The following is a 115,343-nucleotide window of genomic DNA, read 5'->3' as shown; positions in this document are numbered from 1 at the left end:
TATCACTTACTTTCAAATATATCACCCTTTTTAAACATATCACTCTTTTTCACAGCATATAATTACAGGCGCTCATTTAACTTATGTCAAAATCTCTACCGGTAATATTTATCGGTAATATAAGAATATAATTAATAGAAAAAAATAAATTCAAGAAACTTCCTTACTTGTACGTTTTACAAATTTAGAACAGGTCTTTTTCTTTCTTCCGTTATACTTTCTGACTGTAAACAACTGACATATGCCCATACACCTGTCTTCAATATTTTTGTTGGTATCTAACATAATAAAATGTTCACAGTCTTTGCAGGTGTTAATTTTTCTTTTTAAAGACTTAAGAGAAGGCAGATATCTGTGTTTTGAACAAACGTAATCAGGGGAAACAACTCCTTTTTCAATGCATAGAATATCACCGTTTATGTTGATAAAAGTTCCTTTTAAGCAGTTACTGCAGCATCTTTTTGAGTCCAAAGCATTCTCCTCCTAACTATAGTACCCCCTAGGTGTTGTCTTTAGATGCAAAAGACATAATATCTACCATTATTTCACCATAGGCTTTATTTGATGACAAGTATATTATAACACCATAAGCATTAGTGTGGAAGGATGTGGGAAATAATATTTTATATTTTTATTTAAAAAAGCCTGTATTTCATGTATAATAGTAAGGATATCATTTATATTATATTTATGAAAATATTATGAAAAAATAAAAATGAAGCATAAAAATTAAGGGAGAAAAGCATTATGGATAAATTTATTGATTTACATACCCACTCTACTGTTTCTGACGGAACTATGACGCCTTCAGAGCTTGTCAGGCATGCGAAAAAGTCAGGTCTTTCGGCAATTGCCTTAACAGATCATGATACAATAGATGGTGTTGATGAGGCTATGAAGGAAGGTAAGAGTGCAGGGATTGAAGTTATAGCAGGTGTGGAAATAAGTGCTGATTTTGCTCCTCACAGTGAAATGCATTTGCTGGGGTATTTTTTTGATGGAAATCATAAAAACATAACTTCCCTGTTAGAGAGGCTTAAAGCCAGCAGGGACGAGAGAAACCCCAAAATTATTAAAAAACTCAATGAATTAGGTATTGATATAACTTTAGAAGAGGTAAAAGCGGAAGCTAAGGACAAGCTTGTGGGAAGACCTCATATAGCAAGTGTTTTAGTTAAGAAAGGATATGTCAAAAATATAAGTGAGGCATTTGAAAAGTATATTTCTGTTGGGAGACCTGCATATGTGAAAAGGGAAAAGCTACTGCCAAAAGAAGCTATAGAAGAAATTAAAAAATGTGGCGGGATACCTGTTTTAGCCCATCCTATTTATTTAGGTGTCCGTACAATTGAGGAGCTTAATGCATTGCTGAAAGAGTTAAAAGGATACGGCTTAGAAGGTATTGAAGTGTTTTATTCCGATAACATGCCCCATGAAACAATACTTTTTTTGAAATTAGCTGTAGAATATGATTTAGTACCAACTGGTGGGAGTGATTTTCATGGGTATTTAAAACCTCATATAAGTATAGGGACGGGCAGAGGTGATTTATATGTCCCGTATAAAGTGCTGGAAGAAATGAAAAAGTTGGCAGAAAAAAAAGGAAGGGTTAAGTCATATGAGTAAAAAGTTTGAAATGGTTGGCAATATATTATTATATTTACTGGTATTTATAATAAGTCAGTTTTTTGCTTCGTATATTGCAATGTTTGTGTTTTTTATTTTAAATGCAAAGGAAATAGGCTTTGCAGACATTATTTATATTCAAACACAAGTGGAAAAATTTATTTCCCAGTATACACCTGCTATTTATATTGTTTCTTTCATTCTTTCTACTATAGGGTATTTTACAATATTTAGACTAAAAAAGAAAAACATATATAAAGAAGGTGGTTTTTTAAAAATACCTTTTTATAAGATTTTTGTTTTGGTTTTTACCGGAGTGGCTGCAAATATAGTTGTGGATTTTTTATTAAATTATATTAGGCATAATGTTGATTTAGAACATACTTTTATAAAATACAACACCCTAATTGAAAGTATACTTTCTTCTAATAATGTAATTTTATTGTTATTAAGTACAGGAATACTGTATCCTTTTTTAGAGGAGGTTATTTTTAGAGGGTTTATTTTCAATGAACTAAGAAAGAATGTCAGTATAACGAAAGCCATAGGCATACAAGCCTTTTTGTTTGGATTTTTACATCTTGACCCTGTTCAAGGAACTTATGCTTTTTTATTAGGCTTGTTTTTGGCATATATATACCTTTGGACAGGTTCAATTTGGGCACCTGTTGCCCTGCATGTCGGGGTGAATTCTTATGCAGTAATGGCTTCTAAATTCCCTCAATTTTCACTAAACGGTACGCTGTATCTGGTATTATCCGTATTTGTACTTATAATTGGCACAGCAATTATTTATAAAACCAGACCGGAGCAAAATTAATAATAAGATTGATAAACTTAAATTATATGATGAACCTGTACTGTACTTGATTCCTGCCGTTTTTGTTTGAATTGGGTATTGTTTAAGAAAATATTATAAAAAATGCTATAAAAAAGTTTTAAAAAAATTCCCCCTTATAAAAATATTTTTATAAGGGGGATTAAAATTTTAAAGTTAATTTTTAGGGGAGAACCTCTATAAAATTTCCTGCCATATAGAGGTTTGAAATTAACAAACAGCTTAAGGTACTGAATTATACATTCTGTTAGTAGGTGTAATAGGTACTCCTTTTAACCTGAACAAATCAGTTAATGTTACAAATTCGTAGCCCTGACGTTTTAACTCAGGAATAATTATGTCAAGAGCTTCAGGTGTAGGATGTGGTAAAGGCTGAACGTCATGTAGAAGAATTATTGAACCGTCCCTTACGCTGTTTAGTATCATGCTTGCTCTTTGTTGGGCAGTTGTTGATTGATCCCAGTCATTTGCCGTAATACCGCCTGCAAATACTAAATCAATAGCTTGGAACATTGTAGGGCTTGTTGCAAGGTTTGGTGGACGGAAGAAGTTAGGTTTTACCCCTGCATACTGCATGATTACTGCATTTGTATCCTCTACAGACTTCCTTATTTCATTTACTGATTTATTATTTAAGCTTTCATAACCCCATGAGTGGTTTCCTATTTCGTGTCCTGAATCAACTACTCTTTTAACAATTGCAGCAGTTGAACCGTTGATTTTCTGACCTATCATAAAGAAAGTTGCCGGCACATTATAATAGTCAAGTTTGTCTAATACACGTGCTGTTAGTTGATTGTCCGGTCCGTCATCAAATGTTAATGCTACAAGTTTACTGTTAGGATTTACAGTTGGTTTTGGTAAAGGTGATGGTGATGGTGATGGCATTATATCCTCTGCAGGAAATCTATCAATAACTTCTAATATATATCTACCTAGCAGTGTAACGTCCATAGAGTTAATTATTCCGTCCCCGTTTAAGTCAGCAGCATTAATATTTGGTATAGAAGTTGAAACTTCCAGTATGTATCTGTTAAGAATTGATGCGTCCATAGAGTTAATTATTCCGTCTCCGTTTAAATCACCAAATTTAATTCCAGGCTGCTGGGTAGGTACCGGATCACTTCCGCCTCCTTTTGTAAATGTAAACCAGTCAATATTTACAGGACCTGAAAATACCAATACAACATCATTTACCCCTGTAACAGAAGTTATGTTTGTAGAAAGCTCTGTATAGTCATTCCAACCACCTGTAGAACCCACTTGTAAAGAACCTATGCGTGTTCCTGTTGAACTTCCTATTCTTATATCAATTGTTGTAGGATTTTCCACATCAGATGCAACATATGCAGTAAATTTGCTTGCACCGCTGCCAAAGTTTATGTTTTTAAATGTAAGTGTGTTTCCGCTTTCTATATAGCCTATACCTTCCCCATTGCCAGTTCCTATAATTTCCATGCTTGAAGAACTGTAAGCGTTGTATTCTTCTGCTTCAATTATTGAGAAAGCGTCTCTTGAGTTAGGACCGTTATTCTCCGGCATTGTAGAACCACCTGGTCCTCCTGGTTCCACTGGGTCTATTGGGTCGTTAGGTATACTTCCACCAATGGTAATTACGTTTTTATAAACGTCTGCAGAACCGCTGCTCTGGTATCCCTCTACTGTAGTAGCAACTTCATACATTTTACCCATTTTCATGCCCATGCTTTCCCAAGCTCTGAAGTGCTGGCTTACAGATACAGTACCGCTTGTTTTTTTAGATGTTCTAACACTCCAATACTGTTGGAAAGTTGCAGTACCTATAATGGAAGGCTGGTTAACCCTTGTAGTCTCATAAATGTCGTATGTACCGCCGTCCACTGTAATCATACCCTTTGACTGTGCTCCCGGAGGACGCCAGTTGCCCCAGCTTTCAATGATATAGTACTCTACCAGGGGATCAACTGTCCAACCGTAGATACATAGGTATGAGTTTCCATTTGGACGGTAGTCAGCTGCGTATTCCACCACAATATTACCAAGTTGTTGATGTGTCTTGGTTTGGTCAAATTTGCGGCCTTTACGGAATAATATATTGTTTATATTACTCCACTGACAGCTAAAAGCCCCGCCGTCTTTTAAAGTCATAGACCCTGAACCGGAATCTACCCAAAATTCAAAGTCATATCCCCCGTGTGTGCCTATTTCATTTGATGTTACAGTACGTGCTTGTACATTTGGCATAACTAAAATTGTCATACACATTATGATTGCCAAAAGTACTGTTGCCTTTTGTTTCATCTTATATCCCTCCTGTTTTTATACAATTTATTCACAATACTGCGCATTTATATATTTCGCAGTAATTGACTTATAATAATCATAATTTTAAAAAAAACATTTTATTTATAATTTTCATATGACGGAGAGTTAATTTTTTACTTCTGAAAGGTGGGATGCAGTACAAGTGCAAAAATAATACACTCCCTTATATTAAGTATGCTACGAAAAATTATTTTTGTGGATACTTTTTTATAAACATAATAAGAAATTGGCTATATATAATAAAATAATGATAATATCAATATGATAATAAGACATAATATCAAAAAATTGTAATTAAATAAAACCAATAATAAGCTATAAAGTGACTAAATGATATTCACACAGAAACAATTTATTGCAACAATTTATTTACATAGACCAGGGTGTGTGTTAAAATATACATGTAGTATAAGTTTTTATTTTAATTTTTTATTTAAACTAAAACTAATTTTTCTTGTCTGCGTAGGTTTGTCTGCATAGGTCTAATTCTCAAAAATACAATATTAAAAAGTTAGAGAAAAAAAGATAACCAATAAAGATAACAAATAAAAAGATATAATAAATATAGAGATATAATATAATTTCAAGGGGTGTAGTGTATATGTTTTTCAATATAAGTTTAGAAGGGAGGGTAAATAGTTCACAAAGAAAAAAGAGAAAAAGAAAAAAGAAAGCATTCTATAAGCTAAACTTATTAATTCTTTCAAACTCATTAAAATTATAGTTAAAATTGGGAGGTCTATTTAAATGAAAAGAAAGAGTAGCTTTTTAGTAATGATGGTACTTTTAATTAGTTGGTTACTGCCGGCAAACGTTCTAACTGTATACGGGGAAGAGTTTTTACCTTTAGGGGAAAAGATTTTATTCCAAGACTTTGAAGATGGAGACACAGGAAACTGGACAGCGAAGCCGTGGGGAGACGGCGGGGAAATTGGTATTTATGACTGGGGTGACAATAAATCTTTAGTACTTTCAGACAGAAGCTCAAGTGAGAGCCAGCCATTCTTAAACATAACAAATCTTATGAAATCAGGCAAGAAATACAACATGTCGATGAAATTGAGACTGGAAGAAGGAACAGGTGAATACCACATTACTGCTAAAGTGGCTTCAGAAGAGGAAGAGAATTATATCTGGATAGTAGGAAACAGGGAAGTTACTTCTGAAGACTGGACGGTTTTTGAGTTTAAAAACTATGAAGTACCAATGAATACTACAGAGTTTTTAATCTGGATAGAGCCAGGGGAAGGAACAGACGTGGGGGATGTTATCCCGGACATTTATATTGATGATGTGGAAATTGTAGAAGTTCAAGAAGTTACAGAAGTATTATTCCAGGACTTTGAAGACGGAAACCCTGGCAACTGGGTAGCAAAGTCATGGGGAGACGGTGGGGAAGTTGACATATATGACTGGGGAGACAACAAGTCATTAGTGTTTAAGAACAGAAATTCAAAGGATAGCCAGCCGTTCTTAAATTTAACAACCCTGATGGAGTCAGGCAAAAAGTACAATATATCATTAAAATTAAGAATATCAGAAGGAACGGGTGAATACCACATAGCCAGCAAGGTGGCTTCAGGAGGAGAAGAAAATTATCCGTGGCTTATAGGAAACAGGGAAGTTACTTCTGAAGACTGGACGGTATTTGAGTTAAAAGACTACGAAGTACCAATGGCTACTACAGAATTTTTAATCTGGATAGAACCAGGGGAAGGAACAGATGAAGGAGATGTTATTCCTGATATCTACATAGACGATGTGTCAATTATATGCCTCTCAACATCTGAATCCGGAGAAGAAGAGGAAGAATTCTTTTATGATTTTGAAACCGGAACAACTCAGGGCTGGAGGCAAAGAGGCGGTGTAAGCTTAGAGGTAGTTGATGAAGAAGTATATGCCGGACAATACAGCTTAAAAACCACCGGAAGAACTCAAAATTGGGAAGGACCAAGCATCAACCTGGTTAACTCACTTAAAAAAGACACAGAATACAATATCTGTGCCTATGTGAAGGTTATAGAAATTCCTGAAGATTTTGAAGAGGCATTAATTCTTTCCATTACTATGGAAGAATTGGCTTCAGGTGCTGAATCAAAGAATTGGAAAAACATAGCTGCTGTTGAAATAACAGATACACAGTGGGTTCAGGTAAGCGGTACTTATACTTTTACAGAAGATATGGATGAACTCACACTATATATTGAGTCAAATCATCCGGAAATTGGTTTTTACTTAGATAATGTGAGCATAGGTAAAGACCAGACCGGTATTAAAGCTGACTTTGAAGACGGTATCGGCAATTGGGTAATAAGAGATGCTTCTTACGGGAGCATAGAACTTACAACTGAAGATAACTACACTAAAGATGGTTCCCAAAGCTTAAGTGCAACTGTATCAAGTAGATATAACGGGCCGATTTTAGACGTTATGGGCAAAATGCATAAGGGACATAAATACCACTTATCTGCATGGGTTAAAATGGCAGAAGGTGAAGTGCCAACTGTACTGCGTATTAGCGTACAAAGCGGAAGTGATACATTTACCAATGTCTCTAAGGATGTAACCGTAACAGATGAAGAGTGGGTACAGTTGTCAGGTGATTTCACACTGTCAGTTAATCCGGCTGTTTTATATGCATATGTGGAAACAGTTGATGAGCCTGACGGCGAAGTAAAATTCTATATGGATGATTTTGAAATTTCTTATATTGGTCCTGTTGGTGCAAGAAAGCCGATTCAGACTGATTTGACACCAATAAAGGAGGCTTATAAAGATTACTTTTTAGTTGGTAATATAGTATCAGCAGTGGATTTAGAAGGTCAAAGACTTGAGCTTCTAAAACATCATTTTAATGTTCTTACAGCGGAAAATGCTATGAAACCGGATTGTGTATATAATTCCCGGAGAGAATTTGATTTCAGTGCACAAAACCAACTTGTGGATAAAGTTAAAGAAGAAGGATTTGAAATGTTTGGCCACGTATTGGTATGGCATCAGCAAATGCCTCTGTGGCTAAGTACAGATGAAGACGGCAATCCGCTAAGCCGTGAAGAAGCCCTTGAAAACTTGAGAACTCACATCACAACAGTTATAGAAAACTTCGGGGACAAGGTAATTGGCTGGGATGTTGTAAACGAAGCAATTAAAGACGGTTTAACTGATACAGCAACCCCTGACAATTGGCAGTGGGCACTTCGTGAATCTTCCTGGTACAAAGCAATTGGACCGGATTATGTAGAGATAGCCTTTAGAATTGCAAGGGAAGTACTGGACGAAAACGGTTGGACAGATGTGAAATTATACTATAATGACTACAATGATGATAACCAGCAGAAAGCATCTGTAATGTACAGCATGGTAAAAGACATTAACGACAGGTACGCAGCGGAAAATGACGGCAGACTGTTAATTGACGGTATTGGAATGCAGTCTCACTATAATGTAAATACAAATGTAGAAAATGTACGCTTATCTTTAGAGAAATTTTCAGAGTTAGGTGTTGAGATAAGCATTACTGAGCTTGATATTACTGCTGGTTCCGACTTTGTACTTACAGAAAAGGAAGCTATTGACCAGGCTTACTTATATGCAGAATTATTTAAACTTTATAAAGAATACTCTGACCATATTGCAAGAGTGACTATTTGGGGATTGGATGATGCTTCCAGCTGGAGAACTGAGGGAAGTCCGGTGTTGTTTGATGCTGAGTTGCAGGCTAAACCAGCTTATTATGCAATTATGGATCCTGAAAAATTTATTGAAGAAAACCCACGTGAGGAAAGAGAACCTAAAGAAGCGAAAGCAGTATATGGAACACCTGTTATTGACGGTGAGATAGATGACATATGGAAAAAAGCACCTAAGATAAATATAGACCAGTATCAGACAGCATGGCAAGGTGCTACCGGTTTTGGAAGAGCACTTTGGGATGAAGAAAACCTCTATGTTTTAATTGAAGTACAAGATGATGCACTTGACAAGCGCAATAGAGATCCATGGGAGCAGGACTCCATTGAGGTTTTCGTTGACCAGACAAATTCCAAGACTACATCCTATCAGGGAAGAAACCATGGACAGTACAGGGTTAACTTTGATAATGAAACTTCCTTCAACCCTCAAAGCATAGAGGAAGGATTTGAATCAGCAACAAGTGTTTCAGGTACAAATTATATAGTTGAAGTTAAAATACCGTTTACAGAAATAACTCCTTCCAAAGATACAGTTATAGGCTTTGACCTCCAGATTAATGATGCAAAGAATGGTTCCCGTCAGAGTGTTGTGGCATGGAACGATATAACAGGTACAGGATATATGGATCCATCAGTTTTCGGTAACCTGATTCTTGTTGATAAAATTGATTCATCAGAAGGCGGCAAGACCCCTGGAGGCAGTACAGGAGGAAGTAAATCTTCAGGAAGTTCTGACAAAGCTGACGAAGACAAAACTGAAGATGAAACTGACGCAGTAGTTGAGTTGGTTATTGATGATGAAGGAAAGGCTTCTGCTGCTGTAACTGATGAAATATTTGAAAAGATAATAAGCAATGCAAAAGACGGAAAAGGAAAAGTTGATGTTAAAAACACAGAAGATGTTGGAAGTTTAGTTGTAGAATTCAATGCTAAACAGATGAAAGAAGCATTAGAAGCTAATGTTAAAATAATTGAAGTGAATACAGATGCAACTTCTGTTGAATTACCGGTATCTTTCTTTGAAAATTCAGAAGACGATGCTGTTATTTTACTAGGTGTAACTAAAGCAGACAACAATGTGTATGAATTTTATTTATCAGTTGGAGATAAAAAGATTAAGCAATTTGATAAAAATCAAAAAGTAAATATATCCTTTAATTACACATTAGACGCAAACATAAATCCAGGTCAGGTTGTAGTAAGTTACATTGATGACAGTGGTAATTCTAAAGTTATTAGAAACGGATATTACAGCAACGGAAAAGTTCAATTTAAAGCAGAATCCTTTGGTAAATTTACAGCAGATCCTGTTGATGTAACACTAAATGATTTAGACCAGACTTCATGGGCTAAAGACGCTATCATAGCTCTTGCAGCACGCGGCATCATAAAGGGTGTGTCTGAGGATTCATTTGCACCACTTAAAAATGTAACCAGGGCAGAATTTGCACAAATGTTAGTTAATACATTTAATTTAGAATCTGATGGACAGGATAATCCATTTAGTGATGTTGAAGCAGGTGCCTGGTACGAAAATGCTATAATAACTGCATATGAGCTGGGCGTTGTAAAAGGAAGACCGGACGGAACCTTTGGAGTAAATGACCAGATTAGCAGGCAAGACATGGCAGTAATGACTTTTAACACTTTAAAAACTGTGGGAATTACATTAGAGCTTAAAGAAGCAGCAGTAGATTTTAAAGATGATTCAGAAATTGCCGGCTATGCAAAAGAAGCTGTAAAAACAATGCAGCAAGCAGGAATTATAAGAGGTATGGAAACCGGTGAATTTGCTCCACTGGCAAATGCAAACAGGGCACAGGCTGCAGTGATTTTATACAAACTACTAAATGAACTATAAAGGGTAGATAAAAATAAAAAAAAACCCGCTGTTTAAAAAAACAGCGGGTTTTTTTAAATAAAACGGCTTAAAAGCTAGAGTGCTTGAGAATATTTAATATAAGGCTTTATAATGCTAAAATACAGCCTGAAAAATGCAGGAAAACAATAAGACACTGCAAAGAAGAGGTAATAAGGCACTAAAAACTAAAATAAAAAGCTTAAAAAATTGGGGGGACATGTATGCAAAAAAAATATTGTGCATTAATTTTGTTTTTAGTGACGGTTATAGGTGCCTATAGCCTGGTTTATGCCGGTACAGCCTTATATGGGGATTTAAACGGTGACGGAGAGATCAATTCTTTTGATGTGACATTAATGAACAGGTACATTATGGAAGAAAGACAACTTGAGAATCTAACTTTAGCTGACTTAAACGGGGATGGTATGGTAGACACATTAGATTATGCGTTACTTAAAAGATATCTTCTTGAGATTATAGACGGATTTCCTGTGGGATCTGTTTTTAATCCGGGAACATCTCCAGGTCTTGGTAAAGGAGAGATTAATTTAGGATCTAATATAACATATTCAGGAGAAGGAATATCAGTAAATGGGTCAATTGTTAGAATTTCAGCAGGCGGAGAGTATACAATTGCCGGGACGTTGACAAATGGGATGCTCCATGTGAATACTTCCGGAGAAGTTACCCTTCGTTTAAAAGGAGTAAGTATATCTAATTCAAACGGTCCTGCTATTTATGTTGAAAAAGCAAATAAAGCAAATATTATATTGGAAAATGGCACTATAAATACATTGAATGATGGAAGCAGCAGTATATATGATACCGGTGATGCAAAGGTTAAGGGTGTTATTTCCAGTAATCCGGTATTAGTGATTGACGGTAAAGGGACTTTAAATGTGAGAGCTAATTATGAGCATGGTATTATAAGTTATTCTGAGTTATATATAAAAGATGGGAATATAAATGTGCAGTCTGCTGTGACAGACGGAATACATGCGAAGGACTACATGGAAATTGCAGGGGGTAAATTAGATGTTACCGCAGATTCTGATGGTATAGACTGTAAAGGTAATATTAATATCAAAGGTGGAACATTTAATATTTCTGCAGTTAAACACGGAGTAGCAGCAGAGGGAGATATAACATTAACTGATGGTTATATAACAATAAATGCCCAAAAGGATGGATTTAATTCTGAAGCAAATATGATAATGAAGGGCGGGACTATAAACATTAAAGCGGGAGAGCAGGGAATTGATACCACCGGAAGTTTAAGAGTAGACAATGGTGCTATTACTCTGGAATGTCCTGAAGACGGTATTAACATCACAGGCAGCATAACAATAAACGGAGGTACAATTAACGCCCTTTCATATAACGAAGATGCAATAGATTCAAATGAATCAATAGTGATAACAGGCGGGGTTTTCGATTTGAGATCCGGTAAAGACGGTATAGCAGCTGATTACGATATTACAATTGAAAATGGGTTGTTTAGCATCCGTGTTGAGAGTGACGGTATAGAAGCTGACAGAAATTTAGAAATATTTGGCGGGGAATTTAACATTTTTGCAAAAGATGACGGTCTGCACTCTAGTTCAGATTTAGTTATTCACGATGGTATTTTTAATATAAAAGATGGTTATGAAGGAATTGAAAGTGGTGAAGGAGCAGTTATTGTAAATGGTGGGGAGATTACAATAGAGGCCGGCAATGACGGAATAAATGCTCAAAGAGATGTAACCATTAATGGCGGAAATATTTATATAAATATACAAAGAGGGGACGGAATTGATTCAAACGGAACAGTACATATAAATAGCGGATATATGTTTATAGTTGCATCCGGTAGTCCGGAAGGAAGTATAGACACTGATGGTGCCACATTTTCTATTACAGGCGGTACCGTTATCGGTATGGGAGGAAATGTAGGCCAGATAACCAGGGAAGCAACTACACAACCGGTATTAGTGCTTGGCGGGGCTTCGGCAAATTCCACCATTGTCATTAGAAGTAATAACAATGTTGAAGTAGCTAATTTTACAGTTCCAAGAACATTTAGTACATTAATATTTACATCTCCGGAGCTTAGATTAAATACTACATATACCATGTACGTAAATGGAAACCCTCAAAGAACATTTACCACAAGTTCAATTGTGACAGTTGATGGTGGTATTGAGTTTAATCCATTTGGCGGCTTCCCAGGAGGCGGCTGGGGTGGCGGCTTTCCAGGCGGTGACTGGGGCGGCGGTTTCCCAGGCGGTGATTGGGGCGGTGGCGGTTTCCCAGGCGGTGACTGGGGCGGCGGTTTCCCAGGCGGTGACTGGGGTGGAGGTGGCTTCCCAGGTGGCGACTGGGGCGGTGGCTTCCCAGGCGGTGGCTGGGGTGGCGGCTGGTAATTCAGGCATTTCTTTTCTCCTTAAATTATAATATATAAAAAACAGTCTCTTAGCTAAGAGGCTGTTTTTTAAAAAATATTTTTAAAAATTATGTAAACTTTATATACAATTCAGTATGAGGCAAAAAAATGATAAAACTATACTTAAAAAGAAATTATGTTGTAAAATAATAATATAGAGGTATTTATTTTAATAAGAAGGTAAAAAATTCAAAATATTTATGTAATCTATGATATAATAATAGATAGTGACACAGTCATTATTATAAAATATTATGTAAGGTGGTGTAAATTTTTAGTATTTTTTAGTTGTTTTGTTATTTTTAATAACATGTGAGTAAATAAACAGGAGGGGAGATGTATGTACAAAAAGATTTTTCTGATTTTATTAACGGTTGTTTTTCTTTTTAGCATTTCCGGTGTTGTTTACGGCCAGGGAGACATTTTGTACGGGGACTTAAATAAAGACGGTGACATAAACTCAATAGATGCATCAATACTTAGTCGTCATGTTTTAAATGTAAAACCTTATGAAGATACAAATATTGCAGATTTAGACGGGGATGGTTTTGTAGATTCAATAGATTATGTTTTCTTATCAAGATACATACTTCATATCATAGATAAATTTCCAGTTGAAGCAATTCCGCCAATGGACGGGGAAATTATTTTAGGAGATACAATAGAATATTCCGGGAAAGGCATAAGTGTAGAGGATTCAATTGTTACCATTACAGCAGGGGGAAGGTACAAAGTAAAGGGAACATTAGAAGACGGAATGATAAAGGTAGATACTACAGGAGATGTGGAATTGGAATTAATTAATGCAAATATAACCAATTCAAATGGACCTGCAATATACATTGCCAATGCAAATAAAGCAGATATTGTAACAAAGACCGCATTCAATAGTTTAACTGATGGAAGTGTTAGCATTTACGATACTGAAGAAGAAAAAGTTGAAGGTGCATTAGTAAGTAATGCCCCATTGTCAATATGTGGGCCTGGTATTTTAAGTGTAACCGGTAATTATGATCAGGGTATTATAAGCTATTCTAAGTTATGTATTGAAGGAACCAGAGTAAACATTGTATCAAATGCAGCAGACGGAATTCATTCAAAAGAAAGCATAGAAATAATAAGTTCAGATATAAAAATTCATGCAGCTTCGGACGGAATCCATTCAAAAGAAGGTATAGAAATAATAGATTCAGACATAGAAATTGACGTTGCTTCAGACGGAATTGACAGTAAAGCAGGAATTTACATACAAAAAGGACGTTTAAACATAAAAGCTGCAAAACATGGCATAACATCAAAAGGTGAGATAGAATTAGATGATGTTATAGAATTAGTTTTAAATACCGGACGGGATGGATTTAATACAGGAGGAAGTGTACTTATAAAAGATAGCAGAATATTTATTGAGGCAAATGAAGAAGGCTTTGATGTTGATGGAGATGTAACACTTCTTGACAGTGAAGACAGAATAAGTTTATTGGAGATAACATCTATAGGAGATGCTTTTGACGTTTCTGGAAAAATGATACTTAACAAAGGAGCGTTTTATATAACATCCACTGAAAATGATATTTTTGATGCCGATGGAGGAATAGAAATAAAAGAAAGTATTTTAAGGTTTGACGCAGGAAAACATGGTTTAACAACTGAATCAGATATATCAATATTAGACGGGGATATAGAGATTGTATCAAAGCGTGACGGACTTAATGCAGACGGGGATGTAATAATAGTAAAAAATGAGGCAAGCATCGGAGTAGGAAGAAGTGGAAAGATAAAGATTGAAGCAGGGGAAGAAGGATTTGATATAGGAGGTTCATTAACATTGGAAGCCGGAGAAATAGATATAACTTCATTTGGGGATGTATTCAGTGTTTCAGGTGATATTATTATTGAAAAAGGCAGCTTTAATTTAAAATCCACCTCAGGTGAAGATGACGGTATAGACTCTGACGGTTCAATAACCATAAATGGTGGTACATTTGTAATTGATGCAGGCAAAGACGCTATAACAGCAGATCTGGATATAACAATAGAAGGCGGGCACTTTAGTATTAATTCCGGTTCAGATGCATTTGATGCAGGAGAATGTGTTTTAATTGAAAATGGTAATTTTGAAATATCCTCCGGTAATGACGGTATAAAGGGCAGCTATGTTGTAATAAATGGCGGTGAGATAGATGCTATATCCGTTGCAGAAACTATAGACGGAAAAAACAGCATCAAAATAAATGGTGGAAACATCAAACTGTTATCTGAAGAATCCAGTGCTATATACGCAAAAGAACTTGCAGAGGTTACTATAAGTGGCGGCAACATAACAGCAATAGGTGCGGATAATTCAGATGATGAGAAATTGGCAGCAGGAATATTGTGCGACCCAAATACCTTTACAATTACAGGTGGAACACTTATTGCAACAGGTGAAATGAACAGTTCTCCAAATCCGGAGTTGTCCACCCAGTGCACAGTGCTGTTAGGAGGAGCTGAGGAAGGCTCAGTCATTAGCATTACATCAAATGGAGAAGAAATTTTAAGCTTTACTGCTCCAAAAAAATATCAGAGCATGTTATTAATCACATCACCGGAGCTTGTTTTAGATGGGGAATATGAATTAAATATAGATGGAGAAAACGTTCTTTCATTCAAAATTACATCAATGGTCACTAATACCGTTGAAACAACAGATGTAAAAATAGCATTTTACAGATAAAAACTTATAAACCAGGCATCTTGGTTTTTATAGCTAAGATGCCTGGTTTATTACTAGTTAATTATTCTTAAGTTTTTTGTGTTGTCAACTGTTTGGGGAAAATAAATAAGGAGGGACGTGTATGTACAAGAAATTATTATTAGTATTATTTACTCTGGTTCTTGTTTTTAATGTTCCTGGTATTACTTTTAGCCTTGCCCCACCGGGTCCTCCCTACTATGGGGATTTAAACGAGGACGGTATGATAAACACAATGAATGCAGCACTGCTTAGGCGTTGTATTTTACACTTTGGAAATAATAATTACATTGACTTTAATGCAGCAGATTTAGATGGGGATGGAGTTGTAGATTCAGTTGATTATACTATATTAACAAGATACATACTTAATATCATAGACAGATTTCCCGTTGAAGGGGACTCCAACAACTGACGGGGAAATACAAAAGCAGGTATTTTCTAAAGCAAGTATTCTGTAAAGAAAGCATACTGTTATAAAGGTAAGCATCTTGGTAATTGAAACCAAGGTGCTTATTTTTAATAGACCTTGACATAGGAGTTTAAAGTGATATAATTAATAATTGAAAGCAAGATTAATACCCTTTCAGGAAGGAAGGGTTATTTTTGTCAGTATTCATTTACAAGTATTCTTAATATTTAAGGGAATTACTTTAAATATCAATGTTATAGGCGGTTAGTATAAAATGGCAAAAGAAGCGAAGAAAGTTGTTGCACAAAACAAAAGTGCCAGAAGGGATTATTTCGTAGAAGATGTTTTAGAAGCAGGCATTGTTTTAGCAGGCACTGAGGTAAAGTCTATACGGGCTGGGAAAGTTAATCTCAAGGATAGTTATGCTATCATAAAAAACGGTGAAGTATTTATACAGGGGATGCATATTAGTCCCTACGAACAGGGAAATATATATAATAAAGATCCTCTTAGAACCAGGAAGCTTCTTTTGCATAAACATGAAATAAGGAGACTTATAGGCTATATCCAGCAAAAGGGAATGTCATTAGTACCCCTTGAAGTATACTTTAAAAGAGGTAAAGTAAAAATTGCATTAGGCATCGGCAAAGGTAAAAAGCTTCATGACAAGAGGGAAGACATCGCAAGAAGGGATGCCCAAAGACAAATTGAAAGAAGGTTAAAAGAAAATTTTTAAAATTAAATATGGGGGCGTAATGGTTTCGACGGGATTGTTGAAGCTAGAGTAGCGGGTAGAGGATTCTCGTTGGCCTCTTTAAAAAACGAGAGATAAAAATAAACGCTAAAAACGATAATTTCGTACCAGCTGCTGCCTAAGAACAGGCAGCCCGTCAGCCCGGGGTTCCTGAGCCTTGGGGAACTGGCGTCATTAAGTCAGGCCTTTTGCATGGGAGGTTAAATGCTAGAACTACCGCAGATGTATCCTTGGTCTGCGGCGGACTTTAAAAGGATACCAAACTGCATAGCCAGCTCTTAGGCGATGCAGTGAGGGAATGTCAAAGTAAGAGCTGCACCCGGAGAAGCTCTTGTGGAAACAGTTTCGGACAGGGGTTCGACTCCCCTCGCCTCCACCAGTAAAGGTCACAATTACTGTGACCTTTTTATTAACCCTAAATTTCAGTTTTTGGCATATAAGATTAAAAAACCAAATGTATTACTTTCCTAAATGAATCACTTCTAGGAAACATAAAACATATGATTAAAGAGAGGGAAAATAATTATAAAATTCTTTGCTAAAAATCAAGCTAAAGACCTTGGAGGAAAAGGTTATGTTTGAAATTAAATTTGTAGGAAATACCAACACCAATAAATCAAGCAGAAATAATCACATACCAGAAATAATTGTAAATCACATTTCAGAAGGTTCCATATCCAGCCTGATAAGCTGGTTTACCTCTCCGGACAATAAAATTAGCAGTGCACATTTTGGTGTGAGCAAAAAAGGTGAGATATATCAATTTGTGAATATTGAAGACAGTGCCTGGGCTAACGGGCTGACAAACGGGATAGAAAACGCAACGGCTGAGGTGGTGCTTAAAAAAGGCAAAAATATAAATCCAAACTGGTATTCTGTAAGCATTGAGCATGAAGGGGTGTGGGCAGAAACCAAAGGTAAGCTGACAGATGAGCAGTTAAAAGCAACTAAATGGCTGCATAAATATATAATTGAGTATGTGTATGAAAAATATGGACATAGAATTGAACCATCCAGTAAAACAATTATCGGACACTATGAAATTGATAAAAAGCAAAGACCTTATTGTCCGGGAGAGTTGTTTCCATTCCGGGAGATAATTGATTATTTAAAATTATATTATGATTTGCCCTTTAAAGATATAAAAGGGCACTGGGCTGAAGAATTAATTAAAAAGGCTTATGAAAAGGGCTTTGTAAAGGGCTATCCTGACGGTACATTCCGACCGGATCAACCTGTAACCAGAGCTGAGGTCATTGCTTTGCTTAGTGAGTTTATAAAGTCATAACTGCATTTTATAATTATAAAAAAATTCTTTATTTTTTAAATTCTTTATATTTTTATATTATAAACAAAAAATGAGTTGTATTTACCTAGATAATAGTATACAATAATTGTAGAAAATTATAAATACACAAATTACCATAAGACTAGGTATTGTGGAACAGGGGGTTAATAATGAATAAAAAAATTGTTAAAATTACAGGTATTATTTTTTTTGTCTGTATATCATTAATTACTGCATGGGGATGTAAATCAGAGTCAGCTAATGAAAAGATAGATGAACTCTCTGGATATTACTGGGAAGCAAATGACGGTTCTCTTTTATGTCTAGAAGAAGACGGAAGTTTTAAGTGGTACCGCTATTCAAATGACAGGACAGATTCATACTACTCAGGTACTTATACGGTATATAATGGAATGGAAGCAGTTAATTACATTTCAACGGAATTAGCGAAATATGAGCTTACATATGATGAGCAGTTGGAAGTAATTGAAAATTATTATGACAAAACCATAGATGACTATTATTGTTTAATTTTGGACAATAAGGAAATGATAGTTGACGGGAAAAACATAATAGATGAAGTAACACAAGGTGGAAGTACTATTACACCATTTTATGGTTTTTACCACTCAGAATCAGAAGCTTTAAAATTAGCTAACATGAATACAGCAAACTATGCAAATTTTAAGAGATATTATGAAGAAGAGGAAAAAGAATAGAATATTATGATTTCAACATATAAAAAAGAAATAGCAGTTACTTTTATAAAAGTAACTGCTATTTCTTTTTATTTAATATATTAATTACTTTATATATTAATTTACTTTACTGAAGCAGACGGTCTTGAATATGAACCACTGTATGAAATGTTAAATCCAAATGTTACTGAGGCACCTGGCTGTATTGTACTGTTCCAGTCAACATTGCTTACGCTTACAGAAGAACCACTCTGATTTAAATTTGCATTCCAGGAGCTTGTTACTTTTACATCCCCGGAAAAGTTTAAATTAGCTGTCCAGCCATTAACTGCTGTCGAACCGTTATTGGTTATTGTAACGTTTAGTGTAGCTCCACCGCCCCAAGTGTTTTCAGAAACAGATATTGAAAGGTTTCCGGTATCGCCTGGCTGCTGCGGTTGTGGTTGAGGCTGTGGCTGCCAAGGTTGTTGAGGTTCTGGTTGCTGTGGTGCTCCGCTGCTTGAACTAAATAGAAATGAATCAACATTAACAGGACCTGAAAATCTTAGCACCAAATCGTGTACTCCTGTAATATTTCTAACATTTGTGGATAATTCCCTGTAATTATTCCACCCTCCCGTTGATGATACTGATAAAGAGCCTAATGTTGTCCCATTAACAATAATTTCAATCTCTGTTGGGAAATTCATATCTGATGCAACTCTTGCACTAAAGCTTGATACTCCGTTTTCAAAGTCAACATTTCTGTAGGTTACTGTATTTCCATTTTCAATATAACCAATTCCTCTTCCGTTGTCAGTGTTGATTATTTGAATATTTGATGCATTTGTATCATCAAAATCATTTGCCTGGATGGTATTAAAAGCACTTTTAACGGATGCCGGAGGCTGCCAGGGCTGTTGTGGTTGTGGCTGTGGCTGCCAGGGCTGCTGCGGCTGAGGCTGTGGCTGCCAGGGCTGTTGTGGCTGTGGAGACTGTTGGTTTCCAGGGAAACCATTTGGATAATATTTTACATATTCGTATTCCGCTGTCAAAGGAGTTCTTCCGTTAAAAGGTTCAAGCCAATCATCAACACCTATACCAGGCCATAAATTCATCATTATCTTGCCAGGTGTTTGAGGTATATTTCTGGTTCCGGTGTATACTTTTACTCCATTTACATAAAAGTCAATTGAATTTGGCTTCCAATCAAAGCCATATGTATTAAAGCTTTGTGATGCGTCAAAGCCTAAGTCATAGTAATATTCATTGTTTCCCTGTCCATTTTTCCACCAGTTGAATTGAACTTTAGTTGTATCTTTTCCAAGGAACTCAATATCTATTTCGTCCCATGGATTACCGTCCGATGGCCCTGTATACGTAAAAAATGATGATACTATGCCAGGGTTTTTTGCAGGTTTCATTCTTACTTCATAGTATCCAAATCCAAAAAATGATTTTGTTCTGTATTCGCCGCTTTTATATGGATAATGGTGGCTTGGATCATAATCCCTGTCTAATGTAAGAACCATTTTGCCGTTATTTATTGTAACCTGGCTAGGTCTCCACATGCAATTAAACATATCTCCATTATCCCAGTCAGCTTTTTCCCATAAGCTTGAGTCATAATTTGAAAAATTAGCTTCAAAATATGTAGTTACCACATTGCCTGCCCCTAAAATCTCCGAAGGAACAGTGAGTATAAGGGTACATAAAAGTAAACCTGTTAAAATAACTGCAAAACAAGATTTTTTAAGCATATTATACCTCCCTGATAAAATTTTAAAATAATTAGATTTTTTAAAATAATTAGAAAATATTAATAATTAAAAGAATAAACACACACCCCCATTTTAAATTTTTATTAATATTTTTTTAGTGAATAGTTTTTTTAGATTGCTTTTAGTAGAATGAGTGTTTTTAGTAGAAGTAGTTTTTTTAGAATTTTAGTAAATTGCATTTATTTAAACTATTAAAAAAATAATTTACTAACACGCGTTAATTGAAGTATATAGCATTTTTTAGTTGTTGTCAAGTAGCGGTAAACAGTAAAAAAAGTTTTAAAAAAGGTAATTCAAAATAGCAATTCAAAATATTTATATGAAAAAACAAAAAAGGCTACCGGAGGATATCCAATAGCCTTAAATTAATTCTAGACTAATACTTTCCAAAGTCATTACCATTTATTTCAATTTCTTTTGAATTACTTAATACCGGTTCATGACTATTTTCATCAGTCATATCATTGTTGATTTTTTCTCTGTCATGCATGTCCTCAAGCATCTTCAGAAGATTTGGATCAATATTATTTATTCCTTTATACGAAAAGTATGAAGGCATTTGACCCTTTTTAAGGTTAAATCTTGAAACCTGTTTTTTTAATACTTCTGCCTGGCTTGCGAGTTCTTCACTTGCAGCTGCAATTTCTTCAGATGTAGCAGAATTGGTTTGAACTACTTTAGATACCTGTATAATACCTTGGTTTATCTGTGAAATTTTAGAAGCCTGTTCATTTGAAGCTATGCTTATATCATTTACCAAGTAGTTACTTTTCCGATAGCTTCAACTATCTCGTTCAGGGCTTCTGTAGTTTCAGTTGCAATCTTAGTACCATCTTCCACTTTGCTAATAGAACCTTCAATCATTGTTGTAGTTTCTTTTGCCGCATCTGCTGATCTTTGTGCAAGATTTCTTACTTCATCTGCCACTACTGCAAAGCCTTTTCCGTGCTGTCCTGCTCTTGCAGCCTCAACTGCTGCATTTAAAGACAGTATATTAGTTTGAAATGCAATTTCATCAATAACTTTTATAATTTTAGATATATTTGCAGAGGAACTGTTTATTTCAACCATAGCCTTTAACATCTGTTTCATGCGTTCATTACCTTTAGCTGCATTTTCTTTAGCTTTTTCAGCAAGTAAATTAGCCTGGTTTGCGTTTTCTGCGTTGTTTTTAGTTTGGGATGAAATTTCATCTATAGATGAAGTTAGTTCTTCTATGGAAGAAGCCTGTTCAGCAGAACCTTGGGAGAGAGCTGTGCTGGAGTCAGAAAGCTGTCTAGAACCTGATGTCACCTGTTCAGTAGAAGAATTAATATTAGTCATCACTTCATTTAAATTATCGCTCATTATTTTAAAGGCTTCTGATAAATCCCCAATTTCATCTTTGTAATGCTTCTTTACTACAACATCTAAATTTCCTTTTGCAATTTGCTGGGCTACCATTTTTATTTCATTAACAGGACGGGTAATCATCCTTGTGATAAAAAATGCAATTGCCAGTGCAATTAACACTGAAAAAATTGACCCTATAATAATAACAAAGTCTGTTGTTTGTTTTAGACGTTCTGCTTCTTCTACACGTGCTTCCAGCAATTCAGTTTCAATATTTTGGCTTTCTTGAATTATTTGCCTGAACTTATCAAAAAACTCTTTACCATGTGCTGCCTGCTCTTCAATTATAATATCATCCATGGTACCTATTCCGTTTACAACATTTCTTCTAAGCTCAATACTGTTTTCAGCTATTCTCAGCCATTCCTGCTGTACGCTTTTAAGTTCAGCCAAAAGTTCTTGCTGTTTTGGGTTGTCAGAAGTTAATTCTTTTACCTTGTTGTAATGCTGTTCAAAATCAGCTTTACCATTAATGAATGGTTCAAGGGATGCTTCATTTCCAGTTAGGGCAAAACCACGCTGGCCGGTTTCCATATTTAACATTTCTTCTAATAGAGCGTCAAGCTCCATTAAAACTTCGTATGTATGCTTGTTCCAAATTGTAGCTTGATGCTGTTTTGAAAAATTCATAAATGTGATTGTTGAAAGCATGATAAGTATTAAAATTACTGCTGTAAATCCTGAGTACAGTTTTTTTCCTAAGCTTAAATTGCCAAAAAACTTCATCATAAGGCGGCTCCTCCTATACTGGATAGTTTTTTTAGATTTTTACTGAATTTTTTATGGCAGTTTGCTATGTTGTAGTTTAAAAGTGTTTTACATGGCTGTTGTTGTCAATAATAATTGGGTCTTTCCATAGTTAGTTGAACAACCTCATTTTTTCAAGCTGGAGAATTTTGGTTTTTAATGTTTCAAAACTACAACGGCCATACATAATTTGTTTTATTACCTTTAGTTTATTAATACACCCTTCTACAAACCCATTACTATATTCATATTTTATCGCATTTCTTACAGCCTCCATATCTCGTTCAACTCCATTCATAAAACTGTTTATTTCCGGTATGTTTAGATTTTTAGCCCGCTCTATCCATTTATCGAAGGCTTCAATATTTTTATTAGTTAGCATATCCTTAAATTCCCATGTTATTTTATATATTTTTTCAAAAAACGGATATTCTTTGCATATCATTTCAAATTGTTTCTCACTGATTATTTTTACTTTTTCTATTGGGTGGTACAATAGCTTAAATATATTTTCTCTTTTTATTATTTCTGTTTTTGTCCCATCTTCTCTACTTCTATCGTAATATTTTTTTCTCCGTTTCTTCCAGTCTGTCATATAATGCCGCACAGTTGATGACGAACCATCATATCCCATTTCACGTATCTTTTCCACAATATATGAACCCATCATTCCTCTCTCAAGGTATTCGTCAATCGTTTTTATATATGGTGTCAGTTTCCCATTTCTCTTTTTGCCATAGGAAGCATGAACCGGATTAAAGTTTTCATCAAGATATCTTCTAACTGTTTTTCTATCAAGTCCGGTACGTCTGGATATCTCTATATTACTCAAACCTACTCTCTTTAACTCCCGCACCTCATTTATACGTTCCATTTTTTGCTTTACTTTTTCTTCATGTATGATCATATTTTTTGTCTGGAACAACTTTTCCCTTTCTTCAGGGGTCATTGCTATTAATTTATCATAAGCTCGTATATCCATATTTAAGCTTCGGCAAATTTCTGTCTTACATCTTCCTTCTAATGAAAGTTGTTTTATCTTTTCATATTTTTCTTTCAATGTGAGTTTTCTGTTCTCATTCGCCTGTTTTATTGTTTCTACCTCTTTAATTTCCTGACTGACAGATTGTATTGAAACTTGCGGTTTTAATCTCTTTTTTAGATACTCTGTTACATAGGAAGTCAAATTCTTTAGCAAATGAAAACGGTCACTTATTTGTAAAGCTTCCGGGTGTGCACCTGTAATTGCATTATTATAGGTGACAGACCCATCTCTTGATATTATACGAAGATTTGGATATGATTTTAACCACTCACAAACAGTCTCATAATCCCTTGAGTCAATCATATCAAGTATTTGATGCGTAAAAATGTCTACCATAATTGTTCCATAGCTTCTACGCTTTTTAATAGCAAAATCATCAATACAAACAGCTGTTATAGTCTTTTTATCAATTACCGGTGTTTCTTTTTTTTTTAAAAGATTACAAACTGTACTTTTACCAATATCCACAACATTTTCCTTTAGTATTTTTGATGCTGTAATGGAACTGCAATTTATTGATAGTCGCACAATTTCATCCTCAAGACGGCGGGTTTTCTTCGCTTTATAGGAGATAAAATCAAACCTTTCTGCAAAGGTAGTATGATTACAATCAGAATTATCACAAAAAAATTTTCTGTTACGTATAATAATAAATACCTTATTACCTTGTACTGGAAGGTCCTGAAAGGTTCTGTTATATGTGGAATGTATTCTGGATGATGGCCAGCCACAAAATGGGCATGTTACTTCTTTTCGATTGGAAGTTACTGTTATATAGCATTTGCCATCTTTTATTTCATGACTAATATAGTCTAAGTTTGGGTCTAATTGTTTAATAAATTCATCCATGGAATATAATCCTCTTTTCTTTTGTTTAATTTTCATTTATTTTATCATATATTGTCATTTAATTCAATTAACCCTGGAAAGAACCAATTAAATTTTACCACTGACATACATGGCTGTATATTTTTTTAAAATTTCATTAAAATACTTAGATTAATATTTAGTTTTACTGACAACCCCTAGATAAAAATTAAAGACCCTTTTAAAATATATATCTGAATGAAAGATTTTAGATTATAATAGAATTGATTGACCATTGTTTAGACATAATTTTTCACCATGGTTATAATTATAATTAGAAAATTTAATTATGTCAATGAACAAAAAATTCATTAACGCAACATTATTTGAAAATTTGCCTGAGCTTTACATTTAAACATTTCATCAATACAAGGGTACTTTACAATAAGGTGTTAACATGTTATATTATTTGTAAACCAAAATTTAACACAAAAAGTGGGAACAAATAATCCGAAATACTTTGTTTTGTGAGTTTAAAAAGCATTTTCCCTAATTTTAAAAAAGTTAATAAGAAATATTTTGATATATAGCGGTACAGAAGCTAAAAAGGGGGAAAAACCATGGAAGTAAAAAGTGAAGAAAAACAAATGAAATATGTTATTGGAGATATTAATAAATTTGCAATTCAATATATCCTTATGCCAAACCCTTATGATGAAAGAGGAGTTATTGGTCAATCCTGGGGGAGGTTAGACCTATGGGTAAGCGGTAAAAATTTATGTCAATATAAAGTAGGAGATACCGTTAATGTGTACATATGGAATTTATTTTATGTCATTGAGTGGTTTTGTGAAAATTTGCATCATATATTAGGTTATGATCCATTTCCTCTGCCGGTAAAAGGGGAAAATACTTTAGAATTAATTCAAAAAGCCGATACTTTTGATATTGATGAAGAAGATGAGAATTATTTATGGCATCATGCAAAAAGAACTTGGATATTCAGGCATACATGGTTTCCTAATAGGGGTGGTTCACGGCTCCCTAGTGTTTACTTCAGAAGAGTTGGTGAAAACATAGAAATAGCGTGGAACAATAATTTTTACGAGAATAAAAGTATAGAATTTGTTCATTCCAAAGGAGTAGGGGTTATACCTAAAAAAGAATTTAAAGGAGTTGTTTTTGCATTTCTAAATAATATATTAGATGAATTAGATTTAAAAATTAGCGAAAGATTTCAGGAGGATAAGAAACAACTAATTGAGTTAAGGGAAAAGCTTAAATTACTTGAATGATTGCTACAATTATAAAATAATAAACCTTATGATAAATAAAATAAGCATTAATGTTAAACTGAATAAATATAAAAAATTTTAATCATATTGAAAGTTTATCTTGAAAGTTGTTATAACCTAAAATATAATAAAATTGTATTTGTATATTAAAGATTTTAATTTATCTTAAAAAAAAATTTACTAAAACAACTTAAAACATCATAAAAATAAATTTTACTAATTTAGTCAGGAAGAGAGGGAGAAAATGGCTTTAAGTGTTCAAAATTTAACAAAGAAATACGGTGAAAAAGTAGTAGTAGATAATCTCAGTTTTGAAATGAATAAGCCGGGGGTTTTTGCCTTACTTGGTACAAACGGGGCAGGAAAAACAACCACAATCCGTATTATACTTGGTATGCTTAGCTACAACAGCGGTAAAGTTTTATGGGATGGCAAACCTTTTGATGCCATTAATATGAGTGTTGGTTATCTGGCGGAGGAAAGGGGGCTATATCCGAAGTACTCACTTTTAGACCAGTTATTGTACTTTGCAAAGCTAAGAAATGTTCCAAAAAAAGAAGCAATAAAAAGAATTAAATATTGGTCAGAACGCCTTTTGGTGGAAGAATACGTTTTCCCGCCAAAAACAAGGAGGGGAAGAAATACTAAATCCAACCGCACAGAGCAGTTGTCAAAGGGAAATCAGCAGAAAATACAGTTAATGGCTGCACTCCTTGCGGATCCTCAATTTTTAATACTGGATGAACCATTGAGCGGTTTAGACCCTGTTAACACAGATCTTTTCAAACAAATAATAAGGGAAGAAATAGCCAAAGAAAAATATCTTATAATGTCTAGCCATCAAATGCCCACCATTGAAGAATTTTGTTCAGATATTGTTATATTGGACAGAGGCAAAACGGTGCTTCAGGGAAATTTAAACGAAATAAAGAAGGGCTATGGAAGGGTAAATTTATTTATAAAGGCGGATAAAGATATTAATGAGCATATATCTCAGCTTGGAATTAAAATACAAAACAAAACGCCAAGTGAATATCACTTAAAAGTTCAAAATGAGGAACAGGCTATGGCCTTGTTGTCTAAATTAATCGAAGAAAAAATTCCGGTAGTGAAATTTGAACTTCGTGAACCTTCACTACATGAAATTTTTGTTGAAAAGGTGGGGAATGTTCATGAAGATGAGTAATATATCAGGATGGAAAGACGTTTTTAATTTTACATTAGTGCAAACGTTAAAAAGCAAGGCTTTTATTATTGGTTATATTATTTTTGTTATATTTTCACTTTTAATTTTTCCGGTTATGAATTATGTATTAGACAAGGATACAGAAGACGGGGGTTTAATAAAAATAAAATCGGTACACGTATTTAATGAGACTGAAATAAAAAACATAGATTTTGATAAAATATCCAACCTTGAAAATGTAGTCAATGATTTAAAATTTATTCCTGAAGACAGGAACTATGAGGATGTATTAGAGGAAATTGAAACAGAAAAAGAACCTTCTGTGGCACTTAAAATCAGTAAAGACGAAGGGACATATATTCTGCATTTTACAAAGTCAACGGGTGGAATTGTTAAAAATGCTGAATTAGAGCTTTTGGGTAATGCCGTAAAAGAATCCTTTGAAAGGGCAATTATTGATTATGCAGATATTTCAGACGCTCAGCTTAAAGTTGTAAAATCACAGGTAACAAGCAGAATTTCTACAGTGGGTAAGGAAATAGATTCAGAAGGAAATGAAATTGTTGTGGAAGATACATCCATATCTTATAATGATTATTGGTTTTTGTACGGGGTAATATTTGCTTTACTAATGATAACTATTATGGCAAGTTCAAAAATTGCCACTTCAATTGTAATGGAAAAGTCTTCTAAGGTAATTGAGCAGCTTTTAATATCTGTAAAACCTTTAGCCATCGTTGTAGGAAAAACCCTTGCTACACTTGTTGCTGTACTGATACAGTTTATATCAATTATTGTACTGGCATTTGTATCCAATAAAATTACAAGCAATGCCATGAGTCAGCAAAACGGCAATGTCATTGAAAACTATATTAACCCTGAAATTGTTAACAATTTAGGAGTTGACAACATTTTGATATGTTTAATAATAATGGCTTTAGGAATTATTTTTTATTCTACCCTGGCAGCATTGGCAGGTTCTACGGCAAGCAGGGTAGAGGAGATGGGAGAGAGTTTATCACTTTTTACCATTGCAAGTTTAATTGGAGCCTATATTGGTATGGGGGCAGCCGGATCCCTTATGGGAATGGGGGATAATCCCTTTGTATATTTTGCCCTGATATTTCCCTTATCCTCCCCGTTTATTTTGCCGGGAGCGGTACTTCTTGGAAAAAGCTCCATTTTGATTACCATAATTTCAGTGATACTATTGATTATTTCTATAATACTGTTATTTAATTTTACCGCTAAAGTATATGAAACATTGATACTTCACACAGGAAACAGAATAAAAATCAAAGAATTATTTAAGATGGCAAAAAATTCAAAGGAGGGACAGATATAATGAAGAATAAGTTTAGAAAGTGGACAGATGTTTACAAATTTACCCTCCAGCAGGTTTTTAAGAAAAAAGGTTTTAAGGTGGTAACTGTTTTAGTTGCTTTTGGGATATTTGCAGTAGCTGTATTACTAAATATTTTATCCGCAAAACCCGAAAAAGATGTTGAACCTTCTTCCATTGAAAAGGTGTATGTTCTTGATGAAAGCGGATTTACAGAGACTGACTATTCAGCATATCTACAGGCTGTAGATGATATAAGGTTTAAACATATTAATTTTGAAAATGTTTCAAACCTTTCAAAGCAGCAGGCTATAGAAAAATATGAGGAAAATCCTGAAAATAATTTACTTGTTGTTGTGACAGCTAAAGATGAGGCTTTTGAAATGGAAGGGATTTTACTTGAAGAATCGAGTATATCTAAAAAAGAAGCCCAGTCCCTTTTAGAGGTGATGATTGGTGCATTTAACACAAACAAAATAATGCAGGTGGGCTTAACACAGGAGGAGCTTGCTATGGTCATGACTCCAATTGTGACTTTATACAGTGAAGTTGGGGAAGATACAAGTATTGTGGTTGTATTGCTTAAAACACTTGCACCTATGCTTTTTAGTCTTCTTTTATACTTTATGCTGTTATTGCACGGCTTGACAATAAGCAGGGAAGTTTCTACAGAGAAAACATCAAAATTAGTTGAAACATTAATAACAAAAGTACATCCATACGCTTTAATTACCGGAAAAGTATTGGCTGTTTCTTCTGCGGCTGTAATACAGGTTTTAGTGTGGTTTTTTGCACTGCTGACAGGAGTATTTGGAGGAAATGCAATAGCCCGCTCTGTTTATCCTGAGTACCAAAACTCTGTAATAGCTATTATTAAAATGCTCCGGGAAAGTATGGGTGAAATGGCATTTTCAATTCCAGCCCTTATATTAGCATTTATTATATTTTGTGTGGGATTTTTGTTTTTTTGTTTCCTGGCAGGCTTGGCAGGCTCTATGGTTTCAAAGTCAGAAGATGCGGCATCCATACAAAACTTATTTCAACTTCCTGTTGTAGTTAGCTGGTTAACTTGTTACATTGCCACCATTCAAGAGAAAGATAATATATTAGAAGTGGCAAGGTATATTCCCTTTACAGCACCCTTTAGTGCACCTATTGATTTGATTCTGGGTAAAATGGGACTTATAAATGGTTTGATTTCAGCCGGAGTATTGATTTTATTTTCCATTGGTGTAATTATACTGTCAGCAAAGATTTACAAAGGTCTCATTTTATACAGCGGACAAAAGATAAATTTAAGAACCATAATTGATACACTTAAAAACTAAAATACAATAAACTAAAAAGCTAATATACAATAAAGCTTAAAAAATAATAAACTAAAACTAAGGGGGCGGGCAAGTGGAGGTTTCAGATGTAAAAGAATTATGCGAAAGAATAAAGGCAAACATTTCTAAAGTAATAGTTGGGAAGGAAGATGTTATCCACCTTGTTTTGACAGCACTTTTATCTTCAGGGCATGTTTTACTTGAAGATGTCCCGGGGGTAGGAAAGACAATGCTGGCAAAATGCCTTGCAAAGTCCATAGACTGTAGCTTTAGCAGGATTCAGTTTACCCCTGACCTTCTGCCCTCTGACATTACCGGAATAAATTACTACAACCAAAAGGAATGTGAATTTGAATTCAGACCTGGTCCTGTTTTTACAAACATTTTGCTGGCAGATGAAATTAACAGGGCCACCCCAAGGACACAGTCAAGTTTATTAGAGTGTATGGAAGAGAAACAAGTTACAATTGACGGGGAAACAAAAAGTCTTTCTAAACCTTTCTTGGTTATTGCAACTCAAAACCCTGTTGAGATACAGGGGACTTTTCCACTACCGGAGGCACAGCTTGACCGCTTTCTTGTTAAACTGAAAATAGGTTATCCCTTAATCGAAGAGAGCAGAAAAATGCTGGACAGGTTTCAGGAGGGAAGTCCTTTTGAAACTATAGACTGTGTAGCAAATAAGGAGGAAATATTGGAGGCTCAAAACACAATTGACAAAATAAAAATAAGTGCAACAGTAAAGGATTATATAGTGGATATTGTTGAAGAGACAAGGAATTTTGAAAATATAACTTTAGGTGTAAGCCCTAGGGGCTGTATTGCACTTATGAAAGCTTCCCAGGCTTATGCAGCCTTAAAGGGCCGTGACTTTGTAACCCCTGATGATGTAAAATACATGGCGGTACCTGTACTGGCACATAGAATAATACTCAGAGGGTATGCAATGCAAGAAGAGACAAAAGCTTCAGAAACCGCCATATTACAAATTTTAGACAAGGTAAAGGTGCCTTTGGAAGATTTTTAAAAGGAGAATTCTATGGAAATTCTTGCTTTGATTATAATATTCTTAGCTGCAGTATATATTCAAGGTTTTTTATTAAATTTCTTTCTATTTCACAATCTTGAGTATTCCTGTAGTTTTAGTGTAGACAAAGCCACTGAAGGGGACAGTATTTTTCTTGAAGAAATAATATATAACAAAAAACCCATACCAATTTCATGGATAAAAGCTGAAATATATACTTCAAAATGGCTTGATTTTGCGGGAAAGGATGCTGTTATAGCACAGGAAAGCCGGTTTGTAACAAGCAACTTTTTTTTAAAAAGCTATCAAAAAACTACAAGGCGCTGGAATGTAAAATGCCTCAAAAGAGGGTATTATAAAATTGACAAAATAACCCTTGTGGGAGGGGATTTTTTAGGCTCCTTTTCTGAATCTTCTGATGTTATAGATGTTGAAGCTCAACTGTTGGTTTATCCGGCACCGGTGGTACTTGAACGGTGTTTTAGGCCGGCAAGCCGCATTATAGGGGATACCATAGTAAGAAGATGGATAAATGATGACCCCTTTATGTTTTCAGGGATTAGGGAATATATGCCAGGCGATGCTTTAAACCGTATTCATTGGAAGGCAACGGCAAGCAGGAATAGGCTTATGGTAAAAAAGAATGATTTTACGGCTAATTTAAAAACTGCTGTTGTTTTAAACATTCAGTCCCGTGACAGTGAACCGGATGAAGTTATAGATAAAGAATATATAGAATTTGGTATAAAAGTGGCTGCCACTGTATTTGACAAAGCGTTAAAAGAGAGTTTGCCATTAAGTTTTTCTACAAATGGAAGTATATTTAATGAAAAAAATCCTATAAACACCAAAGAGGCTGTAGGGTGGGAACATGTAAATGAGCTTTTAGGCATTCTTGCAAGACTTAAATTAAAAAAAGTTCAGGATTTTGAATATTTTATAAATGATATTTATAAAAATTATCAAAATACAGAAGTTATAATACTGACATCTTATCTTACTGAAAAAATATGTAATACCATTAGAAAAATAAAGGCAAGGAAAAATAACGTTTCTATAATACTTTTAAATGCTGTTGAAAGAGAAAATTTACCTGGTGATTTAGATGTTTACATTCCTTATTAGAAAGGAAAATGCATTATGGATATAAAAATAAGGGAAACCATACTTAAAATTATTTCAATAACAGCCATGTTTCTATGTGTTTATCCTATAACCAGCATTATGAGGTTTTTTTTATTTAAAAAAACCGGAGGGCTTTTGGATGCATTTTTTTATTTAGCTGTTATTTATGGCACATTTGCAGCGGTAAATTTTATAATGAGAAAAAACAACACTAAAAAAAATGCAATACTTGCACATTTGTTTTTGGTAATTCCCATATTAGTATCCCTAATGTATTATTTTCACTATGGGGCTTTCCATATGATATTTGGTACATTTACAGCGCTTATACTTTGCTTTTTTACGGTAAGGGCATATTTTAAAAAATATCATTATTTAGTAAGCGGAGTAAAAATATATATCGGTATAGTAATGGTTCTTTTGGCCTTGACTTTTTCCACATACCTTAATGATGTTAAACACCTTAAAACCCAATTTTATATTATAACATTTATATATACCTTATTTCTTCTTATTATAAAAAATCAAAGCAATTTAGACGGCATTTTTTCCAAAAGATTTGACAAAGCTTCCGGAATACCTGCTAAAATGAGAAGTTATAATGTGAGAAAAACAGTGGTGTTTTTCCTGATGGTATTGGTATTTTACTGTTTTAGGGATGTATTAGTAATGGGTTTAAGGGGTTTGGGAAATATATTGGCGTTAATAATTAAAACACTGTGGGGGTTTTTAAGCAAAATAATGGTAAAAATTCACAACTTATTTGATACAGGGGAAATGCATTTTCCCGGCCCTTCTGAAGAAGACTATGGTATTATTGAGGGCAGCGGCAAAAACATATTTGTAGATACAATATTTAATATAGCACTGTTTTTAATACTTACTTTTATCATTTACAAAATAATTACTGTATTTATTATTGGTGAACTTATTCCGTTTTTAAAGAATTTTTTAAAAAGCATTTATCAAAAACTTATAAATTTGTTTGATAAAACTGAATACAGAGAAGAGAAAACTTCCTACTACACAGACAGTATTGAGAGGGTTTTGCCCTCTGATGTTTCAAAAAAGAGCAAAGAAAAGAAAAAAATCCTAAGCATAAATAAGATGTTAAAAGATTTGGAAAAAATTCAAGACCCTAAAGAAAAAATTAAATATTTATATGGTTTTATTTTAAGATACATGAGCTTTAAGGGAATGGATATAAAAAAGTCATATACCACAGGGGAAATTTATAAAAGGGCTGAAAAAATTCCCCGGCTAAATAGACCTTTTGGGGAAATAACGTCAGTTTATGAAAGTGTAAAATATGGAGGTAAGATGCCAGAAGAAACCCAGGTGGATGAAGTCAGATACAGTACAATTGAAAGTGTTAAAATAATTAATAAGTCAAATTAAAAAAATCTGTAATTGCAGCTTTTAATATGTTGTGATATACTGTTTTTGCACTCTTTATATTAAAGTTTATTTTGAAATTAAATTGTTTAGGGTGGTAAAAAAATTGAAAGGATGAATTTGATGAAAAGCAAAAAAAGACTATTATTGATTACAGTTTTAGCTTTATTTTTTAGTTTAGTACTAGGAGGCTGCGGGGGAAAGCAAGAAATTAAGCAGGGTGATAATGTAGTAATAGCACAGGTTAACGGGGAAGATATTCTTTATAATGAGTTTTATGACATATATAACTATACATTAATATCTAAAGAAATTGACCCTGAAACAGAAGATGAAGAAGAATTGGCTTATATGAAAGAAATTAAAGAACAAATACTTGAAGATTTGATAACAAGAAAAGTTATGCAGCAAAAAATGGAAGCAGATGGCTATGAAATAACAGATGAAATTATGAAGGAAGCTGAAGACAGTTTTAACAGTATGATCGAAATGATTGGTTTGCAGATGCAGCTTCAGGCACAGTTTGGAGGGGACGAAGGCGCAGAAGAAAAGGATTACAAAAAAGAAGCTGAAGAATATGTTGCAGGAGAACTTGAACTTATGAATATGACAAAAGAAGATTATATAAAGAATATGGCAGAAGAAATTATGGCGAACAATTATTTTGAAGATTTAACAAAGGTTGTAGAGGCTTCGGAAGAAGAGATAAAAAGTTTTTATGATAAAGAACTGGAAATAAGCAAAACAGATGGAAACGGGGCAATTGATTTAATTAAGCCTGCTCAAACCAGAGTTAAACACATATTAATAAAAATAGCAGACGAAGATACAGGAGAGTATTTTAATTTATATACCGGTGGAAAATTTGATGAGGCTGAAAGTTTTCTTGAAGAAAAACTTGCTGAAATTAAACCGAAGGCAGAGGAAGTATTGGAAAAGGCCAAAAACGGTGAAGATTTTGAAGCTTTAATAGATGAGTATGGTGAAGACCCCGGTATGGAATCAGAAGAGTATAAAGACGGTTATCTTGTTGATGAAATGTCTAATTTTGAGCTTCCGTTTAAAGAAGCTTCACTGAAACTTGAAGAGGGTGAAATTTCAGACCTTGTGCCCACTGTGTATGGTTACCATATAATAAAGGCATATGAAAAAAGTGAAGAGAAAGTATATACTTTAGAAGAAAAAAGAGATGAAATAAAAGAACGTTTAGATAGGGAAAAGAAAAATGAGTTTGTTGAAAAAGAAATAGACAGATGGATGGAAGAAGCAGAAATAGTGAAATACATGGACAGAATTTAAATAAAAAACAAGCCTTTCAACTTTAAATAGGAGAAAGGCTTATTTTTTTGGTTCTTTTCTCTTAATTTTGTTTTTTTGAGGTCTTAATGTAATGTCATTTACAACTAAGTTTTTTGAAGCTGTAAGGGCGTACTCTAAAGTGTCTGCTATTTGTTCTTCTAACAGTACAGAGTCGTCATCATCTTCATCGTATATGAAATTTGAATTATCATAAAAATTGCTTTTAGTCATGTCTGGGTGTATTGTTGTAATTTTTACACCGGTTTTCCGTACTTCTTCAAAAAGGCTTGTATAAAAATGCGTAAGTCCGGCTTTAGAGGCACTGTAAGCACAGCCGTGGGTGCTTACCTTTTTTGCCGTTACAGAGGAAATGGAAATAATCATCCCTTTGTTTTTCTTTAGGGTTCTTAAAAGAAGATGGGTGAGGATTATTGGAACTTCTAAATTTGTACGTAGCATTGTTTGAATGTTTTTAACGTTTATTTCTTCATGGGGTCCGAAAAATCCTACTCCCGCATTGTTGACCAAAAGATGTATATTGGGTTCTTTTTTTTCTATGGATTTAATTGTTTCTATAAGTTTATCGGTATCTAATAAATCACATTCCACAGGAATAAAGTTTTCCATAGGGCTCTGAGGTGTCCTTGAAAGCCCGTATACTTTATAATCAAGGGAAAGAAGCCTTTTTAATAAAGCTTTACCTATTCCTTTTGAAGAACCTGTCAAAATTGCAGTTTTCATAGGTCAAAAATCCTTTCTTCATTTATATATTTTTTTAGTATTTCAAAATGCATTAATTTCTTTTCAGCCTGAAGTTTTTCAGGGTAAGTTATTACACTTCCCGTCTTGGAAAAATCCTCTAAAAACACGTTGGGGTATATCGGCTGTTTTATAATTCTTTTGTAAAATTCTTTGGATATTCTGAAAAAACCAAAGCCAATGTCAATTATTTTATCTGCATCAATATTGGAAAAAACATATTGGTAAAAGTTTTTATATGCACTGTCAAGTTCATTGTTTTCAGTGCTGATAAAAATGGGGTCTAAACATATCCTCGCCTTAAATCCCTTTTTTAGGGCTGCATTAATTGCTTTAATTCTGGCCTCTAAAGGAGGGGTGTTTTTTTCGTACTTTTCTATTATTTCTTTTGGTGAAAGGGTAAAGGCAATTATTAAATTGTCTAAAGGCTTATACTTTTCATAAAAGCTTTGGTTTCCGCTTTTAGTGCGTATTTCAACTATAAGATTTTTTTCCTCTTTAAAAAAATCGTAAAAATAATCCATATAAGGGATTATATTATGAAATCCAATTAAATCGGTGTCGTAAGACGCAGCCAGAAAAAGAGGTTCTTGCATGGCTTTAGAGGCTATTTCATTTTTAAAATCTTCTGTGTTGACAAAAGCCACTATATTTGCAGATGGGTACATTCCCTGCAGGTAGCAGTAGTCGCAGCTGAAAATACAGTTTAGCAAAAAGGAAGTATAATAAAAATTAGGGTGTCCAAAATCCTGGCATACCTCCGGCCCTTTGTACAAAAACGGTTTGTCCTTAACTGCAAGTATTAAAGATTGATTGTGTTTTTGAATGGAAAACAGCTGGTTGGTTCTGTTGAATACATCTTTGTAGTGCCTTATAGGTATTATTGTATGATGGGAGTATTTTTGAAGGACATATTGGGAAACAGGATATTTAAGTGCAGCTTCCTCCACATATATTGCATTAAATATATTCTTTTTTTTATCAGGTGCAGCCGGATTGGGTGCAGCAAAGTTTGGTGTATTTGAATTTTCGGTACCTGCATGTTTTTGTATACCGGTATTATTTAAGTTGTTGCTGTATTTTTTCAAAAATTCTCTTCCCTTCTAATTTAGAATTAACTTTTGTTTCTAAAAAAGGGTAAATTGTTTTACACACATCGATACCCTTGACTTTAGCCTGTACAGCATTTTTAAAAAGCATTTTTTCCATTGTTTTAGAAAATCTTAAATTTTGAGAAACTGTATCTATTAAGCTTATTTCATTTTCATCTAACCACATTCCTTTAAAGGAGTTATTTAAATATACTGCATTTTGAATAATTTTTTCAATTAACGGCATACTTTTTTTTATAAAGTTTTTTAGCTGAAATTTATCAAGCTTTTCAGGATTTAAATAGTCGGATATAATTTTTAAAAGTATTACCTGATGGGCATAATAAAATTTTTTGGAAGCTTCCATAATACCCGCCGACTCCATATCACAAAAAACTTCCTTTTCTTCCTGTACCATGTCCTGTGCCACAGGTCTTGAATAGCAGCAAAGACCGGCAAAAGGAATGTTTTCCTTAATAAAAACATCAGGGTAATAATCTATATTAGTATCCATGTCCGTTACTTTATTTACTGCTACCATGGTTCCAACACTGTATTTTCTGCTATTTGTACCGCAAAAGCCAATGTTTAACAATACATCTTGTAAAGTGGTTTGATGGGTTGATAAAAGGTATGTTACCGCCATGGCACTTTTAACTTTTCCCACACCGCTTATTATAAGTGTGATATCAGGATTTCTGTACACCGGGAAAAGGTGTATGTCCATATCTTTTTTTAAATTAAAATGTTCAATTAAAGGCTCTGCTTCTATTTTAAGTGCCGTCACAATAAAGACCATATCATCACCCTGTTATTTTGACATACACCTGTCTCTGGCGCGGTCCGTCAAATTCACAGAAATATATGCCCTGCCATGTTCCAAGGACAAGTCTTCCGTTTTCAATAATTATCTGCTCTGAAAAGCCAAACAGACTTGATTTTATATGGGAGGCAGAGTTTCCTTCCATGTGAAGGTACCCGTCATTGAAAGGGACTATTTTGTTTATTTCCATTAAAATATCATGTACAACATCAGGGTCTGCATTTTCATTTATTGTAACAGCTGCAGTGGTATGGGGTACAAACACCGTACATATGCCAGACTTTATACCGCTTTTTTCAACGACCTGCTGTATTTTGGCGGTAATATCAATCATTTCTGTTTGTTTATGTGTTGATACAATTAATTTCTCCATGTTTTTTACCTCCTTTGTACAATTAAAAGTCATTTTTCAATATATATATAATATCACAAATATAAATATAAATTATAGGTGGTTTAAACTTATAACGAATGCACAATAAAAATATTGACTGCTTATGATGATGGTTAAGAAAGACAGAAAGAAGTATATTTTAAGTATGATGTCCTATTCTAATTGACGCTTACCTTGATGTTTACTATAACATTCTTACTACCGGGCTCACACCCGTTAGATTGCGCACATGCTGGGCATACATAAGCTAAAGTCGCATCCAATTGGATGCGACTTTTATGATAGAAAATCTAGCTATTTTTTGTATATCTAGTTCTTTTTCAACTCATTAAGTATTACTGAATGAAGGTTCTAATATATAATTTAGCTCACCAGGAGGGAAAGTTGATTCTACTTCATTTCCTCCTGGGTTATAGTTTTCTTGCAGCAGTTGAAGAAAACGATTGAATTTCGCAAGTTTTGTTGGAGGATTCTCACCAGTAGTTATAAAATGTCTAAATGTCGCTTTGAAAGGCTCTATACCTATTCTATCCTTGATTCTTATAAAACAGTATGTTAAAGCATCATGATGGAAGCCTGTTCTTGGGAGTATAGTTTTTGTATAACTGTCCTGGCAATCATTACGATAATATTCGGCTAATCCTGCTCCTATATAATTAGATTTGACTTTTGCATTTAAAGCTTCTACAATAAAATACATTTTTGTATTTGCCCAAAATTCATCATTAAAATTCCAACCTTCAATATCAAAGTTATGACTTATTTCATGCAATATACCAAAAGACCAATCATCATTATTATTAATGTTTGCAAGTTCAGGACTTACATATATCTGATGCCATTTTATCGGATTGCCTGCTACAGCCCATCCACCTGGATAATAGTGAGTTGAAAGTATACCCATTTTTTCTCCGTTATAAGGAGTGAAACCAACTAAGTCTTCATAAGCTTCATAAGCATTGTCAAGCCGATTTATCCACTTATTAAGATTTGTATTTGATATAGATGTTAAATCAGTACTTTCAAGGTCTAAATATATGTTATTTCCTTCTATTCTGGTTAGGCTGTTGTCTGGAACTATTGTGAGATTATCAAACATAACCTTACCTGACACTAGGTTCCACCAGTTTCCTAATCTGCATGCCACTGTTACTTCTCCTGAGGCAGGAGCTTGAAAATGAACAGAAAATTCTTTCCAATCAAAAGTACCTAAAGTTTGTTCACCGCTTCCTGAATAGCAAAAGTCCCCAACAACAGAAAGGTTTGCACCTATAGTTACGTTACTGTTCTCAGGTATAAGATTCTCACCTTTTATATATCCTTTAAATATGTAGTTTTTTTAGGTTCTAATCTTACAGTTTGCATCCAATAAGCATCGGTTGGAGCAGTTGCAATAATGCTAATACATTTTGAACTATTAATTCCAGATCCCGATTCCCATTGAAAAGTTGACCTTTTAGAATGATCATTTCCTATTGACCAAGAGTAAGGATTAATTCCGTTTGATTCCTCAAGACCAGGATTGTTCAGTAAATACCCCTCTCCCACAATGCACAATCTGTCAAAGTGAGGCATATATGCAAAATCATTGTAAAATCTTATTGAATTATTTCCTTCTTGTAAAAACACAGTAGTATATTTGACACCTTGCTCATCCCAGTTACCTATACCTCTAAAATTTATTTCAGTTCCTGTTTCACCATTAACACTAATATATCCGTTGCTATCGTTCAGGGAATAATAATAAATTGCTATGTTATAAATACCTGTTGAAGGAGCATAAATATTATTAAACTGAAGTATGTTACCTAAACCGTTTAAAGCAACATATTTGCCTCCTGAGCAATCGCTTTGGTTTATAACGATTCCATCAATGATATTTCCAGTGGCTTCTGCCTCGTAACCAGTTACAGCTTGTGCAATTGCCCCTTCCACTGTTATTCTGTCAAAATCAGGCATGTACGCAAAATCATTGTAGAACTTCAAAGTGTTGTTACCAGCTTTCAAGTTGACTTGAAGAGTTTTAGACCCTAAATCATTCCAATTTCCAAGCCCTGGGAAAATTATACCTGCTTCTGTGTTACCGTTAACTTCCAAATATCCATACCTCATATTTTCAGAAAAGTAATGTACAGTTACATTATACAGTCCATCAGCCTCAACATAAATGTTGTTAAACTGAAGTATATTACCATTACCTACTAATCCTACATATTGCCCTCCTGAACAACCGCTGTGATTAACTATCATTCCCTGATTGATGTTATAGCTTGATTCTGCTTCAAAAGTTACAGTTGTTTCATTAGCCCTGACACCTGTTAAATTAGTTAGTACAGCAGATAGTGCAAATCCAATTAACATAATAGTACTTAAAGATACTTTTTTAAAGCGTTTGTTCATAAAATTTCCTCCTTTTGATATTTTCGTAGTGTCAAAAATTATAATTGAATACTGACCTAAAATACTTATTTACTGTTTTTCTCCAGTTGTTATCTTACCAGTCTAAAAGTTTGATCAACGAAGATCCTGTTTTAGAAGAGCGCAGATTGCTTAAGCAGGTAATTGAACTACTCAATTGCACTTTAAACCGTTACTACAAGTCAACTATTGGATTTGGAGCCTTTGGTAACTGCCAGAACAATCTAATACTGTTTACTACATGGTATAACTTCTTAATACCCATAAATTTCTGGGTTACAGAGTTCCGGTAAATATCCCGGACGTTACTGAACTACTAATAGACCTGCCAGATGGTTGGAATTACTTGACATGGCATAGGATTATATTTTAGAGTATCAGGTAGCCTAAAAACCTTGAGAGCATATACAAAAAACATAAAGCTTTTTTCTTATGCGTTAAGCTGCCCTGTACCGCCCATTTCAGTAACTCCGTGTCTCTAAACCCAAAGTTCTCTACCTCCTTTCTCCACCCTATTCAACCGTCAAAATTCAATTTTACTTTTGTTAACATTCTTGCAGTCTCAAATCACTGTTTTCATAACTTTTTTTGACACTACCATTTTATATTTAAAAGAAGTGGAAATTTTACAATCAAAGGTTTCCACTTCTTTTATTAATTAGTATTATATAATAAAAAAAAACAGATAAATAAATATGTATTTAAAAAATCACAATATTTTTATTTTATCCATACATTTTGTAAACAAAGAGTTTATTTTGAAAATATTTTTTAATTCTGTATAATATAAAAAGTAAGTTTTAACATTAGAGCTGGGAAAATTATCGTAGGTATTGCATCCCCACCTACTAAAATATAGGGATAATTAGATTTATGATAAAAAATAAGTTACAACTCAATTTATTTAAATAGAAAAAATATGACTGTCAAAACATATTTTTCAATAATTATTATTGGTATACCCATAATAATATTCAAGCGAAATTTTTCTTGTTGTTATACCTGTTTTGTGATACTATTATATCAAAAAAGATACAGATACTCTTTTTTTAGGAGGTATTAAAATCAAATTAAAAAGAGACTTTTATGAAAGAGACACATTGGAAGTAGCTAAAGAGCTTCTTGGAAAATACATTATACGTGTTTCAGAAGAAGGTACCACTGTAGGCAAAATAGTTGAAGTGGAAGCCTATATAGGACCTTTAGATGCTGCTGCACACACCTATAGAGGAAAGAGGAGCAGCCGCACTGAGGTTGCTTTTGGTCCCGGAGGGCATGGATATGTATACCTTATTTATGGAATGTACCACTGTTTTAATATTGTAACCAATGTACAAGGGAAGCCGGAAATGGTTCTTATCCGGGCTGTTGAACCGGTGGAAGGAATTGAACTTATGAAAAAACGCAGAAACACTGAAGTTTTAAAGAATTTGTGTAGCGGACCGGGTAAGCTGTGTCAGGCAATGGATATAACAAAAAAACTCCACGGTATAGACTTATGCGGGGACAATTTATATCTTCTGGACAATGAGAAGGTACGGGAAGAAGATATTATTTTCACCCCGAGAATTAATATTGACTATGCCGGCGAGGCCAAAGAATATCCATGGAGGTTTTTGATAAAAGACAATAAATTCATTTCAACTCTAAAACATGTAAAAAAGCCAAATCAAACAAAAAAGTAAAATTAAAAACGCCAGTCCAAGATATGGGGGTCAAAATATGAATAAAGACAAATTAAAGGTAATTTCTCTGATATTAGTATCAGCAGTTATTAGCGGAAGCATAATATTTTTTTTAAATAGCAGTGAAAGCAGCAATGTTAGCCCGACAGAAAAAGAAGCCTTTAATTATGAGAATTTTGACAATATTGAAGAAGAAAACACCCTCGTTCTTTCCCACAAAAGTGGATTCTATGATGAGGAATTTTTACTTAAAGTCCATTTAGAAAATTTAAAAGCCAATTTAGAAAATGAAAATATCAAAATATATTACACATTAGACGGCAGTGAACCAAATACCGGTTCTAACTTGTATGAAGACGGGATTGAAATTAAAAACAGGAAAAAGGATGAGAGTATTTATTCTAAAATATGGGATATAGCTGATGATTACAGACCCCCGTCCAATGTATATAAGGCAACGGTAGTACGGTGCAGGGCTTTTAAAGGCGATACTCCTGTAAGCAATATAATTACAGCAACTTATTTTGTAGATAAAGACGCCAAAAACAGATACTCCCTGCCTATCATATCCCTTGTATCAGATCCTTACAATTTGTTTGATTACAACCATGGAATATATGTAAAAGGCGTGTTTTATGATGAATTGTATGACTCATCGCTGGAGCCATGGGAACGGGAAGGAAACTTCACCCAAAGAGGAAGGGAATGGGAAAGGGAAGCTTATATAGAGTATTTTGATGGTGGCGAGGCTAAATTCAGTCAAAATCTAGGCATCCGGATACATGGCGGGGCAACACGCACCTATCCTCAAAAAAGCATTAGATTGTATGCCAGAGGTGAATATGGGCAGGAATTTATAGAGTACCCCATTTTTGGAAACAAAAAAATAATGGAAGAGGGTAATGTGGCAGACAAGTTTAAAACCCTGTTATTAAGAAATGGCGGCAATGATGGTCAAAGTACAATATTCAGGGATGCATTAATGCAAAGTCTTGTAGAGCATACCTCTTTAGATATACAAGCGTATAAACCCGTAATAGTATTTTTAAACGGTGAATACTGGGGTATTCACAATATAAGGGAGAGGTTTGACAGACATTATTTTGAGCAGTATTATGGCGTAAGCAGAGATGACCTGGTGCTTATGGAAGGAGATGGCGAGTTGGTTGAAGGAACGGAGGAAGATGTAGTATATTACAGAAATATGATAAACTATATTAAAAATAATTCAATGAAAGACCCAAAACACTACCGGCATATATCCACACTGATAGATATTGAAAACTTTATTTTGTACAATGTAGCCCAGATATTTTTTGACAATACAGACTGGCCGGGCAATAACTATAGTTTTTGGAGGGTACGGAAAGAAAATTATGACGAAGATGCCCCATACGGCCACGATGGAAGATGGCGCTGGGTTTTATATGATACTGATTTTGGTTTTGGGCTGTATCCATATTATGGAGGCTATAACAACAATACCCTTGTCCATGCAACTGAGGCAGGCAATAATGAGTGGCCAAACCCTGATTGGTCTACCTTTATACTTAGAAACCTTTTGGAAAATGAAGAATTTAAAAATCAGTTTATAAATACATTTGCGGATCATTTAAATACATCTTTTAAACCTGAATTCGTTAAAAAAAGAATTGTGGAATTTAAAAACCTACTGGAACCTGAGATAGATGAACACACATCCAGATGGCGTCCATGGCCAAATTGGAAGAGAAATGTTGATGCGCTCTTTGAATTTGCAGAAAAAAGACCGGATGCCCAGAGGGAGCACATAATATCGTTTTTTAACCTTGAAGGGATTTCAAATATCAGCCTTGATGTTTCAAATAAACAGCATGGTTATATACGCATAAACTCCATAGATATTAATGACAAAACACCGGGAGTGGAAGAGACCGTATACCCTTGGACAGGGCGCTATTTTACCGGTATTTCCCTTTGTATAACTGCCGTGCCTTTAGATGGATATAAATTTGTCAGGTGGGAAGGAGATGTAAATGAAAACAGCCAGACTATAGAAGTTGTACCAAAGGAAGATATGGTAATAAAAGCAGTATTTACAAAACAGTAGATTTTATGAAAATGGTAGCATAGGGTCAAGCTGTTATTGAATATCTTTATTGTATAACTGGTAAAAGGGGGAAGTGATGTTATGATTCTTATACTTAAGAAGGATAAAATACTTTTGATGGTACTAATCCTTCTCCTTTCAATAACAGTATACAATTTAAAATACAGCCTTGATTCAAAAGCTACTGAACCAACAAATGCAAAATCCCTTAAAAGAACAGTAATTATAGATCCAGGGCATGGGGGGGAAGACCCGGGGGCTGTTGGTGATAATATCCAATTAAAAGAGAAAGATATAAACTTAATCATAGGAAAAAGGCTGAAAGAACTTCTTATGGAAGATGGCTTTAATGTTATTATGACCAGGGAAGAAGACGGACTTTTGTATAAGGAGGGAACCAAAGGCTATACAAATAAAAGAAGGCAGGACTTGTTAAACCGCAAAAAAATAATGGATGAATCAGAAGCGGATATAGTGGTCAGCATTCATATGAACAAATTTCCTCAGTCACAATACCACGGGGCACAGACATTTTTCCCTAAAAACTCTGAAGAAAGCAAAAGACTTGCCCAGTGTATTCAAAGGTCCCTAAGGGATATGGTGGATCCTGAAAACAAAAGAGAGGCTTTGGTAAAAGATACTGAGACACTTATCCTCAAAAATATAAAAAAGCCCACTGTTATAGTTGAATGTGGTTTTTTATCCAATGCTGAAGAGGAACAAAAACTTTCCACACAGGAGTACCAGGAAAAACTGGCTGCAGCTATAAAAGAAGGTATAAAGAAATATTACGGTGAAGAGTAATTGCTGGCTTCTAAGCTGGCCTCTTCCCATGTTTTATAGAGTTCTTCCAGTTCTTTATTAAGCTCATCATGTTCTTTATTAAGTTCCATAAGCTTTACATGGTCACTTGCCACTTCTTCTGACTGCATTTTTTTATTTATTTCATCCAGGCGGCTTTCAACTTGAAATATCCTTTTTTCAGTATTAAGTATAAGCTTTTCTAAACGCCTTTTTCTCGCTTTTTCTTCTTTGCTGGCTAAATGCTGTAGTTTGCCGGAAGAAATTTTTTTATTGGTATTTTCGCTATTTTCATTTGAAGCATTTATTCTATTTCTGTAAGATAAAAAGTCCTCATAATTTCCGTTAAAATCTAAAATTGAAGATTCATTTTCAATATAAATAATCCTGGTGGCTAGTTTATTAATAAAGTACCTGTCATGGGATACTACAATTAATGTGCCGTCAAAATCGCTAAGGGATTCCTCCAGTACTTCCCTTGAATTAATGTCCAAATGATTTGTAGGCTCGTCTAAAAGAAGAAGATTTGAGCCTGAGAGCATTATTTTAATCAGTGCTACCCTGCTCTTTTCCCCTCCGCTTAAATCCGATATTCTTTTAAAGACATCTTCCCCTTTAAAAAGAAATATTGCAAGGGCATTTCTGATTTCAGTTTGTAAAATATCAGGACTTGCATCCCATACTTCATCTAACACTGTATTATCAGGGTCTAAAGACTCTTGTTCCTGGTCGTAATAGCTCATTTCAACATTATAGCCGTACCGGAAATTCCCGGAGGTTTGTTTAAGATTGCCTGTAAGTATTTTTAAAAGGGTGGTTTTTCCGGTGCCATTTGCACCTAATATAAATATCTTCTCACCTTTCCTTACATTAAAAGACAAATCCTTAAACAATGGCTTTCCAGGAAACTCCATTGAAAGATTTTCAACAAATAAAACATCTTTTCCACTGGATATATTACTTTTAAATTTTACCTTGATTTTATCAGGAAGTTTTTCCGGCTTTTCTATTTTTTCCATCCTATCTATGGCTTTTTGTCTGCTTTCAGCAGCAATGATATTTCTTTCCCTGTTCCATCTTTTTTGCTGCTCAATAAAAACTTCCATTTTTGCAATTTCCTTTTGCTGCTGTTCATAGTGTTTTTGCTGTATTTCCCTGTCTAAAGCCTTTTGTTTTATATAGTCTGAATAGTTTCCGTTATAAAGCTTTACATGGCGGTTTTCTATTTCTAAAATTTTGTCTGCAACTTTATCTATAAAAAACCTGTCATGGGAAATAACCATTACAGATTTCTTGTATTCTTTTAAAAAGTTTTCCAGCCATTCAACTGCACTGATATCTAAATGGTTTGTAGGCTCGTCTAAAAGAAGTAGGTCAGGCTCTTTTAAAAGGAGTTTTGAAAGTGAAAGTCTTGTTTTTTGACCGCCGCTTAATTTGCCAACCTTTAAATCAAAGTCCTCCTCAGAAAACCCCAGACCTTTTAAAACACCTTTTGCACGGCTGTTGTACTCAAACCCGCCAAGCATTGAAAAATCTTCTGACAGGCGTGAGTATTCTTTCATATATGCATTTAAAACTTCTTCATTTTTCTCAGTACTTATACATTTTTCCAGCTCTTTTATACGGGCTTCCATATCAATAAAGTGGGAATACACCGTCAGCACTTCTTCAAGTAAGGTGTTGTTTTCATCAAGTCCGGAATTTTGCTCCAAATACCCAATATTTAAGTCTTTGGCAATGTATATCTCCCCGCTTTCAGGGGTGTACTCTGAAGTTAATATTTTAAAGAGGGTGGTTTTGCCGGCACCATTAACCCCTACAATACCCGTTTTATCAGTATTCTTTATGCTGAAGGATACATTATCCAGTATTTTGTTTATCCCAAATGAAAAATTTATCTTGTTGCAGCTTAAAATAATAATGGCAATCACATCTTTCTTTTAGGCTTACAACACCAATTGTAGCAAAAATCATATATACAAGCAATATTGACAATAAAATAACAAAGGTGTATAATCACAATAGTTTAATTTTAAAATTAAACTATATTTTTTACAGCAAAATTTCAAAGGATTTTTTTATAATCTATTTGTGGCATAATTATAGTTTTGCGCTATGATACGGTTCCACCAGTATTTGCAAGAGGTGAAGTAAATGAGTGGAAATAAAAAAATATCCATGGCTGTAATAAGGCGTTTGCCAAGATATTACCGCTACTTGTCAGACCTGCTAAAAATGGACATATCAAAAATATCTTCAAAGGAGTTAAGTCAGCGTATGGGGATAACTGCATCTCAAATACGCCAGGATTTAAATTGTTTTGGCGGGTTTGGGCAGCAGGGCTATGGATATAATGTGGAATCTTTGTTCAACGAAATCGGAAACATTCTGGGAGTTAATGATAAGTTCAATGTGGTTATTCTTGGAGCAGGCAATATGGGACAGGCTCTTGCCAATTATTCAAATTTTGAAAAGAGGGGCTTTAACATAATAGGAATATTTGATGTAAATCCTGACTTAGTGGGCAAAGAGATAAATGGGAAAAAGGTACTGCACTTTGACGAATTTGAAGAGTTTATTAAAAATAAAAGAATTGATATTGCTATGCTCTGTGTACCTTATGAAAAAACTCCTTCTGTAGCAGAAAAAGTAGCCAGCCTGGGAGTAAAGGGACTTTGGAATTTTTCACCTATGGATTTAAAGATTAGTCACGATGTCATTATTGAAAATGTTCATTTAAGCGACAGTTTAATGGTACTAGGCTACAGGCTTAAAGAAAAATTAAGAAAAGATGCCTTGGCAGAAGCAAAAAAATAATAATAAAAGGGGCAGTAAAGCCCCTTTTAAGCTGTATTTAAATTTCTAATCTGATTTCTCATTTTATTAAGTTATTTTGTTATAGTGATATTTTATTATGGTTATAGTAATGTTTTATTATAATTTATTTAATACAGTAATAAATTCAGGATAAGCTATATCTAAAATTTGTGTTTTCCTTATCATAGTTTCATTTTCTGCTATAAGACCTGCAACACAAAGGGACATTGTAATTGCCGCATCATTATAACCTTCTACAATGGCACCCTTAAGCTCCTTGCCGCCTTCTACTATCATTCCGTCCTCAGTTTCCCTGATGGATGCCCCAAGTTTTGAAAGTTCCTGTACTATATATTTTAAACGGTTGGATTCTTTTATTTTAAAACCATTTAGATCCTTAAATACCGTGGTACCCTTTGCCATTGTAGCTGCAACAGCAATAATAGGTATTTCATCAAGAAGCCTTGGTATCAGGGCACCCTTTATTTCCGTTGCTTTTAGGGAAGAGGATGTAGCCCTTATATCTGCTACCTTTTCGTTATTTACCGTTCTTTCGTTTAAGATTTCTATTTTTGCACCCATTGATTTATATACATCAAGTATTCCTGTTCTTGTAGGATTTATCCCTACGTTTTTAATTGTAACATCGGAATTAGGTACTAATAGGGCTGCCGTTATGAAATAAGCAGCAGTTGAGATGTCTCCCGGTACTTTAATATCGTTGGCATAGAGGTTTTCAATTCTTTTAGAGGTTACTTCCAAACCGTCAATTTTTAAATCTGCTCCCAAATGGTTCAGCATTAATTCAGAATGATCCCTTGACTTGATTTTTTCAATAACTTTTGTTTCCCCCTCTGCATAGAGCCCGGCAATCAGCATAGGGGATTTGATATAAGTGTCAAAAATAGACAGATTACAAGTTACTCCTTTTAGCTTGGCAGGCGTTATTCTGAGAGGACACAAGTTTCCGGAGTCCCTTCCGTCAATATTTGCCCCCATTTGTCTTAAATGTGTTACAACTTTACCTACAGGTTTTCTTAGAGCATAATCGTCCCTGGTGAGTACTGAGTTAAAAGGCTGACCTGCTAAAACTCCTAAAAGTAAGCGCAGGGCTGTTCCGGATGTACCGGAATTTAAAACTGTAGTGGGAGGTTTTAAACTATAAAGTCCGTTCCCGTGAATCCTTACCTTATTATCCGGCAATATTTCAATTTTTACTTGCATTTTTCTGAATGCATTAATTGTGTAAAGGCAATCTTCATTCATTAAAAGACCGTCAATTTCAGTGGTCCCCTTTGCTAAAGAAGCAAAGAGAATGGCCCTGTGTGAAATAGACTTGTCGCCCGGTACCGTTATTTCGCCTTTTAATGAATCTCTTTTCTCAACTAACACTTTTAAATTCCCCCATTCCTTGAGTATATAAAAACCAGAATATAGTTAAAAGTTGGTTATATAAACAACTTATAAAGCTCCTCGTGAATTTTATCGGGTATTTAAAATATAAGTTTAATTTCCAAAAAAACTCATATTTTAAATACTTTATAACCTTTGTCAGTGAGCAGGTTATAAGATATGTCCACGCTATCGGAATCAGGTAATGTAATTCTTAGACACCCTTGTTCAAATTCCCTGCTGTTTGATACATTTATGTTTTTAATGTTAATGCCGTTTTGCCCTAGTAAGGTTGCTATATCACCAATTATACCAGGTTTGTCTACTACGTCTACCACCAATTCATGTAAAGGCTGGATTAAACCTTTTTGATTATCTGAAAAGGAGTCCCTGTAAGCCTTTGCAGATTCAAAAAAATTGTAAATACTTTTGGAATCATTAGTATCAATATATTCCATAAAACTCTTTAATGTTTCTATAAAATCAGATATTGTTTTTTTAATCTTTTCTGAATTACTCAAAACTATATTTTCCCACATTTGAGGACTGGAAGATGCTATCCGTGTTATATCTTTAAATCCACCTGCTGCAAGAGTCTGCATTTTTTTATCCTCTGAATCAGAATTTTTTACTAAATTTACAAGAGCAGAAGCTATTACATGGGGTACATGGCTTATTGTAGCAGTTATTTCATCATGTAATTGGGCGTCCAGTATTAACGGTATTGCCCCTATTCCTTTAATAATTTTGCATAAAGTATCCATATGGCTGTCTGCAGAGCTTTTAGTGTGCGAAAGTATATAGTAAGCATTTTCAAAAAGGTGGGCATAACTTGATTTAAAGCCCGTTTTTTCTGTCCCTGTCATTGGATGACCGCCAATGAAGCAGGGGGGATTATCCAGTGAGTTGACATAATCTATAATTCTGCCTTTTGTACTTGAAGTATCGGTTATTATACAGTTATCTTTAACATTATCTTTAAGTTCTTTTATATATGAAATTGTAATGCTAACAGGTGTACATATGAAAATAATGTCTGAGTCAAATATATATTCATCAAGTTTTGAAAAACCTTTTACTATATATCCTTCCTCAAGAGCCTGGTTTAGTGACTCTGTATTGTTGTCCACTGCTGCTATATTGGTTATATTCATCTGCTCCTTCAAGGCCTTTACAATTGAACCCCCGATAAGTCCAAGACCTATAACAGAGATTTTTTTATCCACCATATTTAAATTCTCTTCCTATTATTTTGGCTATATCTTCTATATCTTTGCACAGGCGGCTAAACTCATCCGGAGGCAACTGCTGTGCAGCATCTGAAAGTGCCATTTTAGGCTGGGGGTGAACTTCAACTATCAGGCCATCTGCTCCGGCAGCTATAGCAGCTTTTGAAAGAGCAGATATGTAAATTGATTTTCCGGCAGCATGGCTTGGATCCACTATTATTGGCAGATGGCTTAAACTCTTGACAACAGGTATGGCACTTATATCCAATGTATTTCTTGTAGCAGTTTCAAAGGTGCGGATACCCCTTTCACACAGTACTACATTGTAGTTACCTTCACTCATTATGTATTCTGCAGCATTTAACCACTCATTTATAGTTGTAGCAACCCCTCTTTTAAATAGAACAGGCTTTTTTGAGCGGCCGACTTCACGCAAAAGCTGAAAATTCTGGACATTCCTTGCTCCTATTTGAAACATATCCACATATTTAGAGGCAATTTCAACAGCCCTTTCGCTTGTAACCTCTGAAACTATAAGAAGTCCGGTAGCTTCCTTTGCCTCTTTAAGAAGTTTAAGGCCTTCCTCTTCCAAACCTTGAAATGAGTAGGGGGATGTTCTGGGTTTAAAAGCCCCGCCCCTTAAAAACTGGGCTCCTGCCTTTTTAACTGCTTTGGCAGCTTCCAGTATTTGTTCCCGGCTTTCCACAGCGCAGGGACCTGCCATTATAGCCAGCTCTTTTCCTCCAATTTTAACACCATTTACATCAATTACACTTGGATTTGGTTTGAATGTTTTACTTGAAAGTTTATATGATTCTGCTATGTGAACAAGCTTTTCTACCCCTGACATTAATTCTAAAGGAACATCGCCAAGTTTCCTTTTGTCACCAATAATGCCTATGATGGTACGTTCAGTACCTTGGGAAATATGCACTCCCAGTCCTAATGAACTTACTACTTTCGCTACTTCTTGTATTTCGCTTTCTTTTGAATCAGGTCTCATTACAATAACCATAAATGCTACCTTCCTTTTATTATTAAAATATTAAAATATTCTTAACATACTAAAACTTATTCTTAATGTACAATGATAAATCTAAAATGTCAACAGAAATATGTAACAATGGGGCGGGGAGAGGAAGAAAAAACTATTTACGATTTTTAACATATGTGTTACAATTCAAAGAACGGGATAATTTTATTTTTTTGATGAATTTTCATTAATAATTGATGAATTTACATTAATAAAAGAGGGAATTTTAATTATTAGTTGAATATAAAATAAGTATGTGGCACAACTCCTTAAAAATGCAAACCAACAAAGAGCTTTTGAAAAGTTCAACTGGCTTTTGAAAAGTTCAATAAAATATATAAGGGGGAATTATTATGAAAGACCTAAACACTGGAAAAATACGCAATGTTTGTCTCTTATCCCACAGCGGACATGGGAAGACAACTCTTGCAGAAGCCATGCTCTTTAATACGGGAGTCCTAGAGCGTTTTGGAAAGGTCGATGATGGCACAACCACCTCTGACTATGATCCAGAAGAAATTAAAAGAAAAACCTCATTATTCCTGTCTATATGCCCGTGCGAGTGGAAAAATCATAAAATTAATATCATTGATGTTCCTGGTTATTTTGATTTTGTCGGAGAAGTAAAACAGGGGACCAGAGTTTCTGATGGTGCGTTAATAATTGTTTCAGCAAAGAGCGGTGTTGAAGTTGGTACTGAAAAAGCTTGGGAATATGCGGAAGAAAGAAAGATTCCAAGAATGTTTTTTATAAATAAAATGGATGAGGAAAATGCAGACTTTGATAAAGTTTTTAATCAGCTTAGAGATACTTTCGGAAATAGCGTTATTGCAGCGGAACTTCCAATAATAGAAGGCGGCAAATTCACAGGTTCTGTTAATGTTGTTAGCATGAAAGCTTATAAATTTGGAAAAGACAAGTCAGAAGAAATTGAAATCCCTTCTGATTTAAAAGATAAAGTTGAGGAAGCCAGAAATACATTAAACGAAGCTGTTGCAGAGACAGATGAAGAACTTATGGAGAAGTTCTTTGACGGTCAGGAGTTTACTGCGGATGAAATAAGTAAAGGTCTTAAGGCGGGAATAGAAAACGGATTTATAACTCCAGTGTTTGTAGGAAGTGCAGTTAACAATATGGGAGTTAAAAGTTTAATGGACTCAATTATCGATTTACTGCCAGATCCATCAGTCTCAAAAGTTGTAAAAGCTAAAAAGAAAGATTCTGACGAAGAGTGCGAACTGGAAATATCAAAGGATGCTCCTCTTTCAGCTTTAGTATTTAAAACAATTGCAGACCCGTTTGTTGGAAAAATATCAATGATCAGAGTATATTCAGGAACTTTAAAATCAGATTCTTCAGTATATAATAGCACAACCGGCAAAAACGAAAAAATATCCCAGCTGTTTGTACTAAGAGGTAAAAAGCATATACAGGTAGATCAGCTGGTGGCAGGGGATATAGGTGCAGTTGCAAAGCTTCAAAATGTAAATACAAACGATACTCTCTGCACTCAGTCCAATGCAGTGGAATTGGAAAAAATAGTTTTCCCTGAGCCTGTTCTGTCCATGGCAATACAGCCTAAGGCGAAAGGTGACGAGGAGAAAATAGGAAGCGGTCTTAGCAGGCTTCAGGATGAAGACCCGACATTTAAGGTGGAAACAAACACTGAGACAAATCAGATGCTTGTTTCAGGAACAGGGGAAGTTCACTTGGATGTTGTGGTAAGCAAGTTAAAAACAAAATTTGGTGTAGAAGTTGAACTTACTGAGCCAAAAGTTCCATACAGGGAAACCATCAGAAAGAAAGTAAAAGTAGAAGGAAAGCACAAGAAGCAAACCGGTGGTCATGGTCAGTATGGACATGTTTGGATTGAATTTGAGCCTGGAGAAACAGAAGAATTGACTTTTGAAGAAAAGATTTTCGGCGGTGCAGTTCCAAAACAATACTTCCCTGCAGTTGAAAAGGGACTTCAGGAATGTATTAAAAAAGGTGTATTGGCAGGCTATCCTGTAGTTAACTTAAAAGCAACACTGGTTGACGGATCTTATCACTCAGTTGACTCTTCTGAAATGGCTTTTAAGATGGCAGCAAGCCTTGCATACAAAAAAGGTCTTCCTGAGGCTTCACCGGTTTTATTAGAGCCTATAATGCATGTTGAAGTTTACATTCCGGAGAGCTACATGGGTGAAATAATAGGTGATTTAAATAAGAGAAGGGGAAGAGTACTTGGAATGACCCCTATGGAAAATGGTATACAGAAGGTTGAAGCAGAAGTTCCACAAGCAGAAATGTTTAAATATGCTACAGACTTAACATCAATGACCCAGGGAAGAGGAAAATTTAAACTCTGGTTTGAAAGATATGAAGAAGCACCTCCAAATGTAAGTGAAAAGATAATTGAAAAAGCTAAGCAGGAAAGCGGAGAAGGTAACTAGTACTTTTTGATTTGTTTATGTTTAAAGGGGGCCCAGGTTATTTTGCTAACTTGGGCTTCACTTAATTTATTTATTAATTTTATTATGGAGAGGGCTATGAGAAAGACAAGTAATAACCGTATTTGGGAAATAGATATGGCAAGGGGCATACTTATAATACTGATGATTATATTTCATATATTTTTTAATTTAGATTACTTTTATAATATACCTATAAACTATTCCCATGGCGTTATAAATGTACTGAGAAATATAGTTGCATCTCTTTTTATTTTAATTTCCGGAATATGCACATTTTTTAGCCGGAGTAGTTTCAGGCGGGGTCTTATAATTTTTTTCGCTGCAATTGCCATTACTTTGGCTACATATTTATTTAACAGTGAAGAATACATTGTATTTGGTATTTTGCATATGCTGTCAATTTGCATGCTGATTTCACCTGTATTAAAAAAACTTAATAAAGGCTGGCTTTTTGTCCTTATGGCTTTAATTCTTTTAATAAGTGTTTTAATTTCTGATATAAAAGTTAATAATAATTATCTTTGTATGTTTGGTCTTAGAAACAAAAATTTCACTTCACTGGATTATTACCCCCTTCTTCCCTGGTCTTTATTCTTTGTAGCAGGGATTTTGCTAGGCAAAACAGTATACAGGGAAAAGAAAAGTATTTTTTCCTTTCAAGTGAAAGATAATTTTATAAATCTTATAGGAAGGCACTCCCTTTTAGTATATCTTGTACACCAACCAGTTATTTTGGCAATAATGTCTTTGATTTTCCAATTGAAAAAATGGCAGAATACTATTTTGTCTTTTTTGAAAAAATAAAATTGAAGTTTAAAAAAAAGAAGCTTATATTAAAAAAGGAGAATTTTTCACCATGGCAAATAAAAACAATAAAAATAATATTAAGGACGAAAGAATAGAAGATACAACCCGGTATGGGGAATTTATATCATCTTTTCACCAATGGATTGCTCCTGAAAAGCAGAGGGAAAAAGCTCGTTATTTAGCAGAAGTAACTAAGAATAAGAGTGAAACAAATAAAAAGCAAAACTAATTTATGAATAAAATTTATCTTATTAATTAATTTGTTTTATAAGAAAACTAATTAAGTTATTTTTTAAAGGGGGTTTTAACCTTTTTTCCCTTGAAATATTTTAAAAAATAAAATATAATAATATTAAGGTCAAAGATAGTCAAAGTAAATAAACGCAATAAACTAAAGAGGGTGGTGGGTATGGCAAAACTTAGCGATATAATAGAAGCTTTTATCAAAGATTTGATTGACGATACTGATGGCTACATTGAAATACAAAGAAATGAACTTGCAAGCCAATTTAACTGCGTTCCTTCCCAGATTAACTATGTTATAGATACAAGGTTTACAACAGATAAGGGCTACTATGTGGAGAGCAGGAGAGGTGGGGGAGGACATATAAGAATAAGAAGGGTGAGAATAAAGCATAAAGACAAGAATTACCTTATGCATGCTGTTGCATCCATGGGGGATAGTATTTCCCAGCAGACTGCCTATGCTTTTATTAATAATTTTGTTGATTATGACATAATATCAGAAAAGGAAGCGTTGATGTTCAAGGCGGCAACCAGTGATAAAGTTTTATCCAGCGTTCCTGTAAGTCAAAGGGGGAATTTAAGGGCAAATATTTTAAAAAATATGCTGGTATGTATTTTAACATAGAGATTTTAAAGGTCATTTGAAAGGAGTAGAATTTATGCTATGCCAGAAATGTCAAAAAAGAGTTGCAAATATCCAGTTTACTCAGATAATAAACAACAATAAACATGTTTTATACCTTTGTGAGAATTGTGCCAAAGAGGAAGGAAAGTTTAAAATTAGTCCTCCATTTAATATAAATGATTTTCTTTCAAGTATTATGGGAGTCCAGTACATGACTTCTGTTTCACCCCATACCCACGAAGCCACATGTGATACATGTAAAATGACCTATGAAGATTTTAAGAAAGCCGGAAAGGTTGGCTGTGCAGATTGTTACAAAGCTTATGGGGAAAAAATTATGCCATTATTGAAAAGGCTTCATGGGAATGTCCAGTATAATGGCAAAATACCCGGGAAAATTTACAGCAGGGTAAAAGTATCAAGGGAAATTAAAAAATTAAAAGAACAGCTTAATGTTTGTATAAAGAATGAAGAGTATGAGAAAGCAGCTGAAATAAGGGACAAAATAAAAGAAATGGAAGCAAGGGAAAAAGATTTGGAAATATAGTTTGTTTGGAAAATATTTATAGTTGGTATTTTAGAAGTAATAAAATTTTTTTTAAAAGTTAGGAGGGAATACCGGTGAGAGGGTGGTATATAGAAAGTGGACCAGAATCAGATGTAGTAGTAAGCAGTAGGGTTCGGCTTGCCCGGAATTTTAAAGATTTCCCTTTTCCTTTCAGAATGAAAGAAGAAGATGAGGAAGCGGTACAAAAAAGGGCAAAAGAAATTATGGTTGAAAAAGAAAATAACATAGACAAGTTTGAATTTATAGATATGCAAAAACTAAGCCCTGTAGAGAGGCAGATGCTTGTTGAGAAGCATCTTATAAGCTCGGAGTTGGCAGGCAGCCAGATGAAAAGCGGCGTAATACTTAGCAGCGATGAAAAAGTGAGTATAATGGTAAATGAAGAAGATCACTTAAGAATTCAGTGCCTTTTTCCAGGAATGCAGCTGGATAGTGCATGGAATTTGTGCAATGACATAGATAATATTTTTGAAGAAAGTACAGATTTTGCATTTGATGAAAACCTTGGATACCTAACCAGCTGTCCTACAAATATCGGGACTGGAATAAGGGCATCTGCAATGCTGCACCTCCCGGCTCTTACTATGACAGGATATATAAGGGGTGTCCTTGAGGTATGCGGTAAACTTGGGATAACTGTAAGGGGAATGTACGGTGAAAACTCTGAAGCCATGGGAAATATGTTTCAAATATCCAACCAGGTTACTTTAGGACAGACGGAAGAAGAAATAATTACAAATATAAAAAACATTGCAAACCAGATTATTTCCCAGGAGAGAATGCTGAGAAAAGAGCTCCATAGCCAAAACCCCTTCAGGTTTGAAGATAAAATATTCAGATCCCTTGGGATACTATCAAATGCCAGAATACTTTCATCTGAAGAGAGTTTTAAACTCCTTTCTGATGTAAGGCTGGGAGTAGATATGGGTATAATTACTAACATAGATAAAAGAACCATTAATGAAATACTTATAAGCATACAACCTGCAAATTTACAATACTTAGTTGGAAAGCAGCTTCATGCAGCAGAAAGGGATATTAAAAGGGCAGAACTAATTAGAGAAAAGCTAAACAGATTCTAAAACATAGATGGGAGGATTGACATATGTATGGACGTTTTACAGAAAAAGCTGAAAAGGCAATGAAATATTCACAGGAAATAGCAGCAGAATTAGGACATAGTTATGTAGGAACTGAGCATTTACTATACGGACTTATTAAAGAAGGAAGCGGTATAGCAGCCCGGGTGCTGCAAAACCAGGGCATGACAGAAGATAAGGTATTAAAGCAAATTGAAGAGCTTATAGGCAGAGGGGAGAAGATGAATGAACAGCCTTTAGGTCTTACTCCCAGGACAAAAAGAGTTCTTGAATTAAGTTTCAGGGAAGCAAGAAAAATAGGTCATAATTTTATAGGAACAGAACACTTACTTCTTGGAATTTTAAAAGAAGGGGAAAGTGTTGCAGTAAGGATAATGATGGATTTAGGCATAGACCCTCAAAAACTTTTTCATGAAATGCTCAAAATGTTAAACGAAGAAGCTCCAAGTGCAGGGGGAGGTCCAAAGAGCGGCAAAATGCATTCTAATACGCCTGTATTAGACCAGTTTGGAAGAGACTTGACGGAAATGGCAAGGGAAGCTAAATTTGATCCTGTAGTTGGAAGGGAAAAAGAAATTGAAAGAGTTATCCAGATACTCAGCAGGAGAACAAAAAATAACCCTTGCTTAATTGGGGAACCAGGTGTTGGTAAGACTGCAATAGCAGAAGGATTAGCTCAAAAAATCGTAGATGGCAACATTCCTGAGACCCTAAAGGACAAAAGGGTTGTAACACTGGATTTATCTTCTATGGTTGCAGGTGCAAAGTACAGGGGTGAGTTTGAAGAGAGGCTGAAAAAAGCCATTGAAGAAATAAAAAAGTCAGGAAATGTAATTCTCTTTATTGATGAAATGCACACCATCATAGGGGCAGGAGCAGCTGAAGGGGCAATTGATGCATCTAATATTTTAAAGCCTTCTTTGGCAAGAGGTGAAATACAAGTTATAGGTGCAACCACCTTTGATGAGTATAGAAAGCATGTAGAGCAGGATGCAGCTTTAGAAAGGAGATTTCAACCTATTGTTGTAGAAGAACCTACAAAGGAAGAAGCCATTGTTATACTGAAAGGTTTAAGGGATCAGTATGAAGCCCATCACAGGGTAAAAATCACAGATGAAGCCCTTGTAGCAGCCGTTAATTTGTCTGACAGGTATATAACAGACAGGTTTTTGCCGGACAAAGCAATCGACCTTATTGATGAAGCAGGCTCAAGGGTTAGGCTAAGGTCATTTACAGCACCTCCGGATTTAAAAGAATTGGAGGAAAAGGCTGAAAGACTTAAAAAAGAAAAAGAAGACGCTATAGTTTCCCAGGAATTTGAGAAAGCTGCAAAAATACGTGATGAAGAGCAAAAAATAAAGGATGAGCTGGAAAGGGTAAAAAACAGCTGGAAGCAAAAAAACCAGACTACAACAGATATTGTGGATGCAGATGAAATTGCAGGAGTGGTAGCGGATTGGACCGGTATTCCGGTTAAAAGGCTTGCAGAAGAAGAAACTGAAAGACTTATGAATATGGAGGAAGAGCTTCATAAGAGAGTGGTAGGTCAGGATGAAGCGGTAAAAGCTCTTTCAAAGGCCATCAGAAGAGGACGTGTAGGGCTTAAAGACCCTAAAAGACCGGTTGGTTCTTTCATATTCTTAGGACCTACAGGGGTAGGAAAAACCGAGCTTAGCAAGGCTCTGGCGGAAGTTCTTTTTGCAGATGAAAAAGCAATGATAAGAATAGATATGTCTGAATATATGGAAAAACACAGTGTTTCAAGACTTATTGGTTCACCACCGGGATATGTGGGCTATGAAGAAGGTGGACAACTTACTGAAAAGGTTAGAAGAACTCCATATTCAGTTGTACTCTTTGATGAAATCGAAAAAGCCCATCCTGACGTATTTAATATATTGCTGCAAATACTTGAAGATGGAAGGCTCACCGACTCCCAGGGAAGAGTTGTAGACTTTAGAAACACAGTTATAATAATGACTTCAAATGTGGGAGCAAGACTTATTACCGAACCTAAACGCCTTGGTTTTGGTGTAGGTGAGGACAAGGCAAGGGACTATAAAGACATGAAAGACAACGTTATGGGAGAACTTAAAAAGACTTTCAGACCTGAGTTTTTAAACAGGGTTGATGAAATTATAGTGTTCCATCCATTAGAGGAAGAACATTTAATAAAGATAGTTGATATTATGGTTGGGTTTCTTTCAAAAAGGCTTAAAGATAATGGTATAGAAATAGAAATAACAGAAGAGGCAAAAGCGCTTTTGGCAAAAGAAGGATTTGATCAGGTATTTGGTGCAAGGCCTTTAAGAAGGGCTATACAGAGCATGGTTGAAGACAAACTTGCTGAAGAAATGTTGGAAGGCAGGGTAAAAGCAGGTGATAGGGTAGTGGTAGAAAGAGATGGAGATGAGCTGGTTGTAAAAAAGAGTTTAAGTTTAAATAAGTAAAAAATACAAAAAGAGGGGCACTTTTAGTAAAGTAAAGCCCCTCTTTAAATGTCCTTACCAAATGTCCTTACCGGATCTTAAGACTTATTCAACCCAGTTATTTGGCTGGAAATAGTCGGTATAAACGCCAAATACACCATTATCCCTGAGTTTTACATATACATTGTAATCGTTTATTGTATGGACATATGATTTAATTCCTATTTCCGAAAGTCTTTTTGGTAAATCCGTAAAACCTTTTGATTCATACATTTTGATTCATACATTGTAACTGCAAGCAAATCAGTATCTTTGCAAAACTTTAGTATTTCTTCATCCGTTGCTTCCAATTTATAAAGAGTCAATATTATATTGGAATAGCCAAGATTTTTTACTTTATCATATTCATCAAAAGAATGTATTTGCGGTATAATCTGATTTTTTATATCAGGATAATTATCTTTTAAAAGCTGCAAAAGTTTTATATTTTCACTCTTTACATCGGTGATTATGTAGGCGTCTTTATGTTTTTTTAGCCAGTCAGAGAGATCATTTAGATCCATTATCTTTAATCCCAATATAGGCTTTAGACTTTTAAACTTTTCATAAGTGTGTGCTTCAGTTGAATATTTTATGTTAAAAAACCAGTTTGCATTTCCCCAATCATGGAGTATTACAGGAATACCGTCTGAAGTCCATTCAAAATCCAATTCAAAAAACCTGAAACCCTTTTCATATGAATTATCAAGAGCCTGCATTGAATTGGTAATCCTTATACCGTAAATTTCCCCTCCCGCATGGGCAATGAGCCTGTCTAAAGGTATTTTTTCATTTCCGATTTCTTTTTTATTTGAGTACACACCAATTGAAAGTGCTACAACACCTAAAAACAAAGCCAATATAATAAATTTATTTAAACTTTTAAAAAACATTCCAATACCCTTTCTTAACTAAATCTCTTCTAAAGATTTATTTAAATATTGCATTATTCAACTATTTATTTAAATATTAATTAAATTATAGAGAAATATCAACCAAAAGGCAATAGACCTTTCTTAAGAGACATGATTTTAATTTTACAAAAAAGCCGGATTGAATAAAATCTTGACAATAAATGCACATTTTTTCTTGTTAACTACAAAAAAATATGGTAAAATCAAATTATGAAAAAAATTTAGGAGAGTTGTCATGAATAATCATAATAATTCTAACAATTATAATAATGGAAATTATAACAGTGGAAATTACAACGGTGGAAATTACAACAGTGGAAATTACAACAGTGGAAATTACAACAGTGATAATTACAATAGTGGAAATTATCAGTACAATAATGAAGAAGTCCAGTTGATGAATGAGTTAAGTAGTAATCAAGCAGCCAATCCTTATGCCACGGCAAATCCTTATGCAGACGAAAATTCCAACTTTTTCTTAGCAATTGTTGGCGGGTCGGTAGTGGCATTTATATGTTCTTTATTGTGGGCTGCTATAACATATCTGACAGATTACCAATTTGGTATAATGGCAATAGGAGTAGGTTTCTTAGTCGGGTCAAGTATTAAGGTTTTAGGGAAGGGCAAAAGCAGCAAATTTGGAATTTTAGGTGCACTTCTATCTACGTTCAGCTGTTTTTTAGGAAATTTAATTTATGTATACGCCTATTTTGCCAAAATTTTTGCAATGAGTTTTTTCGATGCTATTGGAGATTTGCCCTTTTCGGAAGCAATAAGTATTGTATTTAAAGCATCTGGTTTAATAGACATATTATTTTATATTTTAGCTATTTATATAGGTTATAAGTCTTCTATCAAAAATTAATTTTAAAATCAATTGTGTATTTATAGTGTACAAATTATATACGCAGGAAAGTTGGCTAAACATCTAAGAGGGTATTAAATGAAGCGGTTAGGGATTGTTTTCTTTATCATATTTGTGTTTTCTCTTTACGGAGGGGCAAATTATTATGTAGGGAAAAAGATATACCAAGGGCTTAGTTATTTTTCCAGAAATATAAATGTAAAAATCTACACAATAGTGTTTGCATTAATAGCCCTATCTGTCTTTATTGCCACTTTACCAATGCCTTTAGAAACCAAAAGAATAATAAGCTGGGTAAGCTACCATTGGATGGGTGTATTTGTTTACCTCTTATTATTTTTTCTTTTGTCTGATTTAGTTTTATTTTTAGGAAAGTTATTAAAAATAATTACGGCTCCCACACCGGAGAATATTGCCTTTTACAGAAGTATAGCAGTAATTTTATTGACAGCCGGGGTGGTGGGTTATGGTATATATAATGCAGGTCAGATTAAGCACACTTCCTATAATATCCAAATAGAAAAAACTTCATTTGAAGGAGAATTTAAAATAGTCCTGATAAGCGACTTGCATTTAGGAAGTATAAAATCTGAAAAGCTCCTTCATGATATAGTCCATGGTATCAATAGTTTAAAACCTGATATTGTATGTATAGCAGGGGATATTTTTAATGATAATTATAATCTTATACGCAATCCGGAAAGAGCAGAGGAGTTTTTAAGAAGTATAGAAGCTACATATGGTGTTTATGCAGTTTTAGGCAATCATGATGCAGGTAAAACCCTTGACAAAATGATGGAATTTCTTGAAAAGAGCAATGTAAAGCTTCTTAATGATGAATATGTGGTTATTGATGACCGGATGGTTTTGGTGGGAAGGCTGGATCCGTCACCAATTGGAGGCTATGGTGGCTTAAAGAGAAAAAGCAATATTTCTGATATACTAGCTTCAGTGGATACAAATATGCCCGTTATAGTTATAGATCACACTCCTTCAAACATACAGCAGTATGGCAGGGAGATTGATTTGGTGCTGTCCGGGCACACTCACAAAGGTCAGTTGTTTCCCTTTAACTTTATAACAAATGCCATATTTACCGTGGACTACGGCCATTACCAGGAGGATGCCAGCAGCCCGCATTTTATAGTAACTTCAGGTGTGTCCACCTGGGGACCGCCAATGCGTGTGGGTACCAATAATGAAATTGTAAGCATATTATTGCACTAAATTCCGGGGGGTTAAACCTTTTGCTGAATAATTTTAAAGTAAACAGTCAGGAGGACAAGATAGTAATTGAATATCCTTCAATTGGCGGGGTAAGAATTATTTTACTGGTAATATTACTGGCGATAGCATATACTTCTTTTAGGCAGATTAAAGATGATTTAATAAGCATAAATTCCTTATTCCTATTAATTTTTCTTTGTGGGTTTTTGTTTTTTCTCTTACATAAAGAAAATAAAAAATGTATTTTTGATAAATCAAACCAGACAATCAGCATACAAAAAACCAATTTGTTAAAGTCCTTTTATGAAACATATTCCTTTTATGAAATGACAAAGCTTAAAATTGAGAAAACTTTATGTGATGAAGACAGTGATGATGAAATAGAGTATATATTATCTATTGAGCTGAATCAAAAAAGTATATCTATTGCAATGTCCGGATCTGGAGCGGAAATTAATAAACTGGCTGATGATATAATAATGCTAGTGGAAAAATCGGATTTAGCAGTGGAAAAACAAGATGTTCTATTAAAGGATTGCTTAAAAAACCATTGTAAAGAAGAATTAACGGACGGTTATTGTGAAGAAACCCGGTCATTTGAAAACTATTTTCGAAAGCACAATAAAATTTCAAGAATGTCATTTAACAGAAAAATAAGGTTAATAAGGGAAGGGGACACTGTTGTTTTAAAAATGAACAGAGGTATAACAGATAAAATTGTATTTATTATAATAATAGTTTTTACCATACTCTTTGCAAAACACATTTTTGTATTGGAAACCATTCATATGGAGAGAAACATAGATGGCAGTATTGACGGAGAAGTAATAAGTAATTTTTTGGGGAAGGAAGAATATGAAACAGAGAGAATTTTTTTAAAAGGCATAAAAGATGTAAAATTTGTTTCAGATTCAGATAGTTCATATTTTGTGATTGTATGCGATAATTATGAATATATTACAAGCAAGTTCGGTGAAGAAAGTTTAAATTCAGCAAAATCGTTTTTGGCGGATGACTCATTAGACAGTTTTACTATTAAAGAAAATTTTGAAGCATATAATATTGCGTGGATTTTTCTGTTATTAGTAATAGCCTTTCAGCTTGTTTCCTATAAATATATATCAAAAATTATAATTGATGCCGAAAATAAAGAGGTAATATTGGAAATGAGCAATAAAGCTGTAAAAGGGAAATATCCATTACATATATTGAGAAATATTGATTATATACCTAAAGGGAATAAGTACAGGTTGTTTTTATATTTGCTGAACAAAAGGGAAGGTTTAGGCACCATGAGAAAGGAAGATGTAACGGAGTTAAGAGAATTTTTAATGTTAAAGCTTTAAGTGTTATACTGAATTTTCCACGTCTAAATGTTTTTTGATGTAAAAACAAAAAGGATTGTAAGAAGAAATGTACTTACAATCCATGTTTTTAAGCCTTTTCTAAGTCGCTGATGCTGATTTCCCTTGTATGGAGAGTGTGGCACCAGTCTTTATTGTTTTTAGTCAAAAAGCCCTGTATGGTAATTGGAATCCAAGTAAGGCAGTAAAATGGGTAAATCAAAAATCCTAACAGCACTTTCGGGTTAAATTTCTTTTCAGCTAAAATTACAATAGGTCCGTATAAAAACTGTAGTATGACAAATATCGACCAGACTTCTGCTGGAAACAGATACTTTAAAGTATAAAAAGGAGATTCGGGAAAAACTATTTGTATCCACATCATTATTGTAATAAGGCCTATAAATATTAACCTTATAGGCTGGAACATATATATGGCACAGTCAAAGGATATAAGATCGCCGTTTCTAAAAGCTTTTTTAAAAAGGGGTCCTAAAAACCTGCTTGTGCAGTCAGCATGACCCTGCATCCATCTTTTTCTCTGATTCCAGGATTGTTTTAATGTAAGTGGTTTTTCATCATATACCACTGCATTATGAGCCCATGCAACTTTCATATCCTTTAGCACAAGCTTCATTGTAAATTCCAAATCTTCTGTAAGGCATGTAGCTCCCCAGCCTATTTTCTTCAGGACATCAATATCTATACAAAATCCTGTACCGCAAAGACCGCAGCTTAATCCTAAATAATATCTGGGAAGCTGGAATATTCTGTTGGACAGCCAGAAAGCAATGGAGTATGAGCAAGTTATCCATGAATCATAAGGGTTTTTGCTGTCTATATACCCTTGTATAACTTTATGTCCCCTGCAAAGCTGTTTGTTCATTTCCAGCAAAAAATTAGATGAAACAAGGTTGTCTGCATCAAAGACACAGATGGCATCATATTTTTTGTCCATTTCAAATATTCTTTCAAACATCCACTCTAATGCATGCCCTTTTCCCCTAAGGGTACTATTAAATCTCCTGTACACAATGGCACCGTGTTTTTCCGCTATTTCCGCTGTTTTATCGGTACAGTTGTCAGCAATGACAAAAACATCAAATAAATTTTTAGGATAATTCTGCTTAAAAAGGCTGTCTATTATGTGCGTTATTACTTTTTCTTCATTGTGGGCAGCTACAATCAATGCAAATTTTTTATTCGGAAAAAAATCTTTATTCTTGTATGTTTTACGGTACAGCCAGCCAAAAATGGATATTCCAAAAAAATAACATCCTGCGGTAAATATTATCACCTGTATTAGCTGTGTGGTATGGAAAATCAGGCTATTTATTTGTGATAACATTTTACTCCTCCAATAAGTCTTTGTAAGCTCTTAAATTTCTTTATTATTTTGTACTTAATAAAAGAAAATATTTATGATATTTAATTTTTTAAAATTGTTATGTTATGCTATAATCTTATTGTTTAAACTTTATATAATTATTCAAACTATAAAATTATAAAATAATTTGCCAAACTGATTTTCCATAAATGAAAAGACAAATTTTAACAGACAAAATTTATAAAATTTGAAGACTTATATTTTATAGGTTTAAATGTATAAAATTTTGAAAGTAAAGAAAATTTCAACATACAAAAACGTATATAAACGTATAAAAAGAAAGGATGGCTGGAAAAAAGATATGCCGAAGAAAAAAACATTTTTTATTTGTCAAAATTGTGGCTACGAATCAAGAGGATGGCTGGGTAAATGTCCAGGTTGCAGTCAATGGAATACATTTACAGAAGAAATACAGCAGCTGGCGGGTAAAAAAAGTCGGGACGCTGTTTTATCTGATGTAAAGCTTGTAAATATAAATGATGTCCAAATAGAAAAGGAAGACAGGTATAAAACAGGCATAAAAGAGATGGACAGGGTGCTTGGCGGCGGGATAGTAAAAGGTTCTCTTATACTTGTAGGAGGGGACCCGGGCATAGGGAAATCAACACTTATTTTACAAATATGCGATAAAATAAAAGAAAACCCAAAAATTATATATATTTCCGGTGAGGAATCTATAAAGCAAATTAAGATAAGAGCCGATAGATTAGGTGTAAGCAATTCAAATCTGTTGATGGTATCAGAAACCAATTTTAATATAGTTCAATCTTTGTGCGAGAGAGAAAAGCCAAATTTACTGATTGTTGATTCAATACAGACTATGTTTAATGAAGAATTATCAGCAGCGCCAGGGAGTATAAGCCAGGTCAGGGATATTACTGCAGGTCTTATGAGAATTGCCAAAAGCATGAATATAGCAATAATTATTGTCGGTCATGTGACTAAAGAAGGTTCTATTGCAGGTCCAAGGGTACTAGAGCATATGGTGGACACGGTGTTGTACTTTGAAGGGGAGAGGCATTTAAGCTACAGGATTTTGAGGGCTGTAAAAAACAGATTTGGTTCTACAAATGAAATTGGGATATTTGAGATGAAAGATGTGGGACTTGTAGAGGTAGATAACCCGTCAAAGATTATGATCTCCGGGAGACCAGAAAATGTGCCTGGATCAGTTGTAGTATCCAGTTTAGAGGGAACACGTCCTATGCTCATTGAAATACAGGCTCTTGTGTGTCCAACAAGTTTTGGGATGCCGAGGAGAATGGCCACAGGTGTTGACTACAACAGAATTACTTTATTAATGGCAGTTCTAGAAAAAAGAGTAGGCATGCAACTTCACAATTTTGATGCATATGTTAATGTTGCAGGAGGACTTAAAATTGACGAGCCGGCGTGTGATTTGGGAATTGTTACAGCCATAGCTTCTAGTTTTAGAAATGTTCCTGTGGATATAAACACAGTTTTAATAGGGGAAGTGGGGTTGACAGGTGAAGTCAGGGCTGTTAACCAAGTGGATAAAAGAGTAATGGAGGCTATGAGAATAGGTTTTAAAAGATGTATAGTTCCTTTAGGAAATGTAGAAGTTATTAAGAATATGAAAGAAGTTAATAATATAGATATTGTAGGAGTGGGGAATGTACAGGAAGCATTGGGAATAGCTTTACAATAAAATATTATTTGGAATAGCTATGCAGTAAAGCATTGATGAAAGATTTTCCGGAGGGATATGTTATATGGTAGATAATGTAAAAGATGAAAAATTTCTCGAATTGTTAAAAATGATTGCTCCAGGGACAGCATTAAGGGAGGGGTTGGAAAATATTCTAAAAGCCAGGACCGGTGCCTTGATAGTTATAGGGGATTCACCGGAAATAATGAGTCTTATAGATGGTGGTTTTTTCATTAATAAAGAATATTCACCGGCCCATTTGTATGAACTTGCAAAAATGGATGGTGCCATAGTACTGAGCAGGGATTTAAAAAAACTTCTATATGCAAATACACTTCTCATTCCTGATCCTAAAATATCCACCGATGAAACGGGAACAAGGCATAAAGCAGCACACAGGGTGGCAAAACAGACAGGTGAGACTGTTATAAGCATATCCCAGAGAAGGAATGTTATCACAATTTACAAAGGGTCTATAAAATATATTTTAAAAGATGTATCAGTTATTTTAAACAAAGCAAATCAGGCCATGCAGACACTGGAAAAATATAAAACGGTTTTAGAAACAGCTGTTAATAATTTAAGTGCCCTTGAATTTGAAAATATTGTGACACTAAATGATGTTGCTTTTGTAATTCAGAGGACAGAAATGGTGCTTAGAGTTGCTTCTGAAATTGAAAGATATATCTGTGAATTAGGAAATGAAGGAAGACTTATAAGTATGCAGCTGGAGGAGTTATTGGACAATATTGAAAATGATGAAATATTAATAATTGAAGACTATATGGAAGGGGAAAATATGTCTTCAAAAGAAATTCAAAAAAATTTAAGGTCACTTTCTTTTGATGAACTTATGGAAATTGAAAAAATATGCAAACTTCTAGGCTATAACGGCGATTATGAAGCCCTTGAGACAACTATATCTCCTAGAGGGTACAGACTGCTTAGTAAAATTCCTAAAGTACCTGTGACGGTTACAAGAAATCTTGTTGATAGATTTTTAAATTTTCAAGGAATATTAAATGCCTCCATTGAAGAACTAGACGATGTTGAAGGAATTGGAGAAATAAGGGCAAGACTAATTAAAGAGGGTCTAAGAAGAATCCAGGGTCAGCTGTTTTTAAACGTTAAAAAAATATAACCCCAAAAATAAGACCTAAAACTGCATTTATCTTAAATTATATTTTCCCAGCATCTTTACCCTGTCAAGCTCTTTTATTATGATATCGTACAAGTTTAAATCAAGAGTGTTACATATTGAAGCTAAGTAAAACAGGTTTCTTCCAATATCCTTTTTAATATAGTCCCTGCAGTTTTCACAGAGTTCCCCTTCTAAATGAGTATTCATTAAATCCCGCAATTTTTCAAAGTCGGCATCTATGTAGCTGACTTGTTTTTCAGCATTGACTTTCAAACAGCCGCACTGAGTAATGGATTTAACAATGCTGCGGTTAACTCTTGCATTTGAATCTTGAAATTTAGTAATAAGATCCAGAATACTCTTATTTCGTATTAAAAGTTCTCCAACGGTGAATTGAAATTTATCTACCATTATGTCCTTCAATATGCTCACTCCTTAGGGTGTATTGTTTAACAACAGAACTTTAAAAAGGTATAAAACATTTAAGAAACTTAACCGATATCCTTATTATAATTGTTAAAACAGCCTTTTGTCAATGAAAATTAAACTGGATAAAACTAACATTTATAATTTGTCTATAATTCTTTTATATTTTAAATATCCTATTTATATATCCCAACCTTCAATTTTAGACCGGCGGATTGCTCCAAAAATATTTTCCTTTATGTATTTGTTATCCTTGGATATTTCTCCTAAAAGATTTTTTATATATTGCCGCTTTGTCAGTCCGTCTATCTGACATGGGTTTTTAATAGAAATAATATTATTGGCATTTATAAATTCCTTTATATCTTCTTCCTTGGTGTAAATTAAAGGTCTAATTACATTTAAATCCATCCTGCTTAAGTATGTAACGGGTGAAAAGGTGGAAATCTTTCCTTCAAACAGAATATTGAGCAACAAAGTTTCCATCAAATCGTCCCTGTGATGCCCAAGAGCAACTTTATTGCATCCTAATTTCCTAGCTAAATTATTTAAAGCCCCCCTTCTCATATTTGCACAAAGGGAACAAGGATTTTTTTCTTTTCTCACTTCAAAAACTATTTTTCCAATTAGAGTTTCTTCTACTGTATAATTAATTTCAAGGTTATTACATAATTCTTGTATATAATCCAAATTGTACTTACCTATTCCTAGTGTAAGGGTAACTGCTTCTACAGAAAATTTTTTATTTAAAAATTCCTGAAGACGCCTTAAAGCTATAAGCAAAGTAATGCTGTCTTTTCCTGATACGCCTACGGCTATTTTATCACCGTTTTCTATCATATTAAAATCTTCAATTGCTTTTCTTACATAGGAAAGTATTTTTCTTTCATTTAAAAAACTTGCCATTACAATCCCTTCCTAATCAAAATTTTTCTATAAAGATATTTAGTATTACTACCGAAAGATAAAGTAATAAAGAATATTATACTGTATATTTAAAAGTAATAAAAGGGCAGTTAAAGGGTATAAAAGCAAAATTAAAATTGGAAAAGAGGGATTAAAAAATGATGTGGAAAGAAAAGTACAAAATAGGTGTAGAGCATATTGATAAGCAGCATGAAGAACTTTTCAGACGGGTTTCAGAGTTTACCAAGGTTATCAGAAGTGAAGAAGACTGGGATGCCAGAGTTGATAAAGTAAAAGAGACAATGATTTTTATGAAGGATTATGTAATTGACCATTTCAATGAAGAAGAGATTTATCAGGAACAAATTAATTATCCGGACATTGAAACTCACAGAGAGGCACATGCTAAATTCAGGGAAGGCATAAATAATTACGTTAAAATATTTGAAGAAGAGGGCTTTACTGAGGAAAAGATACAGGAATTTGGGGGAAAGCTTATGGCCTGGCTTATTATGCATGTTGGAAACATGGATCAGAAAATTGGAGAATATGTAAGAAGCAAAGGAGGAAAAGTATAATGAAAGCAGAATATGTAAATTCCTTTTATAAGGCAACGAAAGAGGTTTTTCAATTATTAGTTGATATAGAGCCTAAGAGGGGCGAATTAAAATTGGTGGAAGAACTTAAAAACAGCAAGGATGCAAATGTTAAGCTTGGGGTAAAGGGTGATTTAAAAGGAGCAATACTGTTTAGCTTCCCTAAAGATATGACTTTAGAATTGGTGAAAATCATGTCCGGAATGGAAATGGATAAAATAGATAAGTTTACAACTTCTGCTTTGGGTGAAGTAGCAAATATTATCGGAGGAAATGCATTTATTTTTTTATCTGAACACAATTTAAGCTGTGATATTACTCCTCCGGAAATTTTTATAGGTGAGTACAACCCTTCACCCTGGGAGAAGGAAAAGGCGTTGCTTTTACCGCTGACCACCCCAATTGGGGAATTTGATATTACCATTAATTTAAAAGAAAATAATTAAATATGGTTCTATTGTCTAAAAATTTTGTTTGAATAAGATAAGTTTAGGGGAAAACTAAATTAAAATACAATTTTGAACAGGAGAGATAAGATGAATTTTTCCAAATCCTTATCCCCCATAAAAATCGGGGCAGTAGAGTTAAAAAACCGTTATATAGTACCAGCTATGGGTTCCCACCTGGGAGAACCTGATGGACAAGTTTCCCAGCGTACAATTGATTACTATGTTGCCAGAGCCAAAGGAGGCTACGGGTTAATAGTTACGGAATTTACATGTGTAGACCCTGTAGGAATGGCTCTACCAGGTCAATTGGGAATTTGGGACGACTCTTTTATTGAAGGGCACAAAAGATTAACCCAGGAAGTTCATAAAAACGGCGGGGTGATTTTTTCCCAATTACACCATGCAGGGCGCCTCTCCTACTCCATGGTTACCGGTACACAGCCTGTTGCCCCATCTTCTATAGCAAGTCCTGTAAATAAGGAAATTCCCAGAGAACTAAGCACAGAAGAAGTTTATCAACTAATTGAAAAATATGTAAATGCAGCGGTTAGAGCAAAAGAAGCAGGGTACGATGGCGTGGAGCTTCATGGTGCACATCAATACATGATTGCACAATTTATGTCACCATATTCAAACAAACGCTTAGATGAATTTGGCGGGCATTTTCACAACCGCATGAGATTTCCTACGGAAATTGTAAAGGGAATCAAAGAAAAGTGCGGTAAGGACTTTCCGGTAAGTGTGAGAATCAGTGCAGAAGAGTCGGAGCATGACAGCTGGGGTGTAAGACAGGCCAGAAAAGCTGCTAAAATGCTGGAAGAAGCCGGAGCGGATGTAATTAGTGTCTCCATTGGCGGGGCATACGGGACAACTTATAAAACACTGGCTCCCCAGGCGTTGCCTCCAGGATTTAATGCTTCAAACTCAGCATTTATAAAAGAGGTTCTTAATATTCCCGTTATTATAACAGGAAGAATTGTAGATCCATATGTTGCAGAGGATATTATAAGTTCAGGTTCGGCAGACCTTGTGTCTTTAGGAAGACCTTCTTTGGCAGACCCTGAATTTCCAAACAAGGTAAAGGAAAACCGTATTGACGAGATAATTCCTTGTGTAGCCTGTCTTCAGAGATGTTCAGAAGCAGGCGGCAGGGATGAGTGGGATACCGGAGTATCCTGCACATACAATCCATTCACAGGAAAAGAGGGAATTATGAAATTCAACCCTCCGGAAGTGAAAAAGAAAATTGCCATTATAGGAGCAGGTCCTGCAGGACTTGAAACTGCCTGGGTGGCTGCAAAGCGGGGTCATTCTGTCACTGTTTTTGACAAAGCAAATGTACCCGGAGGGCAAATTGCACTTGGGGCAAGACCGCCGTATAAGCAGGAACTTTTAAAGGCTGTCCAGACTTATATGAGATTAGGGAAAAAATACGGTGTTACCTATAATTTTGGTGTAGAGGCAAATTTAGAAACCGTTAAAGATTTTGATGAAGTTGTGCTGGCTACAGGCGGAGAGCCAATTTGCCCGCCCTTTGACGGCATAGAAGAAGCAGGTGCCGTACAAGCAATTGATGTCCTTGCAGGAAAGGTAGTACCAGGGGACAGGGTAATTATCATCGGCGGCGGACAGGTAGGTGCAGAGACCGGAGAAATGCTTGCAAACCAAAACCGCCGGGTGACCATTGTGGAAATGAAAGATGCAATAGCTGAGGAAGAACACCAGGATGTACGTTTTCTGCTCATTGAGAGACTAAAAAAATACGGTGTAAATATGCTGACAAAAACAAAAGTAAAAGCCCTTTCCAAAGACAGTGTAGTTGTGGAAAGAGAAGGAGCTGAGGAAAGGTTAAGTGGATTTGACACTATAGTTTTGGCGGTAGGTGTAAAATCCTACAATCCTTTGGAAGAAATAATGAAGGAAGCTGGGAAGAAGACGCATGTTATAGGGGATGCCAACAAACCCGGCGACATTACCGATGCCATTTATGCGGGCGCCAAACTTGGACTTAGTATATAAGTTTTAATTAATATGGCATGTTTTTATATTTTTATATATTGAGATAAAAAAATAATGGTGTTGTAAAAACACCATTATTTTTTAGTTCATTTGTTTTTTTCATCTACGCGCTTATTCAAAAGATTAACCATTATAAACATAAGCACAAGCACAGTGCTGGTGAAGAATGGGAGAAGTAAATAACTTGTTTTTAATGCCAGAGCACCAAAAAGCGGGGGAATAAATGTAGTTCCAATATAAGCGCTTGCCATTTGCAGTCCCATAACTGATTGGGAGTATTTTGCTCCAAAATTTGCAGGGGTTTCATGCAGTAAGCTTGGAAAAATAGGTGCACAGCCTATTCCTGCCAATATGAACCCTACCAGGGAGCTGATTTTCCCAAATGGCAGCATAATCATAACCATTCCCGCCGCAATTAAGGCTTCTCCCAGGAGAACCATTTGCCTGTTGTTTAGTTTAAGCGTGACAAATCCTGATAGAAACCTTCCAAAGGTAATACCAAAATAAAAAAGAGATGCCCATCTTGCCGCTGTATCTGTCTGAACCCCGTGGGCAATAACTGCAAAACTGCTTCCCCAAAGTCCCATTGTTGCCTCTATGGAGCAGTAGCAGAAAAATGCTGTTAATGCCTGTTTTACTTCCGGCAGCTTTAAAAGTTCCTTTTTGCTTATAATTTTATGGTCTTGTATTCCTTTTTCCTGGTTACCTTTTTCTGGCGGGGTAGTACTATTTATTTCTGCTTTTTTCCAAAATGGCAGGGAGGCAATTAACACTACAGACAGGAAAAGCTGAATAATTGCAACGGTGCGGTAGCCAAGCCGGAATGCATAACCTTGTGTCAGAAAATAAGACATTATAACAGGTCCGGTCATGGCACCGACACCCCAGAAGCAGTGAAGCCAGCTCATATGTTTTGCTTTGTAGTAAAGGGCCACGAAATTATTAAGGGCAGCATCTATTGCCCCTGCCCCAAGTCCTAAGGGAATTGCAAAAAGGCACAGCATATAAAACTTTTTGCTAAATGAAAATCCAAAGAGAGCCAGTGATGTGGTTAATGTACTTATAAAAGCAACCAAACCGGTTCCTGATTTTCTAATAAGCCTGTCACTAAAAAGACTGGATACTATAGTTCCTCCCGAAATAATCATGGAAACAATGCCTGCATAGGAAATGGGGACTTTCATGTCCGGGTACATTGACGGCCACGCTGCTCCTAAGAGTGAATCAGGCAGCCCTAAACTTATAAAAGCTAAGTAAATTATTATTAATAAAACTGTTAAAACCATTATCTTCTCCTTAAAAATATCAATAATTTTTTATTAATATTATAATATTGTTAATGCAATAAAGAAATATTGACATATAAAAATAATCAATTTATAATGTTGTATGTCAAACTGATTGATATACAACATTATTTTTTTATAGAGATTTATCACTAGTTTTTACATCCGGAGGTGAAATATGAAACAGAAATCCATAGGAATGGAAATACGTTCTTTGACTAATCTTATAAAGAGGCATATAGAAAATTCACAACATTTTCAAGATATAGACGGGATAAGCGGAGTAAATGGATGGATTATAGCATATTTGTATCAGAATGAAAATAGGGATGTATTCCAGAGAGATTTAGAAGAAAGGTTTTCCATAACGAGGTCAACTATATCAAGGGTGCTAAAAATAATGGAACAAAAGGGGCTTATTGAAAGACAAGGTGTTGATTCAGATGCAAGACTGAAAAAATTAGTTTTAACCAAAAAGGCTAAAGATATTTACCAGGCTATAATAACTGATCTTAGAAATGTTGAGACAAAGCTTATGAAGGGCTTTTCACAGGAGGAAAAAGATACGCTGTTTTCTTATATAGAGAGAATGAAAAACAATATGGAAATTGACGGGAGGTAATAGGGGATGATAAAAACTTTGGCAAAAAGCATCAGAGAATACAAAATACCCTCAATACTTACACCTGTTTTGGTAATGCTTGAAGTTTTATTTGAAGTTATAATTCCATTTATCATGGCAAAATTAGTTGACGAGGGAATTAGTGCCGGAAATATGAGTGTAATTTTAAAGCTTGGAACCTTTTTGCTTTTATCAGCTTTTTTAGCTTTAGTGTCCGGGGCTCTTGCAGGAAAAACTGCAGCCCATGCATCTGCCGGTTTTGCAAAGAATTTAAGGCAGGATATGTTTTATAATGTTCAAAAGTTTTCTTTTTCAAATATTGATAAATTTTCTACATCCAGCATCATTACAAGATTGACAACGGATGTTATGAATGTGCAGAACTCATATCAAATGCTTATAAGAGGGGCTGTAAGAAGTCCTATTATGCTGGCATTTACTTTGTTTGCAGCTTTTAGGATAAATAAAGAACTTTCCATGATATTTTTAGGAGCTATACCTGTATTAGGCATAGGACTTTTCCTTATAATAAAAAATGCCCATCCTATATTCAGGAAGGTATTTAAAACATATGACAAGCTTAATAATGTAGTTCAGGAGAATTTAAGGGGCATAAGGGTTGTAAAGGCATTTGTAAGGGAAGATTACGAGATAAAGAAATTTTCAGATATATCAAATGAGATATACGAAAGATTCACAAAGGCAGAAAAAATACTGGTATTTAACATGCCTCTTATCCAGTTTTGCATGTTTGGTTCAATGCTTCTTTTATCCTGGTTTGGGGCTAAAGCCATAGTGGCATCAGGAAATAACCCTGCACTAGGACTTACAACAGGACAGCTTATGAGCCTTATGACTTATGTTATGCAAATTCTCATAAGCCTTATGATGCTTTCAATGATATTTGTAATGATAACTATTTCCAGGGCATCTGCAGAGAGAATAGTTGAGTTAATAAATGAGGAAACTGACCTTAAAAACTGCGAAAACCCTGTATTTGAGGTGGCAGACGGGAGTATTGAGTTTAAAAATGTAAGTTTTTGCTATTCTGATAAAGCCGATAAGATGATATTAGAAAATATAAACCTTAAAATTGAAAGCGGCGAGACGGTGGGAATAATAGGTGGTACCGGTTCGGCGAAGACAACTCTTATCCAACTGATTCCAAGACTGTACGATGTTTCAAAGGGTGTTGTAAAGGTTGGAGGCCGGGATGTAAGGGAATATGACCTTAAGACTTTGAGGGATCAAGTGGCTGTTGTGCTTCAAAAAAATGTGCTTTTTTCAGGTACCATTAAGGAAAACCTTAAATGGGGGGATGAAAATGCAAGGGATGAGGAGATTAAAAAAGCGGCACAAATAGCCCAGGCAGATGGTTTTATCAATGAGTTTCCTGATAAATATGATACATATATAGAGCAGGGGGGCACTAATGTTTCAGGAGGACAAAAGCAGAGGCTTACCATAGCAAGGGCTCTTCTAAAAAAGCCAAAAATAATTATTTTGGACGATTCAACAAGTGCTGTTGATACAAAGACAGAAGCACTTATAAAGAAGGTCTTTACAGAAGAACTGTCTGGCACGACAAAAATTATCATTGCCCAAAGAGTCAGCTCAGTTCAGGATGCTGACAAAATTGTTGTAATGGATAATGGAAAAATTACTGAAATAGGTACACATGATGAGCTAATGGAGAAAAGCCGGATTTACAGGGAAGTTTATGAGTCACAGGTGAAAGGGGGCGTAATGGCAAATGTCTAGACCTATGAGAAGAAGGGGTCATGGTATGGGAGCCCATAATATAAAAGATATAAATAAAGATGCGGTAAAAAGACTTTTATCTTATTTAGGCAGGTATAAAATAAAATTGTTTTTTGTTGTTATTTCCATAATAATAAGCTCAATTGCCGGTGCAGTATCTTCATTGTTTTTAAAAGCTCTTATTGATGATTATATAACTCCTATGTTAACAGAAGCTGTTCCTGATTTTTCAGGATTTTTCAGGGTTATTTTACTTTTAGGTGGTATATATATTATAGGTGTACTTGCATCATTTTTTTACAGCAGGACTATGGTCTTTGTATCCCAGGGTGTTTTAAAGAAAATCCGGGATGAGATGTTTGCAAAAATGCAAAGGCTTCCAATTAAGTATTTTGACTCACACAGTCATGGCGATCTTATGAGTCATTATACAAATGATGTTGATGCACTAAGGCAAATGCTTTCACAGAGCCTTCCTCATTTATTTTCATCTGTTGTAACTATAGTAGCGGTAGTGGCATCTATGATGTATCTAAGCCTTTGGCTCACTGGATTTGTTATTTTATTTGTATTGGTTCTCCTTAAAATTGTGAAAAAAATCGTGGGAAAAAGCGGGCGGTTTTTTGTTGAGCAGCAAAAAACCCTTGGAGACTTAAACGGATACATTGAAGAGATGATTAATGGATTAAAAGTTGTAAAAGTATTTAATCACGAAAAAGCTGTTATAGAAGAATTTGATAAAAAAAATCAGATGCTTTGTGAAAATTCCGGAAAAGCAAATATGTATGCCAATATACTCATGCCTGTTATGATGAATTTAGGGTATTTATTATATGTTCTTATTGCCATTGTAGGTGGGGTGCTTGCTGTAAACGGGGTTCCTAACATAAGTATAGCCGGAACAGGGGTTTTGTCCCTTGGTATGATTGCTTCATTTCTTCAGCTTTCCAGAAATTTTGTGCAGCCCATTGCACAGGTATCCCAGCAGCTTAATGCAGTTGTTATGGCGATTGCAGGGGCTGAGAGGATATTTAAGCTTATGGATGAGGAACCGGAGACTGACGAAGGATATGTTACCTTGGTAAATGCCAGGTATGAAAACGGAAAACTGGTGGAATCAGACCAAAGAACAGACCTTTGGGCATGGAAACATCCCAATGAAGATGGAAGTGTAACCTACATCCCTCTTAAGGGGGAAGTGAGGTTCTATAATGTGGACTTTGGTTATAATGAAGAGGAGATTGTACTTCACGACATATCCCTTTTTGCAAAACCGGGGCAGAAGGTAGCTTTTGTCGGGGCTACAGGTGCCGGGAAAACCACCATTACCAACCTAATAAACAGGTTTTACGACCTGGCAGACGGAAAAATCCGCTATGACGGCATAAATATAAATAAAATAAAAAAATCAGATCTTAGAAGGTCTTTGGGAATAGTCCTTCAGGATGTGAACCTGTTTTCAGGAACGGTTATGGAGAACATCAGGTATGGAAGACTGGATGCAACGGATGAGGAATGCATTCAGGCTGCAAAACTTGCAAATGCAGACGGATTCATAAGAATGCTTCCGGAAGGATATAATACAGTAATTACAGGGAATGGTAGTGAACTTTCCCAGGGACAAAGACAGCTTATATCCATTGCAAGGGCGACTGTAGCAGACCCGCCGGTGATGATTTTAGATGAGGCAACATCTTCCATAGACACCAGGACTGAAGCAATCGTACAAGAGGGTATGGATGCACTTATGAAGGGAAGGACAGTTTTTGTAATAGCCCACAGGCTTTCAACGGTGCAAAACTCTGATGTCATAATGGTTCTTGAAAAAGGTAAAATTATAGAAAGGGGGACGCATGATGAACTTTTGAAGGAAAAGGGCAGGTATTACCAGCTATATACAGGTGCATTTGAATTAGATTAGAAGCCGGATAAGATTAAATTGACTTAAGAACAAAAATAATATATAATTACATCTGCATTCTGAACAGATGTATAAGATTTGCTGGTCTAATAAATAAAAATTTATCACACAAGTAAGGTGAAGTTTATGTAGAAAAATATAATTATTCTGATAAAGAAAGGATGACTGTCTTTGAATGCCATTATTTCAAAAGCTAAAGAGGTGTTTTTTTCAGTTGCTCCTATAACGGCGCTGGTACTAATACTTCATTTTACCATAACCCCAATGGACACCGATGTAATTATCAGATTTATTATTGGTTCTGTGTTTGTAATGATTGGATTAATTATCTTTTTGCTGGGAGTAGACATTGGCGTTACCCCTCTGGGAAGCCTTACAGGTTCTTCACTGGTAAAGACAAACAAAGTGTGGGTGGTGTTGGTTACCGGGTTGACACTTGGTTTCTTTGTATCGGTGGCAGAGCCAGGATTAATAGTTCTTGCAAATCAGGTTAATTTAGTTACTTCAGGAAATATACCCGGGATAAGTATAATAATTGTGGTTTCATTAGGTCTTGCAGTTATGCTGTCATTAGGTATGTTAAGGGTTTTTTACAAAATTACACTACACAAAGCTTTTATAGCTTTATACTCAATTTTATTTATACTTGCAATATTTTCTTCACAGGAATTTATAGCAATCTCATTTGATGCTGCAGCTTCCACAACAGGAATATTGGTGGTCCCCTTTATTTTGGCTCTTTCTGTAGGTATATCAAAATTAAATAAAGACAGTGAGGCGTCTGAAAGGGACAGTTTTGGACTGGTTGCAGTTACGGCAACGGGTATAGCCATGTCTGTAATGCTTTTAGGTATATTTTCAAAAACAGATGATTTTACGGCTGCACTTGATATAGAACTTTCAGGTTTCGATTCTATAATAAAGTCATTTATAAAAATAATGCCCCAATATATAAAAGAAAGTTTTATTGCTATTTTGCCCTTAGTTATAATATTATTAGTTTTACAAAAAATATTCTTTAAATTAAGAAGAAGAGAGCTGAGGAAATTACTCACAGGTTTTATATACGCTTTCATAGGGCTTTTTATTTTCTTGGTAGGGGTAAATGCAGGTTTTATGGATGTGGGAATAACCATTGGCAGTGAATTGGCATTGTTGGATAGTAAAATATATATTATAGTTGTGGCATTTATTTTAGGTTTTGTAACGGTAATGGCAGAACCAGCTGTTTATATATTAACTCACCAGATTGAAGATGTAACAAGCGGGCACGTAAAGAGAAAAGCAGTATTGCTTTCCCTGACTATCGGGGCAGGTTCCGCAGTGGCACTTTCCATTATCCGCATTTTAGTGCCGGGGATTCAGTTGTGGCATTACTTGCTTCCTGGATATGCTATGTGTATAATAATGATGTTTTTTATACCAAAACTTTTTGTAGGAATGGCTTTTGATGCCGGTGTAGTTGCCACAGGTCCTATGACGGCTACATTTATTTTAGCATTTGTGCAAGGAGCGGCAAGTGCTTTTGAAGGGGCAGATGTATTGATTGATGGTTTTGGGATGATTGCTACAGCTGCTCTGACTCCTATAGTTACATTGGAAATTTTAGGATTGATATTTGCAATAAAGTCAAGAAAAAAAGGAGTTGAAAAGAAGGATGCCTGATTTTCATGGTATGCCGGTTTTTGAATTAGTCTATGTAATTGTTAATTACGGAGTAGGAAGTAAGGTTTTACGCAAGGCAAAACAGCATGGTATTACCGATTGTACGGTTTTTCAAGGAAGGGGTACAGTTTCCAGCAAGATTGCAAAATTTTTATCCCTTTATGATGAGAGGAAAGAAATTATTTTATTTGGAACTGACGGGAAGACTGCAGAGCATGCTTTAGTTGAACTAAATAAAGAATTTCAGTTTGAAAAACCCAATCATGGAATTGTTTTTTCTACCAGTGCTTGCAGCATAATTGGTTCTGAAGCTAAATGTGAAAAAAATGAGGAAGGAAGAGGTGAAAATAAATCCATGTATCAAGTTATTATGGCTATTGTCAACAGAGGAATGGCAGAAGAAGTAATTGAAGCAGCAGAAGCAGCAGGTTCAAAAGGTGGTACTATAATCAACGCAAGAGGGGCAGGAGTAAAAGAAACTAAAAAAGTGTTTAATATAGAAATAGAGCCTGAAAAGGAAATGGTTATGATACTTTCTAAAAAAGACATTACAGAAAATATTGTATCATCTATACGTGAAAAGCTTGAAATTGACAAGCCGGGAAATGGAATTATATTTGTCCAGGACGTTAATAAAGTTTACGGTATTTATGAGTAGAAGATTGTCTATTGACATATGGATACCAAGTATGTATAATTAGGCTTAAATTTAAAAAATAATAATGAAAGGGCAAGGTACTTAAGGGAAATGAAAAAGTAATTCACTTTCTTTAATTAATTTAAAATGGGTGCATATACAGTCTCTGTTGTAGGCGGATTTCTGTATTTTGAGGTTATCTCAAGCTTTGTTGGTGTGCATTTATTTAATTAAAGAGTGGATAGCGTTTTCATAACCGAAAAGTAGCTTGCTTTATGTAGTTTACTTTATATAGTTGTTTTAAGTGAGTTGTAAGACCATTGTAAATGAGTTTTTCATACGGTGCATTAGGTTTTGTTTATTATATATGAAAGTATGTCATATATGAAAAATGCTATCCTCTCTAAGAAAGGGAGGATTTTTATGTTATTGGTTGAATGCAGTAAAATTAAAAAATATTTTGGCGACCGTTTAATTTTAGAAGTAGATGATTTGAAAATTTATTCTGGCAATTGTATTGGAATTGTAGGTGCAAATGGCGCAGGAAAAACAACTTTAATAAACATATTAAGTAAAAGGTTAGAACCGGATGAAGGGTTTGTAAAGCTATACAAAAAGGCAGGATATATTTCACAGTTGGACTCCCCTGACAATAAAAGTTTAAGCAGTGAAACGGCATCAAAGTTTGGCGTTAAAACCTCCTGGGACGAGACTATGAGTGGTGGCGAAAAGACAAAATTTAAAGTTGCGGCGGTTTTAGAAGAAGGCAATATGATAATATTTGCAGATGAGCCTACCAGCAACATGGACATGGAAAGTATTGGGCTTATGGAAGAAAGCTTTGAAGATTATGCAGGAACATTAATTGTTATCTCCCATGACAGGAGTTTTTTGGATAAACTGTGTAACAGGATTTTAGAAATTGAAAACGGAAAAATAAAAATGTATAACGGTAATTATACCGATTATTACCGGCAAAAGATGGAGGAGAGAACAAGGGCTCAATTTGAATATGAAGAGTATGTGAAGGAAAAAAGAAGACTTGAGGGAGTTATTCATAAACTAAGGCAAAAGGAGCAAAGCATTAAAGGCCCCCCTAAGAGAATGGGGAATTCTGAGGCAAGGCTTCATAAAATGGGAGGGCAGAAAGCAAAGTTAAATTATGATAAGACCATCAAAAACGTAAGAAAAAGAATTGAACATCTTGAAGTTAAAGAAAGACCAAAAGATGAAAAAAAGATTCGGCTGGATATTTTAGAATCCGGTAAATCTTACAGCAAAATTTTGATTGAAGGCAAAAATATCAGTAAATCATTTGATGATAAAGTGATATTTGAAAATGCAGACTTTGTTATTGAAAACGGGGCAAAGATAGCTCTTATAGGACCTAATGGCTGTGGGAAGAGTACGCTGGTTAAAATGATTATGGAAAACCATGATGGCATTAAAATTTCCCAGACTGCTAAAATTGGCTACTTTAGCCAAAACTTAAATATTTTAAAAGGCAATTTAAGCATTATTGAAAATGTGATGGAAAAAAGTATATATCCCGAGGAATTTGCAAGATTATTTCTTGGCAGACTGCTTTTTAGAGGAGAATCAGTCTATAAAAAAGTAAATGTATTAAGCGGCGGGGAATTAGTGAAAGTTTCTTTTGCTAAGATATTTTTGCAGGACATTAATATGCTGATACTGGATGAGCCTACTAATTACCTGGACATTGCTAGCCTTGAAGTTATAGAGGAAGCACTTAAGGAATATGACAGAACGTTACTGTTTGTTTCCCATGACAGGCATTTTATAAAGTCTGTTGCAAATCAAATTATGACCATTGAGAATAAAAAGATTAAATTATTCAGAGGAAGTTATGAGGAGTATTTAGATAGAAAGAACAATGTGGGCAGTTATAATAATCAAACAAAAGAGGAGCAAATTATTGTATTAAAAAACCGGCTTTCTGAAGTAATAGGAAGATTGTCAGCACCGTCTAAGAATGATGATATTGAAGAATTAGACAGGGAGTATAAAAAAATATTGGAAGAGCTAAAGAAGCTTGATTTGTAAAACGCCTTTCTGTTTATGAAGGTTTTGAAGGAGGAAAAGAATTTGGAGAAATCCATTTTAAAAAAATTTTTTAAGTATGTAAGTTTAAATGTTTTAGGAATGATGGGAACTTCTTTTTATGTTTTAATAGATACATTTTTCATATCAAAGGCAGAAGGTGCATTGGGGATGGCTGCTCTTAATTTTTCCATCCCAGTTTTTTGTGTTATACAAGGATTAGGTTTAATGATAGGAATTGGCGGGGCAACAAGATACAGCATATTAAAATCTCAAAAACAAGATAGGGAAGCTAACATTGTATTTTCTACATGTATTAAAGCAGGTATAATTATAAGCTTTCTTTTAGTAATGATTGGAGCATTTGCTTCTGAGTTTTTAGCTTCTACTTTAGGAGCTGATATGTCCACATTAGCTATGACTAAAGCATACATGTTAACAATATTATGCTTTGCACCGTTTTTTATTTTAAACAACATTATAATTGCATTTGTACGTAATGATAGTAATCCAAAGCTGTCAATGGCTGCAATGTTATCAGGCAGTTTTTCAAATATAATTTTAGATTATATATTAATGTTTCCTTTTGGATTAGGAATGTTTGGGGCAGCTTTTGCAACTTGCCTGGCACAAATAGTAAGTATCGGGGTATTGTCAATTCATTTTATAAAAAAGAAAAATAATTTTAAGTATGTTTATGATAAAGGGAATAAGTCTTTCATCAGTGATATTTTTAGTTTAGGTTTGTCTTCTTTTGTAAATGAAATTTCAACATCTGCTGTTTTTATAGCCTTTAATTTAGTTATTTTAAATCTAAAAGGTAACTTAGGTGTTGCTTCTTATGGAATTGTTGCCAATGTATCTATAGTTGCTATTTCTATGTTTATTGGGATAGCTCAGGGAGTGCAGCCTCTTATTAGCAGGTTTTATGGATTAGGGGAATACAAAACAGTGAGAAAGGTGTTAAAATTTTCCTTGTTTACTTCTGTTATTGTAGCAGCAGTTATTTATGCAGGTATATATTTTAATACCCATGACATTATCAGAATTTTTAACAGTGAGCAGAGTGCAGAAATAGCCCATATTACAGAGTCAGGACTTAAAATTTATTTTATAGGTTTTTTATTTGCAGGCATAAATATAATTATGTCCACCTATTTAAGTGCTATGGAATATGCTAAGGAGGGGTTTACTATATCACTTTTACGTGGATGTGTTATTATTGTTCCGCTGGTTTTATTGTTAAGTAGGGTTTGGGGAATGACAGGTGTCTGGTCTTCTTTTGTTTTAGCTGAATGTATTGTTACTATGCTTGTAATTTTTATGGCAGGTTTTAGAAAAAAAGTTCAAATAAAAAATAAAATTAAAACCAAATCAGAGGTTAAGTGTATTAATGCTTAAAAATAACATAGAATTTTTTTGAAGAGAGAAATGAGGAGGATGAAATTATTAAGTAGATTGTCCGCTAGGGCAGCCGACAGGTTAATTTACATTGCATTTATATTATAATTACTTCATTTTTTAGTCCTAGAATAAAATTTGCTGTAAATAAATTGGATATGATATAATATAAACAGATGGGGGAGTTTAAAGATGGGGCAAAAAAAGAAAGAAAAAATAAAGCTTGACCAGATGATGAAGATAATGTTTAAGTTATCAAAGAAGGTCACGGTAAATTTATTAAATGCTTTATTTGATGAAAATTATGATTACAAAAAAGTAAAAATAGAATATGGCAATGGAGAGTTTTTGCTGAACAATTTAAAAAGAATTCAAGCTGACATGTTTATAACTGTACAAAGTGAAAAACGCTCAGTAAATTACCATATAGAATTTCAGACGCAAAATGACAAAGCAATGGCAATAAGAATGTTTAGGTATGGTTTTGAAAAAGCATTGGAACTGGCATGTAATCAGGAAGGAGAAGAAATAATACTTGATTTTCCAAAACAATTGGTAATATATTTAGAAGAAAATCAAAACATAAAAGATGTTATAGTTTTACAAATAAGAAAACCGGACGGAGATATAGAACGATATGAATTTCCAACAATGAAGTACTGGGAATACACTCAGGAAGACTTAATAAATAAAAAGATGTATGCATTGTTGCCGTTTCAAGTATTTAATATGAGAAAGTGGATAGAGAGTATTTCCAACAGCAACAGGACGCACCAAGAAAAGGCACAGCTAATAAATATTGAGTTTAAAAAACTGATAAAAGTAATTGAAAGTGTAGGAAAAAGTTCGACAGAGTTATATGAAAAAGAAGAGATAAATGCAAGGGATTTTGAGAGAATATTATTGGTGTTAAAAAATATGTCAGACTATATATACAATAAATACGGAGAATACAGGCAAGTGGAGAAGGAGGTTGAAGCTATGTTGACATCATTATATAATCCGGCAATTGCGAAAGAAAACAGGAAGATAGGAGAAGAGATAGGAAAAGAGATAGGAAAAGAAATAGGAAAAAGAGAGAAGGCACTTGAGGTAGCAAAAGAAGCCCTGAAAGAAGGTGCAGATGTAGACTTTATTGCGAAAATAACAAAGCTAGACAAGGAAACGGTATTAAAGATAAAAGAGGAATTGCAGAATTAATTTAAAAACAATTTGAAATAGAGACGGGGGATATTTTCCTTGTCTCATTTTTATTGTTTAACTCAAACTGACGGACTAGGAAGCACCAAGATTACGACTGATAAGGGCAAAAATACCAATTGACAGAAGAGGTTTAAATTGCTAAAAAAGTAACAAACGTGACCCTACTGTGACTTTAGTCACAAAAAAAGTGACCAAAGTCACGGAAAGTTGTGACCTTTTTTTGCTTGTATTACCTTATTTATTGTGATATTATTTCATTGTTGAGATCTCAACAAAAAATATTATATGAACAAAGGGGAAGTAAAATGAGAAAATTGAACGTAAAATGAGAAAATTGAACGAAAAGTTTACAGAACTAACAGAAATGGAATTAATAAAAACATCTGGAGGTGGAATTTGGGACTATATAGTTAATTTCTTTATAGGTGCGGCAGATTCAGTACCTCCAGTTCCAGTGATTGGTACCACGGAAGCAGCTGCAGGTGCTACAGTAAGAGCAATAGAAATGAAAAAGTATAATAATGAGATAGACAAATGGGGTAAAATTGCCCTAGGCGAAGATTTTAGAAACTATTAATAGAAATTATTAATTTTGGATTATAATTAGTTTGTTTTAAGTGAAAGCAATATTTTGGTTATAAATTTTAAAATTTAAACAAAATATTGCTTTCTACTTATTTAAAATTCTCTTTTTAACTGTAATAATATCACACCTTTACTTTTTTATTTTACTATAAATATATTACACCGTATTTTGGCTAAAAAATAATGTGATGCAATAGCATTATGAGAATTAATAAAGAATATCCTTTTTTGTGACTTGTAATTGGTAATTTAAAGATATTATGCATATTTCGGGTACATCCGGACACCTTGTCGATTTACTAAAATATAGGTACTCTTTAATCAGAATGATTAAAGGGAGCCAATCGATGAGGAGGCTGGATATGTTAAAAGCAAGAGAAATTTTAAGACTTAAGCATGAAGTAGGACTATCTCTAAGAGAAATTGGTCAAGCTTGTAATTGTGGTAAAACAACAGTGTCAGAGATTCTTAAAAGAGCAGAAAAAGCAAATATAACATGGCCAATCCAACTTAGTGATAAACAGTTAATGTCAATGCTATACCCACCTACAAATAATAGAAAAATCGTTCCAGAGCCTGATATGGAATATGTTTTCTATGAAATGAAAAAAAAGAATGTGACTTTGATGCTTTTGTGGGAAGAGTATAAGGAAAAGCATCCGGATGGAATCATGTATACTCAATTCTGTGAAAGGTATAGGAATTTCAAGAAACTCAATAAAATATCCCTGCACAAGCACCACAAAGCCGGTGAAGAAATGGAGGTAGACTGGGCTGGTGATACCCTGTCCTATGTAGATATTAATACAGGGAAATCAAAGCCTGCATACATTTTTGTTTCTGTACTTCCTGCAAGTCATTATCCCTTTGTTCATGCTTACGGTGATACAAAAATTGAAAGTTGGATTGATGCTCATGTAAGGGCATATGAGTACTATGGCGGAGTTCCTAAAATAACAATACCGGATAATACATACCGGATAATACAAAGACTGCGGTTATCAAACCAGACCGTATTGATCCTTTAATAAACAGGAGCTATAAAGAAATGGCTTTACATTATAGAACAACCATAGTGTCTGCCAGAGTAGGAAAACCAAAAGATAAAGCTTCAGATGAAAACATGGTAGGTAATGTTTCGAGAAGGATAATAGCTCCACTTAGAAATAGACAATTTTTTAGCATACATGAAATAAATCAGGCAATTTCAGAGGAACTGGAGAAGTTTATCAACAGACCATTTCAGAAAATGGAGGGTAACAGAAAGACGGCTTTTAAAAAGATAGATAAACCCTGTCTGCAGCCATTGCCGGCAACAAAATACGAATATTGCGACTGGGTAGAAACAAGAGTTGCATTTAATTATCATGTTGAGTACAAAGGATTTTTCTACAGTGTTCATTACTCCTATGCGAATCATAAATGTTGGATTAGGGCATCATCAAAAACTATAGAAGTATATATAGGGAATGAAAGAATAGCGGTACACACCAGAAACTATGATAAATCTAATCGCTATAAAACATTAGAGGAACATATGCCCGAAGAGCATAAAGCTGTTTATGCATGGAGTTCTGAGCGTTTTCTGTCATGGGCAGAAAAAAACGGTCCTTATACCCGGGAACTAATCAAAAAGATTCTTGAAAGCAGTGATTATCCTGTTCAGTGTTATCGAACTTGTATGGGAATTATGAGACTTGCTAAAAGTTGTTCTGTTGAAATAATAGAAACTGCCAGCAAAGAGGCTATAGATAAAAATGTTTTTTCCTTCAAATATTTCAATATTATCCTTAAGCAAGTCGTCAAGAATTCCACAAAGAAGCAGAATGATACAATTATTCGGCATGAAAATGTAAGAGGAAGCAGTGCTTACTCAGGAGGTGGTATATATGCTAATTAACCCAACTATAGAAAAACTAAGAGATATGAAACTTAAAGTTATGGCCCAACTACTGAGTGATTCAGATCCGGCTTTAAGGGAGTTGTCTTTTGAGGAAAGGTTCGGTATTATGGTTGAAAAAGAATGGGAGTCAAGAAAAAACTCCAGGATTAAAAGATATATACATAAAGCATCTTTTAGTATTAATGCATGCATTGAGGATATAGACTATACTGCGGAACGGAAGATAGATAAAAAGACTATACAAACTCTTTCTACCTGTACCTACATTATTCAGAAATTAAATATCGTGATTACAGGAAAAACCGGAAGCGGAAAGACATTTTTGGCATGTGCATTTGGTAACAGTGCTTGTCGTCATGGCTATACCGTTAAATACTACCGTATTCCGGAACTTTTACTTGATTTTCAGGACAGGTTCCCCATACTCATTGGTATAACCTGTTTCCTGACCCTACAATAGCAGATGCAATTATGGACAGGATAATTCATAATGCATATATCCTTGCTCTGGACTCAAAAAAATCTATGAGAGAGGTAATGGCAGAAAAGGTAATTAGAGAAACAAAACATGATGAATAATAAAAAATATTGTAAATGAGAAAAGTTCGGTATAATTATGGCATGAAAGTTAGTACATAGGCAAAAGGGAGAGCTAATCATTTTAATAAAATACTTGAAGGGTATAAGTATAAACTTTAATACAATGTTAGAAAGAATTGTGTTAAGTACAAATTTATTATAAAATCAAATTAAATGACAAGGTGTCCGGATAATCCGGTTTAATGTCCGGATGTTTCCGGAACTGCCGTCCGGATAATCCGGAATACGCAGATATTAAATTTAATGTCAGAAAATTTACCTGAAGAAAGGGTAAGAAAGCTTGCTTGAAAACAGGTTGTCATGATATGTAAAGAATTAGAATGAAAATTTTAAAAACTTTTGGGAGGTAAACATTTATGGGTATATGGGAGATTGATGGTATTCGGCAAGACCGCAAAGGAAGAAAAAGTGAAGAAGAGTTTGACCTTTTAGTTTGTGCCAGAAAAATAAAAAAGATAGGTGTTCAAATTGATGTTGAAATAACGCCCCTTTATTGTATGAACTGTAACAAACAATTAGAGGGATTTTATAAACACGATGGCTCAAGATATGGACAGGTAGGTTCAGTCCAATGTAATCATTGTGATGAAGAAATAAGATGTGTGGATCATGATAATATTGTGGAAGAACTAATTACTTATTCGGGTAATCAAAAACTTGTACTTGATTATTATAAATTATATAAGCTTGAAAATGAAGTATGGAATAAAATAAAAGAGAAAACCGGGTATGATCTATTTCAACGATACTCTAATGAGGAATGGGTGCCACTTCACAATGTAATGGATGAGATTTGTACGCTGTGTAATGTTAGGCTGGATGAGATTCCTCCCTATACTTATAATACATCAGACAAGATAAAAAAATTTCCTTATATTGCAAACAAATGGTTTGCATTGCTTCACTATTTGGAAATCGATATATAGGTAAGAATATTGCAAAAATAGAAATTAGTACAAATAAATCAATTTAACAGTAATTTTTTCAAAAAGTATATTTACAAGGTACAATTTGTGGTATAATTTGGTGTGCAGGTAAATTTGAGTTTTTAGTGATTGATTAATATATTACAAGTATTACAGAGACGCATATATGAAAAGATGTAACTAATTACTTTTTAGACGAACAAAGACATTATAAGGATACATATCTGGAAATATGAGAAGCGTAAATTTTCAAATTAAATTAGATAAGATTTTCAAATTATTTTAGGTCAATTTTACTACAAATTAGTGAATGTTTTTAAATTAAAATAGAAAGTCAATAATTAAATTTCAAATTCCAGTAGGATTCAAAAATTTTACAACTATACGTTGCTTTAAAGATGCATTTACCGCTAACTGTAATTTGTTCCTAATTTATGATTGTCTTGACAATATTGATATAAAAGGATTTTCAGAATCCATTTTAAAGTTGAATAAAAACTTTAAATCTTTAAGTATGCTGTTTGACAGCATCTGTACCTAGAAATAAGTTGACATTGCTGGAAACCTCTATTTTCCGAATTTTTAAGTTTTAATTGTATTTGTCAGTAGCAATATCAAAGATATAAAAATTGATAAACAAGGCTTTTGAGCCTTAAAATATATTTATAAACTAACATTGAAGGGAAACCAGTTTACACAAAAACATTTACAGTACTTTGAAAAGCAAAATCACCAAGTATCATAACTACGGCACCTTAATTATATAAAAAGCAAATTAAAAGTGAACTGTGGTATATTTTAATATAAACACAGCTTACTGATAAATTAAAATTTTTATTTAAAGCAAATAATTGTATAGGGGTTATTAAAGCAATGAAGGATAGTTTAAAAAGAATATTAAGATTTATAAATTATATTGTTTGTATATCAATAATCATATTTATTTTATTTTGCATTTTTGGAAATATACTTTCAGCTTTTGCAATGAAATCTCTTTTTAACATTGATAATGATGATGTAGTTAGTGAAACAGTACTATACAGGTTTTTTAAATTTTCAAATCATGAAAGTATTTATGAAACTGGAGAGAATGGTAACTCATGATGAACATGTAGCCAAATATGCAGATAATATAGTATACATGAAAGACGGGGTATTATATAGAAAGTAAGTCCAAAGTTAGCGTAAAGTTATTGTAGGGAATGAGACATAAAATACCATATAAAATTGAAAAGAAGATGACATCCTGTTAAGATATTAATACAAAAAAAAATCTAACAGAAAGGATGACATCTTCTATGTATAATAGTATACAACATTTTAATGAATTTGGGGCAAAAAGAATTGAAAAAAAGATAAAAAATTTTATTGAAGAAGGAAAAGACTTAGCTGATCTTGTTCTTGGTCTAAAAGAAGATTTATTTAAACTTGGACGCGATATACTTAAAGAAGTGCTTGAAGATATGGATGAATATTTCCGTAACTGTGAAATAAGGAAACAGTATTGGGAAATTATAAGAAAAGATAAAACAGCTATTTTAACGACATTTGGAACACTAAGTTATAACAGGACATATTTTAAGCATAAGGAAAATGGTAATAGACAACACCTAGTCGACAGGATTGTAGGTGTAGAACCACATGACAGAGTAAGTGCCGATGTTGTAATTAATGCAATAGATGAAGCAGCTGACAGCAGCTACAGAAAGGCAGGAGAAAAGGCGACATATATTGATGAAATCAGCAAACAAGCAGTGATGAATAAAATACATAATATTGAAATAGTTGAGCCTGAAATAAAAGTAGATAAAAAGAGAGAAGTAAAAATATTGTATGTTGAGGCCGATGAGGACCATGTAGCATTACAACAAAAAAGTATATTGAGACAGAATGAGAAGGGCAAGAGAAATACAATTATGCCAAAACTTGTATATGTGCATGAGGGAATTGACTTTGAAAAAAGTAATAAGAAGAGAAAAGTATTAAAGAATGTTCGATATTTTGGGGGAGTGTATAAGAATTCAGAAGATTTGTGGCTTGAAGTATCGGAATACATATATAAACAATATGACGTTGATTTTTTAGAGACGGTGTATATATCAGGAGATGGGGCGTCATGGATAAGGCAAGGAGTTAACTGTCTTTCAAAAAGTAAATTTGTACTTGATAGATACCATCTTCAAAAATACGTAAGAGTTGCGACCACACATTTAAATGATGAAGCAATAAGCCAAGATTTACAGGAGGCTTTGAATTTATCTGATAAAAAAATGCTAACAAAGGTTTTTAAAAAGATAATTGAAAAGACAGGCGATAATGAAAATAAAATAAAGGCTATAAAAAATGCAAAGCGATATATTTTAAATAATTGGGATGGTATAGAAATAAGGTCAAACAGAGGAATAGTGGGTTGTAGTGCTGAAGGTCATGTGAGTCATGTATTTTCATCCCGTTTAAGTTCAAGACCTAAAGGCTGGTCGAGAAAAGGTGTAGAAAAGATGTCAAAGCTAATAATATACAAGAAGAATGGCGGTAAGGTATATGACATAGTTATGGCACAAAAACAAAAAAAGTTAGCATCTAGTAGGCAAGAAATTCAGGAAAAATTAATTAAGGAATTAAAGAAGTCATCAAACAGGTATGAGAGTGTATGGAATAGTAATTTAACTGTTATTCATAAGGGGTGTAAAACTGGTTTATATAAAGAATTAAGGCGTATTATAGGTATATGCGGATAGGGATGAGGTAATAATAAAGCAAAAATTACGGGAAAGTTTACAAGTAAGCCTATCCAATAGGAATTATACATATCTGGAAAAAAGACAAAGAAAAAGAAAAAACATAAAAAAAGAAAAAGAAAAGAAAAAAGCAAAACTTTAGTACCATGACCCGCGGAGCCCTACTACTTGTCAAGGCCGGGCTTTGCCCGCTTGTTTTAGCCTTGACAAAATGGAAAATGGTACAATAGAAATACTTTTTTCTTTTAAAAGTAGCGTTAAAATGTGAAGGAACATAGATAACAAAACGTACTAATTTGTCACAAGTATTGAGTAAAATGAATTCTTTATAGAAAGAAAGAGTTATATGGTATAATAGACAATAAGTTAGAGGAATTATAAAAGAAAATAAGGCTCAAAATGATGTAAAACACTTTCGTTACTAAGAGACCGTTATTTGAAATAGTTGCACAAATAAAAAATGGGATGCCATCTACTTTTCTTTTTCCTACAATAAATTGACGCTATCAGTCCAAATTAACTTATTGACAATATAAAGCAATAGAGGTATCATTAAAATAACAACAGAATATTTGTTTTCTAAAGACTTGACCCCAAGAGGACAAAACTTGAGGGGGAGAGTAAGAGAATCAATGTTCTGATGCTGAGGATGAGTTCCGGGGCAGAGGAGAATTGAAGTAAAGTGGTGCATTTATGCCCTTTGTCAAGATTTCCCTTTGTTCTTGGCAAAGGGCTTTCGTATTTCAGGTGCCTTTTATTTAGGAGGTGAGAGGTTTATGAACAATACACCCAGAGGAAACCGTTTACATATAGCTTTATTTGGAAAGAGAAATGCCGGAAAATCAAGTCTTATAAATGCACTGACAAATCAGAAAGTGGCTATTGTTTCAGAAGTCCCGGGAACCACTACAGACCCTGTGTACAAAACTATGGAAATTCTGCCTTTAGGACCTGTTGTACTCATTGATACACCGGGGATTGACGATGAAGGTACCCTTGGAGAACTTAGGGTAAATAAAACAAAAGAGGTACTGAGAAAAACCGATATTGCAATACTTGTTACAACCTGTGATTCAAAATGGGGAAAACAAGAGGAAGAACTGATAAGCCGTTTTAAAAAAAGAAATCTGCCCTTTATTATTGCCGTGAATAAGTGTGAAAAAAAAGATGCTGAAAAATACTTTCTTCACATTAAGGAAATTTCAAAAGCACCTGTGGTTAAAACTTCTGCATTGACGGGTGAGGGAATAGAAGAACTTATAAAAGAGCTTGTAAAATTAAAAAAAGAAGATGACCAAAAGCTGCACCTTATAGACGGGCTTGTTAAAGCCGGAGATTTGGCGGTGCTGGTTACACCTATTGACGAAGCAGCACCTAAAGGAAGGTTGATACTTCCCCAGCAGCAGGTTTTAAGGGATATTTTAGATAATGGGGCAATGGCGTTGGTTGTAAAGGAAACAGAGCTGGAACAGTCTCTTAAAAATCTTTCCCGCAGCCCGGATATTGTTATTACCGATTCAAAGGTTTTTGACAAAGTGAGTAAAATAGTTCCTGAAGAAATACCTCTTACGTCCTTTTCAATTATATATGCAAGACACAAGGGGAATTTAGATTTATTTTACAAGGCTGTCAGGGAAATTGAAAACCTTAAAGACGGGGATTATATTCTCATGGCTGAAGGATGTACCCACCACCGTAAGGACGATGATATCGGGACTGTAAAGATACCTGACCTTATCAAAAAGAAAACGGGAAAACAGTTAAATTTTCATCATGTTTCCGGAGCTTATTTCAAGGAGGATATATCAAAGTACAGGATGGTAATTCACTGTGGTGCATGCATGCTAAATAAAAGGGAAATGGAATACAGGCAGATGCTTTCATTGGAAAACGGCATTCCTATGATAAATTATGGAATAGTTCTTGCTTACCTTAACGGTATAATTGACAGGGCAATGAAGCCTTTTATAAATACTTTATAAAAAAATTATATTAAATAATTTATATTCAAAATTAATTAAAATTGAGGTGGTAAAATGAAATTTCTTGATAAGTATAAAGAATATTTTAAAGAATATGACGAAATGGAAAAGGATTTTATAGATGATGAAAAAATATGGGAACAACTTAATAAACATGTAAATCCGTCAAAAGAAAATGTAAAAAAAGTTCTTGAAAAGGCGGAAAAGAAAATAAGGCTAGAGCCTGAAGAAATGGCTATCCTAATTCAAAATAAAGACCCTGAGACAATTAATGAAATGTATAAACTGGCCAGCAAATTAAAGAAAGATGTTTACGGGGATCGCATTGTATTTTTTGCCCCTCTATACATAAGTAATAAATGTGTGAATAACTGCAAATACTGTGGTTTTAGAAAAGAAAACGGGAAAATCCAAAGAAAAACCCTTACCATGGAGGAAATAGAGGAAGAAGTAAAAATAATGATTAGTGAGGGGCAGAAAAGAACTATACTTGTTTATGGTGAATCCCCTGAAACAACTATAGATTTTATATGTGACAGCATACGGCAGGTTTACAACACCAAATTTGAAAACGGGGAAATCAGGAGGGCTAATATAAATTGTGCACCTCTATCCCGGGAAGAACTTAAGAAGCTAAAAGAAGTGGGAATCGGAACATACCAGGTGTTTCAGGAAACATACCATCATGAAACCTATAGAAAAATGCATCCAGAAAATACAATTAAAGGACATTACAGATGGAGGCTTTATTCTCAGGACAGGGCAATGGATGTAGGACTTGACGATGTTGGCATTGGGGTTCTTTTTGGCCTTTACGACTGGAGATTTGAACTTATGGGACTTTTATATCACACCATTCACTTAGAGGAAAAATATAATGGTGTCGGTCCCCACACTATTTCTGTTCCAAGAATAGAACCGGCTATTGGTACATCGTATCCTTCAGAAGCTAAATACGCTGTAAGGGATGAAGATTTTAAAAAGCTGGTGGCAATACTAAGGCTTTCAGTGCCGTATACAGGAATAATATTGACAGCCCGTGAGAAGCCGGAAGTAAGGGAAGAGGTTTTACCTTTGGGGGTTTCACAAATAGATGCAGGTACACGTATAGGTGTGGGAGGATACAAAAAATCCCGGGGTAATGAGCTTCCTGAAAAAGAACAGTTCCAGCTTGGAGATCTACGTTCATTGGATGTGGTAATTGGTGAAACCTGCAAAATGGGTGAACTTCCTTCTTTCTGTACAGCTTGTTATAGGGCAGGAAGAACAGGGGAGGAATTTATGGAAGTAGCAAAATCAAGTTTTGTACATAATTTTTGCATGCCAAATGCAATACTCACACTGAAGGAATATCTTTTAGATTATGCATCAGAAGAAACAAAAAAAGCCGGCGAGGAAGCTATAAAAAAACATCTGGATAAGCTAAAGGATGGAAAGACAAAAGAATTTGTTTTGGAAGCGTTAAACAGAATGGAGCAGGGAGAAAGAGACATAAGAGTTTAAAGCGCAACAAAAGAGTTTAAGATGTAACAAAAAACTTAAGTGGGGTAAAATCCCAACTTAAGTTTTTTTATATAATTTAGAATTTAATCACAAAAAAAATAAATAATATTTTTCTGGGTACACTAGATTTATGACATCTATTATTTGGGGGAGTAACTATGGAAAATAAAAAAGTAACAATATTAAAAGTGGCTGCAACATATATCGGAACAGTTGTCGGGGCAGGTTTTGCTTCCGGTCAGGAAACATTGCAGTTTTTTGCCGTGTTTAAAGGCAAAGGGCTTATGGGTTTATTCATTGTAACAATACTCTTTACAGTATTTGGATATATAATAATGGACCTTGGCAGGGAATTAAATTCAAAATCCCATTTAGAAATAATAAAACATACCAGCGGAAAATTTCTTGGCACCATGCTGGATTATCTTATAATTTTTTTTCTGTTTGGTGCATTAACTGCAATGCTAGCCGGTTCCGGAGCATTGGTAAACCAACAGTTCGGAATAAACAGTGTATGGGGTAATTTATTAATGGGTATTTTTACAGTAATTACGGTGCTTGCCGGCCTTAAAGGAGTAATTAATTCAATTAGTACGGTAGTGCCCTTTTTAATTGTTTCTTGTGTTGGAATAAGTTTATTTTCCGTATTATTTATACCTCCTACAACAACTGAATTTGTAATGGTGTCAGCAGAAGCTAGCGGACTTATAAGAAATTGGGTTTGGGCTGCTATTTTGTATACCTCATACAATATTGTACTTGCTATTTCAGTGTTGGGACCCCTAGGGGTTAAGGGGCAGGACAAAAAAACCATTAGAAATGGTGCCATATTAGGAGGGATTGGCCTTGGAGCTGCTGCCATTGCAATTTATCTGGCTGTCATGAATAATCTTAATACTGTACAAAATTATGAAGTACCAATGCTTTTTATAGCCAGTAGACTTTCGTATGCTGTACAGATTATTTATTCCATAGTGCTAATAGCAGAAATATATACTACGGCGGTGGGAAGCCTTTATGGTTTTAGCGCCAGGATTACTGATTTAAATGGAAAGTATGCAAAATATATTATTATAGGTACTGCATTTTTTGCATTTATTGCAAGCCAATTGGGATTTTCAAATCTTGTCAAATACCTCTATCCAATAGTAGGATATGCAGGCATAATACTGCTTGTAACACTGCTTATAACAAAATTAAAAACCTTAAAAAAAGTAAAAATTTAAAAACAAATGAGAACTAAATAAAAACTAAATGCTTTATTGTAATATATAAATATCTAAAATTATAAAAAATTCAAAAAAAAATAAAAAACTACACTCAAAAAATATTATCCATCGTATTATAAACAACGAAGGGACATATATTATATTTTTCAAAACTCAATATGGTTTTTATGGTGGGATATTATTATAAAGCATTACAATAAAGTTTTCTTACCATTATACCTACAAACTACAAACCCAGACGGTAAACCATAACTACAATGCCAATCATTATAACAAATTCTTATTACCAAATAATTAAAATGCTAATAATGAATAATACAGTCTGCAATCCATGATTTTTAGCAGCAATATAAAAGTATTTTAATATTTTTCAATACAAAAAATGGTGCATTATGCTACATGCAGTTCCGGTATAAGTATCTACCAAATGTGTAGATATTTATAATAAATTAAAAATAAAAAGGAGGAATTTGCAGTGAGAAAAAAAATCATGGTTGCTTTTTCTGCTTTGTTGTGTTTCACCGTATGTTTTAGCTTCATGTTTGCAGGAAAAGTAGATGCAAGAACATTAAGTTCTAACGAAACAGGTACTCACGGTGGCTATGACTATGAGTACTGGAAAGATTCAGGAAACGGAACTATGACATTAAAGGATGGTGGGGCATTTAGTTGTCAGTGGAGTAATATTAACAACATATTATTCCGTAAAGGCCGCAAATTTAACGAAACTCAGACACACCAGCAAATTGGTAACATAACGGTACAGTATGGCGTTGACTACCGTCCAAATGGAAACTCATATCTATGTGTTTATGGTTGGACTGTTGATCCCCTTGTAGAGTACTACATTGTTGAGAGTTGGGGAGATTGGCGTCCGCCGGGAGCACAGTCTAAGGGTCTAATTGCAGTTGACGGCGGTACATATGATGTATATGAAACTACAAGAGTTCAGCAGCCTTCCATTAAAGGGACTGCAACTTTCCAACAGTATTGGAGTGTAAGGACATCCAAAAAGACCAGTGGAACTATATCAGTTAGTGAGCACTTTAATGCTTGGGAAAGAATGGGCATGAGAATGGGTAAAATGTACGAAGTTGCATTAACCATAGAGGGATATCAGAGCAGTGGAAGTGCAGATGTTTACACTAATGTAATTACAATAGGCGGTTCTGGTGGAAACGCCGGTGGCAATGATTGGAACCAAGGTGGCTGGGACTGGAACCAGGGCGGCAATGATTGGAATCAAGGCGGCTGGGACTGGAACCAAGGCGGCTGGGATTGGAACCAGGGCGGCAATGATTGGAACCAAGGCGGCTGGGATTGGAACCAGGGCGGCAATGATTGGAACCAAGGTGGCTGGGATTGGAACCAGGGCGGCAATGATTGGAACCAAGGTGGCTGGGATTGAACCAGGGCGGCAATGACTGGAATCAAGGCGGCTGGGACTGGAACCAAGGCGGCTGGGATTAAACCAGGGCGGCAATGATTGGAACCAAGGTGGCTGGGACTGGAACCAGGGCGGCAATGATTGGAACCAAGGCGGCTGGGATTGGAACCAGGGCGGCAATGATTGGAACCAAGGTGGCTGGGATTGGAACCAGGGCGGCAATGACTGGAATCAAGGCGGCTGGGACTGGAACCAAGGCGGCTGGGATTGGAACCAGGGCGGCAATGATTGGAACCAAGGCGGCTGGGATTGGAACCAAGGAGGCAATGACTGGAACCAAGGCGGCTGGGATTGGAACCAAGGAGGCAATGACTGGAACCAAGCTGGGATTGGAACCAGGGAGGCAATGACTGGAACCAAGGCGGCTGGGATTGGAACCAGGAGGCAATGACTGAACCAAGGTGGCTGGGATTGGAACCAAGGCGGCTGGGATTGGAACCAAGGCTGGGATTGGAACCAGGGAGGCAATGACTGGAACCAAGGTGGCTGGGATTGGAACCAGGGCGGCAATGACTGGAACCAAGGTGGCTGGGATTGGAACCAAGGCGGCTGGGATTGGAACCAAGGCGGCTGGGATTGGAACCAGGGCGGCAATGACTGGAACCAAGGCGGCTGGGATTGGAACCAGGGCGGCAATGACTGGAACCAAGGCGGCTGGGATTGGAACCAGGGAGGCAATGATTGGAACCAAGGCGGCTGGGATTGGAACCAGGGCGGCAATGATTGGAACCAAGGCGGCTGGGATTGGAACCAAGGAGGCAATGACTGGAACCAAGGTGGCTGGGATTGGAACCAGGGAGGCAATGACTGGAATCAAGGCGGCTGGGACTGGAACCAAGGCGGCTGGGATTGGAACCAGGGAGGCAATGACTGGAACCAAGGTGGCTGGGATTGGAACCAGGGAGGCAATGACTGGAATCAAGGCGGCTGGGACTGGAACCAAGGCGGCTGGGATTGGAACCAAGGCTGGGGCTGGTAAATCTGAATTTAAAAGCTAATAGCCTGGAAATATAAAAAATACTACCCGGGAATAAACTTTCATTTCCTGGGTAGTATGTTCTACTGTGGTTTATAGATCTCAGATATAGACTTTAGAGTCTCAGATATAATTTTATATCTATAATTTTAAATTTACAAAATTACCATCCCAAAGCTTCAATCATTTTTTCTGCATATCTTTTACCTAAAATGACCTGTGAATCTCGGCTAAAATGAAGATTCCAGGTTGTATCAGAAGGATCTACAACCAGTCCGTTTGCAGATACCACATAACAATTGCTAATTATTGAAGGCAATTGATTTACTAAAGTGTTGTGACCGGCACAGTTTCCACTGTAGAGTAATTCACCTGCTATAAATGGTACACCTCCTATTCCTAAATCTTTTCTAAGGTCTTCTACCAAAGTCTTAACTTTGTGAGGCCAGCTAGGATCCCCATTATTTGACTCACCTTGATGGAATATAATACCTTTTATTACTCCACCACTTTGCTGTGCAATTCTTGCACGGTGAATAATCCAATCATACTTGCTGCCACCGGATTTCATGAAAGTTTCAATTCTTTCGCCACTAATAGCACATGGCACAAGACCAATGGTACCACCGTCTGGAACGTGCTCTATCATGGTTTTACCAAAATAGTCTCCAGGACCTAATGCATTGTTCCAGCTGTCATGCAGAGGCGGGCATGCTACATCCCATTCATCTTTCCTGCGCCCGGTGGCAGGATTATCGTCAAATCCTAGTACCAGCACACGCTCGTCTTTTACTTTGTCTTCAGGCAGGGCTTTCGGGTATCCAGCCATATTAGACTGACCTAGCAAAAGAAAAACGTGAAACTCAGGCTCAGGTGTAGCAGTAGGCGTTGGCTCTGGTTTGGAATTTTCAACAGGAAATTCAGAAATAATTTCAAGTATATATCTGTTTAATAAGCTATAATCATTTGAATTCACGTATCCATCACCGTTAAGATCAATAATTGATTCATCACTTACTCTTGAGACATCTAAAATATGTCTCATCATTAAAGTAGCATCTGAAGAGTTGATAACTCCGTCATAATTTGCGTCCCCATATAAGGGTGATGCAGTTGCAGGTATAGATGCTAATGGTGTAAAAAAAACAGCTGTCAATATAAATGTCAGTACCAATAAGAAGCCTTTAAAACCAAATGCTTTCACATGCAAATCCTCCTTTCAAAATATAATAATAAATAATATTATAAAAAACTGTACAAACAAACATAGTAAAGTTTTGTAGTATGCAATTTTTTATAGCCGGTATTTAAGTGTAGTGTATTGTTATTTAAATTATAGTAAGAAAAAACTTTAAAATTATATTATATGGGCGAAAAATATAGTTATAATTTTATGTCTGCCTATAACCCATTATGGGCTTGTTGGAAACATAAAGCAAGTCAAATTACTACTTTATTATATCAAAATCTTGCACTTTTCCTACTTGTTTTTTACAGCATTTAATTAGTCATTTATAACGAATATACGTCTATTTACATAACATAGTATTTCAAAAAATTACTTAAAAATGAAATAAAGTTTGACAAAATACTATTTTAATCATACAATATTTTCATGTGCAAAAAACATTAGTTAGTATAAATGCTGGTTAATGCAAATGAACTAATAAATTATTAATGATTATTAAATAAATATCAACCAATTGAAAATTTATTGCGAATTAATAATATGAATAATAATATGAGAAAATAAACAGAAAATTAAATAAATAGATAAATATATTTAAAATGTAAAATGTGTTAATAGTTAAAATTAAATATATAAAAATTTTTTTTAAGGAGGAATTCTATGGTGAAAAAGCTATTACCAAGTTTGACGGTGTTTGCCTTGTATGTTGCTTTCATTCTTGGAAGCACGACTTTGGCAGACAAGCTGGAAACAGGAAACCATGAGTTAAAAAGCAGCAATGATGTGGCAGAGGACAAAGAAACAGTTGAGAAAATTGCAGAAAGTGTAATAGAGGAAATTGCAGAAAATAACGTAGTGAATGAGAGTACAGAGCTTAGTTTGTTAGTGTTGGATTCAAATGTAAGGGTTTTTTGTTTTTCCAGTACAAAAGAAAACAGCTTAGAAATTATTGAACTTTGTCCTACTCCCTCAGGAAAGTATGAAATAAGGGTTAAAGATGCTAAAGTAATGAATAACACTAAAAAATAGAATTTTAAAGGTGGAGGAATTATAAAAACCTCCACCTTAAACTTTTTTAAAATTTTATATTTTATATAATTGTTATTAACAGTGTTTTTTTTCAGTGGTTTCTAATGCTTTTTTGTTTTTTTGCACCGTGCCGTATGGATGTTCAGGGGGCGCATATATAGAGTATAGTTTTAAAGGTTTTTTGCCTGTGTTAATTAAATTGTGCCACTTGCCGGCAGGTATGAGGATGACGTAGCCGTCACTAACTTTTTTTTGAAAATCCAGTTTGTCTTTGCAGTCTCCCATTTTAACAATTCCTTCACCTTCTTCGATGCGTATAAATTGATCATGGTCAGTGTGAACTTCTAATCCAATGTCGTCACCGGCATTAATACTCATTAAAGTTAGCTGCAGGTATTTTCCTGTCCAAAGGGCTGTGCGGAAATTCTTGTTTTGGTTGGCAGCCTTTTCAATATTGACCACAAAGGGATTGGAACCATAATCTTTTAACTCAATATAGTAATTATATTCTCCTTTGTAGTGTGAGAAAGAATAATTATGGGAGAGCTGGTTCCAAAAGTCCGGATTGTACATCATCATATTAGGCATGTAGGTGTAGGGACACAAATTATAAGGATTATACATTTGAAAACTCTGAGTGCATGGGTATGAAAAAAAATTATGCATATCCTTCATTCCTTTCATAAATTATCAATATTATTGTATGTTTTATGTAAGATTCATGTTCCACTGCCTTTTTTATAATATTGGCACTTTTTATTACATTGCCACTACAAAAAAAATAGACTATACTAAAACAATAGTAATATTATCTTAGGATACTTAGTGTTGACATATTCAAAGAAAATACAATAGAAAATGTAAATTAATAAAAACGGAGGATAAGTATGAGTATGAGAAAAATTATACTTTTAACAATAATAGTATCCCTTGTATTTACATCAACCTTGCCGGCTTATTCAGCAATTATGGTTAATCCCTTTTTTGCCATTAGCAGCAATTTAGAATACCAGGAGATAAAGGAAAACTTAAAAGACGGTCATCACATGTATTTCCAATGGGGGAGGCTTGCCAGAAATAACGAAGGTATAATCCAGTTTACAGATAAAATGTATTTTGGCATAAGCCCGTATGATAATAGGACTGAATATGGATTTCCAACTAAAATATCAGCCGGGGGACATTTTGAATACATAGTCCAGCCGGGGGATTCTCTTTTTTCAATATCAAGAAAGTTTGAAATTCCGCATTTTCTTATAGCAGAGTACAATGAATTGGAAGATTCCAATTTAATTAGTGCAGGTTCTTCTTTAAAAATTCCTAAAACAGAACCTGATTTAAGCAGCAAACATCATTATAAAGAGGCTTTTCCCAATGGAAAGGCACTGCTTTCAATTTATTTTGATGCCGAACAATATAAGGACAACAAAAATGCTGCAATTGAATTTTTAAATATGGACAATCATTCCTGGGACAAGTACATAATACAGCCAATAATTGATACAGTTAATAATTATCAGTTTGACGGGGTGGTTTTGGATTTTGAAGCCTTCAGGGATTCTTTTAACACCGGCTACTACAGCACTTCCCAAAGAACCGGTTTAAAAGAAAAATATAACAGTTTTATAAAAAGGTTAAAAGATGCCCTTAAGGATAAGCTGCTCATCGTAATTGTTCACCCCACTAATGTGGGTGGTTATTTTGACGGGTATGATATAGCCCAAATAGAGAAGATTTCTGATTATATTATTCTCATGGCATATGATTATCAATATGTCCAAAAATATACCGACAGTGAAAATGTACCTGCAGGACTTCATGGAAAAGTAAAGACAATAGAATCTTCATACAACAACCAGCCTTATGTACAGCCTTTTTGGAAAGTGGAAGAGGCGGTGGTAAAGCTTTTGGAAATAGTTGAAAATCCCCAAAATGTTCTTTTAGGAGTTAGTATAGTGGGAATGGAATGGGTTAAGTATAAAAGAAATGTGGGGGGAAAGGATTATTTCTATTATGAGCTTAACAGGCCGGAATTAAGTTCTATTGAAATGGCAGGTTCTAAAGAGGAATTCTTAGATGAGCCTGTAATATATAGAAAAATTGTACCTTCCAATAAAATATCTAATGAAAAAAGAAAAGAACTTATTAAAGATAACGGGGATGTGCTTGTTGAAATAGAGTATCATTTTGAGACTCCCGAGAGCCTTTATTTGAAATATTATAACATTGTAAAAAACTACAATCTTTCAGGTCTAACTGTCTGGAGACTGGGAAAGGGAAGCAGCAGGGTGTGGGAAGGTCTTTTGAAAATGTTTCCTCTTGATGAAGAATCCGATAATGAGAATAAGAATGAAAATGTTATTGATGAAAATAATGATAAAAACAATGAAGATAATGAGAATGACGACAAAAACGGTATTGAAATAATTTTAAAGATTGGTCAAAAATACATGACTGTTAATGGAGAAGTAAAAGAAATAGATCCGGGAAGGGACACAACACCTGTAATTATTAATGACAGGACTTTAGTGCCTATAAGGGCAATTATTGAATCCGTTGGCGGAGAGATTTTCTGGGATGGTGAGAAGAAAAAAGTAACCGTTGAATATAAAGACATTGAAATAGAAATGGTTATTGACTCTAAAGAAATGCTGGTAAATCAAAAAACCTTTATCAACGATGTTGCCCCTCAGATTATAAATGGAAGAACCTATATGCCATTGAGATTTTTGCTTGAAAACTTAGGGTTTAATGTAGAGTGGGACGGGGCAGAGAGGACAGTCAATATTTTCATTGATTGAGATATTAAAATATATTACAATTAAAATATAATATATAACATTAAGTAAAGAGAATTTTTGAAAGGATGGGGGAAAAATGTACAAAAAAAGGGTAGGTGCTTGGATTGTAAGTTTAGCTGTCATGTTAGCTGCAGTTATTTCCGGAGGGGGGATAAGCAGCGCTTCGGCACAATATGACTATGCAAGGGCACTTCAGTATTCTATGTTTTTCTATGATGCAAATATGTGTGGCACAGAGGTTTCAAATAATAGTCTATTAAGTTGGAGAGATAACTGTCATACTTACGATGCAAAACTTCCTTTAGATTCAACAAACACTAACATGTCAAGTGGTTTTATCAGCAGATACAGAAGCATATTAGACCCTGACGGGGATGGGACGGTTGACGTTGCCGGAGGGTTTCATGATGCCGGTGACCATGTGAAATTCGGAATGCCTCAGGTGTACAGTGCAGCTACACTGGGGTGGGGATTTTATGAATTTAGGGAGCAGTTTGAAGAGTTGGGACAAGATACTCACATGAAGAGAATTTTAAGGTATTTTAATGACTATTTTATGAAAGTTACATTCAGGGATTCTTCAGGCAAGGTAATTGCTCACTGCTATCAGGTTGGAGACGGGGATATAGACCATAACTACTGGAATGCACCTGAAGATGATACCATGTTTAGAAAAGGATGGTTTGCTACTGAAGAGCGGCCTTCCACAGACTGTATTTCAGGAGCGGCGGCTTCCCTTGCAATAAACTATATGAACTTTAAAGATGAAGATCCTCAATATGCTCAAAAGAGCCTTGATTATGCAAAAGCCCTATTTGACTTTGCTTACTCAAACAGAAAAGAAGTTAACAAAGATGGACCTGGAATGTACTATGATTCAACTGACTGGAAAGATGATTACTGCTGGGCTGCAGCTTGGCTTTACTTAGCAACTCAGGATGATTTTTACTTGGACGAAGCTTTTAAATATAATGACTATTATGCACCACCATGGTGGACACATTGCTGGAATAATGTGTGGGTTGGAACAGCTTGTATTTTAGCTGAAATAAACGACAAGTACGACAAAAACAGCAATAAGTTTGAAGACAGGTTTAAACAGCTTTCAGGCATGAACCAGTGGACTGAAGTAGATTTTTGGAGCCAGGTAAAATTATTGGGTGATAATTGGATGAGCGGGCAGGTTGCTAAAACCACGCCGGCAGGATATGCATTTTTAGACCGCTGGGGTTCTGCAAGGTACAATACAGCTACACAGCTTGCAGTTTTGGTATATGACAAACACACCAACGGTGACAGGCCGTCTAAATACAGTGAATGGGCAAGAGGACAGATGGACTACCTACTAGGTAAAAACCCTCTAAATCGTTCTTACATAGTGGGATACAGCAGTAATTCAGTAAAATTCCCTCACCACAGGGCAGCATCAGGTACAACCCATGCAGAAGACCCTTCACCGCACAAACATATACTGTACGGTGCGCTGGTTGGTGGTCCAGATCAAAGTGACAACCATGTAGACGTTACAAGTGATTATATTTATAATGAAGTTGCAATAGACTACAATGCTGCACTGGTTGGTGCATGTGCTGGGCTTTACAGATATTTTGGGAATTCATCTATGAGTGTTACACCAAATTTCCCGCCTGACGGAAGGGATTTAGGCGATGATAATGGCGGTGGCAATACTCCGGTGATTTTATACGGGGATTTAAATGGCGATGGAGTAGTTAACACAATAGATATAAGTTTATTGGGAAGATACATACTTGAAATAATTGATGGTTTCAGTGTTCCACTTGAAGCAGCAGATGTAAACGGGGATGGCGATATAAATACCCAGGATCACACACTTATGACAAGATATTTAATGGAATTGATAACAGAATTTCCGGTAGAAAGAAACAGATAAATACCGGGTGCACACTACATGAAATCAGGTACATACTGAATCTGGTATATACAGGATGAAATGTTGAAGTTAAAAATATCCCGCTGTAAAATAGCGGGATATTTTTTAGGTAATTTTGTAAAAAAAATTTTGAAAAGTTAGTTTTAATTTGATATAATAATAAAAGAGATTTTATATAATCAATATTTTTAGTTTTCGTCGCCGTTTTCTATCCTAATCCGTTTCAATACATTCATGTTTTCAATGCAATTACTCATTTAGTAATCTCATAGCATAAATAATATCATAGCAAATGAATTCAACTTGCTATTTTGGTATTGTTGTGTGAAAAATATGGTATTTTACATAAACTTACTGTACTTTTCACACAATTACTGAAAGGCAAGTAAAAAATAGAATTAAATTTAAGGAGGAATAAAATTGGTGAAACAACTAAAGAAGACAGGTACATTTTTATTGGTACTTGCAATGTTATTCACATCGTTTGCGGTATTAACCGGAAATGGTCTTACTGAGGTAAAAGCCTCATCATCCAAATTTCCCTACAACGCAACTTATAAATACGGGTTCAGCTCTCTTGCTGATGACCAGGCGGCGGCTAATGCAATGCTTTTAGCAGAGTGGGAAGACTGGAAAGCTACTTACGTAACATCTAGCGGTGCAGGAGGATTTAGAAGGGTACAAAGAGATGCAGGTTCAAATTTTGATACCGTATCAGAGGGTATGGGATATGGTATGATACTGGCTGTATATTTTGACGATCAAGCACTTTTTGATGATTTTTACAGCTACGTTAAATTATATCACAACGGAAATGGTCTTATGGGATGGCAAATTGACAGAAATGGAAACATAGTAGGACCCGGTGGAAAAGATTGTGCTACAGACGCAGATGAAGATATAGCCCTTGCATTGGTATTTGCCAGCAAGAAGTGGGGCTCCGGCAAATTTAACTATGGTGAAGAAGCAAAAAGGTTAATAAATAATTTATACAATTACTGTGTGGAACGTGGTACAAACGTATTAAAACCAGGAGATACATGGGGCGGTTCACAAGTAACCAATCCTTCTTATTTTGCACCTGCATGGTACAAAATATTTGCGCAGTTTACAGGAGATAACAGATGGAATAGCGTTGCAGACAAATGTTATGAAATAGTTGACAGCATCAACAGGCTAAACGGCGGTACAGGTCTTGTACCAGACTGGTGTACGGCACAGGGTACCCAGGCAAGTGGTATGGGATACAACTATACTTATGATGCAGCACGTTATCCTTGGAGAACTGCTATTGACTACTCATGGTTTGGGGATTCCAGGGCAAAGAAAAATTGTGACTTAATAGCTAATTTCTTTAAAAGACAAGGCGGTGCATCTGCTATAGTGGATGGATATACTATACAGGGTTCAAGAACAGGTCAATACCATAATGCTACTTTTATAGGTCCTATAGCCTCAGCAACAATGACCGGTTCAGATCTAAATTTTGCAAAAGAACTTTATAATGAAACAATAAATGTAAAAGACGGTGGGGATTATCACTACTATGGAAACTCATTAAGACTTATGACTTTATTATATTTAACCGGTAACTTCCCTAATCTTTTAGAAGATACCGGCGGATCAGGTCCATCAACGCCATATCCTACAACGACCCCTACATCATCACCAAAGCCAACGCCATCAACTCCTCCGACACAGGATGGGGAACTTCTCATTGACGATTTTGAAGGAGCTTTCACATGGATAACTTATGACGGGGAAGGCGCATCAGTTAGTGCAGCAAAAGGAGTAAGAGACGGCGGTGGAAGTGCAATGGATGTAAGCTACAGTGGTTCAGCTTCTGGATACTGGGGAGTATTAAAAGTTATGGTGGGTACCGATATATCAAAGGCAACAGGAATTTCCTTTGATATCAAAGGTACAGGCAATCAAATAAGACTTATGTTGGTAGAGGAAGGTTCAATTGCAGGTGAAGACGGGGAACAATGGGAATACGTAATAAGTCCTAGAAACAGCTGGACTACTCTTGAAATACCTATGAGCCAGTTTTCACCAAGATCAGACTGGCAGCCGCCGGGAGCAGACGGCAACAAGAGATTGGATTTAAATAAAATAATATCCATACATTTTGCAGGAATGAATGCAAATTCAGGTTCATTTATGGTGGACAATGTAAAAATTACCGGTCTTCCATCAACACAGCCAACACCGACACAATCACCTAAGCCGACACCACCAGGGTCATATGGTGATATTAACGGGGACGGCATAATCAATACCTCAGACTATGCACTTTTGAACAGACATATATTAGAAATACCTGTGCAAAATGCAAATCTTAACAATGCAGATTTAAATGGGGACGGAGTGGTAGATTCCCTTGATGCTACAATTTTAAGCAGATACCTTCTTGAAGTTATAGACAGATTCCCGGTTCAAAGATAAATTAAAAAGTTAATGTTAAAAAAGGAAAAGGGGCTTACAGCCCCTTTTTTAAGGCTTTTAAAAGCCTGTCTGCTATTTTAATTGTAATAAGGTATGTTTTAATATAAATAAAGTTGGTATAATTAAATTGGAAATATAATTTTTGTCTTTACTTCAGATAAAGTAAAAGGGGCTGAATACAATTATGGAAGCTTTACTTTATAGTTTTTTTGCCGGTACTTCAACGGTTTTAGGAGTTGTAGCATTATTTATAATAAAAAAACCAGGCAATAAACTTCTGTCTACACTTTTGGGTTTTGCCGGCGGTATTATGATGGCAATTTCCCTTTTTGAACTAATACCTGAGGCGATAGCTTTAGGTTCAATGACAAGTGCAGTTGTGGGAGTTGTACTTGGGGCGGCTATGATGCGGCTATTAGACACCATTGTTCCCCATTCCCACATGTCCGGTAAAGAAGACGTATCGGTGGAAAATCCAGAGAAATTCAAAGAACTGGAAAACTCAATGAAAAGAATGGGATATCTAATTTTATTTGGAATAGCCCTTCACAATATACCGGAGGGGCTTGCAATCGGGGCAGGCTTAGAAGCAAGTGCAAAATTAGGACTTTCCATTGCAATTGCAATTGCCCTTCATAATATACCGGAAGGTTTGGCTATAGCAGGACCTTTAAAGGCAGGAGGGGTTCCCATTGGCAAGATATTTTTATTTGTGCTTATTGCAGGTCTAATGACTCCTGTGGGAACTGCAATTGGAATGGCATTTTTGGCAATATCCCCTGTTTTTATAAGTGGTTCTTTAGCATTTGCAGCAGGAGCCATGATTTATATTGTCAATGACGAGCTTGTACCGCAGGCAAATGATATGCACAATCACCTTGCAAATGTGGGGTTGATATTGGGAATTTTAGTTGGGCTTGCAATTTTTTAATTTAAATAATAAACCCCGAATAATAGCCCTAAAGGCAGAAATGATGAAATCCAAGCCTTTAGGGCTTTATAAAAAACATTACTGCAGCAGTAGTTTTTCTAAAAGAAGAGGTTCAATATATTTCCCGTCTTTATACACTCTCATATTTCCACCTGATATTTCATCAATTAATACAATTTCACCATTTACTTTTCCAAACTCCAGTTTTATATCATACAATTCTAAATTCTTTTTGGCCAATTCTTCTTTAACTATATTAGAAATTTTAACAGTTAAATCCTTTAACTTTGCATATTCTTCCCTGGTTACTATATTGAGCATATGGAGGGCATCTTCGCTTATTGGTGGATCTCCCCTTTGGTCATCTTTGAGGGTTACCTCTACAAATGCATCTAAATCCTGTCCTTCCTTTGCATACATTCCATAACGGCGCAAAAAACTTCCTACAGCCTTGTAGCGGCAGATAACTTCTAACCCGTTTCCAAACATAGCTGCAGGTTTTACAGTCATTGTAGCCTCTTCAATATTTGCGTCAATAAAGTGGGTAGGTATGTTTTTTTCCTCTAATATTTCAAAAAACATTTTTGTCAGCTTAAGGCTGGATTTACCAGCACCATCTATAGTCAGTCCAACGGTGTTGGCACCTGGATCAAATTTTCCATCCGTTCCTGTCATATCATCTTTGAATTTTAAAATATAATTTCCGTCTTCCAATTGGTAAACGTCTTTTGTTTTGCCCTTATAAAGTAATTTCATTTCTTCACCTTCTTTTAAAAATAATAGGATATTCAAAAACAATAATAAATATTATTAAAAATAATAGTATAATACATAAAAATAGTATACAATAATATGGTACCACTAGCAATAAAAAATTAAGTTTTACATATACATTAATTGGTGTTTTATTTACAGCAGCCCCTTAGGTGTGGTATTATATTTATTATTACAGACATGATATTTATTTTAATTGTATCAGATGGACTATGCCAGAAAATTATATTAGAAAATTAAAAGATTACAAAAAATTATAAAAAATAATATTAAAAGATGATTATTATAGATGGAGGAATTAGAAATGCTTAAGATAACAAGCAAGGAAATAAGAGAAATTTTCCTGAATTTTTTTGTAAATAAAAAACACTTAAAAATACCGTGTTCCTCAATAATACCAACCAACGACCCGACATTATTGTTCATAAATTCAGGGATGGCTCCTTTGAAAAAATATTTTACCGGGGAAGCCCAGCCACCAAATTCAGATTTGTGCAATATCCAGCCGTGTATCAGGACAATTGATATTGAAGAAGTAGGGGACAGGCATCATTTGACTAGCTTTGAAATGCTGGGCAGCTGGTCTATAAACAACTATTTTAAAGAAAAAGCTATTGCTTTGGCCTTTGAGCTTTTGGTGGAAGGATTTAAAATTCCTAAAGAAAAGCTATACGTCACAGTTTTTGAAGGATGTGAAAAATTAAATCTTTCCCCTGATTATGAGTCTGCTAGAGCTTGGGAAAAGCTTGGTATTCCTAAAAGCCACATAGTATTTCAACCATTTGAAGATAATTTTTGGGGACCGGCTGGTGAAACAGGACCATGCGGACCTTGTACAGAAGTTTTTTATGATACCGGTGATGAGCATGGGGAAGCGTATGTTGAAGGGGGCTATTTTGACACTAAAAACAGATATATTGAGATTTGGAATGCAGGGGTTTTTATGCAGTTTAATAAAAACTTAGACGGTACTTACACCCCGCTGAAATTTAAAAGTGTGGATACAGGAGCAGGCCTTGAAAGGCTGACAATGGTTTTAAACGGACTTGATTCTGTTTATGAAACAGATTTATTAAAACCTATTATGGATGAAATTGCCCTGCAGTCAAAAGGCAATTTAAGCCAGAAAGCTATGCGGATTATAGCTGACCATTTAAGGACAACTTCATTTATTCTTTCTGAAGGTATAAAGCCTTCCAATGACGGAAGAGGATACATACCAAGACGCCTTATCAGAAAATGTGCTGCACTGACATTAAAGGCCAAGGTGGAGGAATTCGATTTTGTTTCTGTTTTAGAAAAGGTAATTGGACAGTACAGTGATTTTTATACACATTTTAAACAAAATAAAGAAGATATAATAAACACATTTGAAAATGAAAGAACACATTTCCAGCAAGTGTTAAAAGACGGTTTTAAAAGACTGGAAAAAATAACTGGCAAGGAAAGCTTTGAAATTAGTGGAAAGGATGCTTTTATACTGGTGTCCACATATGGAATACCAATAGAACTGATACAAGAGTATGCTGAAGAAAAAGGTGGAAATGTAAATATAGATGAGTATAAAGAAGAATTTAAAAAGCATCAGGAGATTTCAAAAAGCCCTTCATCAGGCGGTGGAAAAGAAGGGGGAGGAATAGACTTGAAAGAATTGGAAGGTGTTCTGAAGGATATTCCACAAACACAGTTTAAAGGTTATGAAGTATATGAGTGTGAAGGGACTGTGCTTAGAATAATTAAAAATGGTGAAAAGACAGACAGTGTCAAATCCGGGGACAAGGCACTGATAATAACTGACCGGACTCCTTTTTATGCAGAAAGCGGCGGGCAAGTCCCGGACATTGGCGAGTTTATAACTCCTGATGGAAAAGCAGATGTTTTGGATGTACAAAAAGATGATAACGGTGTTTTCGTACATTTAGTTGTTGTAAAAGAGGGAATTTTAAGAGTAAATTCAACTGTAGAAATGAAAATAGACAAGGAGAGAAGATTAAAAATACAGGCAAACCACTCTAGTGTACATCTTCTCCAGAGTGCTTTGAGAAAACTTTTAGGTAATACTATAAGTCAGACTGGATCTTTAGTTGAAGAAGACAGGCTAAGATTTGATTTTCAGTATGATGACAGGATGACAGAAGAAGAAATTGAACAGGTTGAGAAGCAGGTTAATAAATATATACAAATGAACATTCCTCTTACAACTGAAATTACAACATTGAACGATGCTATTCAAAAAGGTGTTTTGGCATTTTTTGGTGACAAATACGGGGACAGTGTAAGGGTTGTACAGTTTGGGGAAATATCAAAGGAACTTTGCGGAGGTACCCACACCAGTGCAACCGGTAACATCGGATGTTTTAAAATTCTCTCAGAAGGCAGTGTTGGAAGGGGAATCAGGAGAATTACGGCTGTTACAGGTAATACAGCAATAGAATATACACAAAACCAAATAAAAATATTAAAAGAAGTTGCATCAAAGCTAAGGGTTTCACCAGAGAATGTTGCATCAAAGCTTGATACTTTGCTAAAAGCACCTAAGAAGAAAGATACTATAGAATTTAAACCATTAGACAAGTCAGATATACAAGAGAACACAAAGACATCCGGAAGTGGGCAGAAATATTTTGTAAAGATATTTGACGGGTTTTCAGATGAAATCCGGGATGAGGCAATAAGAATTTCAGAAATTATAAAGGGAATAGTGTGCTTTATATGTAAAGTAGAAGATAAATTAAGGGTTATTGTAGCAGTGGACAAACCTCTTTCAAAAAAATACAACGCCAACCTGGTAATTAAAAATGCTTTAAAACATATTGACGGAAAAGGTGGAGGTAAGCCGCATCTGGCACTGGGTGGTGGTGTCTACACTGAAAACTATAAAAATATTATAGAAGAATTTGATAAAATTATCGACAGCATATAAAATTAAAAAAGAGGCAAAAGCCAGATAGCTTTGCCTCTTTTTTTAATTAAAACATTACTTTTTTAACATAAATATTACTCTGTCTCCAAAGGAACAATTATGCCTTTGTTTATGTATTCTATATAGTTATCCCTGACTTCAAACACATGACGTAATTCATTGTCTGGAGAATCGACTATTACAAATGTATATCTTCTATACCCGTCAACTTCCTTTATATGTACTGTAGATGGCTGGTAGATTAGAACCAAGCTTAAAGTGTTTATTCTTGTAATTCCGGGAAGTTCCTTATAGATATTGACAAGCTTTTGATTGCTTAAAACATCATTAAAAATCAGCGTAACATTTTTATTATAGATTTTAATTAACTGTACACCGTATATTTTGTTTAAGTCATCCCATTCATTATATTCCCCGGCTATAACTTTCTCTAATGTTTCTTCATTAAAGTTTATTAGAAGATTAGCATTATAGTATTTATTATAATTAAAATGATAAGTTTCTTTAAGTTGAGGTATATCAGCTCCAAAAATTTCTCTTATGGCAGAAAGCTCCCCAGAAATTTTCTCAACTAAATCCTCAGGTGGAAAAATTTCATCAGTTAAATACAGTGCTAAATGTTTTGCTTCTGCTTCTTCAATTGAAAAGTCGTCAACAGAACGGCCTAAGCAATCAACAAAGAATTCAGGGATGTAATAAGAATTAACAGTCTGGTCTAATAAACTAAAATCCATTTCATCAATAATTTCATCTTTATTAATATCTGCAATTAGTTTTGTAAGGGGTAAAAGGTCATCTAAGCTTCTTGAAAGTATGTCTTTTAAAATTTGCACATCTTCATTTGAGTATTCTTTATCACATGTAAAATCTCCAATGTTGTACCCAACATAATTTTCATTGGAAGGTAATTTATCAATAAGTTCTAATACATATCTTTGTAGTAATACAAGGTCTACTGAAGTAAATATTTCATCATTGTTTAATGTAGATTTTCATTTTAATTTAGGTAAATCTACCCTTATTTTATCACATTAAAATAGGTGAAAAAAATTTTTAACCCTACCGCAATTTGAAAAAATATTTTCACTCGCTATATATGTCCTCTATGTGGATGCACCATATCATATATTCCTAACTTTTGTTTACCCGGATTTATTAATGCAATAAATCATATTTTTGAATACATATATAATTTATTTTATCGTAAAGGTAGTATTAATTCAGTTATAAAACAACTAAATCTAAAAAACAACGTACAGTTTTCAAGGCAAATTCTATACTATTACAGAAAAAAATTCATTAAAAATCTCAATACAATACAAAATGGATTAAGACAAATAATACACAAAGTGAAATTACCGGATGAAACTCTTGGAAACACAGAAAAAGCAAGAAACGTTTTAGCAATAGTAGTAAGAGAATTCCCCAACATTCAACTATTCTCTCAAAAATACTATCAAGCTACCGCCAAAACATTTCTTGAAACAAGCAATAATGTCTTTGTACTATAATCAAAAAATTACTCCGGTTATTATCCTTGACGAGGTACAGATGATGTCAAACAGCATACTTGAAGAATTAAGGCTTTTATTTAACTTTAAAATGGACTCTGAAAATCCTTTTATATTAATATTGTCGGGGCAATCGCAAATCAGGAACAAATTACAGTTAGCGGTAAATGCACCTTTAAAGCAGCGTATAGCCGTAAAATACGTAATGCAGGGGTTAAAGCCTGAGGAACTTTCAGACTATATTTTTACAAGGCTAAAGTCTGCCGGTTTACATGAAAATATATTTACCCAGGCTGCAATTGAAGCTATTTATTCTGCATCAAAAGGCGTACCCCGCCTTGTTAACAGTCTTGCAACCTCAAGCCTTATGTATGCTTGTTCAATAAAGCAAAAGCATGTAGATGAAGAAATCGTATACCAAGGACAAAAAGACTTTGATATCTAAAATACTTTTATCTTTAACCGGTAGCCTTAGTACAACGGTTATAAACCGTTTAAGTAATAAATGTTGTAAACTTATTGAATTTATACTTAAAAGTTTTCTATTATCAATATTTTGATTAAAATTTTAAGAGCAGTTAATCTGCTCATTTTTATTATACAAATTTGAAAGTGTTATGCAATACTTATTTTTCCAAATTTTATTTTGAATCCTACTGGAATTTGAAAATTTGATTATCGCGTTCCTATTTTAATTTGAAAATATTCACTAATTTGTGGTAAAATTGACCTAAAATAATTTGAAAATATTATCTAATTTAATTTGAAAATTTACAGTAAGCCTTTTATCACATAGCATGAATGACCCCAAGTAACTGGTAATATAATATGAAGTATTTTAGTTTTAGCAAGTCACTATAATAACATTTGAGGGTAATAATTCTACGTACAATGGGCAGAGCCGGCTTATAACTCTCCTGTATCTTGGGCTGACCGGTTACCGGGACGGTATTTGCATACAACAAAAGAAGAAGTGGCATTATTTGTTGAACAACGGAGGATTATATGGTAAGAAGAATGGAGATAGTAGGTGAGGATTATTAAGTATATGCATATAACAGGGAAACTAAAGAAGTAAAACTTTATTATGCAGCACTGGAAGATGAGGATGACATAAGATATACTCCAATACCGGCACTAAAATGGGATGAATTTTTAATTGACGTTGTTTATTTTAATGATGAAGGCGGCTGCGGATGGCCCAGTATGGGCAGCAGATTTATTATGTGGACTACCAGTGGAAAAGCTTACGCCTACGA

General features: G+C 34.8%; 89 protein-coding genes, 1 other RNA gene and 3 pseudogenes (1 of these 93 cut by a window edge). 67 read left to right on the top strand and 26 right to left on the bottom strand.

Features of this window, described 5'->3' with window-relative positions:
* Positions 1–150 precede the first annotated feature (150 nt).
* Positions 151–471, bottom strand: coding sequence for a hypothetical protein (locus HVS_RS12845; protein WP_101302989.1), 321 nt, complete (start codon positions 469–471; stop codon positions 151–153).
* Between the two features lie 276 nt (positions 472–747).
* On the opposite strand from HVS_RS12845, the gene HVS_RS12840 reads away from it, so the two are divergent.
* Together HVS_RS12840 and HVS_RS12835 are read left to right on the top strand one after the other, a co-directional pair.
* Positions 748–1,626: a PHP domain-containing protein gene (locus tag HVS_RS12840; RefSeq protein ID WP_101302988.1), complete on the top strand. Its 879-nt coding sequence runs from the start codon at positions 748–750 to the stop codon at positions 1,624–1,626.
* Entirely contained in the window at positions 1,619–2,446 is an 828-nt protein-coding gene (locus tag HVS_RS12835; protein ID WP_101302987.1) for a CPBP family intramembrane glutamic endopeptidase, read from the top strand. Before HVS_RS12840 ends, HVS_RS12835 begins: the two co-directional genes overlap by 8 nt.
* Before the next feature lie 240 nt (positions 2,447–2,686).
* Here the strand turns inward: HVS_RS12835 and HVS_RS12830 are convergent, their stop codons facing one another.
* Positions 2,687–4,744, bottom strand: coding sequence for a glycoside hydrolase family 11 protein (locus HVS_RS12830; protein WP_101302986.1), 2,058 nt, complete (start codon positions 4,742–4,744; stop codon positions 2,687–2,689).
* A gap of 771 nt (positions 4,745–5,515) precedes the next feature.
* Here HVS_RS12830 and HVS_RS12825 point away from each other — a divergent pair.
* From HVS_RS12825 to HVS_RS12790, 8 genes are all read left to right on the top strand, one after another.
* Positions 5,516–10,321, top strand: coding sequence for a glycoside hydrolase family 10 protein (locus tag HVS_RS12825; protein WP_101302985.1), 4,806 nt, complete (start codon positions 5,516–5,518; stop codon positions 10,319–10,321).
* A gap of 221 nt (positions 10,322–10,542) precedes the next feature.
* A complete protein-coding gene (locus HVS_RS12820; RefSeq protein WP_101302984.1) occupies positions 10,543–12,726 on the top strand; it encodes a carbohydrate-binding domain-containing protein in 2,184 nt (727 codons plus the stop codon).
* 360 nt (positions 12,727–13,086) lie between these two features.
* Complete coding sequence (locus HVS_RS12815) at positions 13,087–15,459, top strand: carbohydrate-binding domain-containing protein (protein WP_101302983.1); 2,373 nt, start codon at positions 13,087–13,089, stop codon at positions 15,457–15,459.
* 121 nt (positions 15,460–15,580) lie between these two features.
* Positions 15,581–15,892, top strand: a complete 312-nt coding sequence (locus HVS_RS12810) for a dockerin type I repeat-containing protein (protein WP_101302982.1) — start codon at positions 15,581–15,583, stop codon at positions 15,890–15,892.
* A gap of 271 nt (positions 15,893–16,163) precedes the next feature.
* Complete coding sequence (gene smpB / locus HVS_RS12805) at positions 16,164–16,625, top strand: SsrA-binding protein SmpB (RefSeq protein WP_101302981.1); 462 nt, start codon at positions 16,164–16,166, stop codon at positions 16,623–16,625.
* Between the two features lie 10 nt (positions 16,626–16,635).
* Positions 16,636–17,022, top strand: a transfer-messenger RNA (tmRNA) gene (ssrA, locus tag HVS_RS12800).
* A gap of 195 nt (positions 17,023–17,217) precedes the next feature.
* On the top strand, positions 17,218–17,931 hold the full coding sequence (locus HVS_RS12795; protein ID WP_101302980.1) for an N-acetylmuramoyl-L-alanine amidase: 714 nt from the start codon (positions 17,218–17,220) through the stop codon (positions 17,929–17,931).
* A gap of 170 nt (positions 17,932–18,101) precedes the next feature.
* Positions 18,102–18,650 (top strand): hypothetical protein, encoded by a 549-nt coding sequence (locus HVS_RS12790; protein ID WP_101302979.1) that lies wholly within the window; start codon positions 18,102–18,104, stop codon positions 18,648–18,650.
* A gap of 101 nt (positions 18,651–18,751) precedes the next feature.
* Here the strand turns inward: HVS_RS12790 and HVS_RS17300 are convergent, their stop codons facing one another.
* The 5 genes and pseudogenes from HVS_RS17300 to HVS_RS12775 all read right to left on the bottom strand — a co-directional run bounded on the left by HVS_RS17300 (position 18,752) and on the right by HVS_RS12775 (position 24,422).
* Complete coding sequence (locus HVS_RS17300) at positions 18,752–19,435, bottom strand: carbohydrate-binding protein (RefSeq protein WP_242971731.1); 684 nt, start codon at positions 19,433–19,435, stop codon at positions 18,752–18,754.
* A 156-nt stretch (positions 19,436–19,591) separates the two neighbouring features.
* Positions 19,592–20,368 (bottom strand): annotated as a pseudogene (gene bglS, locus HVS_RS17295) (beta-glucanase); the annotation flags it as partial.
* A 397-nt stretch (positions 20,369–20,765) separates the two neighbouring features.
* A complete protein-coding gene (locus HVS_RS17290; RefSeq protein WP_242971566.1) occupies positions 20,766–21,149 on the bottom strand; it encodes a hypothetical protein in 384 nt (127 codons plus the stop codon).
* Positions 21,143–22,510, bottom strand: coding sequence for a methyl-accepting chemotaxis protein (locus HVS_RS12780; protein ID WP_242971565.1), 1,368 nt, complete (start codon positions 22,508–22,510; stop codon positions 21,143–21,145). The genes HVS_RS17290 and HVS_RS12780 overlap by 7 nt, the downstream gene beginning before the upstream one ends.
* A gap of 130 nt (positions 22,511–22,640) precedes the next feature.
* Positions 22,641–24,422: an ISL3 family transposase gene (locus tag HVS_RS12775; protein ID WP_108593947.1), complete on the bottom strand. Its 1,782-nt coding sequence runs from the start codon at positions 24,420–24,422 to the stop codon at positions 22,641–22,643.
* Between the two features lie 578 nt (positions 24,423–25,000).
* Here HVS_RS12775 and HVS_RS12770 point away from each other — a divergent pair.
* The 8 genes from HVS_RS12770 to HVS_RS12735 all read left to right on the top strand — a co-directional run bounded on the left by HVS_RS12770 (position 25,001) and on the right by HVS_RS12735 (position 34,377).
* Complete coding sequence (locus HVS_RS12770) at positions 25,001–25,675, top strand: DUF5984 family protein (protein ID WP_101302976.1); 675 nt, start codon at positions 25,001–25,003, stop codon at positions 25,673–25,675.
* Between the two features lie 244 nt (positions 25,676–25,919).
* Positions 25,920–26,861, top strand: a complete 942-nt coding sequence (locus tag HVS_RS12765) for an ABC transporter ATP-binding protein (protein WP_101302974.1) — start codon at positions 25,920–25,922, stop codon at positions 26,859–26,861.
* Complete coding sequence (locus HVS_RS12760) at positions 26,848–28,206, top strand: ABC transporter permease (protein ID WP_157942954.1); 1,359 nt, start codon at positions 26,848–26,850, stop codon at positions 28,204–28,206. Before HVS_RS12765 ends, HVS_RS12760 begins: the two co-directional genes overlap by 14 nt.
* Complete coding sequence (locus HVS_RS12755; protein ID WP_101302969.1) at positions 28,206–29,531, top strand: ABC transporter permease; 1,326 nt, start codon at positions 28,206–28,208, stop codon at positions 29,529–29,531. The genes HVS_RS12760 and HVS_RS12755 overlap by 1 nt, the downstream gene beginning before the upstream one ends.
* A 73-nt stretch (positions 29,532–29,604) precedes the next feature.
* Positions 29,605–30,558: an AAA family ATPase gene (locus HVS_RS12750; RefSeq protein ID WP_101302967.1), complete on the top strand. Its 954-nt coding sequence runs from the start codon at positions 29,605–29,607 to the stop codon at positions 30,556–30,558.
* 12 nt (positions 30,559–30,570) lie between these two features.
* Entirely contained in the window at positions 30,571–31,683 is a 1,113-nt protein-coding gene (locus tag HVS_RS12745; protein WP_101302965.1) for a DUF58 domain-containing protein, read from the top strand.
* 15 nt (positions 31,684–31,698) lie between these two features.
* Positions 31,699–33,081, top strand: coding sequence for a hypothetical protein (locus tag HVS_RS12740; RefSeq protein WP_101302962.1), 1,383 nt, complete (start codon positions 31,699–31,701; stop codon positions 33,079–33,081).
* A 120-nt stretch (positions 33,082–33,201) separates the two neighbouring features.
* Positions 33,202–34,377, top strand: a complete 1,176-nt coding sequence (locus tag HVS_RS12735; protein WP_159063457.1) for a peptidylprolyl isomerase — start codon at positions 33,202–33,204, stop codon at positions 34,375–34,377.
* Positions 34,378–34,416: 39 nt separating this feature from the next.
* On the opposite strand, the gene HVS_RS12730 is transcribed toward HVS_RS12735, so the two are convergent.
* The 6 genes from HVS_RS12730 to HVS_RS12705 form a co-directional block, all read right to left on the bottom strand.
* Positions 34,417–35,118, bottom strand: a complete 702-nt coding sequence (locus tag HVS_RS12730; protein WP_101302958.1) for an SDR family oxidoreductase — start codon at positions 35,116–35,118, stop codon at positions 34,417–34,419.
* Positions 35,115–36,224 carry an SPL family radical SAM protein gene (locus tag HVS_RS12725; protein WP_235827435.1) on the bottom strand — a complete coding sequence of 370 codons (1,110 nt, stop codon included), beginning with the start codon at positions 36,222–36,224 and terminating at the stop codon, positions 35,115–35,117. The genes HVS_RS12730 and HVS_RS12725 overlap by 4 nt, the downstream gene beginning before the upstream one ends.
* Complete coding sequence (locus HVS_RS12720) at positions 36,196–37,026, bottom strand: 5'-methylthioadenosine/S-adenosylhomocysteine nucleosidase family protein (protein ID WP_101302956.1); 831 nt, start codon at positions 37,024–37,026, stop codon at positions 36,196–36,198. The genes HVS_RS12725 and HVS_RS12720 overlap by 29 nt, the downstream gene beginning before the upstream one ends.
* A 4-nt stretch (positions 37,027–37,030) precedes the next feature.
* Positions 37,031–37,423: a secondary thiamine-phosphate synthase enzyme YjbQ gene (locus tag HVS_RS12715; RefSeq protein ID WP_101302954.1), complete on the bottom strand. Its 393-nt coding sequence runs from the start codon at positions 37,421–37,423 to the stop codon at positions 37,031–37,033.
* A gap of 349 nt (positions 37,424–37,772) precedes the next feature.
* Entirely contained in the window at positions 37,773–38,591 is an 819-nt protein-coding gene (locus HVS_RS12710) for a M60 family metallopeptidase (protein WP_101302952.1), read from the bottom strand.
* Between the two features lie 164 nt (positions 38,592–38,755).
* Positions 38,756–39,844 carry a carbohydrate-binding protein gene (locus tag HVS_RS12705; RefSeq protein WP_101302948.1) on the bottom strand — a complete coding sequence of 363 codons (1,089 nt, stop codon included), beginning with the start codon at positions 39,842–39,844 and terminating at the stop codon, positions 38,756–38,758.
* Positions 39,845–40,962: 1,118 nt separating this feature from the next.
* Between HVS_RS12705 and HVS_RS12700 the strand changes: the two genes are divergently transcribed.
* From HVS_RS12700 to cwlD, 3 genes are all read left to right on the top strand, one after another.
* Positions 40,963–41,547 (top strand): DNA-3-methyladenine glycosylase, encoded by a 585-nt coding sequence (locus HVS_RS12700; protein ID WP_479715004.1) that lies wholly within the window; start codon positions 40,963–40,965, stop codon positions 41,545–41,547.
* 37 nt (positions 41,548–41,584) lie between these two features.
* A complete protein-coding gene (locus tag HVS_RS12695) occupies positions 41,585–43,636 on the top strand; it encodes a CotH kinase family protein (protein WP_101302944.1) in 2,052 nt (683 codons plus the stop codon).
* 81 nt (positions 43,637–43,717) lie between these two features.
* Positions 43,718–44,440: an N-acetylmuramoyl-L-alanine amidase CwlD gene (gene cwlD, locus HVS_RS12690; RefSeq protein WP_101302942.1), complete on the top strand. Its 723-nt coding sequence runs from the start codon at positions 43,718–43,720 to the stop codon at positions 44,438–44,440.
* Here the strand turns inward: cwlD and HVS_RS12685 are convergent.
* A complete protein-coding gene (locus tag HVS_RS12685) occupies positions 44,425–46,359 on the bottom strand; it encodes an ABC-F family ATP-binding cassette domain-containing protein (protein WP_101304286.1) in 1,935 nt (644 codons plus the stop codon). The two genes, cwlD and HVS_RS12685, sit on opposite strands and share 16 nt — an antisense overlap.
* A 232-nt stretch (positions 46,360–46,591) precedes the next feature.
* Here HVS_RS12685 and HVS_RS12680 point away from each other — a divergent pair, with 232 nt between their 5' ends.
* Positions 46,592–47,254, top strand: a complete 663-nt coding sequence (locus HVS_RS12680) for a redox-sensing transcriptional repressor Rex (RefSeq protein WP_101302940.1) — start codon at positions 46,592–46,594, stop codon at positions 47,252–47,254.
* 117 nt (positions 47,255–47,371) lie between these two features.
* On the opposite strand, the gene aroA is transcribed toward HVS_RS12680, so the two are convergent.
* The 3 genes from aroA to aroF form a co-directional block, all read right to left on the bottom strand.
* A complete protein-coding gene (aroA, locus tag HVS_RS12675) occupies positions 47,372–48,646 on the bottom strand; it encodes a 3-phosphoshikimate 1-carboxyvinyltransferase (RefSeq protein WP_101302938.1) in 1,275 nt (424 codons plus the stop codon).
* A 131-nt stretch (positions 48,647–48,777) separates the two neighbouring features.
* Positions 48,778–49,875, bottom strand: coding sequence for a prephenate dehydrogenase (locus HVS_RS12670; protein ID WP_101302936.1), 1,098 nt, complete (start codon positions 49,873–49,875; stop codon positions 48,778–48,780).
* Positions 49,865–50,890: a 3-deoxy-7-phosphoheptulonate synthase gene (gene aroF, locus HVS_RS12665; protein ID WP_101302934.1), complete on the bottom strand. Its 1,026-nt coding sequence runs from the start codon at positions 50,888–50,890 to the stop codon at positions 49,865–49,867. The genes HVS_RS12670 and aroF overlap by 11 nt, the downstream gene beginning before the upstream one ends.
* A 371-nt stretch (positions 50,891–51,261) precedes the next feature.
* On the opposite strand from aroF, the gene fusA reads away from it, so the two are divergent.
* From fusA to HVS_RS12630, 7 genes are all read left to right on the top strand, one after another.
* The gene (gene fusA / locus HVS_RS12660; protein ID WP_101302932.1) at positions 51,262–53,343 is read left to right on the top strand and encodes an elongation factor G; all 2,082 of its coding nucleotides are present in this window, start codon (positions 51,262–51,264) and stop codon (positions 53,341–53,343) included.
* Positions 53,344–53,439: 96 nt separating this feature from the next.
* Entirely contained in the window at positions 53,440–54,168 is a 729-nt protein-coding gene (locus HVS_RS12655) for a heparan-alpha-glucosaminide N-acetyltransferase (RefSeq protein ID WP_101304284.1), read from the top strand.
* Between the two features lie 52 nt (positions 54,169–54,220).
* The gene (locus HVS_RS12650; RefSeq protein WP_101302929.1) at positions 54,221–54,400 is read left to right on the top strand and encodes a hypothetical protein; all 180 of its coding nucleotides are present in this window, start codon (positions 54,221–54,223) and stop codon (positions 54,398–54,400) included.
* A gap of 180 nt (positions 54,401–54,580) precedes the next feature.
* Positions 54,581–55,042, top strand: coding sequence for a CtsR family transcriptional regulator (locus HVS_RS12645; protein WP_101302927.1), 462 nt, complete (start codon positions 54,581–54,583; stop codon positions 55,040–55,042).
* A gap of 34 nt (positions 55,043–55,076) precedes the next feature.
* Entirely contained in the window at positions 55,077–55,589 is a 513-nt protein-coding gene (locus tag HVS_RS12640) for a UvrB/UvrC motif-containing protein (RefSeq protein WP_101302925.1), read from the top strand.
* Positions 55,590–55,663: 74 nt separating this feature from the next.
* Positions 55,664–56,692, top strand: coding sequence for a protein arginine kinase (locus HVS_RS12635; RefSeq protein ID WP_101302923.1), 1,029 nt, complete (start codon positions 55,664–55,666; stop codon positions 56,690–56,692).
* A 23-nt stretch (positions 56,693–56,715) separates the two neighbouring features.
* A complete protein-coding gene (locus HVS_RS12630; RefSeq protein WP_101302921.1) occupies positions 56,716–59,160 on the top strand; it encodes an ATP-dependent Clp protease ATP-binding subunit in 2,445 nt (814 codons plus the stop codon).
* 200 nt (positions 59,161–59,360) lie between these two features.
* Here HVS_RS12630 and HVS_RS12625 read toward each other — a convergent pair whose 3' ends face one another.
* A complete protein-coding gene (locus tag HVS_RS12625; RefSeq protein ID WP_101302919.1) occupies positions 59,361–60,071 on the bottom strand; it encodes a glycerophosphodiester phosphodiesterase family protein in 711 nt (236 codons plus the stop codon).
* A gap of 256 nt (positions 60,072–60,327) precedes the next feature.
* Here HVS_RS12625 and HVS_RS12620 point away from each other — a divergent pair, with 256 nt between their 5' ends.
* From HVS_RS12620 to HVS_RS12610, 3 genes are all read left to right on the top strand, one after another.
* Positions 60,328–60,957 (top strand): hypothetical protein, encoded by a 630-nt coding sequence (locus HVS_RS12620; protein WP_101302917.1) that lies wholly within the window; start codon positions 60,328–60,330, stop codon positions 60,955–60,957.
* A gap of 78 nt (positions 60,958–61,035) precedes the next feature.
* The gene (locus HVS_RS12615; protein ID WP_101302915.1) at positions 61,036–62,184 is read left to right on the top strand and encodes a metallophosphoesterase; all 1,149 of its coding nucleotides are present in this window, start codon (positions 61,036–61,038) and stop codon (positions 62,182–62,184) included.
* A gap of 20 nt (positions 62,185–62,204) precedes the next feature.
* Entirely contained in the window at positions 62,205–63,530 is a 1,326-nt protein-coding gene (locus HVS_RS12610; RefSeq protein WP_101302913.1) for a hypothetical protein, read from the top strand.
* A gap of 88 nt (positions 63,531–63,618) precedes the next feature.
* Here HVS_RS12610 and HVS_RS12605 read toward each other — a convergent pair whose 3' ends face one another.
* Positions 63,619–64,875: a glycosyltransferase family 2 protein gene (locus HVS_RS12605; protein WP_101302911.1), complete on the bottom strand. Its 1,257-nt coding sequence runs from the start codon at positions 64,873–64,875 to the stop codon at positions 63,619–63,621.
* Positions 64,876–65,215: 340 nt separating this feature from the next.
* Here HVS_RS12605 and radA point away from each other — a divergent pair, with 340 nt between their 5' ends.
* Positions 65,216–66,583 (top strand): DNA repair protein RadA, encoded by a 1,368-nt coding sequence (radA, locus tag HVS_RS12600; protein ID WP_101304282.1) that lies wholly within the window; start codon positions 65,216–65,218, stop codon positions 66,581–66,583.
* Positions 66,584–66,647: 64 nt separating this feature from the next.
* Entirely contained in the window at positions 66,648–67,724 is a 1,077-nt protein-coding gene (gene disA, locus HVS_RS12595; protein ID WP_101302909.1) for a DNA integrity scanning diadenylate cyclase DisA, read from the top strand.
* Positions 67,725–67,751: 27 nt separating this feature from the next.
* Here disA and HVS_RS12590 read toward each other — a convergent pair whose 3' ends face one another.
* Together HVS_RS12590 and HVS_RS12585 are read right to left on the bottom strand one after the other, a co-directional pair.
* On the bottom strand, positions 67,752–68,147 hold the full coding sequence (locus tag HVS_RS12590; protein WP_101302907.1) for a nucleoside triphosphate pyrophosphohydrolase family protein: 396 nt from the start codon (positions 68,145–68,147) through the stop codon (positions 67,752–67,754).
* 183 nt (positions 68,148–68,330) lie between these two features.
* Positions 68,331–68,990 (bottom strand): tRNA 2-thiocytidine biosynthesis TtcA family protein, encoded by a 660-nt coding sequence (locus HVS_RS12585; protein ID WP_101304280.1) that lies wholly within the window; start codon positions 68,988–68,990, stop codon positions 68,331–68,333.
* A gap of 224 nt (positions 68,991–69,214) precedes the next feature.
* On the opposite strand from HVS_RS12585, the gene HVS_RS12580 reads away from it, so the two are divergent.
* The 3 genes from HVS_RS12580 to HVS_RS12570 all read left to right on the top strand — a co-directional run bounded on the left by HVS_RS12580 (position 69,215) and on the right by HVS_RS12570 (position 72,120).
* Positions 69,215–69,634, top strand: coding sequence for a bacteriohemerythrin (locus HVS_RS12580; RefSeq protein WP_101302905.1), 420 nt, complete (start codon positions 69,215–69,217; stop codon positions 69,632–69,634).
* Positions 69,634–70,098, top strand: a complete 465-nt coding sequence (locus HVS_RS12575) for a chemotaxis protein CheX (RefSeq protein WP_101302903.1) — start codon at positions 69,634–69,636, stop codon at positions 70,096–70,098. Before HVS_RS12580 ends, HVS_RS12575 begins: the two co-directional genes overlap by 1 nt.
* A 90-nt stretch (positions 70,099–70,188) precedes the next feature.
* Positions 70,189–72,120 (top strand): NAD(P)/FAD-dependent oxidoreductase, encoded by a 1,932-nt coding sequence (locus HVS_RS12570; RefSeq protein ID WP_101302901.1) that lies wholly within the window; start codon positions 70,189–70,191, stop codon positions 72,118–72,120.
* A gap of 86 nt (positions 72,121–72,206) precedes the next feature.
* On the opposite strand, the gene HVS_RS12565 is transcribed toward HVS_RS12570, so the two are convergent.
* Complete coding sequence (locus tag HVS_RS12565) at positions 72,207–73,406, bottom strand: MFS transporter (RefSeq protein WP_101302898.1); 1,200 nt, start codon at positions 73,404–73,406, stop codon at positions 72,207–72,209.
* A gap of 178 nt (positions 73,407–73,584) precedes the next feature.
* Between HVS_RS12565 and HVS_RS12560 the strand changes: the two genes are divergently transcribed.
* From HVS_RS12560 to HVS_RS16600, 21 genes and pseudogenes are all read left to right on the top strand, one after another.
* Positions 73,585–74,028, top strand: a complete 444-nt coding sequence (locus tag HVS_RS12560) for a MarR family winged helix-turn-helix transcriptional regulator (protein WP_169926546.1) — start codon at positions 73,585–73,587, stop codon at positions 74,026–74,028.
* Between the two features lie 6 nt (positions 74,029–74,034).
* A complete protein-coding gene (locus HVS_RS12555) occupies positions 74,035–75,789 on the top strand; it encodes an ABC transporter ATP-binding protein (RefSeq protein WP_101302896.1) in 1,755 nt (584 codons plus the stop codon).
* Positions 75,782–77,710 carry an ABC transporter ATP-binding protein gene (locus tag HVS_RS12550; protein WP_101302894.1) on the top strand — a complete coding sequence of 643 codons (1,929 nt, stop codon included), beginning with the start codon at positions 75,782–75,784 and terminating at the stop codon, positions 77,708–77,710. Before HVS_RS12555 ends, HVS_RS12550 begins: the two co-directional genes overlap by 8 nt.
* 171 nt (positions 77,711–77,881) lie before the next feature.
* Positions 77,882–79,375 carry a DUF1538 domain-containing protein gene (locus tag HVS_RS12545; RefSeq protein WP_101302892.1) on the top strand — a complete coding sequence of 498 codons (1,494 nt, stop codon included), beginning with the start codon at positions 77,882–77,884 and terminating at the stop codon, positions 79,373–79,375.
* Positions 79,368–80,033, top strand: a complete 666-nt coding sequence (locus tag HVS_RS12540; protein WP_192876513.1) for a P-II family nitrogen regulator — start codon at positions 79,368–79,370, stop codon at positions 80,031–80,033. The genes HVS_RS12545 and HVS_RS12540 overlap by 8 nt, the downstream gene beginning before the upstream one ends.
* 402 nt (positions 80,034–80,435) lie before the next feature.
* Positions 80,436–82,076, top strand: a complete 1,641-nt coding sequence (gene abc-f, locus HVS_RS12535) for a ribosomal protection-like ABC-F family protein (RefSeq protein ID WP_101302890.1) — start codon at positions 80,436–80,438, stop codon at positions 82,074–82,076.
* A gap of 42 nt (positions 82,077–82,118) precedes the next feature.
* Positions 82,119–83,474 (top strand): MATE family efflux transporter, encoded by a 1,356-nt coding sequence (locus HVS_RS12530; RefSeq protein WP_192876514.1) that lies wholly within the window; start codon positions 82,119–82,121, stop codon positions 83,472–83,474.
* Positions 83,475–83,666: 192 nt separating this feature from the next.
* The gene (locus HVS_RS12525) at positions 83,667–84,674 is read left to right on the top strand and encodes an RpnC/YadD family protein (protein WP_101302886.1); all 1,008 of its coding nucleotides are present in this window, start codon (positions 83,667–83,669) and stop codon (positions 84,672–84,674) included.
* A 328-nt stretch (positions 84,675–85,002) separates the two neighbouring features.
* On the top strand, positions 85,003–85,254 hold the full coding sequence (locus HVS_RS12520; RefSeq protein WP_101302884.1) for a hypothetical protein: 252 nt from the start codon (positions 85,003–85,005) through the stop codon (positions 85,252–85,254).
* Positions 85,255–85,624: 370 nt separating this feature from the next.
* The gene (locus HVS_RS12515) at positions 85,625–86,290 is read left to right on the top strand and encodes a DDE-type integrase/transposase/recombinase (RefSeq protein WP_101302882.1); all 666 of its coding nucleotides are present in this window, start codon (positions 85,625–85,627) and stop codon (positions 86,288–86,290) included.
* Between the two features lie 20 nt (positions 86,291–86,310).
* Positions 86,311–87,162, top strand: a complete 852-nt coding sequence (locus tag HVS_RS12510; RefSeq protein WP_101302880.1) for a Mu transposase domain-containing protein — start codon at positions 86,311–86,313, stop codon at positions 87,160–87,162.
* Positions 87,152–87,625: an ATP-binding protein gene (locus HVS_RS12505; RefSeq protein ID WP_242971564.1), complete on the top strand. Its 474-nt coding sequence runs from the start codon at positions 87,152–87,154 to the stop codon at positions 87,623–87,625. Before HVS_RS12510 ends, HVS_RS12505 begins: the two co-directional genes overlap by 11 nt.
* Entirely contained in the window at positions 87,604–87,744 is a 141-nt protein-coding gene (locus tag HVS_RS17285) for a hypothetical protein (RefSeq protein ID WP_341456972.1), read from the top strand. Before HVS_RS12505 ends, HVS_RS17285 begins: the two co-directional genes overlap by 22 nt.
* Before the next feature lie 377 nt (positions 87,745–88,121).
* Positions 88,122–88,691, top strand: a complete 570-nt coding sequence (locus tag HVS_RS12500; RefSeq protein WP_101302878.1) for a hypothetical protein — start codon at positions 88,122–88,124, stop codon at positions 88,689–88,691.
* Between the two features lie 1,298 nt (positions 88,692–89,989).
* The gene (locus HVS_RS12490) at positions 89,990–91,429 is read left to right on the top strand and encodes an ISLre2 family transposase (RefSeq protein ID WP_242971563.1); all 1,440 of its coding nucleotides are present in this window, start codon (positions 89,990–89,992) and stop codon (positions 91,427–91,429) included.
* A 776-nt stretch (positions 91,430–92,205) separates the two neighbouring features.
* Entirely contained in the window at positions 92,206–93,411 is a 1,206-nt protein-coding gene (hydF, locus tag HVS_RS12485; RefSeq protein ID WP_101302872.1) for a [FeFe] hydrogenase H-cluster maturation GTPase HydF, read from the top strand.
* Between the two features lie 54 nt (positions 93,412–93,465).
* A complete protein-coding gene (gene hydG / locus HVS_RS12480) occupies positions 93,466–94,914 on the top strand; it encodes a [FeFe] hydrogenase H-cluster radical SAM maturase HydG (RefSeq protein WP_101302869.1) in 1,449 nt (482 codons plus the stop codon).
* Positions 94,915–95,072: 158 nt separating this feature from the next.
* Positions 95,073–96,140, top strand: coding sequence for a YkvI family membrane protein (locus tag HVS_RS12475; RefSeq protein WP_101302867.1), 1,068 nt, complete (start codon positions 95,073–95,075; stop codon positions 96,138–96,140).
* Between the two features lie 478 nt (positions 96,141–96,618).
* Positions 96,619–97,314: pseudogene (locus HVS_RS12470) on the top strand (glycoside hydrolase family 11 protein); the annotation flags it as partial.
* A gap of 311 nt (positions 97,315–97,625) precedes the next feature.
* Positions 97,626–97,940, top strand: a complete 315-nt coding sequence (locus HVS_RS12465) for a hypothetical protein (protein ID WP_101302865.1) — start codon at positions 97,626–97,628, stop codon at positions 97,938–97,940.
* A 51-nt stretch (positions 97,941–97,991) separates the two neighbouring features.
* Positions 97,992–98,588: a hypothetical protein gene (locus HVS_RS16600; protein WP_159063456.1), complete on the top strand. Its 597-nt coding sequence runs from the start codon at positions 97,992–97,994 to the stop codon at positions 98,586–98,588.
* A gap of 141 nt (positions 98,589–98,729) precedes the next feature.
* Here the strand turns inward: HVS_RS16600 and HVS_RS12455 are convergent, their stop codons facing one another.
* Positions 98,730–99,770, bottom strand: coding sequence for a sialate O-acetylesterase (locus HVS_RS12455; protein WP_235827437.1), 1,041 nt, complete (start codon positions 99,768–99,770; stop codon positions 98,730–98,732).
* Positions 99,771–100,415: 645 nt separating this feature from the next.
* Here HVS_RS12455 and HVS_RS12450 point away from each other — a divergent pair.
* Entirely contained in the window at positions 100,416–100,784 is a 369-nt protein-coding gene (locus HVS_RS12450) for a hypothetical protein (RefSeq protein ID WP_101302861.1), read from the top strand.
* A gap of 75 nt (positions 100,785–100,859) precedes the next feature.
* On the opposite strand, the gene HVS_RS12445 is transcribed toward HVS_RS12450, so the two are convergent.
* On the bottom strand, positions 100,860–101,459 hold the full coding sequence (locus HVS_RS12445) for a cupin domain-containing protein (RefSeq protein ID WP_101302859.1): 600 nt from the start codon (positions 101,457–101,459) through the stop codon (positions 100,860–100,862).
* A 212-nt stretch (positions 101,460–101,671) separates the two neighbouring features.
* Here HVS_RS12445 and HVS_RS12440 point away from each other — a divergent pair, with 212 nt between their 5' ends.
* The 5 genes and pseudogenes from HVS_RS12440 to HVS_RS12425 all read left to right on the top strand — a co-directional run bounded on the left by HVS_RS12440 (position 101,672) and on the right by HVS_RS12425 (position 108,876).
* The gene (locus HVS_RS12440; protein WP_101302857.1) at positions 101,672–103,585 is read left to right on the top strand and encodes a stalk domain-containing protein; all 1,914 of its coding nucleotides are present in this window, start codon (positions 101,672–101,674) and stop codon (positions 103,583–103,585) included.
* A 76-nt stretch (positions 103,586–103,661) separates the two neighbouring features.
* Complete coding sequence (locus HVS_RS12435; RefSeq protein ID WP_101302855.1) at positions 103,662–105,497, top strand: glycoside hydrolase family 9 protein; 1,836 nt, start codon at positions 103,662–103,664, stop codon at positions 105,495–105,497.
* Positions 105,498–105,911: 414 nt separating this feature from the next.
* Positions 105,912–107,627 (top strand): annotated as a pseudogene (locus tag HVS_RS17280) (glycosyl hydrolase family 8); the annotation flags it as partial.
* A gap of 9 nt (positions 107,628–107,636) precedes the next feature.
* Entirely contained in the window at positions 107,637–107,945 is a 309-nt protein-coding gene (locus HVS_RS17770; RefSeq protein WP_423230883.1) for a dockerin type I repeat-containing protein, read from the top strand.
* 184 nt (positions 107,946–108,129) lie between these two features.
* Complete coding sequence (locus tag HVS_RS12425) at positions 108,130–108,876, top strand: ZIP family metal transporter (RefSeq protein ID WP_101302851.1); 747 nt, start codon at positions 108,130–108,132, stop codon at positions 108,874–108,876.
* 78 nt (positions 108,877–108,954) lie between these two features.
* Here HVS_RS12425 and HVS_RS12420 read toward each other — a convergent pair whose 3' ends face one another.
* Entirely contained in the window at positions 108,955–109,632 is a 678-nt protein-coding gene (locus HVS_RS12420; protein ID WP_101302849.1) for a phosphoribosylaminoimidazolesuccinocarboxamide synthase, read from the bottom strand.
* A gap of 322 nt (positions 109,633–109,954) precedes the next feature.
* On the opposite strand from HVS_RS12420, the gene alaS reads away from it, so the two are divergent.
* Positions 109,955–112,573 (top strand): alanine--tRNA ligase, encoded by a 2,619-nt coding sequence (gene alaS / locus HVS_RS12415; protein ID WP_157942956.1) that lies wholly within the window; start codon positions 109,955–109,957, stop codon positions 112,571–112,573.
* Between the two features lie 74 nt (positions 112,574–112,647).
* Here the strand turns inward: alaS and HVS_RS12410 are convergent, their stop codons facing one another.
* Positions 112,648–113,406, bottom strand: a complete 759-nt coding sequence (locus HVS_RS12410; RefSeq protein ID WP_101302845.1) for a hypothetical protein — start codon at positions 113,404–113,406, stop codon at positions 112,648–112,650.
* Positions 113,407–114,052: 646 nt separating this feature from the next.
* Between HVS_RS12410 and HVS_RS12405 the strand changes: the two genes are divergently transcribed.
* Together HVS_RS12405 and HVS_RS12400 are read left to right on the top strand one after the other, a co-directional pair.
* Positions 114,053–114,529: an ExeA family protein gene (locus tag HVS_RS12405; protein WP_242971562.1), complete on the top strand. Its 477-nt coding sequence runs from the start codon at positions 114,053–114,055 to the stop codon at positions 114,527–114,529.
* Between the two features lie 761 nt (positions 114,530–115,290).
* Positions 115,291–115,343, top strand: partial view of a hypothetical protein gene (locus HVS_RS12400; RefSeq protein WP_101302841.1) — the 5' end (the start) only. The gene runs 166 nt beyond the window's last position; only the first 53 of its 219 coding nucleotides appear in the window; it begins with the start codon at positions 115,291–115,293; its stop codon lies beyond the right edge, outside the window.

Source organism: Acetivibrio saccincola (assembly GCF_002844395.1).
Lineage (GTDB): Bacteria > Bacillota > Clostridia > Acetivibrionales > Acetivibrionaceae > Herbivorax > Herbivorax saccincola.
Note: the sequence above shows the minus strand (reverse complement) of the source record. Positions and strands in the feature narration are given on the sequence as shown.

What these genes read in the sequence shown, in the direction of transcription:
- HVS_RS12475 (WP_101302867.1), top strand. Translation starts at nt 95,073, where the DNA reads ATGGAAAATAAAAAAGTAACAATATTAAAAGTGGCTGCAACATATATC.
- HVS_RS12715 (WP_101302954.1), bottom strand. Translation starts at nt 37,423, where the DNA reads ATGGAGAAATTAATTGTATCAACACATAAACAAACAGAAATGATTGAT.
- HVS_RS12780 (WP_242971565.1), bottom strand. Translation starts at nt 22,510, where the DNA reads ATGATGAAGTTTTTTGGCAATTTAAGCTTAGGAAAAAAACTGTACTCA.
- HVS_RS12765 (WP_101302974.1), top strand. Translation starts at nt 25,920, where the DNA reads ATGGCTTTAAGTGTTCAAAATTTAACAAAGAAATACGGTGAAAAAGTA.
- radA (WP_101304282.1), top strand. Translation starts at nt 65,216, where the DNA reads ATGCCGAAGAAAAAAACATTTTTTATTTGTCAAAATTGTGGCTACGAA.
- HVS_RS12580 (WP_101302905.1), top strand. Translation starts at nt 69,215, where the DNA reads ATGATGTGGAAAGAAAAGTACAAAATAGGTGTAGAGCATATTGATAAG.
- HVS_RS12840 (WP_101302988.1), top strand. Translation starts at nt 748, where the DNA reads ATGGATAAATTTATTGATTTACATACCCACTCTACTGTTTCTGACGGA.
- HVS_RS12720 (WP_101302956.1), bottom strand. Translation starts at nt 37,026, where the DNA reads ATGGTCTTTATTGTGACGGCACTTAAAATAGAAGCAGAGCCTTTAATT.
- HVS_RS12625 (WP_101302919.1), bottom strand. Translation starts at nt 60,071, where the DNA reads ATGTTTTTTAAAAGTTTAAATAAATTTATTATATTGGCTTTGTTTTTA.
- HVS_RS12705 (WP_101302948.1), bottom strand. Translation starts at nt 39,844, where the DNA reads ATGAACAAACGCTTTAAAAAAGTATCTTTAAGTACTATTATGTTAATT.
- HVS_RS12500 (WP_101302878.1), top strand. Translation starts at nt 88,122, where the DNA reads ATGGGTATATGGGAGATTGATGGTATTCGGCAAGACCGCAAAGGAAGA.
- disA (WP_101302909.1), top strand. Translation starts at nt 66,648, where the DNA reads ATGGTAGATAATGTAAAAGATGAAAAATTTCTCGAATTGTTAAAAATG.
- HVS_RS12810 (WP_101302982.1), top strand. Translation starts at nt 15,581, where the DNA reads ATGTACAAGAAATTATTATTAGTATTATTTACTCTGGTTCTTGTTTTT.
- HVS_RS12645 (WP_101302927.1), top strand. Translation starts at nt 54,581, where the DNA reads ATGGCAAAACTTAGCGATATAATAGAAGCTTTTATCAAAGATTTGATT.
- HVS_RS12680 (WP_101302940.1), top strand. Translation starts at nt 46,592, where the DNA reads ATGAGTGGAAATAAAAAAATATCCATGGCTGTAATAAGGCGTTTGCCA.
- aroF (WP_101302934.1), bottom strand. Translation starts at nt 50,890, where the DNA reads ATGGTTATTGTAATGAGACCTGATTCAAAAGAAAGCGAAATACAAGAA.
- HVS_RS12735 (WP_159063457.1), top strand. Translation starts at nt 33,202, where the DNA reads ATGAAAAGCAAAAAAAGACTATTATTGATTACAGTTTTAGCTTTATTT.
- HVS_RS12605 (WP_101302911.1), bottom strand. Translation starts at nt 64,875, where the DNA reads ATGTTATCACAAATAAATAGCCTGATTTTCCATACCACACAGCTAATA.
- HVS_RS12795 (WP_101302980.1), top strand. Translation starts at nt 17,218, where the DNA reads ATGTTTGAAATTAAATTTGTAGGAAATACCAACACCAATAAATCAAGC.
- HVS_RS12465 (WP_101302865.1), top strand. Translation starts at nt 97,626, where the DNA reads ATGATTGGAACCAAGGTGGCTGGGACTGGAACCAGGGCGGCAATGATT.
- HVS_RS12435 (WP_101302855.1), top strand. Translation starts at nt 103,662, where the DNA reads ATGTACAAAAAAAGGGTAGGTGCTTGGATTGTAAGTTTAGCTGTCATG.
- HVS_RS12440 (WP_101302857.1), top strand. Translation starts at nt 101,672, where the DNA reads ATGAGTATGAGAAAAATTATACTTTTAACAATAATAGTATCCCTTGTA.
- HVS_RS12550 (WP_101302894.1), top strand. Translation starts at nt 75,782, where the DNA reads ATGTCTAGACCTATGAGAAGAAGGGGTCATGGTATGGGAGCCCATAAT.
- HVS_RS12490 (WP_242971563.1), top strand. Translation starts at nt 89,990, where the DNA reads ATGTATAATAGTATACAACATTTTAATGAATTTGGGGCAAAAAGAATT.
- HVS_RS12670 (WP_101302936.1), bottom strand. Translation starts at nt 49,875, where the DNA reads ATGGTGGATAAAAAAATCTCTGTTATAGGTCTTGGACTTATCGGGGGT.
- fusA (WP_101302932.1), top strand. Translation starts at nt 51,262, where the DNA reads ATGAAAGACCTAAACACTGGAAAAATACGCAATGTTTGTCTCTTATCC.
- abc-f (WP_101302890.1), top strand. Translation starts at nt 80,436, where the DNA reads ATGTTATTGGTTGAATGCAGTAAAATTAAAAAATATTTTGGCGACCGT.
- HVS_RS12755 (WP_101302969.1), top strand. Translation starts at nt 28,206, where the DNA reads ATGAAGAATAAGTTTAGAAAGTGGACAGATGTTTACAAATTTACCCTC.
- HVS_RS12515 (WP_101302882.1), top strand. Translation starts at nt 85,625, where the DNA reads ATGTTAAAAGCAAGAGAAATTTTAAGACTTAAGCATGAAGTAGGACTA.
- smpB (WP_101302981.1), top strand. Translation starts at nt 16,164, where the DNA reads ATGGCAAAAGAAGCGAAGAAAGTTGTTGCACAAAACAAAAGTGCCAGA.
- HVS_RS12835 (WP_101302987.1), top strand. Translation starts at nt 1,619, where the DNA reads ATGAGTAAAAAGTTTGAAATGGTTGGCAATATATTATTATATTTACTG.
- cwlD (WP_101302942.1), top strand. Translation starts at nt 43,718, where the DNA reads ATGATTCTTATACTTAAGAAGGATAAAATACTTTTGATGGTACTAATC.
- HVS_RS12790 (WP_101302979.1), top strand. Translation starts at nt 18,102, where the DNA reads ATGAATAAAAAAATTGTTAAAATTACAGGTATTATTTTTTTTGTCTGT.
- HVS_RS12745 (WP_101302965.1), top strand. Translation starts at nt 30,571, where the DNA reads ATGGAAATTCTTGCTTTGATTATAATATTCTTAGCTGCAGTATATATT.
- HVS_RS12655 (WP_101304284.1), top strand. Translation starts at nt 53,440, where the DNA reads ATGAGAAAGACAAGTAATAACCGTATTTGGGAAATAGATATGGCAAGG.
- alaS (WP_157942956.1), top strand. Translation starts at nt 109,955, where the DNA reads ATGCTTAAGATAACAAGCAAGGAAATAAGAGAAATTTTCCTGAATTTT.
- HVS_RS12630 (WP_101302921.1), top strand. Translation starts at nt 56,716, where the DNA reads ATGTATGGACGTTTTACAGAAAAAGCTGAAAAGGCAATGAAATATTCA.
- HVS_RS12760 (WP_157942954.1), top strand. Translation starts at nt 26,848, where the DNA reads ATGAAGATGAGTAATATATCAGGATGGAAAGACGTTTTTAATTTTACA.
- HVS_RS12560 (WP_169926546.1), top strand. Translation starts at nt 73,585, where the DNA reads ATGAAACAGAAATCCATAGGAATGGAAATACGTTCTTTGACTAATCTT.
- HVS_RS12570 (WP_101302901.1), top strand. Translation starts at nt 70,189, where the DNA reads ATGAATTTTTCCAAATCCTTATCCCCCATAAAAATCGGGGCAGTAGAG.
- HVS_RS12695 (WP_101302944.1), top strand. Translation starts at nt 41,585, where the DNA reads ATGAATAAAGACAAATTAAAGGTAATTTCTCTGATATTAGTATCAGCA.
- HVS_RS12445 (WP_101302859.1), bottom strand. Translation starts at nt 101,459, where the DNA reads ATGAAGGATATGCATAATTTTTTTTCATACCCATGCACTCAGAGTTTT.
- HVS_RS12775 (WP_108593947.1), bottom strand. Translation starts at nt 24,422, where the DNA reads ATGGATGAATTTATTAAACAATTAGACCCAAACTTAGACTATATTAGT.
- HVS_RS12505 (WP_242971564.1), top strand. Translation starts at nt 87,152, where the DNA reads ATGCTAATTAACCCAACTATAGAAAAACTAAGAGATATGAAACTTAAA.
- HVS_RS12555 (WP_101302896.1), top strand. Translation starts at nt 74,035, where the DNA reads ATGATAAAAACTTTGGCAAAAAGCATCAGAGAATACAAAATACCCTCA.
- HVS_RS12540 (WP_192876513.1), top strand. Translation starts at nt 79,368, where the DNA reads ATGCCTGATTTTCATGGTATGCCGGTTTTTGAATTAGTCTATGTAATT.
- HVS_RS12615 (WP_101302915.1), top strand. Translation starts at nt 61,036, where the DNA reads ATGAAGCGGTTAGGGATTGTTTTCTTTATCATATTTGTGTTTTCTCTT.
- HVS_RS12565 (WP_101302898.1), bottom strand. Translation starts at nt 73,406, where the DNA reads ATGGTTTTAACAGTTTTATTAATAATAATTTACTTAGCTTTTATAAGT.
- hydF (WP_101302872.1), top strand. Translation starts at nt 92,206, where the DNA reads ATGAACAATACACCCAGAGGAAACCGTTTACATATAGCTTTATTTGGA.
- HVS_RS12650 (WP_101302929.1), top strand. Translation starts at nt 54,221, where the DNA reads ATGGCAAATAAAAACAATAAAAATAATATTAAGGACGAAAGAATAGAA.
- HVS_RS12825 (WP_101302985.1), top strand. Translation starts at nt 5,516, where the DNA reads ATGAAAAGAAAGAGTAGCTTTTTAGTAATGATGGTACTTTTAATTAGT.
- HVS_RS12730 (WP_101302958.1), bottom strand. Translation starts at nt 35,118, where the DNA reads ATGAAAACTGCAATTTTGACAGGTTCTTCAAAAGGAATAGGTAAAGCT.
- hydG (WP_101302869.1), top strand. Translation starts at nt 93,466, where the DNA reads ATGAAATTTCTTGATAAGTATAAAGAATATTTTAAAGAATATGACGAA.
- HVS_RS12740 (WP_101302962.1), top strand. Translation starts at nt 31,699, where the DNA reads ATGGATATAAAAATAAGGGAAACCATACTTAAAATTATTTCAATAACA.
- HVS_RS12640 (WP_101302925.1), top strand. Translation starts at nt 55,077, where the DNA reads ATGCTATGCCAGAAATGTCAAAAAAGAGTTGCAAATATCCAGTTTACT.
- HVS_RS12420 (WP_101302849.1), bottom strand. Translation starts at nt 109,632, where the DNA reads ATGAAATTACTTTATAAGGGCAAAACAAAAGACGTTTACCAATTGGAA.
- HVS_RS12520 (WP_101302884.1), top strand. Translation starts at nt 85,003, where the DNA reads ATGAGAAAATTGAACGAAAAGTTTACAGAACTAACAGAAATGGAATTA.
- HVS_RS12815 (WP_101302983.1), top strand. Translation starts at nt 13,087, where the DNA reads ATGTACAAAAAGATTTTTCTGATTTTATTAACGGTTGTTTTTCTTTTT.
- HVS_RS12585 (WP_101304280.1), bottom strand. Translation starts at nt 68,990, where the DNA reads ATGATAGAAAACGGTGATAAAATAGCCGTAGGCGTATCAGGAAAAGAC.
- HVS_RS12620 (WP_101302917.1), top strand. Translation starts at nt 60,328, where the DNA reads ATGAATAATCATAATAATTCTAACAATTATAATAATGGAAATTATAAC.
- HVS_RS12575 (WP_101302903.1), top strand. Translation starts at nt 69,634, where the DNA reads ATGAAAGCAGAATATGTAAATTCCTTTTATAAGGCAACGAAAGAGGTT.
- HVS_RS17770 (WP_423230883.1), top strand. Translation starts at nt 107,637, where the DNA reads ATGAATGCAAATTCAGGTTCATTTATGGTGGACAATGTAAAAATTACC.
- HVS_RS12770 (WP_101302976.1), top strand. Translation starts at nt 25,001, where the DNA reads ATGGAAGTAAAAAGTGAAGAAAAACAAATGAAATATGTTATTGGAGAT.
- HVS_RS12830 (WP_101302986.1), bottom strand. Translation starts at nt 4,744, where the DNA reads ATGAAACAAAAGGCAACAGTACTTTTGGCAATCATAATGTGTATGACA.
- HVS_RS12525 (WP_101302886.1), top strand. Translation starts at nt 83,667, where the DNA reads ATGGGGCAAAAAAAGAAAGAAAAAATAAAGCTTGACCAGATGATGAAG.
- HVS_RS12820 (WP_101302984.1), top strand. Translation starts at nt 10,543, where the DNA reads ATGCAAAAAAAATATTGTGCATTAATTTTGTTTTTAGTGACGGTTATA.
- HVS_RS12425 (WP_101302851.1), top strand. Translation starts at nt 108,130, where the DNA reads ATGGAAGCTTTACTTTATAGTTTTTTTGCCGGTACTTCAACGGTTTTA.
- HVS_RS12510 (WP_101302880.1), top strand. Translation starts at nt 86,311, where the DNA reads ATGGCTTTACATTATAGAACAACCATAGTGTCTGCCAGAGTAGGAAAA.
- HVS_RS12450 (WP_101302861.1), top strand. Translation starts at nt 100,416, where the DNA reads ATGGTGAAAAAGCTATTACCAAGTTTGACGGTGTTTGCCTTGTATGTT.